This window comes from Shewanella sp. Koi 1 (genome assembly GCF_052907445.1).
In genome coordinates, this window is sequence record NZ_JBREJM010000001.1 from 4492962 (window position 1) to 4608304 (window position 115343).

The 115343-nt window shown below is 48.3% G+C and carries 96 protein-coding genes, 1 tRNA gene, 3 rRNA genes, 4 pseudogenes and 1 riboswitch (2 of these 105 cut by a window edge); of the genes and pseudogenes, 57 read left to right on the forward strand and 47 right to left on the reverse strand.

Annotation, left to right across the window (positions count from 1 at the left end; translation table 11 throughout):
• Nucleotides 1-1808: the 3' portion of a TonB-dependent receptor gene (locus tag ACUZ8J_RS19750; protein ID WP_248968471.1), read on the forward strand. 364 nt of this gene lie to the left of the window's left edge; the window shows 1808 of its 2172 coding nt (coding positions 365-2172); the start codon falls outside the window, past its left edge; the stop codon is at nucleotides 1806-1808.
• A 65-nt stretch (nucleotides 1809-1873) separates the two neighbouring features.
• Here ACUZ8J_RS19750 and ACUZ8J_RS19755 read toward each other — a convergent pair whose 3' ends face one another.
• On the reverse strand, nucleotides 1874-2041 hold the full coding sequence (locus ACUZ8J_RS19755; protein ID WP_011787651.1) for a YqaE/Pmp3 family membrane protein: 168 nt from the start codon (nucleotides 2039-2041) through the stop codon (nucleotides 1874-1876).
• Between the two features lie 157 nt (nucleotides 2042-2198).
• Between ACUZ8J_RS19755 and ACUZ8J_RS19760 the strand changes: the two genes are divergently transcribed.
• Complete coding sequence (locus tag ACUZ8J_RS19760; protein WP_248968472.1) at nucleotides 2199-3374, forward strand: GGDEF domain-containing protein; 1176 nt, start codon at nucleotides 2199-2201, stop codon at nucleotides 3372-3374.
• Here the strand turns inward: ACUZ8J_RS19760 and ACUZ8J_RS19765 are convergent.
• The 11 genes from ACUZ8J_RS19765 to moaA all read right to left on the reverse strand — a co-directional run bounded on the left by ACUZ8J_RS19765 (nucleotide 3371) and on the right by moaA (nucleotide 11870).
• Entirely contained in the window at nucleotides 3371-4057 is a 687-nt protein-coding gene (locus tag ACUZ8J_RS19765; RefSeq protein ID WP_089068705.1) for a TIGR01621 family pseudouridine synthase, read from the reverse strand. The two genes, ACUZ8J_RS19760 and ACUZ8J_RS19765, sit on opposite strands and share 4 nt — an antisense overlap.
• A gap of 32 nt (nucleotides 4058-4089) precedes the next feature.
• Nucleotides 4090-5346: a sensor histidine kinase gene (locus tag ACUZ8J_RS19770; protein WP_086903949.1), complete on the reverse strand. Its 1257-nt coding sequence runs from the start codon at nucleotides 5344-5346 to the stop codon at nucleotides 4090-4092.
• A gap of 49 nt (nucleotides 5347-5395) precedes the next feature.
• Nucleotides 5396-6073, reverse strand: a complete 678-nt coding sequence (locus ACUZ8J_RS19775) for a response regulator transcription factor (RefSeq protein ID WP_011621087.1) — start codon at nucleotides 6071-6073, stop codon at nucleotides 5396-5398.
• A gap of 46 nt (nucleotides 6074-6119) precedes the next feature.
• A complete protein-coding gene (locus ACUZ8J_RS19780) occupies nucleotides 6120-6641 on the reverse strand; it encodes a hypothetical protein (protein ID WP_086903948.1) in 522 nt (173 codons plus the stop codon).
• A 325-nt stretch (nucleotides 6642-6966) separates the two neighbouring features.
• On the reverse strand, nucleotides 6967-8070 hold the full coding sequence (locus ACUZ8J_RS19785) for an ABC transporter ATP-binding protein (protein WP_446694729.1): 1104 nt from the start codon (nucleotides 8068-8070) through the stop codon (nucleotides 6967-6969).
• Nucleotides 8051-8731, reverse strand: a complete 681-nt coding sequence (gene modB / locus ACUZ8J_RS19790; RefSeq protein ID WP_037423148.1) for a molybdate ABC transporter permease subunit — start codon at nucleotides 8729-8731, stop codon at nucleotides 8051-8053. Before modB ends, ACUZ8J_RS19785 begins: the two co-directional genes overlap by 20 nt.
• Nucleotides 8731-9525: a molybdate ABC transporter substrate-binding protein gene (gene modA, locus ACUZ8J_RS19795; protein ID WP_446694730.1), complete on the reverse strand. Its 795-nt coding sequence runs from the start codon at nucleotides 9523-9525 to the stop codon at nucleotides 8731-8733. The genes modB and modA overlap by 1 nt, the downstream gene beginning before the upstream one ends.
• Nucleotides 9526-9557: 32 nt before the next feature.
• Nucleotides 9558-10025 carry a molybdopterin synthase catalytic subunit MoaE gene (moaE, locus tag ACUZ8J_RS19800; RefSeq protein ID WP_446694731.1) on the reverse strand — a complete coding sequence of 156 codons (468 nt, stop codon included), beginning with the start codon at nucleotides 10023-10025 and terminating at the stop codon, nucleotides 9558-9560.
• Nucleotide 10026: 1 nt separating this feature from the next.
• Nucleotides 10027-10278, reverse strand: a complete 252-nt coding sequence (moaD, locus tag ACUZ8J_RS19805) for a molybdopterin synthase sulfur carrier subunit (RefSeq protein WP_011621081.1) — start codon at nucleotides 10276-10278, stop codon at nucleotides 10027-10029.
• 19 nt (nucleotides 10279-10297) lie between these two features.
• Nucleotides 10298-10777: a cyclic pyranopterin monophosphate synthase MoaC gene (gene moaC, locus ACUZ8J_RS19810; RefSeq protein WP_011074083.1), complete on the reverse strand. Its 480-nt coding sequence runs from the start codon at nucleotides 10775-10777 to the stop codon at nucleotides 10298-10300.
• A 112-nt stretch (nucleotides 10778-10889) separates the two neighbouring features.
• Nucleotides 10890-11870, reverse strand: coding sequence for a GTP 3',8-cyclase MoaA (gene moaA, locus ACUZ8J_RS19815; protein WP_446694732.1), 981 nt, complete (start codon nucleotides 11868-11870; stop codon nucleotides 10890-10892).
• A riboswitch (molybdenum cofactor riboswitch) is annotated at nucleotides 11858-11991 on the reverse strand. It overlaps the preceding gene by 13 nt.
• A 252-nt stretch (nucleotides 11992-12243) precedes the next feature.
• Between moaA and ACUZ8J_RS19820 the strand changes: the two genes are divergently transcribed.
• Together ACUZ8J_RS19820 and ACUZ8J_RS19825 are read left to right on the forward strand one after the other, a co-directional pair.
• Nucleotides 12244-13893 (forward strand): electron transfer flavoprotein-ubiquinone oxidoreductase, encoded by a 1650-nt coding sequence (locus tag ACUZ8J_RS19820; protein ID WP_446694733.1) that lies wholly within the window; start codon nucleotides 12244-12246, stop codon nucleotides 13891-13893.
• Nucleotides 13894-14196: 303 nt separating this feature from the next.
• Nucleotides 14197-16113, forward strand: a complete 1917-nt coding sequence (locus ACUZ8J_RS19825; protein WP_011627491.1) for a methyl-accepting chemotaxis protein — start codon at nucleotides 14197-14199, stop codon at nucleotides 16111-16113.
• Nucleotides 16114-16196: 83 nt separating this feature from the next.
• Here the strand turns inward: ACUZ8J_RS19825 and ACUZ8J_RS19830 are convergent, their stop codons facing one another.
• The 4 genes from ACUZ8J_RS19830 to ACUZ8J_RS19845 all read right to left on the reverse strand — a co-directional run bounded on the left by ACUZ8J_RS19830 (nucleotide 16197) and on the right by ACUZ8J_RS19845 (nucleotide 20007).
• A complete protein-coding gene (locus tag ACUZ8J_RS19830; protein WP_011621077.1) occupies nucleotides 16197-16553 on the reverse strand; it encodes a DUF4870 domain-containing protein in 357 nt (118 codons plus the stop codon).
• A gap of 36 nt (nucleotides 16554-16589) precedes the next feature.
• Nucleotides 16590-17285: an MOSC domain-containing protein gene (locus tag ACUZ8J_RS19835; protein ID WP_446694734.1), complete on the reverse strand. Its 696-nt coding sequence runs from the start codon at nucleotides 17283-17285 to the stop codon at nucleotides 16590-16592.
• Nucleotides 17286-17401: 116 nt separating this feature from the next.
• Nucleotides 17402-18859 (reverse strand): sensor domain-containing diguanylate cyclase, encoded by a 1458-nt coding sequence (locus tag ACUZ8J_RS19840; protein WP_446694735.1) that lies wholly within the window; start codon nucleotides 18857-18859, stop codon nucleotides 17402-17404.
• 308 nt (nucleotides 18860-19167) lie between these two features.
• Nucleotides 19168-20007, reverse strand: a complete 840-nt coding sequence (locus ACUZ8J_RS19845; RefSeq protein WP_446694736.1) for a PfkB family carbohydrate kinase — start codon at nucleotides 20005-20007, stop codon at nucleotides 19168-19170.
• 366 nt (nucleotides 20008-20373) lie between these two features.
• Here ACUZ8J_RS19845 and ACUZ8J_RS19850 point away from each other — a divergent pair, with 366 nt between their 5' ends.
• Complete coding sequence (locus ACUZ8J_RS19850; RefSeq protein ID WP_374917762.1) at nucleotides 20374-20571, forward strand: hypothetical protein; 198 nt, start codon at nucleotides 20374-20376, stop codon at nucleotides 20569-20571.
• A gap of 8 nt (nucleotides 20572-20579) precedes the next feature.
• Here the strand turns inward: ACUZ8J_RS19850 and ACUZ8J_RS19855 are convergent, their stop codons facing one another.
• Nucleotides 20580-20975, reverse strand: a complete 396-nt coding sequence (locus tag ACUZ8J_RS19855; protein WP_086903936.1) for a hypothetical protein — start codon at nucleotides 20973-20975, stop codon at nucleotides 20580-20582.
• Nucleotides 20976-21314: 339 nt separating this feature from the next.
• On the opposite strand from ACUZ8J_RS19855, the gene ovoA reads away from it, so the two are divergent.
• The gene (gene ovoA, locus ACUZ8J_RS19860) at nucleotides 21315-23414 is read left to right on the forward strand and encodes a 5-histidylcysteine sulfoxide synthase (RefSeq protein ID WP_446694737.1); all 2100 of its coding nucleotides are present in this window, start codon (nucleotides 21315-21317) and stop codon (nucleotides 23412-23414) included.
• Between the two features lie 146 nt (nucleotides 23415-23560).
• On the opposite strand, the pseudogene ACUZ8J_RS19865 reads toward ovoA, so the two are convergent.
• A pseudogene (locus ACUZ8J_RS19865) lies at nucleotides 23561-25524 on the reverse strand (methyl-accepting chemotaxis protein).
• A 311-nt stretch (nucleotides 25525-25835) separates the two neighbouring features.
• On the opposite strand from ACUZ8J_RS19865, the gene ppnP reads away from it, so the two are divergent.
• From ppnP to glnG, 6 genes are all read left to right on the forward strand, one after another.
• A complete protein-coding gene (gene ppnP / locus ACUZ8J_RS19870; protein ID WP_109287091.1) occupies nucleotides 25836-26147 on the forward strand; it encodes a pyrimidine/purine nucleoside phosphorylase in 312 nt (103 codons plus the stop codon).
• A gap of 116 nt (nucleotides 26148-26263) precedes the next feature.
• Nucleotides 26264-26860 carry a TetR/AcrR family transcriptional regulator gene (locus tag ACUZ8J_RS19875; protein WP_446694738.1) on the forward strand — a complete coding sequence of 199 codons (597 nt, stop codon included), beginning with the start codon at nucleotides 26264-26266 and terminating at the stop codon, nucleotides 26858-26860.
• A 150-nt stretch (nucleotides 26861-27010) separates the two neighbouring features.
• Complete coding sequence (locus ACUZ8J_RS19880) at nucleotides 27011-28168, forward strand: iron-containing alcohol dehydrogenase (RefSeq protein WP_446694739.1); 1158 nt, start codon at nucleotides 27011-27013, stop codon at nucleotides 28166-28168.
• A 274-nt stretch (nucleotides 28169-28442) separates the two neighbouring features.
• Nucleotides 28443-28976: a DUF4124 domain-containing protein gene (locus tag ACUZ8J_RS19885; RefSeq protein ID WP_109287088.1), complete on the forward strand. Its 534-nt coding sequence runs from the start codon at nucleotides 28443-28445 to the stop codon at nucleotides 28974-28976.
• 121 nt (nucleotides 28977-29097) lie between these two features.
• Nucleotides 29098-30144 carry a nitrogen regulation protein NR(II) gene (glnL, locus tag ACUZ8J_RS19890; protein ID WP_086903929.1) on the forward strand — a complete coding sequence of 349 codons (1047 nt, stop codon included), beginning with the start codon at nucleotides 29098-29100 and terminating at the stop codon, nucleotides 30142-30144.
• A 37-nt stretch (nucleotides 30145-30181) separates the two neighbouring features.
• Complete coding sequence (gene glnG, locus ACUZ8J_RS19895; protein ID WP_088212550.1) at nucleotides 30182-31597, forward strand: nitrogen regulation protein NR(I); 1416 nt, start codon at nucleotides 30182-30184, stop codon at nucleotides 31595-31597.
• Nucleotides 31598-31665: 68 nt separating this feature from the next.
• Here the strand turns inward: glnG and ACUZ8J_RS19900 are convergent, their stop codons facing one another.
• The 4 genes from ACUZ8J_RS19900 to ACUZ8J_RS19915 all read right to left on the reverse strand — a co-directional run bounded on the left by ACUZ8J_RS19900 (nucleotide 31666) and on the right by ACUZ8J_RS19915 (nucleotide 34287).
• Nucleotides 31666-32223, reverse strand: a complete 558-nt coding sequence (locus ACUZ8J_RS19900; protein ID WP_446694740.1) for a porin family protein — start codon at nucleotides 32221-32223, stop codon at nucleotides 31666-31668.
• Between the two features lie 186 nt (nucleotides 32224-32409).
• Complete coding sequence (locus tag ACUZ8J_RS19905) at nucleotides 32410-32820, reverse strand: hypothetical protein (protein ID WP_446694741.1); 411 nt, start codon at nucleotides 32818-32820, stop codon at nucleotides 32410-32412.
• Nucleotides 32821-32854: 34 nt separating this feature from the next.
• Nucleotides 32855-33748 carry a cation efflux pump FieF gene (gene fieF / locus ACUZ8J_RS19910; RefSeq protein WP_446694742.1) on the reverse strand — a complete coding sequence of 298 codons (894 nt, stop codon included), beginning with the start codon at nucleotides 33746-33748 and terminating at the stop codon, nucleotides 32855-32857.
• Between the two features lie 50 nt (nucleotides 33749-33798).
• Complete coding sequence (locus tag ACUZ8J_RS19915) at nucleotides 33799-34287, reverse strand: Spy/CpxP family protein refolding chaperone (RefSeq protein ID WP_374919933.1); 489 nt, start codon at nucleotides 34285-34287, stop codon at nucleotides 33799-33801.
• Between the two features lie 348 nt (nucleotides 34288-34635).
• Here ACUZ8J_RS19915 and ACUZ8J_RS19920 point away from each other — a divergent pair, with 348 nt between their 5' ends.
• Entirely contained in the window at nucleotides 34636-35322 is a 687-nt protein-coding gene (locus tag ACUZ8J_RS19920) for a response regulator (RefSeq protein WP_011621060.1), read from the forward strand.
• A gap of 14 nt (nucleotides 35323-35336) precedes the next feature.
• The gene (locus tag ACUZ8J_RS19925) at nucleotides 35337-36686 is read left to right on the forward strand and encodes an ATP-binding protein (protein ID WP_089068723.1); all 1350 of its coding nucleotides are present in this window, start codon (nucleotides 35337-35339) and stop codon (nucleotides 36684-36686) included.
• A 58-nt stretch (nucleotides 36687-36744) separates the two neighbouring features.
• Here the strand turns inward: ACUZ8J_RS19925 and ACUZ8J_RS19930 are convergent, their stop codons facing one another.
• Nucleotides 36745-38604, reverse strand: a complete 1860-nt coding sequence (locus ACUZ8J_RS19930) for a sigma-54-dependent Fis family transcriptional regulator (protein WP_446694743.1) — start codon at nucleotides 38602-38604, stop codon at nucleotides 36745-36747.
• 368 nt (nucleotides 38605-38972) lie between these two features.
• Between ACUZ8J_RS19930 and exaC the strand changes: the two genes are divergently transcribed.
• Nucleotides 38973-40493, forward strand: a complete 1521-nt coding sequence (gene exaC, locus ACUZ8J_RS19935) for an acetaldehyde dehydrogenase ExaC (RefSeq protein ID WP_446694744.1) — start codon at nucleotides 38973-38975, stop codon at nucleotides 40491-40493.
• Nucleotides 40494-40561: 68 nt separating this feature from the next.
• Here exaC and ACUZ8J_RS19940 read toward each other — a convergent pair whose 3' ends face one another.
• Nucleotides 40562-41323 carry an SDR family NAD(P)-dependent oxidoreductase gene (locus ACUZ8J_RS19940; protein WP_446694745.1) on the reverse strand — a complete coding sequence of 254 codons (762 nt, stop codon included), beginning with the start codon at nucleotides 41321-41323 and terminating at the stop codon, nucleotides 40562-40564.
• A gap of 137 nt (nucleotides 41324-41460) precedes the next feature.
• Here ACUZ8J_RS19940 and ACUZ8J_RS19945 point away from each other — a divergent pair, with 137 nt between their 5' ends.
• Complete coding sequence (locus ACUZ8J_RS19945; RefSeq protein WP_446694746.1) at nucleotides 41461-42378, forward strand: LysR family transcriptional regulator; 918 nt, start codon at nucleotides 41461-41463, stop codon at nucleotides 42376-42378.
• Here the strand turns inward: ACUZ8J_RS19945 and ACUZ8J_RS19950 are convergent.
• Nucleotides 42375-42863 (reverse strand): hypothetical protein, encoded by a 489-nt coding sequence (locus ACUZ8J_RS19950; protein WP_374919914.1) that lies wholly within the window; start codon nucleotides 42861-42863, stop codon nucleotides 42375-42377. The genes ACUZ8J_RS19945 and ACUZ8J_RS19950 overlap by 4 nt on opposite strands.
• A 28-nt stretch (nucleotides 42864-42891) precedes the next feature.
• Nucleotides 42892-43314 carry a ribosomal maturation YjgA family protein gene (locus tag ACUZ8J_RS19955; RefSeq protein WP_279774926.1) on the reverse strand — a complete coding sequence of 141 codons (423 nt, stop codon included), beginning with the start codon at nucleotides 43312-43314 and terminating at the stop codon, nucleotides 42892-42894.
• Nucleotides 43315-43520: 206 nt separating this feature from the next.
• Here ACUZ8J_RS19955 and ACUZ8J_RS19960 point away from each other — a divergent pair, with 206 nt between their 5' ends.
• Genes ACUZ8J_RS19960 through ACUZ8J_RS19985 form a run of 6 tightly spaced genes read left to right on the forward strand, consistent with a single transcriptional unit; the run spans nucleotide 43521 to nucleotide 47433 of the window.
• Nucleotides 43521-44117, forward strand: coding sequence for a cytochrome b/b6 domain-containing protein (locus ACUZ8J_RS19960; RefSeq protein ID WP_446694747.1), 597 nt, complete (start codon nucleotides 43521-43523; stop codon nucleotides 44115-44117).
• Between the two features lie 33 nt (nucleotides 44118-44150).
• A complete protein-coding gene (locus ACUZ8J_RS19965) occupies nucleotides 44151-44582 on the forward strand; it encodes a DUF1924 domain-containing protein (RefSeq protein ID WP_446694748.1) in 432 nt (143 codons plus the stop codon).
• Between the two features lie 47 nt (nucleotides 44583-44629).
• Complete coding sequence (locus ACUZ8J_RS19970) at nucleotides 44630-45193, forward strand: diheme cytochrome c (RefSeq protein ID WP_088586514.1); 564 nt, start codon at nucleotides 44630-44632, stop codon at nucleotides 45191-45193.
• Complete coding sequence (locus ACUZ8J_RS19975) at nucleotides 45186-45452, forward strand: PepSY domain-containing protein (RefSeq protein WP_037423059.1); 267 nt, start codon at nucleotides 45186-45188, stop codon at nucleotides 45450-45452. The genes ACUZ8J_RS19970 and ACUZ8J_RS19975 overlap by 8 nt, the downstream gene beginning before the upstream one ends.
• Entirely contained in the window at nucleotides 45452-46114 is a 663-nt protein-coding gene (locus ACUZ8J_RS19980) for a winged helix-turn-helix domain-containing protein (protein ID WP_023265941.1), read from the forward strand. The genes ACUZ8J_RS19975 and ACUZ8J_RS19980 overlap by 1 nt, the downstream gene beginning before the upstream one ends.
• A 2-nt stretch (nucleotides 46115-46116) precedes the next feature.
• Entirely contained in the window at nucleotides 46117-47433 is a 1317-nt protein-coding gene (locus tag ACUZ8J_RS19985; protein WP_446694750.1) for a sensor histidine kinase, read from the forward strand.
• Nucleotides 47434-47471: 38 nt separating this feature from the next.
• On the opposite strand, the gene ACUZ8J_RS19990 is transcribed toward ACUZ8J_RS19985, so the two are convergent.
• Nucleotides 47472-47984 carry a DUF1993 domain-containing protein gene (locus ACUZ8J_RS19990; protein WP_039977473.1) on the reverse strand — a complete coding sequence of 171 codons (513 nt, stop codon included), beginning with the start codon at nucleotides 47982-47984 and terminating at the stop codon, nucleotides 47472-47474.
• 540 nt (nucleotides 47985-48524) lie between these two features.
• Here ACUZ8J_RS19990 and ACUZ8J_RS19995 point away from each other — a divergent pair.
• From ACUZ8J_RS19995 to ACUZ8J_RS20030, 8 genes and pseudogenes are all read left to right on the forward strand, one after another.
• A pseudogene (locus ACUZ8J_RS19995) lies at nucleotides 48525-48985 on the forward strand (transposase); the annotation flags it as partial.
• A gap of 143 nt (nucleotides 48986-49128) precedes the next feature.
• Nucleotides 49129-50202 (forward strand): efflux RND transporter periplasmic adaptor subunit, encoded by a 1074-nt coding sequence (locus ACUZ8J_RS20000; protein ID WP_446694751.1) that lies wholly within the window; start codon nucleotides 49129-49131, stop codon nucleotides 50200-50202.
• Entirely contained in the window at nucleotides 50202-53246 is a 3045-nt protein-coding gene (locus ACUZ8J_RS20005; protein ID WP_446694752.1) for an efflux RND transporter permease subunit, read from the forward strand. The genes ACUZ8J_RS20000 and ACUZ8J_RS20005 overlap by 1 nt, the downstream gene beginning before the upstream one ends.
• Nucleotides 53247-53333: 87 nt before the next feature.
• Complete coding sequence (locus tag ACUZ8J_RS20010; protein ID WP_446694753.1) at nucleotides 53334-53984, forward strand: MarC family NAAT transporter; 651 nt, start codon at nucleotides 53334-53336, stop codon at nucleotides 53982-53984.
• 99 nt (nucleotides 53985-54083) lie between these two features.
• Nucleotides 54084-54452, forward strand: coding sequence for a hypothetical protein (locus ACUZ8J_RS20015; RefSeq protein ID WP_446694754.1), 369 nt, complete (start codon nucleotides 54084-54086; stop codon nucleotides 54450-54452).
• Between the two features lie 2 nt (nucleotides 54453-54454).
• On the forward strand, nucleotides 54455-54826 hold the full coding sequence (locus ACUZ8J_RS20020; protein ID WP_446694755.1) for a hypothetical protein: 372 nt from the start codon (nucleotides 54455-54457) through the stop codon (nucleotides 54824-54826).
• 736 nt (nucleotides 54827-55562) lie between these two features.
• On the forward strand, nucleotides 55563-56330 hold the full coding sequence (hdhA, locus tag ACUZ8J_RS20025) for a 7-alpha-hydroxysteroid dehydrogenase (protein WP_282678427.1): 768 nt from the start codon (nucleotides 55563-55565) through the stop codon (nucleotides 56328-56330).
• 48 nt (nucleotides 56331-56378) lie between these two features.
• On the forward strand, nucleotides 56379-58616 hold the full coding sequence (locus tag ACUZ8J_RS20030) for a patatin-like phospholipase family protein (RefSeq protein ID WP_446694756.1): 2238 nt from the start codon (nucleotides 56379-56381) through the stop codon (nucleotides 58614-58616).
• 373 nt (nucleotides 58617-58989) lie between these two features.
• Here the strand turns inward: ACUZ8J_RS20030 and ACUZ8J_RS20035 are convergent, their stop codons facing one another.
• Entirely contained in the window at nucleotides 58990-59664 is a 675-nt protein-coding gene (locus ACUZ8J_RS20035) for a potassium channel family protein (RefSeq protein WP_446694757.1), read from the reverse strand.
• A 145-nt stretch (nucleotides 59665-59809) separates the two neighbouring features.
• Here ACUZ8J_RS20035 and ACUZ8J_RS20040 point away from each other — a divergent pair, with 145 nt between their 5' ends.
• Genes ACUZ8J_RS20040 through ACUZ8J_RS20050 form a run of 3 tightly spaced genes read left to right on the forward strand, consistent with a single transcriptional unit; the run spans nucleotide 59810 to nucleotide 62415 of the window.
• On the forward strand, nucleotides 59810-60301 hold the full coding sequence (locus ACUZ8J_RS20040) for a hypothetical protein (protein ID WP_446694758.1): 492 nt from the start codon (nucleotides 59810-59812) through the stop codon (nucleotides 60299-60301).
• Between the two features lie 25 nt (nucleotides 60302-60326).
• Nucleotides 60327-61433, forward strand: a complete 1107-nt coding sequence (locus ACUZ8J_RS20045) for an HlyD family secretion protein (protein ID WP_446694759.1) — start codon at nucleotides 60327-60329, stop codon at nucleotides 61431-61433.
• On the forward strand, nucleotides 61423-62415 hold the full coding sequence (locus ACUZ8J_RS20050) for a DUF2955 domain-containing protein (protein WP_446694760.1): 993 nt from the start codon (nucleotides 61423-61425) through the stop codon (nucleotides 62413-62415). Before ACUZ8J_RS20045 ends, ACUZ8J_RS20050 begins: the two co-directional genes overlap by 11 nt.
• A 258-nt stretch (nucleotides 62416-62673) precedes the next feature.
• Here ACUZ8J_RS20050 and ACUZ8J_RS20055 read toward each other — a convergent pair whose 3' ends face one another.
• Nucleotides 62674-62742: a hypothetical protein gene (locus ACUZ8J_RS20055; protein ID WP_446694967.1), complete on the reverse strand. Its 69-nt coding sequence runs from the start codon at nucleotides 62740-62742 to the stop codon at nucleotides 62674-62676.
• Nucleotides 62743-63431: 689 nt separating this feature from the next.
• Between ACUZ8J_RS20055 and ACUZ8J_RS20060 the strand changes: the two genes are divergently transcribed.
• From ACUZ8J_RS20060 to ACUZ8J_RS20070, 3 genes are all read left to right on the forward strand, one after another.
• The gene (locus ACUZ8J_RS20060; protein ID WP_446694761.1) at nucleotides 63432-64046 is read left to right on the forward strand and encodes a hypothetical protein; all 615 of its coding nucleotides are present in this window, start codon (nucleotides 63432-63434) and stop codon (nucleotides 64044-64046) included.
• Nucleotides 64046-65005 (forward strand): hypothetical protein, encoded by a 960-nt coding sequence (locus tag ACUZ8J_RS20065; RefSeq protein ID WP_446694762.1) that lies wholly within the window; start codon nucleotides 64046-64048, stop codon nucleotides 65003-65005. Before ACUZ8J_RS20060 ends, ACUZ8J_RS20065 begins: the two co-directional genes overlap by 1 nt.
• A gap of 65 nt (nucleotides 65006-65070) precedes the next feature.
• A complete protein-coding gene (locus ACUZ8J_RS20070) occupies nucleotides 65071-66111 on the forward strand; it encodes an IS481-like element ISShes15 family transposase (RefSeq protein ID WP_011625997.1) in 1041 nt (346 codons plus the stop codon).
• A gap of 38 nt (nucleotides 66112-66149) precedes the next feature.
• On the opposite strand, the gene csm6 is transcribed toward ACUZ8J_RS20070, so the two are convergent.
• The 9 genes from csm6 to ACUZ8J_RS20115 form a co-directional block, all read right to left on the reverse strand.
• The gene (gene csm6, locus ACUZ8J_RS20075) at nucleotides 66150-67181 is read right to left on the reverse strand and encodes a CRISPR-associated ring nuclease Csm6 (RefSeq protein ID WP_446694763.1); all 1032 of its coding nucleotides are present in this window, start codon (nucleotides 67179-67181) and stop codon (nucleotides 66150-66152) included.
• Nucleotides 67182-67205: 24 nt separating this feature from the next.
• A complete protein-coding gene (locus tag ACUZ8J_RS20080) occupies nucleotides 67206-67922 on the reverse strand; it encodes a hypothetical protein (protein ID WP_446694764.1) in 717 nt (238 codons plus the stop codon).
• Between the two features lie 363 nt (nucleotides 67923-68285).
• Nucleotides 68286-68609 (reverse strand): hypothetical protein, encoded by a 324-nt coding sequence (locus ACUZ8J_RS20085; protein ID WP_446694765.1) that lies wholly within the window; start codon nucleotides 68607-68609, stop codon nucleotides 68286-68288.
• Between the two features lie 790 nt (nucleotides 68610-69399).
• Nucleotides 69400-69476 (reverse strand) — tRNA-Asp (locus ACUZ8J_RS20090).
• Between the two features lie 36 nt (nucleotides 69477-69512).
• Nucleotides 69513-69628, reverse strand: a 5S ribosomal RNA gene (gene rrf / locus ACUZ8J_RS20095).
• A 221-nt stretch (nucleotides 69629-69849) separates the two neighbouring features.
• Nucleotides 69850-72743: ribosomal RNA gene (locus ACUZ8J_RS20100) — 23S ribosomal RNA — on the reverse strand.
• Between the two features lie 357 nt (nucleotides 72744-73100).
• A 16S ribosomal RNA gene (locus tag ACUZ8J_RS20105) occupies nucleotides 73101-74642 on the reverse strand.
• Together the 16S, 23S and 5S rRNA genes with 1 tRNA gene alongside form the textbook arrangement of a ribosomal RNA operon.
• A 709-nt stretch (nucleotides 74643-75351) precedes the next feature.
• A complete protein-coding gene (locus ACUZ8J_RS20110) occupies nucleotides 75352-76257 on the reverse strand; it encodes a substrate-binding domain-containing protein (RefSeq protein WP_446694766.1) in 906 nt (301 codons plus the stop codon).
• Between the two features lie 56 nt (nucleotides 76258-76313).
• Entirely contained in the window at nucleotides 76314-77210 is an 897-nt protein-coding gene (locus ACUZ8J_RS20115) for a formate dehydrogenase accessory sulfurtransferase FdhD (protein WP_446694767.1), read from the reverse strand.
• A 297-nt stretch (nucleotides 77211-77507) separates the two neighbouring features.
• Here ACUZ8J_RS20115 and ACUZ8J_RS20120 point away from each other — a divergent pair, with 297 nt between their 5' ends.
• From ACUZ8J_RS20120 to ACUZ8J_RS20175, 12 genes are all read left to right on the forward strand, one after another.
• Nucleotides 77508-77972 carry a DUF3305 domain-containing protein gene (locus ACUZ8J_RS20120; RefSeq protein WP_089068732.1) on the forward strand — a complete coding sequence of 155 codons (465 nt, stop codon included), beginning with the start codon at nucleotides 77508-77510 and terminating at the stop codon, nucleotides 77970-77972.
• Nucleotides 77972-78628, forward strand: a complete 657-nt coding sequence (locus tag ACUZ8J_RS20125) for a DUF3306 domain-containing protein (protein WP_374920171.1) — start codon at nucleotides 77972-77974, stop codon at nucleotides 78626-78628. Before ACUZ8J_RS20120 ends, ACUZ8J_RS20125 begins: the two co-directional genes overlap by 1 nt.
• Before the next feature lie 186 nt (nucleotides 78629-78814).
• Nucleotides 78815-80476, forward strand: a complete 1662-nt coding sequence (locus ACUZ8J_RS20130; protein WP_446694968.1) for a 4Fe-4S binding protein — start codon at nucleotides 78815-78817, stop codon at nucleotides 80474-80476.
• Between the two features lie 10 nt (nucleotides 80477-80486).
• Entirely contained in the window at nucleotides 80487-81164 is a 678-nt protein-coding gene (locus tag ACUZ8J_RS20135) for a TorD/DmsD family molecular chaperone (RefSeq protein WP_089068735.1), read from the forward strand.
• 167 nt (nucleotides 81165-81331) lie between these two features.
• The gene (locus tag ACUZ8J_RS20140; protein ID WP_011624441.1) at nucleotides 81332-81529 is read left to right on the forward strand and encodes a twin-arginine translocation signal domain-containing protein; all 198 of its coding nucleotides are present in this window, start codon (nucleotides 81332-81334) and stop codon (nucleotides 81527-81529) included.
• 17 nt (nucleotides 81530-81546) lie between these two features.
• Nucleotides 81547-84399 carry a molybdopterin-dependent oxidoreductase gene (locus ACUZ8J_RS20145; RefSeq protein WP_446694969.1) on the forward strand — a complete coding sequence of 951 codons (2853 nt, stop codon included), beginning with the start codon at nucleotides 81547-81549 and terminating at the stop codon, nucleotides 84397-84399.
• A gap of 26 nt (nucleotides 84400-84425) precedes the next feature.
• Nucleotides 84426-85022 (forward strand): formate dehydrogenase FDH3 subunit beta, encoded by a 597-nt coding sequence (gene fdh3B, locus ACUZ8J_RS20150; protein WP_011074129.1) that lies wholly within the window; start codon nucleotides 84426-84428, stop codon nucleotides 85020-85022.
• Between the two features lie 49 nt (nucleotides 85023-85071).
• Nucleotides 85072-86100: a formate dehydrogenase subunit gamma gene (locus ACUZ8J_RS20155; protein WP_446694768.1), complete on the forward strand. Its 1029-nt coding sequence runs from the start codon at nucleotides 85072-85074 to the stop codon at nucleotides 86098-86100.
• A gap of 396 nt (nucleotides 86101-86496) precedes the next feature.
• On the forward strand, nucleotides 86497-86694 hold the full coding sequence (locus ACUZ8J_RS20160; RefSeq protein WP_446694769.1) for a twin-arginine translocation signal domain-containing protein: 198 nt from the start codon (nucleotides 86497-86499) through the stop codon (nucleotides 86692-86694).
• Between the two features lie 16 nt (nucleotides 86695-86710).
• A complete protein-coding gene (locus tag ACUZ8J_RS20165) occupies nucleotides 86711-89560 on the forward strand; it encodes a formate dehydrogenase subunit alpha (RefSeq protein ID WP_446694770.1) in 2850 nt (949 codons plus the stop codon).
• 29 nt (nucleotides 89561-89589) lie between these two features.
• Nucleotides 89590-90159, forward strand: a complete 570-nt coding sequence (fdh3B, locus tag ACUZ8J_RS20170) for a formate dehydrogenase FDH3 subunit beta (RefSeq protein ID WP_446694771.1) — start codon at nucleotides 89590-89592, stop codon at nucleotides 90157-90159.
• A 76-nt stretch (nucleotides 90160-90235) separates the two neighbouring features.
• On the forward strand, nucleotides 90236-91219 hold the full coding sequence (locus tag ACUZ8J_RS20175) for a formate dehydrogenase subunit gamma (RefSeq protein ID WP_086903566.1): 984 nt from the start codon (nucleotides 90236-90238) through the stop codon (nucleotides 91217-91219).
• A gap of 80 nt (nucleotides 91220-91299) precedes the next feature.
• Here ACUZ8J_RS20175 and ACUZ8J_RS20180 read toward each other — a convergent pair whose 3' ends face one another.
• Complete coding sequence (locus ACUZ8J_RS20180) at nucleotides 91300-93357, reverse strand: TonB-dependent receptor (protein WP_446694772.1); 2058 nt, start codon at nucleotides 93355-93357, stop codon at nucleotides 91300-91302.
• 626 nt (nucleotides 93358-93983) lie between these two features.
• On the opposite strand from ACUZ8J_RS20180, the gene ACUZ8J_RS20185 reads away from it, so the two are divergent.
• Nucleotides 93984-95567 carry a methyl-accepting chemotaxis protein gene (locus tag ACUZ8J_RS20185; RefSeq protein ID WP_446694773.1) on the forward strand — a complete coding sequence of 528 codons (1584 nt, stop codon included), beginning with the start codon at nucleotides 93984-93986 and terminating at the stop codon, nucleotides 95565-95567.
• Between the two features lie 178 nt (nucleotides 95568-95745).
• Here ACUZ8J_RS20185 and ACUZ8J_RS20190 read toward each other — a convergent pair whose 3' ends face one another.
• Together ACUZ8J_RS20190 and ACUZ8J_RS20195 are read right to left on the reverse strand one after the other, a co-directional pair.
• Entirely contained in the window at nucleotides 95746-97716 is a 1971-nt protein-coding gene (locus ACUZ8J_RS20190; RefSeq protein WP_446694774.1) for a hypothetical protein, read from the reverse strand.
• Between the two features lie 257 nt (nucleotides 97717-97973).
• Complete coding sequence (locus ACUZ8J_RS20195; RefSeq protein ID WP_446694775.1) at nucleotides 97974-98909, reverse strand: bile acid:sodium symporter family protein; 936 nt, start codon at nucleotides 98907-98909, stop codon at nucleotides 97974-97976.
• 386 nt (nucleotides 98910-99295) lie between these two features.
• Between ACUZ8J_RS20195 and ACUZ8J_RS20200 the strand changes: the two genes are divergently transcribed.
• From ACUZ8J_RS20200 to ACUZ8J_RS20210, 3 genes are all read left to right on the forward strand, one after another.
• Nucleotides 99296-100633, forward strand: coding sequence for a coproporphyrinogen III oxidase family protein (locus ACUZ8J_RS20200; RefSeq protein ID WP_011624451.1), 1338 nt, complete (start codon nucleotides 99296-99298; stop codon nucleotides 100631-100633).
• A gap of 115 nt (nucleotides 100634-100748) precedes the next feature.
• Nucleotides 100749-100982: a hypothetical protein gene (locus ACUZ8J_RS20205; RefSeq protein ID WP_109286769.1), complete on the forward strand. Its 234-nt coding sequence runs from the start codon at nucleotides 100749-100751 to the stop codon at nucleotides 100980-100982.
• 28 nt (nucleotides 100983-101010) lie between these two features.
• On the forward strand, nucleotides 101011-101949 hold the full coding sequence (locus ACUZ8J_RS20210) for a DUF4424 domain-containing protein (protein ID WP_446694776.1): 939 nt from the start codon (nucleotides 101011-101013) through the stop codon (nucleotides 101947-101949).
• Nucleotides 101950-102005: 56 nt separating this feature from the next.
• Here ACUZ8J_RS20210 and ACUZ8J_RS20215 read toward each other — a convergent pair.
• A pseudogene (locus ACUZ8J_RS20215) lies at nucleotides 102006-103995 on the reverse strand (ligand-gated channel protein).
• A gap of 121 nt (nucleotides 103996-104116) precedes the next feature.
• On the opposite strand from ACUZ8J_RS20215, the gene ACUZ8J_RS20220 reads away from it, so the two are divergent.
• Together ACUZ8J_RS20220 and ACUZ8J_RS20225 are read left to right on the forward strand one after the other, a co-directional pair.
• A complete protein-coding gene (locus ACUZ8J_RS20220) occupies nucleotides 104117-105088 on the forward strand; it encodes a LysR family transcriptional regulator (protein ID WP_446694777.1) in 972 nt (323 codons plus the stop codon).
• A gap of 70 nt (nucleotides 105089-105158) precedes the next feature.
• A complete protein-coding gene (locus ACUZ8J_RS20225) occupies nucleotides 105159-106031 on the forward strand; it encodes a patatin-like phospholipase family protein (RefSeq protein WP_446694778.1) in 873 nt (290 codons plus the stop codon).
• Here ACUZ8J_RS20225 and ACUZ8J_RS20230 read toward each other — a convergent pair.
• On the reverse strand, nucleotides 106024-106959 hold the full coding sequence (locus tag ACUZ8J_RS20230) for a LysR family transcriptional regulator (protein WP_446694779.1): 936 nt from the start codon (nucleotides 106957-106959) through the stop codon (nucleotides 106024-106026). The two genes, ACUZ8J_RS20225 and ACUZ8J_RS20230, sit on opposite strands and share 8 nt — an antisense overlap.
• Nucleotides 106960-107814 (reverse strand): DMT family transporter, encoded by an 855-nt coding sequence (locus ACUZ8J_RS20235; RefSeq protein ID WP_446694780.1) that lies wholly within the window; start codon nucleotides 107812-107814, stop codon nucleotides 106960-106962.
• A gap of 197 nt (nucleotides 107815-108011) precedes the next feature.
• Between ACUZ8J_RS20235 and trmL the strand changes: the two genes are divergently transcribed.
• The gene (trmL, locus tag ACUZ8J_RS20240) at nucleotides 108012-108476 is read left to right on the forward strand and encodes a tRNA (uridine(34)/cytosine(34)/5-carboxymethylaminomethyluridine(34)-2'-O)-methyltransferase TrmL (RefSeq protein ID WP_011624457.1); all 465 of its coding nucleotides are present in this window, start codon (nucleotides 108012-108014) and stop codon (nucleotides 108474-108476) included.
• 811 nt (nucleotides 108477-109287) lie between these two features.
• Nucleotides 109288-109920: a hypothetical protein gene (locus ACUZ8J_RS20245; RefSeq protein WP_446694781.1), complete on the forward strand. Its 633-nt coding sequence runs from the start codon at nucleotides 109288-109290 to the stop codon at nucleotides 109918-109920.
• A 463-nt stretch (nucleotides 109921-110383) separates the two neighbouring features.
• On the opposite strand, the gene ACUZ8J_RS20250 is transcribed toward ACUZ8J_RS20245, so the two are convergent.
• Nucleotides 110384-110938 carry a hypothetical protein gene (locus tag ACUZ8J_RS20250; protein ID WP_446694782.1) on the reverse strand — a complete coding sequence of 185 codons (555 nt, stop codon included), beginning with the start codon at nucleotides 110936-110938 and terminating at the stop codon, nucleotides 110384-110386.
• Nucleotides 110939-111182: 244 nt separating this feature from the next.
• Between ACUZ8J_RS20250 and ACUZ8J_RS20255 the strand changes: the two are divergent.
• Nucleotides 111183-113209: pseudogene (locus ACUZ8J_RS20255) on the forward strand (prolyl oligopeptidase family serine peptidase).
• Between the two features lie 124 nt (nucleotides 113210-113333).
• On the opposite strand, the gene ACUZ8J_RS20260 reads toward ACUZ8J_RS20255, so the two are convergent.
• Nucleotides 113334-114812, reverse strand: coding sequence for a M16 family metallopeptidase (locus ACUZ8J_RS20260; protein WP_374921332.1), 1479 nt, complete (start codon nucleotides 114810-114812; stop codon nucleotides 113334-113336).
• 11 nt (nucleotides 114813-114823) lie between these two features.
• Nucleotides 114824-115343, reverse strand: the end of a protein-coding gene (locus ACUZ8J_RS20265; protein ID WP_374921323.1) for a M16 family metallopeptidase. It continues 812 nt past the right edge of the window; the window shows 520 of its 1332 coding nt (coding positions 813-1332); the start codon falls outside the window, past its right edge — the gene reads right to left on this strand; the stop codon is at nucleotides 114824-114826.

The following is a 115343-nucleotide window of genomic DNA, read 5'->3' on the forward strand; positions in this document are numbered from 1 at the left end:
GTCGTTCGGGACAAACTATCGACCCTGCGATGATCGAGCGTATCGAAATTATCCATGGTGCCAATGCGATGCACGGCTTAGGCGCACAGGGCGGTATCATCAACTACATCACCAAAAAACCAACGGGCGATAACCAACACGTCGTCAGTTTCGATGTTACTGTGCCCGACTCGCTCAAATCGAACGGTGTAAGTTTTGGTGCCAGCTATGCGTTTTCGGGCGAATCCGAGCTGATCGATATGTTGGGTTCGGTGAGCTATCGCAATAACGGCGTGTACTACGATGCAAACCACGATGTGATTGGCGTGGACACGACGCAAGGCGAGTCCATGGACAGCCAGAGCAAAGACTTCTTTATCAAACTCGGCCATAACTTTGCCGAGTCGCGCTTAGAGCTGATGGTTAACCATTACAACATGGAGAACAATGGCGATTGGATGCCGGTGAAAGGCGATATCACCACTGGCAAACCAACGGGCGCAATCGAAGAAAAACAACCTTGGGAAGCGGCCAACAACCAAGTCACGACGACTAGCCTCACTTACACCCACGAGAATATTGCTGGTCAACAGCTGAGTATTCAGTTGTTTAATCAAGATTTTGAGGCCGTGTATGGCGGTGGCTGTAACAAGACTTTCTACGATCCTGCATTTGCCAATAACGACAATCTAGTACAATGCGAAGGCCCTAAAGGCGAGAGTTGGTACTATGAGCAATCGCGTAACTCTTCAGTCAAATGGGGATTAAAGACCTCGTTAATTGCCAAAAATATTGCCGATACGGGTATCGACGCCGCCTATGGTATCGACCTATTCCGCGATACCACAGAGCAGGATTTAGTGCAGACGGGTCTGTCATGGGTGCCTGAAAGCACCTATGACAACTTCGCGCCCTATTTGCAGTTAGATTATGATTTAATTACCGATCTAACCCTATCGACCGGCGTACGCTACGAGCACGCTAAACTCAATGTCGATGACTATAAGACGCTCTACGGCGCGGGAAATAAACAAATCGAAGGGGGCGAAGCGAGTTTTGACGAGACCCTATTCAACATAGGAGTCTCCTACAAGATCACTCCAGATATCCGCGTTTACACTAGCTATAACCAAGGCTTTGGTATGCCAGATATCGGCCGTATTCTGCGCGACGGTAACAGCTTCCCTGGAGCGAACCCAAGTATCAGCGACTCTCTATCCCTTGCACCGATTGTGACGGATAACGTGGAGTTTGGCGCCGATTACCAAGGTGAATTCTTGAGCGCTAAGATTGCTTACTACCGTTCGGCCACCGATTATGGCGCCCGTTTAGCCTTAAACAGCGACGGCTTCTACGACGTTAAACGTGAGAAGAGCGTCATTGACGGTATCGAAGCCAATATCACCGCCTACCTGACCAGCAACGACGATCTGGGCATGAATCTAGCGATTCAGCGCGGTGAATACGATTCGAATGATGACAACAAAACGGATACCGATCTCGATGGTGCCAACATTTCACCGAATCGTATCAACCTGTTCTGGACCCATAATTTCGATAACGAAATGTCGACGCGCGTACAGGCAAACTACTTTATGGACCGTGATTTCGAAGATGCCACAGGCGAGAAATATGCCGAGTTTAATGGCTACACCACTGTTGATGCGTCATTCTCTATGCCGCTCTACACTGGCACCTTAACCTTAGGCGTACAAAACCTGTTTAATAAGGATTATTTCAACTACTACTCACAAACTATGGGTACTAATGATCGTTATTTCAAAGGCATGGGTCGCACCGCAACACTCGGTTATACCGTGGCTTTCTAATTAGCACGCCCAATTTACCGTATAAAAAAGCGCAACCTAGGTTGCGCTTTTTTATTGGGGATTCACTAATCTTTCGTCACCACCCAGAGTGCATGCAACAAACCGGGGAACCAGAAAAATAAACACAACACTATGTTGATTAATAAGTCCTTGCCCGCACCCGCCTTTAAAAATACCGCGACTGGAGGTAATAGAATCGCAATGATGACTAAGAGTAATTTGTTTGTATCCATAGCAGGCTGTCCTTAATTGACCATATCTTTAACTAACTTCGCAGTTAGTGTGCAGGTTTGCAACTTTTTCATCGTCCACAGTTTTGTTTGAGTCGTATATACGTCCGCATAAACTGAAAAAGCCATCTATAGTTAAAGGAAAAAATGAACCCTAACCATGGATCCTCAAGCCCTTTTACTGATTAAGTTTATCTGCCTGCTCACGGGCACCGCCGCTATTGCTTGGGGATTAATCGCTCAACCGTTAAAAATCGCCACCTTAGCCAGCATGCGGTTTTCCCTCGCCAACCTTTTTGTACTGTTTGGCATCATACTCAATACCCAACGGACAGAATCAAACAGTTATCTCTATTGGTTTTGCTCGGATATCATCATCTTGTTGGGATTTATCATGCTACGTTGGGGGACCCAGTATCTCTTTCGCTTGAAGCACAGCACTAAGTTCGATCTAACCATTCTTACTATCACCGCAGTATTGATGTTAACGGTTCCCCCGAGCTCACACTCAGAGCCAGTGCTGGCCATGCTGTTTTCAGCCAATGCCGCCCTTACCTTTGTGATGCTGACTCGAGATAATTTTATTGCCATCAAGCCAGATGCTGGCAGCAAAGTCGCCACGGCAATGGTGCTGCCATTAGTCGCCATGGTCATTATCTTCACTCTTCGCTTCTTAATCGCCCTGCTTTCATCAAACGAAAACCATGTCTTTATCGCCATCTATCGCGAGGAGGCAACGCCCGTGCTGTGGTTTTATGTTGTCCTCGCCCTTATCATCAACATAGTCATGATTGGCAATGCGATAACACGCCTTGTCAGCAAAATCAGAGTGTTAGCCGAGCGAGACCAACTGACGGGGCTGTGGAATCGGCGGGCGATGCAAAAGCGGCTTACGGTTATCCATCAACGCTGGCAAAAAAATGCTGAGCCCTACAGCCTGATACTGCTCGATCTCGATCATTTCAAACAAATCAACGATCAATATGGCCACGCCGTAGGCGATCTTGCCCTACTTACGGCTGCAAGACTATTTAGCACTGTATTGAGGGAACATGACGTCCTATGCCGCCAAGGTGGAGAAGAATTTCTGGTATTACTGCCCGCCACCAGCGCGTCCGCCGCCAGAACCGTCGCAGATAAGTTACATAGGGTGTTGAGGGAAAATCCGCTTCAATGCCAAGGGCAAGAGATCCAACTCTATGCCAGCATTGGTTACGCCACCATTTACCGAGGCTGTGAGCCAGACAAACTCTTAATCGAAGCCGACCATGCCATGTATCGCGCCAAATCAGAGGGGCGAGACAGGATCTGCCAAGCCCTAACACCACAAGCCTAACGCTCTGGCCAGTCTAATGACTCGGGGGCTTGCCACTGTTTAAGCGCTTCAGTCACACCCTGCAAGGTAAAGACCTCGCCCTGCTCGGGCATATCAAGATACGCATAGTCCTGCCTGTGACCATCCTCATGTTGATAACGAAAATGCAGGCAATAGGCGTGTAGATAACAGCGGTCGGCGACATCCGAGCCATAGAGGGCATCGCCTAAAATCGGTACCCCAAGGCTTGCAAGCGCGACTCGTAACTGGTGGGTTTTCCCCGAGTGGGGTTTGAGTAAGTAAAGCCTAAGCCCTTCGCCAACACTGGTGGAGAAGAATTGGGTTATCGCGGGATTTTCTTTGGTTCGCAGCAACTTAAACATGCTGCGGCGGGATTTAGCCATATCGCCAATCACCCAGCCTTGCTTCTTCTTCGGCTTGCCTTTGGCGAGCGCAAGATAGTATTTCTGCACTTGATGGGCGCTAAAAAGCTCAGTCAACTGCCGCGCCGCCGCCGGATGTTTGGCTAACAGTAACAGCCCTGAGGTCGGCGTATCGAGCCGATGCACGGCAAAGAGTTTTATCCCTAAATCCTGCTCCAGCTGCGCAACGACACCCGCAGTGCCATCTTGGCTGTGAAAATGCACATTCGGCGATTTAGAAATAACAAGAAAATCAGCCTCGTCGGCTATGATTCGGTACATGGGGTTCTCAACACTGTCACGCGGATATTGGCCTAAAACTGAATGGTCACCACTAGGCCTGGATGATTATCCGAAAGAGTAATTTGCGCATTGTGCCGCGACATGATCGCTTTGACCATAGATAATCCTAAACCCGTGCCCTGCAAATGGCGGCTTGGGTCGAGACGCACTAATCGCTCAAACACCCTTTCCTTGCTGTCATCGGGGATCCCTGGGCCGTTATCGCAAATCTTAATTTGGGCGCCGGATTGAATAATATCGATGCGAGCACCTTGGCCTGAGTACTTCATCGCATTGTCGACCAAGTTATATAAGGCCTGGAACAACAAATACTTGTCACCATAAATCTTATGGTCTGATAGGAGCGATAGACTCAAGGTTTGCTCATTCGACTCGGCGACCGCGTCGGCCATGTCCAACAAATCGGTACATAGCTGCGCCAAACTCAGCTCCTGCAAGTCTAAGGTTTGCTGCCCTTCCTCGATGCGTGTTAACGAGAGCATGGCATCGAAGGTCGCAAGACAGTGGTCGAGCTCTTCGGTCAAAATCGCGCAACCTTCGCTGATTTCATCGGGGGATTTGGCCGCTAACTCCTCAAGACCAATGCGAATATGCGATAGAGGCGTGCGCAAATCGTGGGCAATGTTATCTGTCACCCCGCGCACCGCCATCAGGTTATTCTCAAGAATATCCAGCACGTTATTAAACTGCAGCGCCAGCATATCGAACTCGTCCTGACGCCAACTGAGCGGCAGACGCGTATCGTAATGCCCCCGCTCAATTTGCTCACTCAAGCGGTTGTACTGCACTAAGCGGCGCAAAATCGCCTTAGAAAACAAATAGCCCAACGCTAAGGTTAACACTATGGTCAACATCACGGCCGTGGCCGCAGCACTGATAAATTTATCGATCAAGGTGGCTAAGTTATCGGTACGGGTGGCAATGAGCACAGGGCCATAGCGGGTCATCACTAGGCCGCCGGTAAGGATATGCAGCTTATCAGGACCGCCAGTTAAAATCGGGAAATCCCGAGTTTGCGGCAGCATGGGCATACCTTCTGGCATAAAGCTTAAGGCACCAACCATGTCATAACTGTTGCGCCAAGCGATGAGCGCAGTCTGCGGATCGGCGGCACGGATTTGCGCCGCAAAACTACGACGGTCCACAGTAAGAGCAAGCTGCTGATAGCGTTGGGTTTCTGACTCGAGATACTGAGTCACTTGGTACTGCTGTTCGATAATGAGTTGCCGATAAAGGGCAAACAGCAAAGCGCCTATGATCACAGTCACTAAGGTCGAGAAGATAATAGTGATGCGCCAGGCGCTGCTTTGGTAAGGCTTAATGCCTTTGGCGTAAGCGATAACCCGCTCCCCTTACGGTTTCAATCAATTCACCGTGGCCCAACTCTTCAAACTTACGGCGTAACTTGGCGATATGCACGTCGATCACATTGGTGCGGGGATCGAAGTGATAATCCCATACTGCTTCGAATAATAGCGTGCGACTAATGACCTGATTGGCGTGTTCCATCAGATACTTAAGCAGTTGGAATTCTTTCGGTTGCAGCATTAAATCGTGACCATCTAAAGTCACATTGCGGGTGAGCAGCTCCATTTTTAAGCCGCCGACCACTAAATCAGTGGTAATAGGGACGGATTGACCCCGTTGCATCAACTTTTCGGCACGCACGAGCAGCTCCGAAAAGGCAAAGGGCTTAGTCATGTAATCATCGCCGCCCGCACGCAGGCCTTTCACTCTTTCATCCACATGGGCCAGCGCCGACAGGATAAGCACCGGGGTTTGGTTACCCGTGGCTCTGAGGGCGGCCAGCAGTTTCAAACCATCGAGTTGGGGCAACATGCGGTCGAGAATCAAGAGGTCGTACTGACCACTCGTGGCTTGCAGCAGGCCTTGATGACCATCGCTGGCGGTCTCAATATTATGCCCCTGCTCAAGAAATCCTTTAACGATGTAGTCGATCGTTGTCGCATCATCTTCAACCAAAAGTATTTTCATCTGTATGCTGCGCTCCCCTGTCTTCGCTTAGCGGTGATGCTCAGTGCTAATCCCACTTAAGTAAAGGTAGTTGCCGTAAATTTTCAATATCGAATGCCAATTTATACTTACCAGTATCATCCAGCAACTTTAACTCTAAGTAACTGATACCTAAGTCATGATCTAACTTTGCGTCGGTCAAAAAGGCCTTATGGTCCTTAGTCGCCATCGCAATAATGCCAGAGAAGGTTTGATGTTTAGTGCTGATAAGGCGCGCGGCTTCCACTTCACCAACATCGTCGGCAGTGACTTTGCCCGCTTTTTGTTTCAATAACTTACCATCTCGCGCCCGATATTCGAAACGGGTAATCGCATTCGCCAGCGGATTAATCAACTCAAACTGGTAGACCAATTCGCCTTCCTGCATTTCCATTTCAAACTCGGCAATCACGCCAGGAAAATCCTTCTCAATTTGCTGCATCACACTTAACGGCGGCTGATACTCACCGCTCGAAAGCATCGAATACATGCTCTGGGCTGCGGTGGCAATCCCAGATACCAACATGAATCCTAGCAACCATAGTCTCATGGCTCCTCCATAAAAATCGGCTAAGTTTGTATCTTATGAGACAATCAGTTAGATGTCGATGGCGTGCTAAAACCCCATCGTTTTTATCCCTGTTTGCCCATGATGGCGCCTAGTTCATCACCCATGTGGATTGCTCAATCCGATTGATTCAGGCTCGGCAAGCACTGACGAATGTATTGAGTTTACCTAATACCTACTGAAACACCGATGGAAACAAGATTAAGCTTTGATCATCTAGGGATTTAACGGCAGCGCAGCTTCGCAAATCAAGCTGAGTTATTCGTTAATGGAGAATAGATTTCGCGAAATGAGGCAAAAAACTTAGTTACTCTAAAATATGAATTTGCTCAGATTTGAGCGCAACCGTGGTTTGCATCCCCTTGGTTAGGCCAAGCTTCTGTGCGAGATGAAGCGACACTTCCGTATTAAGCTGTAGTTTAGTCCCAGTAGCATAACAGACGACCCGCACCGACTCGCCCATCACAAGTAAAGAGTCGATTGTCACATCTAACTTATTAAAACTACGGCATAAACGTCCATTTGAAATGGCGTTAAATCGAATACCCTGATTGGGGATGACCCAGCGAACTTTACTGCCAACACTGCGGTCTTTGCCAAAATCGCTGGCAATCAGCTGCTCACCAAATTTGAGCCAGGTGATGTCTTTAGTGCGGTCTTGGAACATCACTTCGCCATCGAAAATATTCCTTAAGCCCATCTGCCGCGCAACAGCCTCGTTACGTGGCCGCGATAACACCTCAAACGGCGCACCCTGCTGTAACATCTGGCCTTGGCTAATCAGGATCATCGAATCGGCCAGCAGCAGTGCTTCGTTTAAATCGTGGGTCACCATAATCACGGGGCAAAGCAGTTGCTCTTTGAGTCGAGCAAGTTCGAGATACAAACGCTCGCGGGTTTCTCTATCCACCGCTGAAAATGGCTCATCGAGCAGTAGCACTGAAGGTTCACGGGCAAGGGCGCGAGCAAGCGCAACCCGCTGGCGCTGCCCCCCAGAGAGGTGCATAGGCAGTCTATCGGGTAAACCATGTAAATTAACCCGTTCTAACCAATCCTTCGCCCTAGCAACTCGCTCCGACTTGGGAATATGGTCAAGCCCTGCAACCACGTTCTCGAGCGCGGTAAGATTGGGAAATAAGCCAAAATGCTGTGGCATATAGCCAATATGGCGCTGCTGCGGCGTTAGCGCGGTGCAGCTTTTATTGTCGAACCATGGCGTTTCACCAAACACAATACTGCCCGTGTCGGGATGATTAAGCCCTGCGATCATCCGCAGTAACGTCGTCTTACCGCCGCCCGAAGGCCCTACGACCGCTAACACCTCACCCGCCTTGCAGCTAAATTCGGCACTCAGTTTTATATGCTTATGGTTTTGGATCTGGCAATGCAGATCAGCGATGATTTGCGCCACCCTGACCTCCTAAACGCCGTGACAAACTGGTAGTTAGAGCCAATGCAGTAATAGCAAATAACAGCAATACCAGAGACATAGTACCTGCTGCGCCAAAATCGAAGGCCTGCACGCTGTCATAAATGGAGATCGATATCGTCTTGGTTTCGCCAGCGATATTGCCGCCCATCATCAGCACCACCCCAAACTCACCCAGCACATGGGAGAAACACAGCACTATGGCGGTCAACACCCCCGGCCAGACCATAGGCAATTCAATTTTAAGTAGAATTTTAAGTTTGCTCATGCCGCAACAGGCCGCAGCATCGCGTACATCGTGGGGAACCGCTTCAAAGGCGCGCTGTATCGGTTGCAACGCAAACGGAATATTGACCAGCACGGACGCCAGCACTAACCCCGAGAAATGAAACACTAATTGCTGCCCGGTTAGGCGCTCTAACCATTGGCCTAACCAGCTTTGGCTGCCAAGCCCCACCAGCAAGTAATAACCAATCACAGTCGGCGGTAAGACTAAGGGCACCATGATGAGCGCTTCAACCCAAGACTTACCGATAAACTGCCGATAAGCCAAGGCGCGCCCAGCAAGAATCGATAGGGGGATCAGCACCAAGACTGTGATGCTACTGAGTTTGACCGATAACCAAAGCGCCTGCCAATCCATTATTGTTGCTCTGGTAATGAAAAACCATAACTGGCCAAAATGTGGCGTGCACTATCGGCTCTGAGATAATCGTAAAAACGCTGAGCAACCTCCCCTGCATTCGACATTAAGGCCATACGCTGAAATAATGGACTATGCGTTTTGGCTGGTAGTATTGCGTAATCACTGAGCTTGGAAAACGTAGGCGACATGGCTAAAGAAAGCGCAATAATGCCTCCTTGAGTTGAACCGCTTATGGCAAACTGACCCGCTTGGGACACATTTTCGCCAAGAATCAATTTAGGCTGAATGGGATCCCATAACTGCATAAACTGCAACGCCTCTTTTGCCTTCTCGCCATAGGGAGCATGATCAGGATTGGCAATCGCAAAGCGGGTAATTCTTCCTGCTGCTAGCGCCTCACTTAACCCCTTTAACTCAGAGTCAACTGACAAACTTCCTGCTTTCGGTACAACAATAGCGAGTTGCCCTTGGGCATAAAGAACACCAGCATCTCGGGCAACACCAGAGCGATGCAATTGCTGAATATACTTTTCATCCGCAGATAAAAATAGCTCAAAGGGTGCCCCATTTTGAATTTGAGCAGCAAAATTTCCCGATGACCCATAGGAAATTTTAACTTTCAATCCCGTGTCATTGGTAAATTTTTGGCTAATCTCATCTAAGGCAAAACGTAAATCAGAGGCTGCTGCAATCGCAGGCACAGTATCAGCGCGGCTGATAAAAGACATGAATACCACACAGCAAGACAGCACTAAGCCCAATACCTTGCCTAACCGACTCACACTCCGCATAAATTTATCCTATAACTGCCTTTTGCAATCCATTAACCCTTGTGTTGCCACACTTGCGCCGCTTGCTCGTCGGCATCCTTGGCCTCGACCCAATTCTTGCCATTGTGCCCTGCTTCTAATTTCCAGAAAGGGGCTTTGGTCTTCAAAAAGTCGATTAAGAATTCGCAGGCAGCAAAGGCCGCTTTGCGATGAGCGCTGGTGACACCGATAAACACAATTTGCTCACCCAGCGCCATCGTGCCGACACGGTGGATAACCGTAACGTTATTGAGCTGCCAACGCTCACGCGCCTCGGCAACGATTTGCTCAAGAACACGCTCCGTCATACCGGGATAGTGCTCTAAAGTCAGGTCAGTCACCACTGAACCGTCGTTAAAGTCGCGCACCTTGCCCACAAAGGTGACAACGGCGCCATCGCTATTGTCTTGGGCTAATTGGTGGTACTCATCGGCCACATTAAAATCGACGGTTTGCACCCGCACATTTGGCAGTAAACGCATATCAACCTCCGGTCACAGGCGGGAAGAAGGCGACTTCATCACCATCGCTCACTCGGGTATCCCATTGACTAATGGTTTGATTCACCGCCACCAGCAATTTGTCCGAGGCTAACACTTTGGCCCATTTATCGTCGGTGGCCGCGAGTGTTGCGCGTAATCCTTCTGCGGTTTGTGTCTGCTCACTCGCTTCAACACTCAGTTGGGCAGTTCCTAAAAGCTCACGAACTTGGGCAAAAAACAACACGTTAATCATATTCTTATCTCGCTTTACGTTATTCAGCTTTAAAGTGTCCCGACTTGCCACCGCGTTTTTCGAGCAGGCGCACCTGTGAAATCACCATGTCTTTTTGCACGGCTTTACACATGTCGTAAATCGTCAGCGCCGCGACAGAGGCCGCCGTGAGCGCCTCCATTTCGACACCGGTTTTACCGGATAATTTACACAGGCTAGTGATGCGCACGCGATTGTGCTCAGGCTGAGCCTCAAGCTCGACTTCGACCTTAGTTAGCATTAGTGGATGGCATAACGGAATTAAATCTGAAGTCTTTTTCGCCGCTTGGATCCCCGCGATACGCGCGGTGGCAAACACATCGCCCTTATGGTGGCTGCCGCTCATGATCATCTCGAGGGTCGTGCTCGCCATCTCAATAAAGGCTTCGGCACGGGCCTCGCGCTCGGTCACGGCTTTTTCGGTCACATCGACCATATGGGCATTGCCGTCGGCGTTAATATGGGTAAATACATTGCTCATTGAAGCGATCCTTTAAACTGATGCCAAATTCAAGCATAGGGAAGTTAAGTGCCATCGCGAAATCTAACCTAATGAAAGATAACGCGATAAGCAGACTAAGACCTAAGTTAGATTAACCGCCAATCGAGGCCAGATGTTGCGTCACGCCAGTAATGCCCTGATGCAGATAATGGGTTTCCTTCTTCTGCGCCAGTTGACCGTGTAACCGCTCGATTAATTCCGCTTGCTGACTCGGGTGTTGCATTAGATCACGCAAATCGATGCCAGACTCGGTAAAGAGGCATAAGTGCAACTTACCCTTGGCCGAGACCCGCAAACGATTACAGCTCGCGCAGAAGTTAGTGGCGTAGGGCATGATCAAGCCGATACGGCCCTTAAAGTCACTGTGGCTGAAGTTTTGCGCAGGGCCATCGTCGGCACGAGGCGTATCTAATTGCCAGCCCTCCGCTTGCAGCTGCGCTTTAATATCGGCGCCCGCCAAATGGTGAGCTTGGAAATACTCGCGGCCAAGGCCTGTTTCCATCAGCTCAATAAAACGCAGATCGATGGGCGTGTGCTTAATCCAATTCAAAAAGCGCGGTAAATCTTTATCGTTCATACCCTTGAGCAATACCGCATTGACCTTTACGCGCTCAAAACCCGCGGATAAGGCGGCATCGATACCACGCATCACCTCGTCGAACTTATTTTCGCCGGTGATCTGGTAAAACATCTTAGGATCTAAGCTGTCTACCGACACATTGATACGGCGCAGCCCTGCGTCGAACCACTCTTGGGCATGCTTCTCGAGCCTATACCCATTAGTGGTAGTAGCTACGGTATGAATACGTGGGTTGTCGGCAACCACTCGAATGATATCGGTAAAATCTTTACGCAGCGTGGGTTCGCCGCCAGTGATACGGATTTTTTGAGTGCCAACCTGGCTAAATGCGGACACAAGGTTTTCTATCTCACTGAGAGATAAAAACTGTTGTTTGCCATTCGGATGATAACCATCTGGGAGGCAATAACTGCATTTGAAGTTACAAACGTCAGTGACTGACATTCGTAAGTAATGAAATTTACGACCAAAATTGTCTTGTAATTGAGACATGATCACCTTTCCAAGTGTGGGAGGCGAGTGCATTTCTTTACTCACCCCAGTGGCCTTATTGCCACGGCTACACCCCCATATCTGTTGACTTAGGTAGGCAAGCTCGGAGAACCGTCAACCGTGATTATAAGCCGAAAGTATTGCCTAGCTATACCCCCAAACAGGTATTTCTTGATCCGCTTCAAGTGGGCGTGAACAATCTGTGACAGCCCTCACCCAAAGATTTGTCATTATTTAGGCTAAACAGCCCGCTTAGCCCCTGTGCCCTGCGGTGATTTTGAGGTAAGGTGGACATCAGCAATAAAACGCCCGTTTACAAACAAACTACAACACCCGGTAAAAATCGGGGATATGCGAAGGAAGAGGTGAACTGATGGAACGCGAATCAATGGAATTCGATGTTGTTATCGTCGGCGCAGGCCCAGCTGGCTTGGCCACTGCGTGTCGGTTGATGCAGATATCACAGAGTTCAGGCAAAGAAATTACCGTCTGCGTGGTAGAAAAAGGCTCCGAAGTGGGCGCGCACATTCTCTCTGGCGCCGTATTCGAACCACGAGTGTTAGATGAGCTATTCAGCGACTGGCGCGATTCAGGCGCTCCCGTCACTACAGCCGTGACCCACGATGAAATCTATCTACTCAATTCCGCCACCGACAGCAAGCTGATGCCCAATGCGTTTGTGCCTAAAACCATGCACAACGAAGGCAACTATATTGTCAGTGTAGGTAACCTCTGCCGTTGGCTCGCGACCCGCGCCGAAGCGCTCGGCGTAGAAATCTTCCCTGGCTTTGCCGCCAGCGAATTACTCTTCAATGAAGATAACAGCGTGAAAGGCATCCTGATTGGTGACATGGGCGTCGGTGCCGACGGTCAGCCGAAAGACAGCTTTATGCCCGGCATGGAACTACACGCCAAATATACCGTGTTCTCAGAAGGTTGCCGTGGTCACTTAGGCAAACAGCTGATCGCGAAATACCACTTAGATAATGGCAAGACACCACAACATTACGGATTAGGCTTTAAAGAAATCTGGAAAGTCCCCGCCGAACAACACGAACAAGGTAAAGTGGTGCACACAGGTGGTTGGCCATTAACCGATGGCGCATCGGGTGGCGGCTTCCTCTACCATATGGAAGACAACCAAATTGCCGTGGGGTTGATTATCGACCTCAACTACAAGAACCCACACTTAAGCCCGTTCGATGAGTTCCAACGTTATAAGACTCACCCGGTCATCGCCAAATACTTAACTGGCGGTGAGCGTTTGACCTATGGGGCTCGCGCAATCACTAAGGGCGGCCTGAACTCACTGCCGAAGATGAGTTTCCCCGGCGGTCTGCTGATTGGCTGCGATGCAGGTACCTTAAACTTTGCCAAAATCAAAGGCACCCACACCGCCATGAAGAGCGGCATTGTCGCGGCCGAAACCTTAGCTAAAGCGATGCTGGCCGAGGTCGAAGGCGGTAAAGATCTGGATTGTTTCCAAACCCATCTGGAAGAAAGCTGGTTACACGAAGAGTTAAATAAGTCGCGCAACTTTGGCCCAGCAATGCACAAGTTTGGCACTTTCCTCGGCGGCGCATTTAACTACATAGATCAAAACTGGTTCGGCGGTAAGTTCCCTATCACCCTGCGTGATGAGCACCCAGACTATGCACAAATGGCCCCAGTCAGCGCCTACAGCAAGATTGATTATCCCAAGCCCGATGGCAAACTCAGCTTCGATAAGCTCTCTTCAGTCTACCTGTCGAGCACTTATCATGAGGAAGACCAGCCTTGCCATCTGCGCTTAAAAGACAACAGCATCCCGCTCGGGATAAACCTGACGCAATTTAACGAGCCGGCCCAGCGTTACTGCCCTGCCGGCGTATACGAAATCGTTGAAGAAGCAGGACAACCTAAGTTTGTCATCAATGCGCAAAACTGCATCCACTGCAAAACCTGCGACATTAAAGACCCGAGCCAAAACATTACTTGGGTGACGCCCGAGGGCGGCGGTGGTCCAAACTACCCAAATATGTAACTCAACCGGAATAAGGCGCTCATTGAGCGCCTTATTTTTGCTTGCCTTCACGCCACACTTTGGTCACAATTGCGCCATAAAAATCACATGCTCCAAATCAGCAACTCATTTCCATCTATACTCTACATAACAAGATCTACCGCAAGAGCAACAGGTTAGGCCCAATAAATGTCTTGTACGCTGTTTTATTCGGCATTCGACCTAAACAGAGGTTAACTTTTAACATTTCTGTCCGATACTTGTTATTGGCTAGAAAACGTCGACCGATATTTCTAAACGTCTAACACAGGCATATTGATATTTATGATATTGAATAACCTTACTATTAAGCAGAAAATCCTGCTGACAGTGACATTTGCTGTGCTGCTGTCGACCATACTCGTGGGCGTCCTCAGCCAACGTAGTGCAAAAAGCGTGGTACAGCAGCGTATGCTCGGGTCGGAAATGCCCAGCCTAATGATGCAGATCCGCAACAAGATTGAGCTAGATATTTCGAGCTTAATGAATGCCGCCGAACAACTCGCGAGCAGCCGTATGTTGCTGCAATGGCTTGAAAACGGTCGTCCACAGGAGCAAGAACCGCAAGTCGTTGCCCAGCTGAAGGATATCACCCGCCAATATCATTTGGCTCAAGCCTCATACGCCGATAGACAAACCGCCGCCTACTACACTCAGGATGGTTTTTTACGTGTACTCACCCCCGCGCAGGACGGTTGGTTTTTTGGTTATCGCGACAGCGGCCAAGAGCGGATGCTTAACGTCTTTACCGAAGCCAATGGCGAGGTAAAACTATTTATCAACTATCAGCAACCTAATGGTCGCGGACTCGTTGGCCTCGCCAAATCCCTCGATGATATGGTGCGCCTACTGGGCTCCTTTAAGATTGAAGAAACTGGCTTTGTTTACTTAGTCGATGCCAAAGGCGAGATAAAACTGCACCCCGACGCCAGCCAAATTGGCAAGAGCAGCCTCAAGAGCTTGTACTCAGGCGCGAATATCAGCTCATTACTTAATCGTAATGATTTCAACCTGATCGATACCAAAATCCAAGGTGAAAACACCTTCGTAGCCAGCAGCTATATTCCCTCCATGGATTGGTATCTAGTGGCACAAGTGCCCGAAGCCGAAGTGTTCGCCCTGCTGACGGATGCCGCCTACCAGATCTTAATTTGGACCTTAATCATTGCCGCAGGCTTTATTATGCTGGCGATTGTGGTGGCAGGTTCAGTAAGCCGCCCTATCGCACAAGTCGCGGCAATGTTCCGTGATATCGGTGAAGGTGAAGGCGATTTACGTCAGCGCCTCCCCGTTAAAGGTGAAGATGAGATTGCCCAACTAGCGCAAGGATTTAATAGCTTTATCAGCAAAATCCAAGACTCAGTGATTGAAGTAGCCCAAACCAGCGAACAACTCGGCTTCTCAGCGAAGGATGTGTCTAATCAGGCGCAGCAAACCCTTGAAGACAGCCATGAGCAAAAAGACCGCACTATGATGGTCGTAACCGCCATCAATGAGATGGGTGCCACGGTGAATGAAATCGCCAGCAATGCCGCCCAAGCCGCTGTTGCGGCAAAAGATGCCGATACCGAATCCAATAGCGGCCAAGTGGTGGTGACCCGTGCTCGAGATACCATCAATCAGCTCTCCCAAGATGTAGAGCAAGTTGGTGAAGTGATTGAATCCCTCGCGACTCATACCAAGTCTATCGGCGGCATTCTCGATGTGATCCGCGCGATTTCGGAGCAAACTAACCTGTTAGCGCTGAACGCCGCGATTGAAGCCGCACGTGCAGGTGAAGCGGGACGAGGCTTTGCCGTGGTAGCCGATGAAGTCCGTAATCTGGCATCGCGCACCGCCGCATCGACCAACGAAGTCCAAGGTATGATCGACAAGTTGCAATCCGAGGCCAGCCGAGCGGTGAATGCCATGGCCCAAAGCCGTGCGCGCTCCCACGAAGGGGTTGCCGCCGTCGATGAGGCGAGCCAATCTCTGGTAGGCATTAGTGACCGTATTGGCCTGATCAGCGATATGAACATTCAGGTGGCTGCAGCGACGGAAGAGCAATCGACCGTGGTGGAAGATATCAACCGCAACGTGACCGAAATTAACGAGATCACCCAGCGCACTGCCAGCACGGCACAAGCTGCAGCACAGGCGAGCTTAGCGCTAAATCAACTCGCCCACCGCTTAGACACCTTAGTGGCGAAATTTAAGGTGTAAGCCCAAGAGGGATTGAAACCAAACAAAAACGCCTTAGCGAGTCCCTCCCTAAGGCGTTTTTTATTGAATCGCTTTAAAAGCAATTAGTTATCGGAAAGGAACTTAATCGTCAGCGGATAACGATACACTTGACCTTCGCTCGCCTTGATGATCCCAAGAATAGTGCAAACTAAGTCGAGGATACCGAGGATGATCAAGAAGATAAAACCAATGCCCACAAAGGCTAACAGCCCGCTGATAATCACATAGATCAACAGGCTTAATTTAAAGTTCAAGCAACTACGGCCGCATTGGTCGACAAAAGCCGACTCTTCACGTTTCATTAACCACATAATCAGTGGTCCGAGAATCGAGCCTAATGGCACTAAATAACCGATTAAACTGGAGGCATACACAAGTAAGCCAAAATCTCTTTCACTCTTAGTCACTGACTCTATCATTACACTTTCCCTGTATTATCGTTTGAAAAATAAAGTTTATTTACCTTTTGGCCCATATAAGCGCATCTGCCAATCTTCGACTTGCTGTGTCGCTAAGCGTCGCTGCAGACTATTCACCCAGCTTTGTGCCAACCCTTCACAGGAGGCGAGTCTATCATAGGCTTTGGCATCGTATTCGGGTGAGAAGTACAACGCCATGGCCTCGGCGACACTGATATCGGTTTTACGCTCGACTAATTCTATCCTGTCGTTTAGCTGAATCACACCTGGGGTTAATACTCTGTAAAACCAACCGCATAGCTGACTCTGCTGCATGGCGAGGGCAAAGTCTCTATGGCCAAATTGCAGGTTCAATTTAAAGCAAGGTGAGCGCGGCTGAGTCACCTGCACTGTGACGGCACCGATTTGCAGGATATCGCCGATATTGACCTCGGTTTCATTCAAACCAACAGTGCTGATGTTTTCACCCATGCTCGGCGCATCTTCAAGTTGGGTGATTAAATCCCAGCGACGGTACTGACCATAATGCTCGCGGGGAAAATGATGCAGCACTCGGTCGAGTCCGCCATGGTGCTTAGGATCGGCCTGCGTATCGCCTTCGACATGATCGACATTCACTCGCAACTGCTGCGCCGATTTTTTACCGTCGATGCCAGTAGAAACACCGTCAATCTCTTGCAGAACCGCCCCTAAATACAAACCCGATAATCTATTTACCAACAAGGTCGACATTTATTACTCCTACTTCATCGCTATCCGTCACCGAACTCTGCCCGCACGGCTCAGCCACTAAACGCAGCGTTGAGCCAAACAATCCCTTTAGCAGATTTGGCCATCATAACAGCATACTACTGATTGAGAACCACTTGATTGCGCCCCGCTTCTTTCGCCTGATACAAGGCGAGATCCGCTCGTTTAATCAAATCTTCCGCGGGCTCAAGTTTTTGGTATTCGGCAACCCCAATACTCACAGTGATAGCGATGTGCACGCCATTGACTTTTAATTCGCGCTGGAAAATTAAATCCCGGAAATGCTCCGCCAATTCAGCGGCATGACTAAGATCCATCTCAGGCAATAACACGATAAATTCCTCGCCGCCCCAACGGCAAAGTACATCCTGCTCTTTTAACTGACTACGCAGCAGGTTAGTGACGGTTTTTAATACTAAGTCACCAATGCTGTGACCATAGCTATCGTTCACTTTTTTAAAGTGGTCGATATCGACAAGCAGGATTGAAATCGCTTGCTTGGACAGCTTTGCCTTCTCTAATGCCTGATGGAAATACTCTTCAAACACTTGGCGATTAGCGGCGCCAGTGAGTTTATCGGTTGAGGCCATGACCTCCAGTTTGCGCTGATAACGACCTAAGGTCATGTTTGAAATCAGTAAAATCCCAATTGTCACCAATAAACTTAAGCCCAAGTTACCCCAAAAGGTATTCAGCAGCTCTTGCTCCTGCGGCACATCTTCCTGCTCAACGATAAGATACCATTTGAATTCAGGGACGAGACGACTGTTTAAGTGAACCGTTTTACCATTGCGTTGATAACTAAAGGCCGCGCTCGGGCTGGTTAAAATCCGCGTGGCCAGCAACTCAAGTCCGGCGGTAGTCTGCAAAGAATCGGCACCATCATATTCATCCCCATGGAGGGTAACGTTGCCCTGCCTGTCGGTGAAAAATACCCGGCGGTTGTAACGTTTCTGATAGAGCTCGATCAACGCCTTGACCTTTTCAACCGCAAGGCCAACACCGGTGACACCAATAAACTTACCTTCAAAATCAAAAACCTTGTAGTTAACAAATACGGTTGTCTTAGTCCGATCCGCCGTATCGGCATCGATATTAATCTCGTAATGTTCTGACTCGGGTAACGAGCGCACGCGAAAATACCAGGCATCGTTTGGGTCGATATCTTGGATTTTCTTTAAAACTCCCGAAGAGTGGTAGTAATTACGGCTCTGCTCCGAGACAAAAAAGCTGGTGACGGTATCGTATTTATCTTGGATTTCTTTGAGGTAACGGATCAGTTTTTCGGGTTCTTGTTCGTGGTTTAACATCCAGTCACGCACAAAGGTATCCTGCGCCATAAGCGAGGAGATAAAGATGGGACGAAGCAGATCCTGTTGAATTTCAGAATAAATATTGTCGCTGGTTAGGGGTAAAGTATTGCTCTCAATCTGCTGACTCAAGGAGTCATGGGCCACTTTATAACTAATGCCACTGGTGACTAAAAAGGCCACCAGTAACAATACTGACAGCAACCAAATAAACTTCTTTTTATCATTCCAAACGTGATTGCCCATTTCCAACTCCAACAACGGCAGGCTTATTATTCTATTTCAACGAGATGCGTTGCCTGAATGTTAACGTAAACCCTCGCCAACCGCACAATATTTCCACAATATGAACGTTCGGTAACGGAATAACATTATTCGAGCTAAAAAAATGCCCCGTTGGGGAAACGGGGCAAACATGCGAACCAACAAAATGGGAGAAAAGCACAAGAAAACGTTAAGGGACAAGAGCTATTCGTCACTGAACACACTCTAGCAAGCCCATGTGACAGAAAGATGACTTCCCTTGCACGTCACGTTGAGGCTAATCAGCCATTCTAACCTTCTAAATAGTGTTTCAATGCTTCACCTGGGATCGAGCTGTCGGTGGCCACGGCAAATGCCGCCCAAATCGCGCCTTCGGCCATGGCTTCGGTAATAGTTTTTCCCGCACATAAGCCATGGATAAGCCCTGCGGCATAGGCATCTCCCGCCCCTGTGGTATCGACAACCTCAGCAGGCACAGCCGGGACATGCTGCACATAGTCTCGGGTATACACCTTAGCGCCACGCACACCGTCGGTGACGACAAAATAACGTAATGATTCTCCGCCAATGCTCACGCCATAATCCCAAGAAGCGACATCACAGCGACCTTGCATATCACTCACGGAAGCCAGTAACACGTGGCAAGGGCGCGGCCTGTCATCCTTCGCCAGTTGTGCGATCACAAGGCAATGATCCAGTGCGGTTTTCGCCCAACTAACCGTACCCTCAGCCGAGGTATTAAAATACAACGCATCCCAATGCTGCCATTTGGGTGGCACTGATAATTCAAAAACTGGCCGCTGCGGACGAATGATGGTGCGCTCACCATCGGGCGTCATCACCAGTAACATTTCGCAGGTATTTCCCGCGCGGCGCTGCACTAAACGACAATCGAGCCCTTGAGTACTCGCCTCAGCGATGACCCAGTCGCCCATTTCATCCCGCCCGACTTGGCTCACCAGTGCAACTCTATGGCCCGCCCATACCAGTCCGAGCCCAGTATTGGCGCCACCACCACCTAGCCTTTGTCCGCCATCTTGGTAATGAAAGCGTCCGCCCGTTTTCAATGGTTTATCAAGGATCAACACTCGGTCACAGTTAAGATTGGCCACCAGCAAAATATTTGCCATGACAGAACTCCATAATGAAACAACAGACCGCGCTAACTCTCGGCGAAGACTCGGTTAAAAGAGCCCTCAATCTAGACCAAAACCTCAGGTGACACAATCGCAGCTATCAAGGTGTTGAACCCCATCACGGCAGCCAATAGCAGTTTTTGCTGTAAGACTTTATCCATATTTGAATTCAGCGAGACAGCCTACCAGGTACCTTAAACGTTAAATAAAATCGTGCAATATATTGATAAATAATAGAAATATTCTCAAGCATGTGATTTTTAGACATTTATTCATAAAAGTGTCATCAAATGCCATCCAACACTAGATTAGAAAAAGGTTAAGCTGGCGCTTCAAGGATGAAAGACGAAAGGAATTCGTATGCTTATCGACTGGATACATCAAGATATTGATGGACAAGAGCAACTGCGTCGTTATCGACAATGTTTAGAAGAGTTTAGCGAGTTGGAGTTTCATGACGCCTATGTCGCCAAGATACAGCATGAATATCAGTTATTAAAGGCGTTATTTGAGGAGCAGTCGGTTCAACACTTTGAGCCTAACTGCTCCGAACAATAGGATGTTGGTTAATCGATCATCTTAAAGGGAGAAAGCGAGGTAAACTTTACATCCAGTTGCCAATCTTGGATCACCATCTCCGAAGGTTGCCAACTGTCATCCACCCATTCGTAAATAAGGCCAGGATCTTCCTCTGCGTTCACCAATAAACGACGACCATCTTTTAACACAACCGTATAATCAAGCCCTTGAGCATCAACACTTTCAATATCCCCCAAGACTTTGTGATGAATGCTTGAAATTGCGCCAGTCGCTTTCACTGCATCAGCTTCTTTCGCGCCGCTGTAAAATCTCAGTGCCTCATTGGTAGCGGGTTTATGAAATACAAACTCTTCAGTCACGCCCACAACGATCGACGGATCAAGCTCATACCAAGCGGGTATCCATAATGCGTTCATTGCCATCCCGTTATATCCTGCATAATAATTTTACGGACGAGAACATTCTGCCTTAACCTTGGCAGATAAAATACTGGTCAGGGATAAAATAATTTTAACCTTCTGCAGACAATTCCCCTCAGACTGTAACCCACATAACTGCAATAAAAATGATGCCGATAAGGTCATATGCTGTACTTCGAGTTAATGATTGGAGCCATGCGGACTTTCTGTTAGCTTGAAAAAACAGCTCAATAACTGCCACATTTTGTTGATAGAGTGATCCAATAAACCCGCGCCACGTATTGAGCCTGACAACCCATAGCCACCACTATGGCACCAGCTTGCCCTATGGAGAAATCGAATATGCCAGTTTTGCAAACACTCAAACTTACGGGTGAGAATGAGGCGCTGAAACGTCAAGAGCTTAAACAATACTTCAATCAAACTTGGGCACTCTACGAATCCCTCTTCGAGTTGATAAAGCACGATGAGGCTTATTACGTTAAAGCCGAACCGCTGCGCCATCCGCTGATTTTTTACTTTGGCCATACCGCCACTTTCTATATCAATAAACTCAAGCTGGGTAAGTATCTCGATGAACGAGTGAATGATCACTTTGAATCTATGTTTGCCATCGGTGTAGACGAAATGTCTTGGGATGACCTCGACGAAACCCACTATCAATGGCCAAGTGTCGCAGAGGTAAAGACTTATCGGGATCAAGTCAAACAGGTCGTCAATCAACTGATTGATACCATGCCAATCACTCTGCCGATCAGCCAAGACAGTCCCGCTTGGGTCATCTTGATGGGCATAGAACACGAGCGCATTCACTTAGAGACCTCTTCCGCCATTATTCGCCAGCTTCCATTAGAGGATGTGAGTGCCAATGCCCAGTGGCCAGAATGTCAGGATGTTGGTAGCGCCGAACCCAATCAACTGCTTACCGTAGCGGGTAAAAAAATCACCTTAGGTAAAAAAGAGCAAGACAACACCTATGGCTGGGATAACGAATACGGTAATAAGAGCTTTAAAGTCGCCGACTTTAAAGCCTCAAAGTACTTAGTGAGCAATCAAGAATACCTCGCCTTTGTCGAAGCGGGAGGCTATCAAACGCAAGACTATTGGAATGAGGAAGGCCAAGCTTGGCTGACGTATACCCAAGCCCAAATGCCGCGCTTTTGGCGTCGCCGCGATGATAAATGGTGGCAACGTAACCTCACCAGCGAAATCCCTTTGCCGCTCAATTGGCCCGTCGAAGTCAATCAACTCGAAGCTAAGGCCTTTTGTAATTGGAAGGCGCGCCAAAGCCATAGCAATATTCGCCTGCTCACCGAGGCCGAGTGGTATATCTTGCGGGAAAATGTACCGAGCGATGCCCCCGACTGGCATGAAGTTCCAGGCAATATCTCGCTGGCTTATTACGCCTCTTCCTGCCCAGTGAACCGCTTTAAACACAATGATTTTTATGACATTGTCGGCAATGTCTGGCAATGGACTGAAACCGCTATCGACGGTTTTAATGGTTTTGCAGTACATCCACTCTACGATGATTTTTCGACGCCCACCTTCGATGGCAAGCACAATCTGATTAAGGGCGGCTCGTGGATTTCAACGGGCAATGAAGCCATTGCCGCTTCACGCTATGCCTTCAGGCGTCACTTTTATCAACATGCTGGATTCCGTTACGTCGAGTCGTTGCAAAATCCAGAACAAATGGCCGAGGTCAATGTGTACGAAACCGATGAACTGATTTCCCAGTATTTAGAATTCCACTATGGCGCCGAGTACTTTGGTGTGCCTAATTTTTGTGTTAATGGGGTACAACAAGCACTCAACGAGATCCAACTCGAGCACACCACCAAAGCCTTAGATATAGGTTGCTCAGTCGGACGCGCCAGTTTTGAGTTAGCCAAAGTGTTCGACCACGTGGATGGCATCGACTTTTCGGCGCGCTTTATCCAGCAGGCTTACGCTCTGACCGAACAAGGCGAAAAACGCTACACCATTCGCACCGAGGGAGACTTACAGGAATTCAAGAGTGCCAGCCTTGCTAAACTGGGATATCTTGGCGAAGCCAAAAAAGTCAATTTTATCCAAGGGGATGCCTGTAATCTCAAACCAATCTACACAGGATACGATTTGGTCTATGCCTCAAATCTAATCGACAGATTGAACGACCCTCATCATTTCCTCACCAGTATTGGGCAACGCATCAATCAAGGAGGATATCTGGTTATCGCCTCGCCCTATACTTGGCTCGAAGACTACACGCCAAAGGATAAATGGCTTGGGGGGATTAAAGTCAAAGGGGAGAACTTCACTACTTTAGATGGGTTAACCGAAACCTTGATAGGCCAATTTGAACTCGTCGCGGTGAAAGAAATCCCCTTCGTTATCCGCGAAACCAAGCGTAAATTCCAGCATTCGATTTCAGAAATGACGATCTGGCGTAAGCGTTAGTTTTCAAGATTAATAGTCGCCCTAAAGAAAAATCCGCCAGATAATCCTTTCTGGTGGACGCATGACAAACGGCACAGCAATAATAGTCATCCAGTTGCAAGAACGACGAATGCTCGGCATTGCTTACCTATGCTTGGCACTGCGTCCTAGACCTTAAACTGAGCCGTTGTTAAACCAAGTTGGTTTGCAAGCCCTAACAGGCTGCGGGTGCTCGCCGCCACTTGGCTGATGGCCGCGCTATTTTCCTCCGCCGCCGCGCTGAGCCCTGCAATGCCTTGGGCTATCGTCGCCGACACTGTGGTTTGTTCCTCTGCGGCCATTGCCGTTTGGATCATTAAGGCTTTAAGTGTTTCAAGCCGCATAGCAATATCATCCACCGCCGCTTGCATGCCTTCGGCATCCTCAGCCGTTTTAGATGCCTCAGACGAACAAGTCACACTATGCTGCGCCAGCACACCCGATTGCTGCTGGATCCCCTGCAATACCTTTCCAATATCCTGCGTCGCCTCTTGTACCTTCACCGCAAGTTGCCGCACTTCATCGGCTACCACCGCAAATCCACGCCCATGCTCGCCTGCTCGGGCAGCTTCAATCGCCGCATTGAGGGCTAACAGATTGGTTTGCTCGGCAATCGCATTAATCACATCCAGAACGCTGCCGATTTTCTGGCTATCTGCCTCAAGATTTCCGACCTGCTGATGAATGGCGGCAAAACTTGCTAGCGTCACCTGTAAGCTTTGGCGAGTACTCGCAAGATTTTGTGAAAGAATGCCACTCGATTGAGTACAAGAGGCCACCTCATCGGAGGATTTCAGTGTATTGGTACTGATTTCGGCGGCGGCATAACTCATTTCCTCTACGGCCGTGGCTAACATATCGGTCTCTTTCGCCTGCAATTGAATGCTGCAATCGGCCTGACACATAGCCGCAGAATTTTGCTCTGCGGCAGACTCTAGCTCGTGGCCCATCCCCACCAATTGGCTAATAATTTCCTTTAATTTGGTCTGCATCCGCGCCAGCCAGCTCATTAAGTGATTATCGACATGGGCGTGGGAGAGACTATGGGTTAAGTCCCCGGAGGCGATAAGGCTAGTCAAATGGCACATATCCTCGGGCTCACCACCCAGAGGTTTAAGCACAAAGCTGGTCACCAGTTTTGCGGCCGCGATCGCCAGCACCACAGACAAGGCACACACCATCAGCCCGATATACATCATATGGTAGGCAGGCGCGGCGATTTCACTCACATCAATCTCGGCCATTAAGCCCCATTTGAGCCCCATTTCAATGACTGGCGAGTAGGCTGAGATAACCAGATTATGATTGTAATCATAAACCTGCATAACCCCCTCTTTGCCAGCTAACGCAGCTGTCACCGCCAGAGTGTCGACACCATTTTTAGCGACCGAGCCTGCAAAGGAGGCAGATACGGTGCGATTGATGGGGTCAAGAAAAGAGTCAGAACGCATTCGATTATCGGGGCCGATGAGATAGGTTTCCCCCGAATCCCCCATCCCTTCGCGGATCTGCATCACGCGGTTGATCCGCTCGATAGAAACCTGTGCCGCCACCACAATATGCTGCCCATGATATTGAATGCCTTGGCCAATAAAGGCGGCTGCTTGTCCGTTTGATGGTGCATAGGCAGAAAAATCCTGTAAAAACACAGTGTCCGATGTCGCGAGCGCCTTATCAAAGAGTTGTGCAAGCCCTGAAGAACGATAGGGCCCAGTACGCAAATTGGTCCCGTAATCAGGCTCTTTCGCCACAGTATAAAAAACCGTACCGTCATCGGTGATGATAAACAGATCGTAAAAACCCAGCAGTTTGTTGAGGGATTTGAGCGTTGAGTCTAAATCGCTCAAGGTTTCTAGATTCGGCTGGCTGGCAATCACAGCGCTAACGGACTGTAAGTTATCTGAGAAATCTTGAAACATACCGTTGATCTGCCGTTGTTTAATCTCTCTAACTCTCTAACGGCCACCAAACGGGATTGAGCCTCTGCAAATAACTCATTTTTGGCAAGATAGGTCACTATCGCTGTCGATAGGATCAGAGGTAACAGAACGATTAACAGACTAATCAGTTGAATTTTACGCGTAAATCCCATGGAGACACTCCTTGTCGCACTCAAGATTCCATAATTACTGGCAAAACAACTACCGTTAAAACTATAGGTGAAGATTGAAACCTCAACCAAGTGAGGCCATTTTTTTATTCAGTACGCAACTCGCTAATTGAATAACCATTAACCTTGCTCAGGCACTTTTATGCATATTTCCTTGAAATGTATAAGAGGCAATGGAAATAGCGTTATTAAGTGATACATAACGTTGACGATGAAAATTTTCACATTGACGAAAGAATAGAAATCACATCAAATTGAATACAAATTCACATCCATACAAATGGGAGCGTAACATGGAGTTAATCGAGCAAGTCTCAGTCGCGAAAAAAGCCAATATTTACTTTGAGGGTAAAGTAGCCAGCCGCAGTGTATTTTTCAGCGATGGCAGCAAAAAGACCTTAGGCGTGGTCCTCCCTGGAGAATATGAGTTTTCCACCTCTCAAGGGGAAATCATGCAGGTTACCAGCGGCAGTTTCGAGGTGTTACTGCCAAATAACACAACCTGGCAAACCTTTAGCGAAGGCAGTCAATTTGAGCTCGCGGCCAACGTCAGCTTTAAAATCCGCAACAGTGCGATAGCCGAGTATTGCTGTAGCTACCTGTAAGACCCTTACCGAGGAATGCTTAACCAGCTTAGGCATTCCTGAATCGTTAGCGCTTTTGTGTTGATGCAAATTAGACCACTAGACGACTGGTCTAATATACTTTATAATCCTTCGCCATGAAATCTGAAACCCAATCGACACGTCAGCATATTCTCGACGTTGGATACTCACTGATCCTCAAACAAGGCTTTTCGTGCCTAGGCTTAGCCCAATTACTCAAGGCTGCCCAAGTCCCTAAAGGCTCGTTTTATCATTATTTTAAATCCAAAGAGCAATTCGGTGAGGCCTTGTTGGCGGGGTATTTCGAGCAATACCAAGCTGAGCTTGATTGCCTGTTTAACGAGACTCAACTCTCAGGCTTTGAGCGCCAAATGCAATACTGGCAAAGGTGGTTGCACGTGCAGCAGGACGGCTGTGTCGATCAAAAATGCCTAGTCGTTAAGTTAAGTGCTGAGGTGGCGGATCTCTCTGAGGCCATGCGCCTTGTGCTTTTAAAGGGGTCGGCTGGCATCATTGAGCGCTTAACCCAGTGCATTCAAGTGGGGATTGCCGATAAATCCATCTGTGAACAGGATGCCCAGGCAACAGCAGAGCTGCTGTATCACATGTGGCTCGGTGCCAGTTTGATGAATAAACTCGGCCACAGCCATGCCGCTTTAGAGCGCGCCCTTGCAATGACCGAATCTATTTTAAAGACCAAAACCATGGGTTAATGCCAGCAACACTGGCACACCAATTAATCCGCAACCCGTTAATGAACAATGAAATATCGCCTCTTCGGCTTGATTTATCATTTAGTAGCCAAACAAACCTAGACGACTGGTCTACTAAAATCATTTTCCAACCATAGGACACATAGCAGTATGTTCAATTTCGCCTACTACAACCCAACCCGAATCCACTTTGGTAAAAACACCATAGCTGAAATCGACACCTTAGTGCCTCGCGATGCTAGAGTCATGGTGTTATTTGGCGGCAGCAGCGCCAGAAGAACAGGCACCTTAGCCGAAGTAAAACAAGCGCTTGGAAATCGTTTCGTGGTCGAGTTCGAGGGAATCGAACCTAACCCAACCTACGAAACCCTGATGCAGGCTGTCGAGCAAGTTCGTGAATTAAACATCGACTTTTTACTCGCAGTCGGCGGCGGTTCTGTGATCGATGGAACTAAGTTTGTTGCGGCGGCAGCGGTATTTGAAGGCGAGCCTTGGGATATCCTCACCAACTGGGGCGCGAATGTGACTAAAGCCATACCATTTGGCTCGGTATTAACCTTGCCTGCGACGGGTTCAGAGATGAACAACGCCAGCGTGGTGACCCGTAAGTCGTTGAAAGCTAAACTGCCGTTCCGTAACGACTTAGTTTATCCGCAATTCTCAATCCTCGACCCAACTAAGACCTTCACCCTGCCAGAAAGACAAGTGGCGAACGGCGTTGTCGATGCCTTTGTGCATATCACAGAGCAGTACCTCACCTACCCGGTCAATGCGGCGGTGCAGGACAGATTCGCCGAAGGCTTGCTGCAAATTTTGATTGAACTAGGGCCACAGGCACTCACACAGCCAGAAGATTACGATATCCGCGCCAACTTAATGTGGGTCGCGACTATGGCACTCAATGGCACGATTGCGACAGGTGTGCCGCACGACTGGGCAACACACATGATCGGCCATGAGCTAACGGCCTTATATGATATTGACCATGCCCGCACCTTAGCCATTGTATTGCCAGCATTATTACGCTGCACTAAGGCCGCTAAGCGCGAGAAGTTACTGCAGTTTGCTGACAGAGTGTGGCACATCAACACCGGCTCGGAAGATGAACGTATTGAGGCCGCGATTGCGAAAACCCAAGCCTTCTTCGAATCCATGGGCATTGCAACCCACTTATCTGCCTACGATTTAGGTAAAGAAGCTGTCGATGCTGTCGTCACTCAGCTTGAGCAGCATGGCATGGTTGCCCTAGGCGAACATGGCAATATCGATCCCGCTATGAGCCGCGATATTTTAACCTTGGCGCTCTAAGCTTTCGTCACTGTAGTCAACGCACCATAGTGGTGCGTTGACACTCCCCTAAAAGAGGCAAACTCGGCTGCGCCTCAACATCCAAACCGCTCTCACCTTCACTCCACAAGATATTTGCCGCTATAACCATGCTCGCTACAAAGTTGCAGGCATAAAATCAACCCCGCGTTTATTCCCACACTAAACCGCAACCGAGCTGAATAAACACCATGATTTTTGGTGAAAAAACGACTAATCTTGTAGAACTTCATCTCCAAGGCAAAAGGACTTTCGCATGCGTGCATTCACCCTCATCAGCTTATTGCTGCTCAGCCTGTTCGCTCAGGCAACAGTGTATAAATGGGTCGATAAGGATGGAAAAGTCCATTATTCAGATGAGCCGCATCCCAATGCCGAGGTTGTTGAGTTAAAAGAGAAAACCCTCAATCAAATTGCACTGCCCCCCGTAAAAAATGACGCGGATGATTCGCAAGTGATCCAGCAAATCCAGTATCAAGTCGTCATCACCTCCCCAGAAGAAGAGGAAACCGTGAGGGACAATAACGGCGACTTTCAGGTCACGGCCACTGTCACCCCGGAGATCAAAAGCCAGTATCTGATGGCACTAAAACTCGACGGTCAAACGGTCGGCCAGCCTCAAGTGGGCGGCATCTTCCAACTTAAGAACATCGACCGAGGTGAACATACCATTGTTGTCGATGCCATGACTCAAAACGGCAAAGTCTTTGCATCTAGCTCCCCACGAAAGATATTTCTTCATCAAGCGGCGATGAATCCAGTCCCGAAAAAACAACCGAAATCTAATTAAACCATTTAATAACAATTGATTAGGTCGTTTTTATTCAATCTAGCCGTTTGATGAAGTCGAGTTGCAGCATGCACCAAATCGGTGCAACATAATGGTGCAACCCCATTTTCAGGAACGGTAGATGGATAAAGAGACTCTGCTTAATCATTTAGTCACCGCGGTACTTGTCATCGATAAGGATCTTAAGCCTTGTTATGCCAACGCCGCAGCAGAGCAACTATTAGGTGTCGGTAGCCATAGGTTAGTCGAGCAAGCCCTGCCGGAGCATTATCAAGTCCTTGGCGTTGATGCCCAATTACTGAGTGATGCGGTGAAAGCTGGCCAAGGCCTCACAGTTAACACGGCGACCTTAGTGACCTTAGATGCCCAGCATCATACCGTCGACCTAACGCTGATCCCGCTCGAAGACGAAGCACAATTGAGCCTGCTTGAACTGAGACAGGTGGACCAGCAACGCCGGATCCACCAGCAACTCAGCCAAGATGCCCAGCAACAGGCGGCGCAATTTCTGGTGCGAAATTTGGCCCACGAGATCAAAAATCCTCTGGGTGGCCTGCGTGGCGCGGCACAATTGCTCTCGCGGGAATTAGAGGATCCGGCACAAAAGGAATTTACCAATCTGATCATTGAGCAGGCCGACCGCCTGCGCAGCCTAGTGGACAGATTGCTCGGCCCGCAGCGACCGACCCAACATAGCCTGCACAACATTCATCAAGTGGTGCAGAAGGTTTATAAACTGGTGGAAATGGCTCTGCCCGCCAATATTCAGCTAAAACGCGACTACGATCCTTCGATTCCCGATATCGAGATGGATCCCGACCAAATGCAACAAGCCGTGCTGAATATTTTGCAAAATGCGGTGCAAGCCCTTGAGCATACTGGTGGCGAAATCCTGATCCGCACCCGCACACAACATCAGGTCACTATCGGTTCGCAGCGCCACAAGCTCGTGCTGACCCTGTCCATTATCGACAATGGCCCAGGTATACCACCAGAGCTGATGGACACGCTGTTTTATCCCATGGTCACCAGTCGTGAGCAAGGTTCGGGACTCGGCCTATCGATTGCCCATAACATTGCCAGATTACACTCGGGCAGAATCGATTGTGTATCCAGCCCTGGGCATACCGAATTTATCATTTCGTTACCGATTTTAAGCGCCAAATAATCAAGACAAACCAACACATACCGTATGAGGAAGCAAAATGCGAATGAGTGAACAAGTGTGGATCCTCGACGATGACAGTTCGATACGTTGGGTGCTCGAAAAGGCGCTACAAGGCGCGAAACTCAGCACAGCCAGCTTTGCCGCGGCCGAATCACTTTGGCAAGCATTAGAGATTTCCCAGCCACGGGTCATAGTCTCAGATATTCGTATGCCGGGCACCGATGGCTTAACCCTGTTAGAAAGGCTGCAAATCCACTACCCGCATATACCCGTCATCATCATGACTGCACATTCGGATTTAGACAGTGCCGTCAGCGCCTATCAGGCGGGGGCATTTGAGTATTTACCCAAGCCCTTCGATATTGATGAGGCGATATCCTTAGTCGAGCGCGCCTTAACCCATGCGACCGAGCAAAGCCCCGCACCTGCGGCGCAGGAGACGCAAGTCAAAACGCCCGAAATCATAGGTGAAGCGCCCGCTATGCAGGAGGTGTTTCGCGCCATCGGCCGATTATCACGCTCCTCAATCAGCGTGCTGATCAACGGCCAATCGGGTACAGGTAAAGAGCTGGTTGCAGGCGCATTGCACAAACACAGCCCACGTAAGGATAAGCCCTTTATTGCCTTGAATATGGCGGCAATTCCCAAAGACTTAATCGAATCAGAACTCTTCGGCCATGAAAAAGGCGCCTTCACCGGCGCGGCAAACGTGCGCCAAGGACGCTTCGAGCAAGCCAATGGCGGCACCCTGTTTTTAGATGAAATAGGCGATATGCCGCTGGATGTGCAAACTCGCCTGCTGCGAGTGCTCGCCGATGGGCAATTTTATCGCGTCGGCGGCCATAGCGCCGTCCAAGTGGATGTGCGCATTATTGCCGCTACTCACCAAGATCTGGAGCAACTCGTACTCAAAGGGGGATTTAGGGAAGACCTATTCCATCGGCTCAATGTTATCCGCGTCCACTTGCCGCCGCTGTCACAACGTCGTGAGGATATTCCCCAATTGGCAACCCACTTTTTAGCCTCCGCCGCGAAGGAGATTGGTGTCGAGGCAAAAATCCTCACCAAAGAGACCGCCGCCAAGCTATCGCAACTGCCTTGGCCAGGGAACGTCAGACAACTCGAGAATACCTGTCGCTGGCTCACGGTAATGGCCTCAGGGCAAGAAATCCTGCCCCAAGATTTACCCCCAGAGTTACTTAAAGAGCCCGCCAGTATAAATCCCATGGCAAAAGGCAGCCAAGATTGGCAATCGGCACTCACAGAGTGGATTGACCAAAAACTGTCTGAGGGAAATAGCGATTTATTAACTGAGGTTCAGCCGGCCTTTGAGCGTATTTTGCTCGAAACTGCATTACGCCATACCCAAGGGCATAAACAAGAAGCGGCAAAACGTTTAGGTTGGGGAAGAAATACCTTAACGCGAAAACTCAAAGAATTGTCTATGGATTAACCATCCATTAAAAAGCAAAAAAGGGATATAACTATCCCTTTTTTATTATTTAGATTTAATCTAAATCATTAGAACTGATAATGAACACCAATTGCCAGTTGCTTCATATCGGTGTCGATATCGTTCACATTTAAATAGCTGTGGTCAGCATCTAAATCACCTGTGGTGACATCGTAGCTAAAGCGCACATTTAAATGCTCGGTCACGGCAGCATTAATACCTACGCCGTACGTCCAACCAAAGCCTGTGAAATCTTCATCGAAACCAAAACCGTCAAAATTCATAGCCATAGATGCAACACCAATTTTTGCATAAGCCGAGAACATATCATTGATTTGCAGAGTAAACTTAGGCGTAAAAGTTAATGCGCCCGCAGTGACATCCGTATCGCGGTCGCCCAAATTGGCCGTCGCAAATAAATTGGCTTCTAAACCAAACCACTCGTTGAAGTTGTAACCACCGTAAACACCGAAACCTGTGCCAGTATCTGAATCATCAAAAACATCCACAGCTACGCGGTTTAGTGCGCCACCCACATAGAAACCAGTAGTATCGGCAGCCGCTGAAGCTTGGCCGGCCACTAATGCAGATAATAAAGATACCGCAACTAAAGATAGTTTTTTCATTATATTTCCCTAATGAGTTAACTTGAGTAGTAAACGCTGCGGATATTACAACAAACAAATAATAAGGGTGACAGTTTGTAAAAACTAAATGCGCTTTATACAGGAAGCATTCAGCTTTAAATTAAACAATAACAAACTAGATGCACTTAAGTATTAAATAACATACTCAATATTAAACAATAAGTATTAACTGACTATTCGCAATAAATTCATGATACCAAAATAACACCAACGAATTATCGAACGGCGTTTTCGTTCATCAAGGCATTCAATAATCATGACCTTTCCTGACTGCGCGCATGTAACACGGCTGCGCCACATCAACAAGGGCCAAATATGCAGTCGGTAGCCCCGCTGCGCGATATTGAATGAGATCGTTCTCGGCCAATAATATAAAGATTGGCGCAGGATAAGCTCGCTCCAAACGCCCGTAGGAGGATTGACTAAATACGGTTCAGGGAGTTTTGAATCAGGCCCCGCGCTCGCGGCGGGGGCATGTTCAGCAATCAACTCGAAGCGGGTCGAAAATTTATGATAACGGCAGATGAGCCGAGTCTGTTCGGCCAAGGGATGAACCTGCTGCTGTATCCATGACATAACCATTCCTTTGGTTGTTACTCGTGATTGAGGGCTAAACCCCTATACTGGGTTCCACCTGCACAGGATCTTGGTGAATAATCACCTCGGCATCTTCAAAGGCGGCTTTTACTCTGAGCCCTGTAGTATCGGCGATACTGTGGGCTTCGTTCAGGCTTAGGTTACCATCTAACTCTAAATGGAATTGAATAAAGATGGTTTTACCCGCTTGGCGCGTGCGTAAATCATGTAGCCCTTGCACTCTAGGATCTTGCTTGGCGATTTGCTTAATTTGCTGACGCGTCTCTTCATCCAACTCACGGTCAAGCAGCGCTTGAATAGAGCGGTAACCTAAATCAAAGGCCTGTTGACCGATGTAGCAGGCGATAAGCACAGCAAAGACCCCATCGGCCCACCACCAGCCATACTGGGACAAAAGAAGTGCGAGTAACACGGCGCCATTGAGGAATAAATCCGACTTGTAGTGCAACGAATCGGCTTCGACCACAGTGCTCTTGGTTGCCGCCAGCGCCCGCTTTTGTAACGCCACTAACGCCAATGTCAGCACGATAGCAACGACAGACACCACCACACCTAAGGTAGCATATTCAACGGGAGCAGGATTGAGTAAGCGTTCTCCGCCATAAAACAGCAGCAGGAATGCCGAGCCCATGATAAAGGCCGATTGTGCCAGCGACGCTAACGGCTCGGCTTTACCGTGACCGTATCTGTGGTCATGGTCGGCAGGAACGATAGCATAACGAATGGCAATAAAGTTGATGATCGAGGCGAGCGCATCGGCAAAGGAGTCCGTTAAGGACGCCAGCATACTGGCCGAGCCTGAATATAACCAAGCTAACAGCTTGATAATAATAAGGGTCAAAGCGGTAGCCACGGAAGCGCGACTAGCCAGTTTGACCCAAAAATCGTATTGGGAAGTTTGAGTCATAGGGGTCTATATCGGGAAGCTATGACTCTATTGTATATCAGCTTACAAGCTTAACCGCGAGGTTCTTTACCAGCTTGTGCTTCAAATCGCGCTTTAAATTTTGCTTGTTGCTCAGGCGTTAGCAGGTTGTAGATTTGATTCTGCATCTTCATCCGTTCAATCGCTTGAGTTTGGCGTTTTTCCTGTTGGGCACTCATTAATGCCTTAGCTTGCGCCTCATCAAAGTTGGCCGCAGTGATCAGCGCATGCATCTCGGCGCGGTGCGCTAAACGCTCTTCCTTGGTTGGTCTATCATCGCTGCGGGCGGCACGTTGCTCGGCGAACAGTTTCTTAATATCAGCCTTTTGTGCATCGGTTAAATCCAAACCTTCAAACATTCTGTGCATACCGTCATGGCCCATACGGTCGCCGTGTTTGTGGAACTCACTACGTGGATGATCGCAGCCCTGGCTTGGTTCGGCACTGACTGTCGTCGCAAATACTGCTGAGCTTGCTAAGATGGCAAATAGGCCAGCTTTTAAAGGAGATAATGTTTTCATCATGTTAACCTCAATATTCAACTTATGTTGTATACAGTGACGACCCTTTTAAAAGCCGAATCACTTTCGACGATTACAGTCTAAAGCACCCTATGTAAGTGAGGTCGTGACCTGAGTAAATCAGTGTAAAGTTGCGATAAGAACTATCCCAAAACAATCTTAAGATGCTGAAACTCGTGTATTGAGAGCCGCTTGAGCATACAAATTCCCTATTCTTTACTTTGGCTTACATTGCTACACAGCAATTGACATCAAAAGAGGTATACTCAGGCAAAATACTCAAACCGTCTGTGGTTTAGCACATCGCTTTGAGTCTTTCGCACCAGTTCACCCAGATTAAGGAACACTATGAGTCGGATATTATTAATCGATGATGATCTTGGTTTATCAGAACTTCTCGGACAATTACTCGAACTCGAAGGGTTTAAACTCACCCTCGCCTACGATGGCAAGCAAGGCCTAGAACTGGCCCTCGCGGGGGATTACGATCTGATCTTACTCGACGTGATGCTGCCTAAATTAAACGGTTTTGAAGTGCTACGCGCCCTGCGCCAACACAAACAAACACCGGTATTGATGCTCACCGCCAGAGGCGATGAGATTGACCGAGTGGTAGGGCTTGAGATCGGTGCCGATGACTATTTACCTAAGCCCTTCAATGACAGGGAGCTTATCGCCCGTATTCGCGCCATCATTCGCCGCTCACACTTAACCGCCCAAGAAATCCATGCGACACCGGCGCAGGAGTTTGGTGATTTACGCTTAGATCCCTCACGCCAAGAGGCTTACTGCAATGAGCAACTCATCATACTCACAGGGACTGAGTTTACCCTGCTGCACACACTGGCACTGCATGCGGGAGAATTGATGAATAAAGAAGAGCTCAATGAAATTGTGCTCGGCAAAAAACTCATGCCCTTCGATCGCAGCCTAGATATGCACCTGTCGAATCTACGCAAAAAGCTCCCCGAGCGCAGCGATGGCAGACCTAGGGTGAAAACCATCCGTGGCAAAGGCTATATCTGGCTACCATAACGGCGGGAACAACTGTGCCTAATCGTTTATTTATCAAATTACTGCTCGGATTTTGGATCTGTAGCTCGCTGATTATCGCCTTAGTCGGCTTGCTACCTTTGCTGCAGCAAAATCACGACCGCGCGCCTATTCCGCCCCATATGCAAAAAATGCTCGCGACCGTAGCCCAGCGAATTCAAGCCAACCCTGAGCTGATAAAGTCCGACTTTCTGCGCCGCTGGGAAAGGCGTGGCGATATGGAAGGTAAACCCCTGCGACTCTATCTGGCGAACAGCCAAGGCCAAGTGATTAACACCAGCCGAGTGAGTCGTGGCGTACGCAGTTTTATGCTGATGACAGATGAGGAAAAACAACCCATTAGTCATCAATTTAAAGATGAGTTGGTGTTTGGCCCCTACCAATTTAGCCTCGAAGGTGAAACCTATTACCTCTATGGTCGCTTGCCGGATATTCACCCTCGCCCATGGTTCTTCTTCTTTATCGAAAATAAGCTGCTCACTCTCAGTTTAGCCATAGTGCTCTCGGGGCTACTGTGTGCCATTCTCGCATGGCATTTAGGTAAGCCATTAAGCTCGCTAAAGAAAAGTGCCGATGCCCTCGCCGAAGGCGATCTCAGTAACCGCGTCGATAAGGCGACCACTCAACGTAACGATGAAATCGGTCAGCTCGCCACCGCGTTTAATAGCATGGCGGACTCTATTGAGGCCATGGTGAAGAATCAGCAACGTTTGATGGGGGACATTTCCCATGAACTTCGTACCCCACTGACCCGTCTACAATTGTCACTGGCACTGGCACGCAAGAAAGGCCAACAGACCACTGAAACCGACCGTATCGCCTACGAGGCCGAGCAATTAGAAAAATTGATCGCAGAGCTGCTGGAGTTATCGCGGGTCAAACTCAGCACTAATGAAACTAAAGTGCGCCTCGGATTAGCCGAGTCCCTCAGCCAAGTGCTAGATGACGCCGAGTTTGAGGCCGATCAACAGGGCAAAAAGATCACCATCGACATCGATGAAGCCATCGAGCTCAGCCATTATCCGAAATCCCTGTCCCGTGCGATAGAAAACCTACTGCGCAACGCCATTCGTTATGCCCAGAGCGATATCCACCTGCGCGCGAGCCAAACCAACGGCCAAGTACAGATCACCATTAAAGACGATGGTCCGGGGATTGATCCTGCTGAGCTTGAGGCGATTTTCAAACCCTTCTATCGCCCCGATTCGGCAAGGCAGCGGGAAAGCGGTGGCTGGGGCCTAGGACTCGCCATTACCGAAGCGGCCATTAGCGCCCATAAAGGAAAAATCAGAGCCGAGAATCGTCAGCCCCACGGCCTCGAAGTCAATATCAGTTTACCGACCTAAAAACATAAGCCCCGCTAACACAGTTAACGGGGCTTATATCATCAACAGTCAACTGCCGTTAGTCCTTAATCCCTAGCTGTTTTAACTTGCGATACAAGGCATTACGGCTAATCCCCAAACGCTTTGCGCACTGGCTCACATTGCCCTCGCAGGCACGATAAGCCTGTAACACGTTCAGATTTATGGTTCCGTGGAGCGAGTCTATGGTGGTGGAGCTAGACTCGGACAGTTCGTACGGATGCGCCGTGGTTTTGGCGTCGACAACCTCAGTTAAAGTTTGGGGCTCAAACGCCAGATTCATGAGCTTTTGAGCCTGGTAATCGGGGAGATGATTTATCTCGAGTACGGCCTCACCCTCAGCCATCAAACACGCCACCTGCATGAGGTTATCCAGCTCCCTTAGGTTGCCGGGCCAATCGTAACGCATTAGCTGCGCCAACAACTCAGTACACAAGGTTTGTGGGCTGCTGCGGTGACGGCGGTGCAATTTATGGATGATGCGCTCAATATCCTGCCGCTCACGTAGTGCAGGCAGCCGCACCTGCAATCCATTTAGGCGATAAAACAAGTCCTGACGAAACAATCCCTGCGCCACCAGCGATTCTAAATCCATATGTGTCGCGGCGATGATCTGAATATCGACCTTAAAACTTTGATTACTGCCGACGGGAACGACCTCACGCTCCTGTAACACCCGGAGTAAACGGCTCTGCGCCGCCAGCGGCATCTCACCAATTTCATCGAGGAACAAAAAGCCACCGTGGGCTTGGCGGATCTTACCGATAAAACCGGTTCGATTGGCACCGGTAAAAGCCCCCGCCTGATAACCAAATAACTCTGACTCAACCAACTCCGCAGGCAAGGCGGCGCAGTTCACCGCCACCAAGGGCTGCGCGCGGCGGGCACTCTGGGCGTGGAGCTTTTTCACAAATTGCTCCTTGCCGACACCCGTTTCGCCAAGCACCAGTAGGGGGATTTGCTTAGTGATCACCTTATTCGCCTGCTGCCAAGCACGCTCAAGCAGTGGATCGCGAAACCTGACCACCAATTGGTTCAATGGTTTGTCTTGAAGGGTTCTGGTACTTTTCGTCTGCCTCAGTGCCAGCGCTTGCGTCTGCACATGCAGCGCCGAATCGCGGTGAAAGCCCCCCGCTAGCGCCCAATTGTCGCCGAGGTGTTGATCTAAACTGTCACCCAACTTGGCTTGGCTCAGCAGCTGTTTCGCCATGGGATTACAGCCCACAATTCGCCCGTCACTGCTGGCGATAACTATGCCTTGCCAACCGGAATTTAATAGACTCGGCTGCGCCGCGAAATCGATTCGATAATGACTATCGGGCAGATGACACAGCAGCGCCGTTTCGACCTGCTGCGCCAGACTCGACACTAGCATCAAGGTTTGCTGCGAATGCCGCTGCTGCTCACTGGTAATATCGAGCACTCCGAGCATCTCGCCTTGGGGCGAAAAAATCGGGCAAGCGGTGCAACTCATAAAACGGTTTTGGCGAATAAAATGCTGCTCGCCAACCACTGATACCGCCTGCTTGGCCGTGAGCGCCGTGCCTATTGCATTGGTGCCCTTATACTTTTCGAGCCAGTTGACCCCAATATCGAGCGCCACATCCGCCAGCTTACTGGAATAGCGGCTCACCCCCCAATGTTTCAGCACATAACCGTCGGCATCGGAGAGCAATAATCGACTATTGGAGTGCGCCATCAGTTGATTAAACAGCGGTAAGGCATGGGATTGTACTAATTCGATGAGCTGCTGATATTGCTCATGTTTATGTTTGAGCTCCGCGCGAGTGAGTCTGAGATCCTCACCAGCACGAAACTCTGATAAACCAGCACCTAAGCTGCGCTGCCATGAATCAGCTAACCATGCCTGTGTGGTTGGGAAATGCGGTTTTACTGTCATAGCCATGCTCCCCGAGCGCTGTTCCATTCCGGCACACTCACGGTGTGTCGTTGGATGACAAAATGACCACAGGGCACCTTTCCTTCCGTGAGCGCCCTATTATTTGGGATCTGCAAAATTAGCTTTTCATCATACTGTTAGCTCAACAAGTGTACAACTCTTGCCAGTTTGGCACTGTCCTTGCGATATCCATTTGTACGCAGTACTAAAGTGTTGCGTAAGAGAACAGCAACTTAATCAATAGCTTTGTCAGTCAACTCGATTGGCAAAGGATAAAAATAACAACAGTGCTAAAACCTATTTCAACAAGACCCTTTGCTGAGACGCTGCACATTTAGCGTATTCGGCAGTCACAGAAGGAAAACACTATGATCTATGCTCAACCCGGAACCGCTGGTGCCATCGTTAACTTTAAAGAAAAATACGCCAACTTTATCGGTGGTAAATGGGTCGCCCCAGTCAACGGCGAATACTTCGATAATCGCTCCCCCGTCAATGGTCAAAACTTCTGTAAAATTCCCCGCTCCGACTACCGCGATATCGAACTGGCGCTCGATGCAGCCCACGCCGCTAAAGATGCCTGGGGCAAAACCTCAGTCACCGAGCGTGCGAATTTACTGCTGCGTATCGCCGATCGCGTTGAGCAAAATCTCGAATACTTAGCCGTTGCCGAAACTTGGGAAAACGGCAAAGCGGTACGCGAAACCCTCAACGCCGACTTGCCTCTGTTTGTCGACCATTTTCGTTACTTCGCTGGCTGCATTCGAGCACAGGAAGGCAGCGCCGCGGACATCGATGGCAATACCGTCAGCTATCACTTCCCAGAGCCATTAGGTGTCGTCGGGCAAATCATTCCGTGGAACTTCCCGCTATTGATGGCGGCATGGAAAATCGCCCCTGCACTCGCCGCAGGCAACTGCGTGGTACTCAAACCCGCCGAGCAAACGCCGGTATCTATCCTTGTACTACTCGAACTGATTGAAGATTTGCTGCCGCCCGGCATCCTCAACGTCGTCAACGGTTTTGGCGCCGAAGCGGGCCAAGCCCTCGCCAGCAGCAAACGCATCGCTAAACTGGCCTTTACCGGCTCCACCGAAGTCGGTTACCACATCTTAAAATGTGCCGCCGAATCACTGATCCCATCGACCGTCGAACTCGGCGGTAAATCGCCTAACCTGTATTTCGCCGATGTGATGGACCACGAAGACGAGTATTTAGATAAGGCCGTCGAAGGCATGTTACTGGCCTTCTTCAACCAAGGTGAAGTCTGTACTTGCCCATCAAGGGTGTTAATCCAAGAGTCAATTTACGATCGCTTCATCGAAAAAGTGCTCGCCCGTGCGCAAACCATCAAGCAGGGCAACCCGCTGGATACCGCCACCCAAGTGGGCGCACAGGCCTCCCAAGAACAGTTCGATAAGATTTTAAGCTATCTCGCGATTGGTAAAGATGAAGGCGCGCAGGTGCTCTTAGGCGGCTCACTCTGCCAACTTGAAGGCGAGCAAAGCAAAGGCTATTACATCAGCCCAACGATCATGAAAGGCCATAATAAGATGCGGATTTTCCAAGAGGAAATCTTCGGTCCGGTTATTTCGGTGACCACCTTCAAGGATGAGGCCGAAGCCTTGGCAATTGCCAACGATACCGAATACGGCCTTGGTGCGGGTGTATGGACGCGGGATATGAACCGTGCCCAGCGTCTAGGACGAGGCATTCAAGCGGGTCGCGTTTGGATTAACTGCTACCACGCCTATCCTGCCCACGCTGCCTTTGGCGGTTATAAGAAGTCGGGTATCGGCCGTGAAACCCACAAGATGATGCTCAATCACTATCAAAACACCAAAAACCTATTGGTGAGTTACGATATCAATCCGCTCGGGTTCTTCTAACCGAGCTGAAATTTACCTTGATAACAAGAAAGGGCCACTGGCCCTTTCTTTATTTTTATCGCGTTGAACTATAAGAACATACCGCCAGATGCCTCGATACGTTGTGCGTTTATCCACGCCGCGGCGGGTGACAACAAGACACTGATTGCTCCGCCAATATCTTCGGGTAATCCCACCCGCCCCAACGCCGTTTGCTGCGCTAAAAACTCATTCATCTGTCGGTTATCCCGGACGGCACCACCACCAAAGTCCGTTTCGATTGCACCGGGAGCCAGCACATTAACGCGAATGCCGCGTGGACCAAGCTCCTTCGCCCAGTATTTGGTCATGGTTTCGACCGCGCCTTTCATAGTGGCGTAGGCACCAAATCCCGGAACAGCAAAGCGCGTTAACCCCGTAGAGACATTGATGATACTGCCATTATCGGCAAGCAGAGGCAGCAACGCCTGAGTTAAGAAGAAAGGTCCTTTGACATGAATATTCATCAAAGTATCGAACTGCTCCATACTGGTTTCAGCCATGGGCACATGGATACCAATCCCAGCATTATTAACTAGATAGTTAAAACTATCCCGCTGCCAAGTCTGTTCGAGTGCGGTTTTAACGCGTTGAGAAAAATCACTAAAGGACTGGCTATCACCCACATCTAACGGTAACGCGACAGCCTTGCGTCCGTGCCATTCAATTTCCGCAACCACCTCGGCGGCGGCAGCGGCATTACTTTGGTAAGTTATAATAATATCAACACCTTGTGCGGCTAAAGTCAGGGCCGCATTTTTACCTAAGCCACGACTTGCACCGGTGATCAGCGCGATGGGAGTTGTGTTCATTGTGTATCCTCTTCATTCATCTATGTTAATGCCGCCGCACAGCATGGCGATTCCACAGCACAAAGCTTATTACTTGCACAAAGAGGGGTAAACACACTATAAATGGCAAGACTGTTAGCTATTAGAGAACAATTGCGATGCAAGATAGACTACAAGCCATGCAAATTTTTATGCGGGTGGCTGAATTAGAGAGTTTTACTCAAGCCAGTATCAGCCTAGGTCTGTCGAAAACCCATGTGTCGAATGTCGTAGCTCAGTTCGAAACCGCGTTAGGTGCACGTTTACTACAACGTACCACTCGCACAGTGCGCCTCACTCAAGATGGTATAAGTTGTTATGAGCGTTGCAAAAACTTGCTCACCGACTATCAAGAATTAGAAAGCCTTTTCCAGCTACAGGCGGCGCAAGTTTCCGGTCGCTTAAGAGTCGATATGTCCACAGGGATTGCGCGAAACTTAGTGCTTCCTCATCTTCCTGACTTTATTGAGCAATATCCCCAAATTGAGTTGGAGCTAAGCAGTACCGACCGCAAGGTCGATATCGTCGCCGAAGGTTTTGACTGCGTGATCCGCGTTGGTAGCGTGCAGCAAGAAGGCGTTATCGCAAAGAAGATTGGCCACTTTAAGATGCTGAACTGCGTTAGCCCAAGCTATATCGCAAAATACGGTAAACCATCGAGTTTAGAAGAGCTTAGCCAAGGGCATAAGCTTATTCATTACGTTGGCCAATTAGGCGGCAGCGATTCAGGATTTGAGTATCTAAGCCAAGATAATCACGAATTATGCGCCCTAGCCTTACCTAAGCTAATCACAGTCAATAATGCCGATGCCTACAGCGCGGCCTGTCTGGCGGGTTTAGGAATTATTCAAGCGCCGAATATTGGGGTGGCAAAATATCTCCAAACTGGCGAACTGATAGAGATCTTGCCAGATTACCCTGCGCCCTCTATGCCAGTGAGCTTGCTCTATCCCCATAGACGCCATCTTTCAAAGCGCCTTCAGGTATTTATGGCTTGGTTAACTGAGTTACTGACGCCTTTTTTAGTATCGCGTTAACGGTCAGTTTCGATATTCGCTAACCGCTGCGACAGTTCTGCTATCGAGCTTGCCGTGCGGGGATCGCACTCAGGGGTGGCTACTGGGTTAAATTCGAGACGCGGCCCGCCGAACCGACCTAAACGGCTTGGCATAATATGCAAATCCCAAACTAACTGATCGTAGTAATGCAGCCGCAAGCCATTATCCGCAACAGGCCAATGGGCATAGAGTAAAAATGAATGATAACTCTGCGAGAGGGAGCGACTCGCCACTAATTTAAAATTTGCATCGAGCAGGCTGCACTCGGTCGATTCTTCAAAGGGGCAATCGTAGGAGGTCAGCAGTAAATAGCCTTGGGTGCCATTGGGTAAAGTGCAGCAGTACTGGGCCTCAAGCTGCCTTCCCGCAATCTTGGCCCCTGTAGCTTGCTCATTGAAATACAAAGGCTGAGTGAGCGCCTCGGTATCGGACACTCGCAGTGTGAAGGCTGTTATCGGCTGCATGCGGTATCCTTCCTTTGCCCTGAAATAGCTAATTTCGCTTCCAATACAAACCCATCAATATCAGGTATCCCACAAAATACGCCAGCAAGTCGAGTGGGTCGAAATGGCTACCAATCACGATTCGCGCTAAACGATTTCCGCCCAACCCCAGCTTGTCCACTAAGCCCCAATACTGACCAAATTCGATACCGAAGGCAAACAACAGCACAGCCAGCGCCAACCATGGCGTTTGCCAAAACCGATTGATTGACTCCCCTTTTGCATTCACCACGGGCACTAGCGTGCGCGCCATGCAAAACAACAGGATCACCACTAACACGTCACCTACAAAACCGCGAATAAACCCCGAAGGCACAAAACGCGCGATCAACACTTCGATGATAAACAGCAGCACCGCATAAATTAAAAAAGATTTTCGATCGGGCTGACGGCTAAAAAGATGGACTGGCATAAACAGGTTGCTCCCTTACCTCTCGAAGATGAAGCGGCAAAATCTATCTTAAAACCAATACCTTAACAAGCTTAGTTCGATGGATTTATCTCCTATTTACCCATTTCACTCACCAGAACAGCGGGCAAGTCACTCCGCAAAATTTAAGCGCCGTTTAAGTTTGGCTTTAGTAGCCTGCAAGCACACCACCTTAGGAGCAACAGATCATGTCCTCAAATATGCAGCAAAACATCAAAGTCTGGGATCCCTTGATCCGTATCTTTCACTGGTCATTGGTGGGCTTTTTTACCTTAGCCTACCTCACCGAAGGTGAAGACGAATGGATGAACATCCACAGTTACGCTGGCTACAGCATCTTAACCCTGCTGGTATTTCGCCTGTTATGGGGCGTGATTGGCACTCACCATGCGCGTTTTATCAACTTTGTTACCCGTCCGAGCATCGCATGGACTTACCTGAAGGAACTCTTCACGGGCAAGGCTAAAGATTACATCGGCCACAATCCCGCAGGCGCGCTGATGATAGTCGCCCTGATCCTCAGCATAGGGTTCACGGGCTTCTCCGGTATGGCGCTTTATGCCACCGATGGCCAAGGTCCACTAGCCACAAGCTTTTTCGCCTCTTGGCCCGAGGGCGCACTGAAAGAAGTGCATGAGTTTTTCGCCAACTTCAGCCTGTTTCTTATCGTCACCCATATCGGCGGCGTGATTGTCAGCAGCCTGCTGCATAAGGAAAACCTCGTCAGAGCCATGCTGACAGGTAAAAAGCAGCGCCCGCTGATCCAACAAGATGAACATCAATAACCGCCGTAACTCGACCGTTCAAAGGAGTCAGAAATGAACTACGTGAATAAACACAGCATCGGACTAGCAATCACTGCGCTACTACTCAGCAGTGTTAATGCCAGTGCCGCCAATACCAAGGTCGCCAGCTTGCCACTCAGTGCCGAGCGAATTGGCTTACAACTGCAACAATATCAAGCACAAGGTGCAGGCCCCTTTAGCGCAGATGCAGGACAAGCGCTGTGGCTACAGCAGAGTGAGGATCGCAGCTGTGCCAGCTGTCACACCGCCAAAGTGACAGACCCAGGTATGCATCAAAACACACGAAAGCCCATCGAGGCCATGGCGCCATCGCTCACCAGCAACCGTTTAACCGATGCGGCCAAGATTGAGAAATGGTTTGCCCGCAACTGTAACTGGACCTTTAAACGCGAGTGCACGCCTCAAGAAAAAGGCGACGTACTGCTGTGGCTAAGTTTGCAATAACGGCGTTATCCACATCCATTTTAGTAAGCAAAACGTAAGGAAATACCATGACTAAACAAGCCCATCCCCTAAGCTGGATTGCTGGCTCCACACTTACTGCCCTCGCCCTGGCGATAGGCGTCGTAGGGCTCAGCTTAACCTTTACCAGCACGGGTTATGCCGACGATGGTCGCGCGCTGAATCAAGCCATCCCACAAAATGCAGAGTATTCGGCAGAATGCGGTAGTTGCCATATGGCGTATCCCGCAAATTTACTGCCCGCAGACAAGTGGCAGGCAATTACCAACAACCTAAGCAATCACTTTGGTGATGATGCCAGCCTGACGCCTGAAGCAACAGCTAGAATTGAGCAATATCTCGTTCAACATGCCGCGCAAAATGGTAAGGTGATGAAAAATAGCAAACCTTTAATTGCTGATATGGGGCCACAAAAAATTACCGAGCAGGCATTTTTTATCCGTAAGCACGATGAGATCCCAAGGCGCATGGTGCAAGATAACCCCAAAGTCGGCTCATTCAGCCAATGTAGCAATTGCCACAACCTCGCAGAGAAGGGCATATTCGATGAAGATACCGTTAATATTCCTGGCTTTGGCCGCTGGGATGATTAACAGCCCAAGCTGTCTAGCCCATGATGACGACCTCTCTAACAAAGTGGTCGAATGGGTGAAGGAGGGTAAAGTATTACCCTTCGACACCATCATGCAACGCTATGAATCACGGCTAAAGGGACGTTTGCTCGACCTTGAAGTCGAGCAAAAACACGGGCGCATCATCTATGAACTCGAAATCCTGCGCGACGATGGCATTGTCTATGAGATTAAGATCGATGCCAAAACGGGTGAATGGCTTAAGGAAAAGGTCGACTAATGCGCTTACTCTTGATTGAAGATGATGCCGACTTAGTAGCTCGCCTCATTCCCGCCCTTAACAAGGCGGGCTATACCGTTGAACATGCCAATAACGGCATCGATGGCGCCTTTCTCGGTGAGGAAGAAGCCTTCGAAGCGGTGATCCTCGATTTAGGCTTGCCCGGTAAGCCGGGCTTAAGCGTACTGAGCCAATGGCGCCAAAAGGGTTTGCTGATGCCTGTGTTAATTCTTACGGCACGCGATGCTTGGCACGAACGCGTCGATGGCCTTAAGGCCGGCGCCGACGATTATCTCGGTAAACCTTTCCATGTTGAGGAGCTGCTCGCCAGATTAGAAGCGCTGATCCGCCGCCACTTTGGCCGCGCCGATAATCTGCTGCAACATGCGGGCGTCTCCCTCGATGTGGATAAACAAGCAGTGACCAATGCCGAAGGAGACGTTATCGAGCTGACTAAGATTGAGTATCGCCTGCTGCATTATTTAATGGCCAACCCGACTAAGATTGTGTCCAAATCCGAGTTGAGCGAGCGCATTTACGAAGAGGAACAAATCAAAGACAGCAATGTGATTGAAGTGTACGTCAACCGACTCCGCCAACGCCTAGGCAAAGACTATATCGAAACGCGACGCGGCCAAGGTTATCGACTCAAGGATGCCTAAGCGTGTATTCACTCAAAGCCTATCTCACCCGTAATCTGCTTATCACCCTCACCTGCGCCATGGCACTATTGTTGTATTTGCTATTTCAAGGCATTCAAATTTTGACCCAAGACTTTGTCGCCTCACGCCTGCAACACGATGCCGATAGCCTGATCTCCGCCCTAGAGCCGCAAGCCGATGGCACTTGGTCGCTAAGTACAGACAGGCTTCCCAATGTGTATCACAGGGTCAATTCGGGCCACTACTTTGCGATTAAAATCGATGAGCAACAACTCCGCTCTCGATCGCTTTTCGATCATAACGTCACCCTGCCAACACTAAAGGTTGGTGAACAACAACTCGCAACTCAATATGTTGGCCACCATCATTGGCTGATGCTCAGTCAGGCAATCGCCAAGAATGAGCAAACCATTATCCTCTGGGTGACGGAAGACATTAGCTCACTCGAGCAAACCCAATTACGCTTTTTAGGCTTTGCCGCGGTAGTGGTACTGCTGACCATTATGATCCTGTTATTTGCCCAACATCTGTTGCTCAAACGGGGCTTTAAACCGCTGGAGCAAATGCCAGATGCCATCAGGCAGCTGCGACTCCAGGGGCAAGAAATCGATACCCAGCACACGCCAACAGAGATTAGCCCTTTGATTGAGGAAATCGAACGCCTCATGAATCAACTCGGGCAAAGGGTGCAACGTTCACGCAATGCCTTGGGTAATCTTGCCCACGAAATGAAACGCCCTCTGCAAGGGCTACAATCCTACCTCGAGAGCCTAGCGCCAGAGCAAAGACGCGAAGGCAGCAAGGTACTCGCGGATCTGCACCATATTATTGAGCGAGAGCTTAAACGCACTAAAATCGTCGGGCTTTCAACCCCTGGACGTTTCACCGTGCTCAATGACGATCTACCGCCACTTATCCAAGTGATGCAGCGCATCTATCCAAAACGTCAAATTGATTGTCAGTTTGATAAGAAACTTGTGCTGCCCTTCGATCGGGACGACTTGCTGGAACTGCTTGGCAATCTGCTCGATAACGCCTGCAAGCATGCGCGTCGACAGATACAGCTTTGTATTAAGCAGACGAATACCAGCAATCGAGCGTATCTGATTGAGGTCAGCGACGATGGCGAAGGAGTATTGGATAGCGATTTAACGTTGATCACGGAGCGTGGGATTCGGCTCGATGAGAGCACTCAAGGCCATGGCTTAGGCCTATCGATTTGTAAAGATATTGTCGAGAGTTATCAGGGGGAACTTAGCTTTACACATTCAGCTCTTGGCGGGCTAAAGGTTAGCGTGATATTACCTCAGCCGCATTAAGCGCACAGCAAAGCAAACACTCTGCTGTGCGGTGGGGATTACGACTTGTAAGGCATAGGACCAAGATAATCTTTCTTACCCACATCCACACCGTTGTGGCGCAGAATCGCATAGGCCGTCGTCACATGGAAATATAAGTTCGGGATAGCATGCTCAATCGCAAACTCGTACCCTGTCAAATACTTACCTTCCCAACGCGGTTGAGAAACATGGATAGTCGCCGCATCGGCAAAATCTGCCTCGGTAAATTGAGCTAAGTACTCGATAACAGAAGCAATACGCGCCTGCAGCTCAGGTAGCGTCGTTTCAGTATCATCATGCTTAGGTACAGTTTCTAAATTCCCCGTCAGACGCGCGACCCCAATCTTAGCGGTATCACAGGCAATCTGGATCTGACGGATCAGATTAAATTGATCGGGGGCTAAGCGGGAATTCAATAACACCGCCATATCCACCTTCTTCAAATTGGCAAAAACCTCACCCTTCTCCAGAATAAGGCTCAAATTTTTCAGCATCTTGCTAAATTGAACAGCCGTTAAATCATAAAGCATGACATAAACTCCTGTGATAAACGCCACCAGATTGCAGCACTTCGGATTATCTTGGGGCAAAAGAGGCGATTTCAACAAGGCGAGATAAAGATTTATTTCACTATTCGCTAAAACATCAGCGCTAATGGGTATCAAACTGAGCTGGAGAGTAGATTTATTCAACGCATAAACGAAAAAAGCCTCATCTTTCGATGAGGCTTATCTCTTTGTGTTGGCGGAGCGGACGGGACTCGAACCCGCGACCCCCGGCGTGACAGGCCGTGCAGATATGGATTTTTGCGCGTTCCCTATTTTGCCTAAATTGTTGTCAATTGATTTAATTATCATTATTCGAATGACAATCGGACTGAATATTTATGACCATTAACGACAATGTGGTGGTCACGGTCACAAAAACCTGTCTTTTCGCTGATCAATTTCTGATCAGTTTTTATGTCAAAAATAATGTTAACTTCAGATTTAAAGCAAATATGTACTCACACGAAATGACACTCTGTAGCCAAAATGTTTTAAATGTCTCGTTTTTTACCAGTGTAATGACTTTCTCCTGCAACTTACTGGACAGCGGTAAAGAAAGCATTACCAAATGCAGAGAGGCAAATCGCATTTGATCGCCTCCATGAAGCCAAAATGCTAACGGAAGCGGTTAACCAAATCCGCAAGTCACTTAAGTTGGTGCCGCCAATGCGGCACAAGGCACACCGAAAACGATTCTACTGATTAAAACGACGAGATAATCTCAGCTAACCCGCTCCAGAGGGAATTAGCGGACGCATCCCGGCCATGATGAATTCGACTCTTGCATGGTATTACAAAGAGCTGTCTCAGAATATCTGGCATGGCAATAGTGTTCGATGAACAAGGCAGCGATGGAATGATTGAATAGCCTTAACTAAATAGTGGTCTAAAACCTTTACTGGCAGCGGCAGACACTATCGAAAGCAAACTCTGAGGCATATTTAATTGGTCTATCAAACGGTTTAGCTGAAGCGAACAATACAATTTGTTTTTATTTTTAGAAGCTTAATCTATACTGGATTTAACTGCTTTATGGTAAATAACAACAATTTATGCCACTGGCTATAGTAGCTGTATCCATTGCGCTTCGACCACAATCAATCGTCACTTATAAGAGGAACATAGAATGATACTGCGACAAGGTTGTCAGTTTGCCATCTTTTTTAGCGCCATCACCTTAGCTCTACTTGGCTGCGAACAGGCGCCCATTGAAGTCAAAGCAACAGGCGACATCTCGCGGCCAGCCATGATAGTTACATTGCAGCCTCAGGGCATATCGCAAACCCAGTTTACCGGCGTAGTCCGCAGTGCCGAGCGGGCGGAGCTGGCCTTTAAGCAGTCGGGCAAGCTAGCCAGCATGACGGTGCAGGAAGGTGATAAAGTCAGCCGGGGCCAAACTCTGGCCACACTGGATGATGCGGAGCTGAAAACCGCGCTCAATTCTGCCAATGTTGAATTTAAGCAGGCGCAAACCGATTTCGACCGTGGCAATAAAATTTTCTCGACCAGTCAGGCGATTTCGCGCAGCGATTTGGATCAGCTTAAAGTTAAGCGCGATCTGGCCGCCAACAAGGTTGCCAAGGCGCAGCAGGATTTGGCCAACGCCAGTCTTAACGCCCCCTTTGATGGCACTGTGGCACAAAAGCTGGTGAATAACTTTGCCACGGTGCAGCCCAATCAGCCGGTTTACGTTATGCACAATCCCGCCAATCTGGAGGTGATGATCAATGTGCCCGGCAAACTGTTTCTTGAGCCCAATGCTGGCCAGCGGGCGGTGGCAGAAATCGAAGGCCTGGCCGGGCAGCGTTTTGGCCTGACCTATCGCTACTACGCCGCCGATGCCGATCCGGTATCGCAAACCTATCAGGTGGTGCTGGGCTTTGATGACCCAAGCGCCGCCAATCTGTTGCCGGGCATGAACGCCAAGGTGTATCCGGTGATGGACAGCGCCGCGCAAAATCAGCATCTGCTGGTGCCTGTGGATGCGGTGGTGCCTTCCAATACCGGCAGCCAGTTTGTCTGGTTGGTGAATGCCGACAGCAGTGTTGCCAAGCGCAGCATCAGTGTTGGCAATATTTTGGGTAACCAAATTCAGGTGACCGAGGGTTTAAGCCCGGGCGATAAAATTGTGGTGGCAGGCGTTCACGCACTGGCAGAAGGAATGAAGGTTCACCCAATGCAGTCGGGGGAGTCTAACTGATGGATATCGCCCGTTATTCGATTGCCAAACGCACCAGCGTTTGGGTGATCATCTGTTTGCTGCTGCTTGGGGGCTACCTTAGCTATCAACAACTGGGGCGCTTTGAAGACCCTGAATTTGTCATCCGTCAGGCGGTGGTGATCACCCCTTATCCCGGCGCCACCGCCAAAGAGGTGGCCGACGAAGTCACCGATGTGATTGAGTCGGCAGTGCAGGCGCTGCAGGAAGTGAAAGAAGTTAAGTCGGTCTCCAAGCAGGGCATGTCGGAAGTGACAGTTGAAATCGACCTGCAGTTTGCCCGCTCCAAGGGAGAACTCGATCAGGTGTGGGATAAGCTGAGGCGAAAAATTGGCGATGCCCAACGGCAACTGCCCAAGGGGGCGGGGCCTGCGATAGTTAACGACGACTTTTCTGACGTTTACGCCCTGTTTTATGCCGTCACCGGCCCCGGCTACAGTGATAAGCAGCTGTATGACTATGTCGACTTTCTGAGTAAAGAGCTGGCTTTGGTGGACGGGGTGGCCAAAACCGCCATCATGGCCAACCGCCAGGAAGAAATTTATCTCGAGTTCTCGGCTGAGCGCCTCGCCGCCCTTGGCATGAATGCCCAGCAAATCTTCTCGGTACTGCAAAAGCAGAATCTGGTTACGGTTGCGGGTGAGCTGCCAGCTGGCAATATGCGCCTGCCGGTGATCCCTCAATCGGCGGTTAGCAGCCTGGATGCACTCAAAAACCTGCCCCTTGGTCTTGGCAATCAGGGCCAGGTTCTGCGCCTCAGTGATGTGGCCAACGTGGTGCGCGGCTATAAAGAGCCCATGAGCCTGATGATGACCTACAACGGCGAACGGGCTATCGGGCTGGGTATTTCCAACATCAGCGGCGGCAACGTGGTCAACATGGGCGACGCGGTCAAGGCGCGGCTGGCCGAGCTTGAAAATCAGCGCCCCATCGGCATGGAGCTGAATGTCGTCTCTATGCAATCCGATTCGGTCAAAGCCTCGGTGGCCAACTTTGTCGACAATCTCATCGCCGCCGTGGTGATTGTGTTTGTGGTACTGCTGCTGTTTATGGGAGTGCGCTCCGGGGTGATTATTGGCTTTGTGCTGCTTCTTACCGTGGCCGGCACGTTGATTATCATGCTGATGGACGACATTGCCATGCAGCGCATTTCCCTTGGCGCGCTCATCATCGCTCTGGGGATGCTGGTGGATAACGCCATCGTGGTGACCGACGGCGTGCTGGTAAAACTGCAGCAGGGTGAAGAGCGTGAAAAAGCCATCAGCGAGGTGGTTAATGCCACCGTATGGCCGCTGCTTGGCGGCACTTTGGTGGGCATTCTCGCGTTCAGCGCCATCGGCCTGTCGCCGAGCGACATGGGTGAATATGCCGGTTCGCTGTTTTGGGTCATCCTCTATTCGATGCTGCTTAGCTGGGTGTTTTCGGTCACCATTACTCCGCTGCTGTGCCATCAGTTTTTGCAGGTTAAGCAACAAGCTGCCGGTCAGAACGAGGGCAAGGTGCTCGGCGCCTATCGCGCCATGCTGATGTGGGTGCTTGGCAACCGCATCCTGACCGGACTGGGGTTGATTGGCCTGTTGGCGCTGGCACTGTTTGGCATGCGTCTGGTTCCGCCGGGCTTTATGCCCGAATCACAGCGGCCGCAGTTTGTGGTGGATGTGTATTTACCTCAGGGTACCGACATCAACTACACCCATACCGTGGTTGGCCGCATCAGCGATGAGGTCGCCAAAGAGGCGGCTGTGACCGGCATTACCAGCTTTACCGGCGGCGGCGGTCTTCGATTTATGCTGACTTACTCCCCCGAGCCGCGTAACCCGGCCTATGGCCAACTGCTGATAGATGTGGATGATTATCAGAACATTGCGGCATTGGTGGTAAAACTGCAGCAGCAACTCTCTGAAAACTATCCTGATGCCTCCATCAAGGTGTGGAAGTTTATGCTTGGCCGCGGCGGCGGTAAGAAAATCGAGGCGGGTTTCAGTGGCCCGGACCCAAGGGTACTGCGCGAACTGGCAGAGCAGGCCAAGGCGCTGATGTTGCAAAATCCTCAGCTGATTGCGGTGCAGGATGACTGGCGCCAGCAGGTGCCTGTGCTGGTGCCCAAATACAATCAGGCGGTGGTGCAGCAACTGGGGCTGACCAGTGTGGAGCTGAATCAGGCGCTGGCACAAATGCTCAGTGGCACCACGATTGGCTCGTACCGCGAAGGGGATGACCTCATTCCGATGGTGGTGCGCGCGCCCGAGAGCGAACGCCGCTTTGAGCGCGCCATTGAAAGCCTGCAGGTTTACAGCCCGGTTGCCGGTCGTCAGGTACCGCTCAGTGAAATGACCAGCGACATCGCCGTCGAGTGGCAGGATGCCATTGTGCGCCGCATCGATCGCCAGCCCACCATTCTGGTGCAGGCCGATCCGGCGCCGGGCGTGCTCACTAACGAAGCGTTTAACCGAGTTCGCCCTGAGATTGAAGCCATTGCGCTGCCACCGGGTTATCGGCTGACCTGGTATGGTGAGTACAAGGCCTCCAACGATGCCAACGAAGGCTTGGCCTCGTCAGCGCCGTTTGGCTTTGCCGCGATGATCTTGGCCGTGGTGTTTATGTTCAATGCGCTCAGACAGCCGCTGGTTATCTGGCTCACTGTGCCCTTGGCGGTGATAGGCGTGGTGGTGGGGCTGGTGCTGTTTAACACCGCGTTTGAGTTTATGGCTATTCTCGGCTTTTTGAGCCTGATTGGCATGATGGTGAAAAACGCGATTGTGCTGGTGGATCAGGCCGACAGCGATATCCGCGCCGGCGCTGCGCCACTGGACGGGTTAGTGCAGGCCTCGGTCAGCCGCGCCCGCCCTGTGGTACTCGGTGCCCTGACCACCATACTCGGGGTTGCGCCGCTGATTATGGATCCCTTCTTCAAGAGCATGGCGGTAACTATTATGTTTGGTTTGCTGTTTGCCACAGCCCTGACATTGATTGTGATCCCGCTGTTGTACGCCGTCTTGCTGCAGATACAGGCACCAACGCGCTGAAACACGCCAGCAGCGCGCTGGCTTACCTCTGTAATATAAAGAGGGTGATTAAGCCCTCTTTTTGTTTTATCTGGGAGTTATTTTGCAATGTTTTTACAAGTCACATTACTAGCATTTACTGCATTGCTGCCAATGGTTAACCCTCCAACAACGGCAACTTTACTGCTTGGCTTAACCAATGGTCGGGATCCAGCCTATGTTCGGCAACAGGTAAATATGGCGTCTATTTGGCTATTTGTAACGCTATGCGTCACCTTTTTTATTGGCTCATCAATTTTGAACACCTTTGGGATTTCTATCCCGGGTCTGAGATTAGCAGGTGGATTAATTATCGGGGTTATAGGGTTTCGTATGCTATTTCCATCACCAGCTGCCGATACAGGTCAGCAAGTCCATGACGGTATTGCGTTTGTACCGTTAACCATCCCCAGCATGTGTGGGCCCGGCACCATGGCGTTAGTAATTAGTGGTGCTGCGCAGATTTCTGATATTCCGAATGATTACGACAGAACACCGATTTATGCCGGTATGGTGGCTGCCTTTGCTTTGATAAGCCTTACTAGCTGGGTTGTGTTACGAATGGCACAACCTGTTTGCCGGTTTATGGGGAAAGCAGGGATAGATGCTCTAACACGAATAATGGGCTTTTTGCTTATCAGTATGGGAATGCAATTTATGATTAATGGCGTGAAAGAGTTGCTAACTGATCCAGCATTCCAGACGTTATGCGCGCAGTGATTATAGGAAGCTGTCACAATATTCATTATTGCGCACTTTTTGCCCTGTGCTACGCTTAACTCTTGGTTAAATCGGACCTTCAGAAGAGATGGAGCTTATATGGTGCAAAGAATGATAAAGGCAGCAACTTTGGTAATGGCGATATTTCTGCCGCTGACATATGCGGATGATACCGCTGTCGATCCGTTGAAAGCGGAAGCAGAAGTTGACGATGGACTGAAGAAATTCGGCTATATGACAGGTCTTGCACTCGGTTGTGTGGCGTCTGAGCAAAAGGCTGCTCTGGAACGTGAAGCAATGGACATTAACAACGAAATCTCTCGCACACTTGGCGGTGACCGTGCCTTTTTATTTGCAGCAAGTTTTGGCTATGGCAGCAATATCGAGCTCAAAGTGGACGAGTGTGTCGAAGTCCTGAAGCGTTATGAAGAACGGATTGCGTCCTTTCGTAAAGGAAAAGGAGCATAACCATGAAGACTAAGGTCATTCTGCTCTTACTGGCGTTGGCACTATGTTCCAGCGGCTGGTCGCCTCTTGCAAGTGCCGGCCGGTGGGAGGTTCGTCAGGAAATCCGTGAAGGCATCAGAGAAGTAGAACGTGAAAAGCGAGAAGCCAAACGCGAACTGATGCGCTGTAAAACTAGGGAATGCGCCAGACGTGAAATTCGCGAAGGTTACCGTGAGGTCAGCAGAGAGAAACGTGAAGCCCGGTACGAGATCCGCCGTGAATTGCGTGAAGCTCGCCGTGACAGATGGAATGACGACAACGATATTTTAGGCGGCGTGATTGTTGGCGCTGCAATTATCGGTGTCGCCTCAGCCATTGCAAATGACAATGATTAAGCTGTTGAAAAGGCGCTTGTGTTAACCGCCCCTTGAGGAGACATTATGCTGAAAATCTGTTCGAGCCTGCTAATTTAAGTTCGGTTCCCAAAGATTGGTCTGAGATGAAATTCATATCTGCTTTGAAGTTAGCAGGATTTAGCGCAGAAGATATTTCAGATTGGAATAGCGCGGGATTTTTATTTGAAAGATGCCTCAAAATGAATCAAAGAAAAGTTTAGTGCATAAGAAACAAGATGCTGGCGCAGTTCAGGATTCGATCTTGATGATGCAATAGAAAGCTGTAATAAGGGTATGCCCATATCGAAAAGTGGTGAAGTTACTTGTTTTCGGTTAGGTGTACTAGCTTAGGCTTGAGCTGACAGTTGCCCAGGATGTAGGGCTTGTGAACGCTTTCATGAGCTCGCAGAATAATTCTATTTAAAAGATGGACTTGTTACGTCTGCTCTGCTACTTGCGGTAGATCCAAGATCTGTTACTCAGGCTCGAGTGGGCTCCTAAACGTCAAAATACCTATTTAGAGTATTTGGAACCGCGATTAGGGTTTCGCCACATAATGACCTTCCCTTCTCTTATAGCTGTAGCCCGTTTGGGAGCGCAGCGTCTCCTGTTTCATGAGACTACTATACGGTTTTTCCGCAGCCCTCTCTTTTTTCGTGTAAATTCTTGTGGATATAGCTTTTTCTTCTGCGGGCTGTTATAAATTTAGAGCATTTTAAAGTGGATGGAGAGCCCAATGTACGATGGAAAATATTTTAGGTTAGATGGTTCGATAGCACTAGTTACTGGAGCCGGATCTGGGATAGGTCGTAGTATTGCTGAAACTTTTGCTGGGGCTGGTGCAGCCGTGTGTGTTACCGATCTAAACGCTAATGATGCCGAAGCTGTGGCAAAAGGTATTGTCGATCGCGGTGGTAATGCAATTGGTGTCGCTTGCAACGTAATGGAAGAATCTGATCTGGCCGCAGCCGTTGATCGAACCGTCGAAGAATTCGGGGGGCTGACAATTCTCGTCAATAATGCCGGCGGTGGTGGTCCCAAACCTTTCGATATGCCCATGTCTGAAATGCATCGCGCGTTTGAACTGAACGTGTTTTCCGTGTTTAGACTCTGTCAACTTGCTGCACCACATATGGATAAAAACGGCGGTGGAGCTATTTTAAACATTACCTCGATGTCCGGCGATAACCGCAACAAGCGGATGGCGTCCTATGCATCCTCGAAAGCCGCCGAGAGTCATTTGACGCGTAACATCGCCTATGACCTAGGGCCGATGAATATCCGGGTCAATGCGATTGCTCCAGGTGCCACAAAAACTGCGGCGTTAAAATCAGTCCTAACCCCTGAGATTGAACAGTTGATGCTGAAAGGGACTCCGCTAAAGCGTCTTGGTGAACCGCAGGACATGGCTAACGCGGCATTATTTCTTTGCTCGCCAGCAGCAAGCTGGATCAGTGGGCAGGTATTGACTGTCTCAGGCGGAGGTTTGCAGGAACTTGACTGAACAACCTTTAATGCATGAGTTAAGTTCATAATGTCGAAGGAAAAACGTATGGTCACCAGACAGTTTTGGATCTTGGCGCTGCTTATGAGCGTCATGACGGTTTGCTCAATATCAGCGACCGAGCGCCCCAAAATTGGTCTGGCCCTGTCCGGTGGTGGAGCCAAAGGCGCCGCTCACGTGGGTGTGCTGAAAGTTCTCGAGCAAAACCGTATTCCGATAGATTACATTGCCGGCACATCAATGGGAGCATACGTAGCAGGTTTATACGCGTTGGGCTACAGTGCTGACCAGATTGAATCGATTATGCTGTCACTGGACTTCAACACCGGATTTTCCGATGACATTCCCCGCAACGATCTCAATTATCGTGACAAGCAGTTCTCCGACAGCTATCCCATTGAACTTAAAATCGGCTTTCGCGATAGTGAATTGCGCTTTGCCAAAGGCGCACTGCTAGGCCAAAGTATGGCGTCATTGCTTCGGCGCTCCATTGGCACAGTCTCGGAAGTGTCTGACTTCGATTTACTGCCAATCCCCGTGCGCTTTGTTGCGACAGACCTAACCGACCGCAGCGAAGTGGTATTGCGAAGCGGTAACCTTTTAGAAGCGATGCAGGCCAGTATGACCGTTCCAGGAGCCTTGGCACCAATTGAGCGCGACGGAAAACTTTTGGTTGATGGCGGTATGGTCAATAATATGCCAGTCTCGGTCGTTAAAAGTATGGGCGCGGATATCGTGATTGCCGTAGATATTGGCGCGCCACTGAAAGAAAAAGATGAACTAAAATCCGTGTTTGATGTTCTGGATCAGCTCAGCGGCTATCTGACTAACCTGTCCAGAGACCAGCAGGTCGCCCTGATGACAGAAAATGACATACTGATCCAGCCCAACGTCAAAGGGATAGGCACCAGTGATTTTGATTCCATGCCAAGCCTGATCCCAGAAGGTGAACGCGCAGCTAGGAACCATCTTGCTGCTTTGCTGCGTTATCGTCTAGATGAAGATACCTATCGTAACTATTACTTGGCTAAGCAGATTAATCGTGCCAACTGGATTAGTACACAGCCCCCGGTGGTAGCGGTCAAGCTTAACAATCAAAGCTGGGTGAGAGATGATGTGATTCGCGATGTGCTTGCGGTTAAGCCGGGTGATGTGATCAATGACAATGAGATAGAGCAAGCCATCGCTCGACTGTACTCACTAAATCACTTTGAACGGGTTGATGCCTTCCTAGCACAAGGGGAACAGGGTCCAGAACTGGTGGTAAAAACCCGGGGTAAAAACTGGGGGCCTAACGTGTTCGACATGGGGTTGCGCATTGAGGATAACCTAGAGCAACAGCTTGATTTGGCTATTGATGCGGCCCTGACGGTGAACGATCTATTTGATGCTGGCGGACAATTGCGACTTGAAGCTGATATAGGCAGCATCAAGCGTTTAGGCACCGAGTGGTACCAACCGATTGATGATCTGCAGCACTACTTTGTTGTCGTTGAAGCGGAAGCTGAGCGCAAAGAGTGGAATGCGTTTGAGCAAATCGAATCGTTTCCTTTTGTCCGAATTGAACGGAATCGCTATAGCGCGGCGTTAGGTGGAGGCATTAATATCGGACGAAACGCCCAACTAAAGATGGTCTACCGATATGAAGATGGAAACTACAGCGCCGTTGCAACCAACACTCTGGATAAATTAGGCGATTACTGGTTCTATGGGCCGGAATTGGTCTTTGGTTATGATTCACTTGATCAACCAATGTTTCCCAGTCGCGGGCAGCGTTTGTTCGCTCAAGTTAGCCATCTCAACAGCAGCAGCAACTTGATATTTGACAGTGCGCCTTGGCGGCGAAGCAAATTCTATGCCTTTGACTTGGAGTGGATGGCAGCGACACACTTTGGCCCGCACAATTTTATCGTGAAGTCGGAGTTTGAGATGCTCAGTGAGGATCTGCTTACATTGGCGCGGCTAAACTCTATCGGCGGATTCTTGAACTTGTCGGGCTTTTCAAAAGACAGCTTGTTTGGCAGTCATAAATTATTGTTTGGGGGGATTTATACCTATGACTTAGGCCGAGAAATACTCGGTATTTCCTCCCCCTTTTACTTGGGCGCTTCGCTTGAGGCTGGAAATGTGTGGCTGCTTCGGGATGATGTTTCGATGAACGACCTCATCTATGCTGGAAGTGTGTTTATCGGCATGGAGACTGGTCTAGGCCCCGCTGCATTGGCTTTTGGTCACGCAGATACTGGTGATAGCAGCTTTTACTTGTTTCTGGGTAAACAGTTTTAAGGAAATGCTTAAACTTCCTCAAACCATAATCTATTTCTGGTTCAGCCAGAATAAGATCTGCGAAATTTCATTTTGCAAAGGCGAATATAGAGTAAGTGAAGAATGTGCAAGTCAACAACATCTTTGAAATTTTTGCATCATCATCTCAATATGTCCGAACTTAGGCATTGCTCTGTGAAACACGAGTAAAATGGCGTAGCCTTAGTGGCGAGTTAGTGCTAATTTTTAAAGTGAAATATTCTAACTTGGCAGCAATTTGACATTGCTACTAATTGCCACTAAATGAAGCACATTTGTCGTTTGGAATAACTTGATCTATTTCGTCAACTACAAGTAAGTCAATAATCAGTAAACAGTTGATAGCTTCTACGTCCTACTTCTCACGCACTAAATTAGAGCTAACTAAACTAGAAACCACAACCGCCATGTAAAAAACGCCAACGATTGACTCTAAGTATACTAAGGTCTTCGCGATCGGAGTAACAGGACTGATATCGCCATAGCCAAGAGTAGTTAATGTGACGAAGCTAAAATAAGCGCTATTAGAGAAATTATCTTCCCACTTAATTGCTTCCAATCCATGAAAAGATAGTGGATCTAATTCGACTAAAATCAGGTAGGCCACCGCCCACATTAATCCTAGTAATAAAAATAATGCGACTGAACCAATAAGCTTATTGTCATCGATTTTACCTGAGAATAAAATTTGCCTAACTAATGATTGGAAGGTGCCACAGAAAAATATCAAGGTCAGAGCAAGCATCAGTAGGTTCGTCTCTTGAACATTAAGTGCATACTGAATCACTGTCGCACCTATCCATGTAACTACCAGCCCTCTTAAAAAATGCGTCCACTTTCGGTCAAACTGCAAGCTAACAAAACAAACTATAAAGATAATAATGATTATGCCCCGCATCACATATTCCATTATATTATCTCGCAACAACTGCACTAGAGAGGCGGAGATTAACAGCATGATTAACGCTAGTGTTAAGTAGATAAAGTTATTTTTCTGACTTATTTTTTGCGTAGTTCTGCTGAGCTTCATCGCTTTCATCCTTTCGCTTTGATCATTATGTATTGGTATGTTTTATTGAATAATATCAGGAAATATGTGATTTTTAACATATATTAATTAGCATGTTATCGTTATACTTAACAATAGGTCATGAAACAACATTCAGGTGCTAAACGTGGATATCAAAGTGAAGGATTCCTTATTTGGAGCGGGAATTAACGGAGCCATCAATGGCTACATCGCCAGTTACCATTTTAAGGGAATGGATAGTGTCCCCATATCGCTAAACATGATAACCAATACTGAGGTGACAGTATGGGGGCAAGCAGTGTCTCTTACATTTGGTTTAGGGATTATTTTATCGCTTATTACTTCAAAGATTTTTTTTCATCAACTAAAAAAATCCCACCCACAGCATATCAATAAGCTACAAAGCGGTTTTTGGTCTCACCTTGTTCCTATTGCAGTAACGCAGGCCGCTGCACTATTTGGTTGGTTTGTCGCACTTGCGGTTATCTGGACCAAATATGTAGGTGAAGTGTCTGTCTCTTCTTCGACAGCTGTTGGACTAGTTGGCCTATTTGCCTTCATCATCACAATTGCTGTAGAAGTCAGAACTAAGAAAAGCATCATCTATAAAAAGGTCAATTTACTGGAACAACAATAAGAGTACATGTGTAAAGGAACACAAAATGTCAGAAAATAATAGCCAAACGAGTTCAGAGCAAGACGATAAAAAAATCAATCAAGCTCGTTCATTCACATACTACATTTTTGCCTTATTTGCCGTTCTTTGGCTTTACACTCTATGGGCTGATCGAATCACTCCTATGACAGACCAAGCTCGAGTGAATGGTCAATTGATCCGTATTATTCCTGAAGTCTCGGGCCCTATTTCAGAAGTCCATATTGTCAATAATAGTTCAGTAAAGGCGGGAGATGCGCTTGTTACTATTGATCCACGCCCATTTGAATTAGCTGTTAAAGCTGCAAAGTTTGATTTGCAACAAGCTGCGCAATCTTATGAAGCCGATTCAGCAGCTATCAGTGTCGCTCAGGCGAATGAAGTTGCAGCTCGGGTTAAGGTTGATAATGCGAAGAAAAACGTAGAACGTAATCGCGTTTTGGCAGAAAAAGGTACTATCAGCCAAGCTTCGATGGACGACATCATTGCTGAATTGGAGACTGCGCAAGCGGGGTTAGCTCAAGCGTCATCTGCATTAGAAAAAGCCAAACAAGAGTTTGGTCCCAGAGGAATAGAGAACCCAGAAATACAATCTGTTCTTAACCGACAGGAGCAAGCCCTACTCGACCTCAATCGCACTAAACTTCTTGCTCCTGCTGATGGTGTAATTACTAATATGCATATTGCCGTTGGCGATTATGCAAGTACTGGGCAACCTGTTCTCACGTTTATCAATAACAATAACCTGTGGTTGACCGCCATGGTGAGAGAGAATTCTCTTGCTCACTTGAAGTTAGGCGATAAAGTTAAAATTGTGTTCGATGCCTATCCTGGCGATGTATATGAAGGGCAAATCTCTTCTATCGGTTGGGGAAGCAGCGGTAATGGTAGCCTTGCACAAGATACCAGTAATGGATTAATGACCTCACCAACAAGCAGCTCAAAAGCACAACGTTTCCCCGTTAATATTGAGTTCACCAAATTACCTGAAGATCTTGAGTTAAGATATGGTGGCCGCGCAGTTGTTGGTTTCTATCCTAATGAAAACTACCTAGGTGAAAGACTGCAAGATTTGTGGATCTGGGCATGGAGTTACATTAGCTATGTATCGTAGTGCAGCAAATCCAATCATAAGGGTTGCGGTATTCCCTGTGCTATTGCTGTTCTGGCAATACGTTTTTGGAACAGATTTGCCCTTATTAGCACCTGCGATGTGTGCGGTTTTTCTGACCACGACTCATGAACCTCCACCTGTTATTATGGTGTTTATTATGGGCGGTATTCTGTTCGTTACCGCTTGGTTTCAAGCGTTAATGAGTGAGTTGTTGAGCGATTATGCTCACCTCTATTACCTCTTCTTGTTTGGAGTCTTTTACTGGTGCATGGAGCGAACCAAGAAGAATTCGCAAGACGTGTTTGCAATCTTACTGATAGTGTCTACGACGATGATTGCAATATTTACCCAACAAAAGGGGATAAACGTTGAGCAAATTCCGATTGCTCTGCTAGAAAATATTTTTATCGCAGGTTTTACTGCATATTTGGCTTATTTCTTATTTCCTGGTGGTGAGCCACTTTCGACGAATATCGTCTCTGTTGCATCAACAACTAAATATTTGCTCGATTGGCAAACGCTGCTCAAAGCCATCATTGTTATGACCATGATGGTATGTACTATCCAGCTGGATTTGGAGCAAAGTACGATTATTACTATCATTGTCGCGTTAATCATCAAGGACCCCGACCCAAGCATTGGTAAAGATTACGGTTTAAGAAGATTACTGACAACATACGCTAGCGTATTGTATGCAATTCCCCCTTTAGTGATGAGTTTAATGCAAGTCAATCTTGTGGGAACCTTGGGCGTTGCATTGGTTAGCGCATTATTTATGGGGATTAATGCCGTTTCGAAGAAAGCCAGTTATAACTCGATTCAATTGATGTATTCCAGTTATGTCGTTTTGGTGTTCTACGGAATTACGTCAACGAGCATCAGTGCTATCTCGGATGATCTTGTTCGCTTTACTTCCGTGTTTGCCGCAGTCTTACTTGGTATTATGAGTTTAATAATCTTGTATCCCAAAACACAAAAATAACATGCCAAAGCCAAGCAGGGTTTTTACTTGGCTTTTAATTATTTAAATATCAAATTATTTAAGCTGATATCTATTTTATAACATTAGAGTTATGGCGTAACATCTACATCTTAAATGTACGATATATAAGCTAGTTAGCCCACAAAAGTTAGACTATATTAAAATCTTCTAAATACAGAATAAATTTCAGTAAAAAAATTCTTGGTGGTAAATTGCTAATGAATTTTTAACTTTAAACTATTTTGGGGCATAAGCTAGTTAGCTCTTAATACACACTACACTTCGCCAACTAATTGTGTATTTAGGTGTCAATAAGCCTCTCCGCATTGCCCATTTTTGCTCTATGCCTTTAGTCGCAAAAACAGGGTATCACTGCCATAGCATTGGTTAATGTGATCGGGTGTAAGGATTAGCGCTGGCTTTGCTGTTGGCGGATTGAACAAGTCTAATTGGCTATGTTTTTCGCTCGCTAAATCAATCAAACTTACGCTTATCTTGTAATAGCGAACACCAATAGCTTAATGCGGCCACATATAAGCTTTAGTCTGCTCTTTCGTACAGTTTGTCAGACAGGGGAAATGCACTACCGTTTTATAGCTCACAGGGCGCTCATCATGGGAGAGAAATTAATCGCAAATAACAGCATAGACTTGCAAACCAAACCTTGCTTACGTGCTTTAGCTGCCACATTATCCAAATGCTTACACTAACGATTCAAAAATCAGTGATGCCCCCCCCATGCTTGTTATCGAGATAATTAATGAATAAAGAAGTAGCATACAACGCACGCCATGATTAAGGATTTAAACCAGCTTGCAGAGCTAGGAATGCTGAAAATCATTTTCAGCTCAATCCTTTAACAATTTCATGAGCTTGTTCATAAATGCGATTATGGAAAAACCGATCACGATCACAAAAATCGATCTTTTTACTGATCAACTTTTGAACACACTTGGGAGGTTAAAAAGTGAGCCCTATATTAAAGGAAGGACGCAATCACAGGAAATGGAATTCTGATGGCCAAAATAATTTTAAAGCTCCAAAAGAAGCATCAGGTGAACTTACATCCAGCAGCGAAAAAAGCTTTCGATGTAATTCAATCATTACCTGGGTTATGTAATCTGCATGCCTTACCTGCAATTATCAGGTCTGAATTTGCCTCCCAAACAATATATTGTTTGGAGCTCAAAGATTCGAAAGCCAGCATCAATAAAGCAAACCACCATACCAGAACATTTCAGTTTTATAGTCCTATCTGGGCAGCACTTTTTTGGGAAAATGGTCGCCCACCAGAAGGTACTCTTCTGGTTTTAGAAACAAATACTCAAGATCAATTGACGCCTGAAAGCGTCGAGAAAAAAGCATGGCTATCACTATTGCAACTGCTCAGTCTATCCATCAATTCTAAATATGTTTCCGCCTTTATTGATGACTGGCGTCAAGGCCTGCCAGAGCAGTTTTCACGAGAACTCTTTGGGAAGAATACACTACCTGACCAGCTATTTTGTGATTTGTTATCTATCTTGAGAGGCACTCTGGTTCAGCAGCGCCAGCGCCAGTTTCCTAAATGCCCAACATCTGACTATGTCGATATTCTCGCCGAATTAACGAAGCCATGGGAGCCCAAATAATGACTCCTCCTGCACGCAACACCAGCAAAAAATTAAAGGAATTTTTAAGCCAATATTTTGCGCCAGAGCATTTAAATCCAGAGCTCAAGCAAACGCTGTTAATGCAACTAGCCTATAGTATTCAAGCATTTCCAGCAGGCTATTGGGAACAATTCGAACTAATAGATAGACTAGTAAAAATTCTGATAACAAAAATGCCTTCAGGCTCTGTCAGTAACACTGAAATATTTGGAATTTTAAAGAAAAATAAGCATCTTACATCATACCCATTTGCTGCCACCATTTGTGCAGTGTTACCCCCCAATGCCACACCACAATGGAGAACGAAATACACGGCATACCAATCGATTGTTCTTATCTGTTGTTTCATCCGCTATACCCATAGCCAGCAACTCGCAACCTCAGGAAATGAAAATGCATTACGCGAGCTACGTCTGGTAGCAATGGACCCCAAGCATCGAAAACTATTAGATATACTGCCAGAATTGGATGACGCATCATCAGTTGAACTACTGGTGTCAAAACTTAAAGAACTACGAAAGGAAAAATATCCTGCCCCGCAAGAATACGGCCTTGGCTACTTGGAGCTAGTGCTTAGAGAAGCAGTATCAGGGAGCAAAAGACGACGAAGAAGAATTAGAATACCTCCTATTTCAGACCCTGACACCTTCATCGAACTTAATCCCGTTGATGCATTTGAAGACGCAGGCCTTGAGGTTAAAGAACTATGTGTTGCATCCACAAAACCGACGACCGCTCAAGAACGAGATGAGGCAATATCGGTAACAGCCGGTCGAACATTTCGTATTGAAGATAATCCCTTAACGAATAAACTAAAAACAACTCCTTCCCCATCCTCAAGAGCTGTACGGGCTATACAGCATAAGTGTCTGACCGAAAAACTCGGCATTATGCAGTTATCTGTATTAGTTCAGACTAGATCTGACACATCATCTTGAAAAGATGAGAGTTACCCGTTTTGATAAAGGTGTCGAAACTTAATCAAAGCAAAAAGGTAACTCTCATGCTTCATACTAACAATCCCATCATTAAACACAAAGCTGGTTTACTCAATCTCGCTGAAGAATTGGGAAACGTGTCTAGAGCTTGTAAAGTCATGGGGCTTTCCCGTGATACTTTCTATCGCTATCAAGAGCTGGTTGAAAACGGCGGTGTTGAGTCGTTGATTAATCAGTCCAGAAGAACACCTAACCTCAAGAATCGTGTTGATGATGTAACTGAAAATGCCGTCTTAACACATGCTATCGCATTTCCTGCCCATGGGCAGTCTCGCTCTAGTAACGAGCTTCGAAAACAAGGGATATTTGTCTCCGCCAGTGGCGTGCGCTCCATTTGGTTACGGCATGGCTTAGAGAACTTCAAAAAGCGATTAAAAGCCCTCGAAGCCAAAGTCGAGCTAGAAGGGATAATCCTTTCGGATGAACAAGTTGCCGCCCTTGAGCGTAAGCAGCAAGACGATGAAGCATGTGGTGAAATTGAAACGCATCATCCAGGTTATCTCGGCTCACAAGATACCTTTTACGTTGGTAGTCTTAAGGGCGTAGGCAGGATTTATCAGCAAACCTTTGTCGATACTTACAGCAAAGTTGCTTTCGCGAAACTGTATACCACGAAAACCCCAATCACCTCGGCCGATTTACTCAACGACAGAGTATTACCGTTCTTTGAAACACAGGCGCTGCCCATGTTGCGCATTTTAACTGACAGAGGAACCGAATACTGTGGCAAAGTGGAACAGCACGACTATCAGCTGTATTTAGCAATTAACGATATAGAACACACTAAGACGAAGGCGCGACACCCGCAAACGAATGGGATCTGCGAACGGTTCCATAAAACTATTTTGAATGAGTTTTATCAGGTTACTTTCCGAAAAAAACTGTACGCTAACATGGAGGAACTACAAAAAGATCTGGACGAATGGCTGGCTTATTACAACAATGAACGAACCCATCAAGGTAAAATGTGCTGCGGCAGAACACCACTGGCCACATTAATAGATGGGAAACGGTTTTGGGCTGAAAAGAATTTAGCTCAAATCTAAGCTGACAGTAGCACCCTAAAAAATGGGTAACTGTCAGATCAGGTCTGAGCTAGTACAGCTCTCTTTAACTTGCTATTGATCGTGCTACATATAGGTTGCAAAAATGCCCTCTCCATCCCTTTGAGCTTTTGCAGTTCATGGGCTTTAAAATCCTCAGGAGTAATGCCGAAGCTCTCGAACACTCGAGGGTCTTGGGACAAAGTCGAGAACTGGGTTAAAAAAGCTTGGCTGTGGGAGGGGTCATCATCAAAGTAGCGGTCTACCAGCAGCCCTGACTCACCCTTTTGGTAAAGCCACAGGTAGAAAGCCAATTCCTTTGCGGTGAGCTTAATCTCGACGCCCAAGGTTTCTATGCTTTTGGCTTTAAGATTGACTTTTATTGACAAAGTTTGGCTTTGTCCGGCATTCAACAAGGCTACAGTTTGGCTGAATGATAGGTTTTCCATCGAAGCCAGCAGGCTAGGGTCAATGGAGTGTCGCATTCTAACAAACGGAATTTCCGCCAAAGTAACTTGGGCTTTACTGACATCTATCTCGCCTTGTCCATTCTTACCCGTGACCCATTTGGTTGACTTTGTAGGAAACCAAAAATCACGCACAAACTCAAAGTCATCATCGACAAACACATGGCTTAACGTGTCTTGATGCCGACCAAGGAGCGACATGGCATAGCCAGTGTAAAATGCCATGGTCTTGCGCCCACCCGCGAGTGATGTATGAAGCGCAATGTTGGGATCACTGGTTAACCTGAAGAGTGTCTTGGTAATGAAGTCTGCCATAAGGCTTTGGTCGTCAACGGTTTTAGCATCATCAACCTGATTACCGTCATCATCTTCAATCAACCAGATATGGGACTCATCGAAACGAAAATCGGGAAGCTGATATTCGTCTTTTAGTGCCTGTAAATGACCATCGCGAAACAGACCATTCATCAGCAACGGCTTAGCTGAAAGCGTAGTGATGACAAACACCTCCTCCGGGAACGGCTTGCCGCTCTGGTGGATGGCATACAGGGTTTCTGTAAGAACCTGAGGACTGGCCCCTATTGTTGCTAAGAGGATGTTTTTCATAACGTTCCGTGTTTTACAGGTCTTCTAGGCATCATCTTCAATCAGCTGAAAATTCTTGTACTCCCGGAAGACATCTGCTGAAACATCCTTGGATTGCTTTCCCTGCCCTGATGGCTGTACTACAAACTTGATTGAGTCCTGTAGTTGGACTTGAGATCTTTCGTAATCCTCGCCTATTGGGAATGTAAGTGAAAACGGGCTCAGTGCCTCAGCAAAATGCTCAACTATTAAATCCCGACTTTTAAAATCATCATTATCCAGCTGGGACATTTTCGCGAGAATAGCTGTATCAATCATTGTGCCGGACAACCAATAGGAGGTAGATGAGTAACCAACGCACCACCTGAGGTTGGAATCCTCGATGCATGCTTGCATAGCGGTCACGTTTTCTCCAACGTAACAAGACCCCAACAAAACCCCAGTTATATTGTATGCTCTCGATTTACTGGCTACAGCGCTGAGCGCATCTAATAGTTTTATTCCTTGAACTTTATCCTTATAGCCATGAGCAGCGATGTAAACAATGGTATTCAGGAATTTTGTTTTACAAAGACAGTCGAGCGCTTTACCGAAGCTGCTTTTATCATAAAAATTTGCCAGATACACTTCTGTGTCACCTGCTAATTTCGCTACACCATCCACAAACGGCAGCACACTGGTGCGATTAGAGTCTTCGGAGTCGATTTCCCAAGGTGCTTCCAAAACCAAAATTGCCCGAGTTGCATTTTGATGTCTTGCCATATTAAAAAATCCTTATGTAACCTACTAAATTATAATGACTTACTATGAATCATTACGTGAAACTAGTCCATAGAGGCAGTGATTGAGCACCGTAACACTACTTTAACTAGGAAGGGCTTAGAAGCCGTTAAGAAGCATTTGGGTTAATGCCGTGTCGGTAACATTGACATTTCATTCCTCAATGAAATGGGTATCTAGTACTGTGGTGCTTAGTAAGACGCTGGCGGAGCGGACGAAGCTATCAGTAGAACGCTTATGACATCTTTCGTCGTGACAGTAACGCTGCTCAGATCCAGCTGAAGTTTGGGGCGAGCGTGGTGCAGCGCATCCAAAAATTCGTGCATTAATCGCAGTGAAAAATCTTCAGGTACAGAAAAGTGAATCAAGACACCCGTAAGCATTTGGGGTATTTATCCCGGCAATCAGCGGCGCACCTGAACTACCGCCAAGGGCACCAACCAACAACACCAAGTCCGATTCTTTGATGAGTTCTTTTGCATCATTAAGTCCATGTTCATCAAATGTCGCTTCACCATTATTCTGCAGCCCGTCAGAGTTAACCAAAAGGTTGTTGGCATAGTCGATGGTACTCAGCAGGCTTGACTTACGGCTGACCAAAAGCCCATCCACTTCGGTGTGATTTTGCTTAACCAGACTTGCGCCAATGTAACAACCAAGATCGCCCACGCCAATTACGAGAACCCGAGGCGTATACATAGTGGGGGGCTAGATTATCAGCGAGTAAAAATACCGGCTCGTTATCCAAGTAACAAACAGCCTAGCCCACAACACCCGATTGTCCAGAGCAGAGTCAGCTTGCTTCTTGAATCGTTCAACAATGACATCCCAATCATCACAAAACTCGTATCAGTAATACGGCAACTCCCGGTCTACCTTCTCAATAGCATCGAAACTCTCGGTAACTAAGCTAAAAACAACCCCCTGATCCAAACATAAACCGCACATACCTTGCTCATTACTCATTTTACCGATTAAGGATACAGAGCAATGCTTCTACTGGTGTCGCGATAAACCATGTTTGATGCTAAGCCGCTCAAAATATCGTGTTCACGTCTCATACCAATCACATTAAATATCTAATCAGTCCAGAGCCTCACAGGCATTTCAATCCAAGGCGCATTGACGAAGAAATGGTTATTCCCTTTTAAGTCAATGTAACACAGGAGTGAGATGCCTGTGAGGCTCCCGAAGGGCGGGGTTGAACGTGCTTTATACTACGTTTAAGGCTTTCGACAGAGCGCCACTATGCCTTCAAGCCTTCGCCTTGTCTAAAGCGCGTTTAACTCCCGCTGAATGAACAGATATTTAATACGATTGGTATGACACTCGGCCAAAACTGGGGGCGGGTCACCGAATGGTCACGGATTGGTCACGGTCACAAACCGCGATATGAGTAAGTAGAAAGCGTAAAAATCAAAAAGCCCAAGCTATTAATAAGCTTGGGCTTCATGAATGTTGGCGGAGCGGACGGGACTCGAACCCGCGACCCCCGGCGTGACAGGCCGGTATTCTAACCAACTGAACTACCGCTCCTTTAACTTAACGTTTGCACATTAAGCTAAATTAGGCGCTTGGCGATGACCTACTCTCACATGGGGAGACCCCACACTACCATCGGCGCGATTGCGTTTCACTTCTGAGTTCGGGATGGGATCAGGTGGGACCACAATGCTATTGTCACCAAGCAAATTCTTACTGGTTAATTCTACGTCTGACGGCATTGTTTCCTCACTCCAGTGCTCATGTACTACTGTACACTCCGCCCTTCGCTTGTCACGGCTTTGTCTGCCGTACAATTACCTGCGTAATTAACCTTTATTTGTTAATTTAGAAAGCTGGATTGAGTACCACTTCTTAAGTGTTTGTATTCGTCTAAGGATTACTGAGTAAAACCCATCTGGGTTGTATGGTTAAGCCTCTCGAGTCATTAGTATCAGTTAGCTCAACGCCTCACAACGCTTACACACCTGACCTATCAACGTCCTAGTCTCGAACGGCTCTTTAGTGGACTTAAAGTCCAAGGGATGACTCATCTTGGGGCTCGCTTCCCGCTTAGATGCTTTCAGCGGTTATCGATTCCGAACATAGCTACCGGGCAATGCCATTGGCATGACAACCCGAACACCAGCGGTTCGTTCACTCCGGTCCTCTCGTACTAGGAGCAACTCCCCTCAATCATCCAACGCCCACGGCAGATAGGGACCGAACTGTCTCACGACGTTCTGAACCCAGCTCGCGTACCACTTTAAATGGCGAACAGCCATACCCTTGGGACCGACTTCAGCCCCAGGATGTGATGAGCCGACATCGAGGTGCCAAACACCGCCGTCGATATGAACTCTTGGGCGGTATCAGCCTGTTATCCCCGGAGTACCTTTTATCCGTTGAGCGATGGCCCTTCCATTCAGAACCACCGGATCACTATGACCTACTTTCGTACCTGCTCGACGTGTCTGTCTCGCAGTTAAGCTGGCTTATGCCATTGCACTAACCGTACGATGTCCGACCGTACTTAGCCAACCTTCGTGCTCCTCCGTTACTCTTTGGGAGGAGACCGCCCCAGTCAAACTACCCACCAGGCACTGTCCTTAACCCCGATTAGGGGCCCAAGTTAGAACATCAACACTACAAGGGTGGTATTTCAAGGACGACTCCACGAGAACTAGCGTTCCCGCTTCAAAGTCTCCCACCTATCCTACACATGTAGGGTCAATGTTCAGTGCCAAGCTATAGTAAAGGTTCACGGGGTCTTTCCGTCTAGCCGCGGGTATACGGCATCTTCACCGCAATTTCAACTTCACTGAGTCTCGGCTGGAGACAGCGTGGCCATCATTACGCCATTCGTGCAGGTCGGAACTTACCCGACAAGGAATTTCGCTACCTTAGGACCGTTATAGTTACGGCCGCCGTTTACCGGGGCTTCGATCATGAGCTTCTCTTGCGATAACCCAATCAATTAACCTTCCGGCACCGGGCAGGCGTCACACCGTATACTTCCTCTTGCGAGTTTGCACAGTGCTGTGTTTTTGATAAACAGTTGCAGCCACCTGGTATCTGCGACTGCCGTCAGCTTAGGGAGCAAGTCCCATCACCAACAGCAGCGTACCTTCTCCCGAAGTTACGGTACCATTTTGCCTAGTTCCTTCAGCCGAGTTCTCTCAAGCGCCTTGGTATTCTCTACCCGACCACCTGTGTCGGTTTGGGGTACGATTCCCGCTAACCTGAAGCTTAGAAGATTTTCCTGGAAGCATGGCATCAACTACTTCATCCCCTTGGGGACTCGTCATCAGCTCTCAGTGTTAAGAACGCCCGGATTTGCCTAAGCATTCCACCTACCACCTTAAACGCGGACTACCAACGCCGCGCTAGCCTAGCCTTCTCCGTCTCTCCATCGCAGTTAGCGGAAGTACAGAAATATTAATCTGTTTCCCATCGACTACGCCTTTCGGCCTCGCCTTAGGGGTCGACTCACCCTGCCCCGATTAACGTTGGACAGGAACCCTTGGTCTTTCGGCGAGGGGGTTTTTCACCCCCTTTATCGTTACTCATGTCAGCATTCGCACTTCTGATACCTCCAGCGTGGGTTACCCCTTCACCTTCAACGGCTTACAGAACGCTCCTCTACCGCGCAACCCTAATGGATTGCACCCGTAGCTTCGGTGGTATGTTTAGCCCCGTTACATCTTCCGCGCAGGCCGACTCGACTAGTGAGCTATTACGCTTTCTTTAAATGATGGCTGCTTCTAAGCCAACATCCTAGCTGTCTAAGCCTTCCCACATCGTTTCCCACTTAACATACACTTTGGGACCTTAGCTGACGGTCTGGGTTGTTTCCCTTTTGACGACGGACGTTAGCACCCGCCGTCTGTCTCCCGGATAGCACTCTTTGGTATTCGGAGTTTGCAAAGGGTTGGTAAGTCGGGATGACCCCCTAGCCTTAACAGTGCTCTACCCCCAAAGGTGTTCGTCCGAGGCGCTACCTAAATAGCTTTCGAGGAGAACCAGATATCTCCCGGTTTGATTGGCCTTTCACCCCCAGCCACAAGTCATCCGCTAATTTTTCAACATTAGTCGGTTCGGTCCTCCAGTTGATGTTACTCAACCTTCAACCTGCCCATGGCTAGATCACCGGGTTTCGGGTCTACGCCTTGCAACTAAACGCGCAGTTAACACTCGGTTTCCCTACGGCTCCGCTATTCGCTTAACCTCGCTACAAAACGTAAGTCGCTGACCCATTATACAAAAGGTACGCAGTCACGGTCTCAAGTACCGCTCCCACTGCTTGTACGTATACGGTTTCAGGTTCTATTTCACTCCCCTCACAGGGGTTCTTTTCGCCTTTCCCTCACGGTACTGGTTCACTATCGGTCAGTCAGGAGTATTTAGCCTTGGAGGATGGTCCCCCCATATTCAAACAGGATATCACGTGTCCCGCCTTACTCGTTTTCATCAAAGGTTAGTTTTCGTGTACGGGGCTATCACCCTGTGCCGCTGGACTTTCCAGACCATTCCACTAACACCCCTCTGACTTAAGGGCTAATCCCCGTTCGCTCGCCGCTACTAGGGGAATCTCGGTTGATTTCTTTTCCTAAGGGTACTTAGATGTTTCAGTTCCCCTCGTTTGCCTCACTACACTATGTATTCATGCAGTGATAACAGCTTATGCTGCTGGGTTCCCCCATTCGGACATCGTTAGCTCAAATGCTTGTTACTAGCTCGCCAACGCTTTTCGCAAGTTACTACGTCCTTCATCGCCTCTGACTGCCAAGGCATCCACCGTATACGCTTAGTCGCTTAACCATACAACCCAAATGAGTTTCACTTGAATTGTTGCGACCAGCTGGTTTTACTTGTCTCATCTTCGACCAAGAAGATGGACTCGCCTTAGACTTGAATATTCAAGACACTTAAAAAGTGTTTTAAGAACTCAATTTTTTTCGTATTAACACAACGACAGACATCATTGTATTAATTACTATCAGCTTTCCAAATTGTTAAAGAACAATGCTTACCGGCTCGCGGCACATTTCGCTCTCCCTCCTCTTTCGAGAAGTTCAACAAGCCATCTGTGTGAACACTCAGGCACATGGATGTGCCGTGTGTAAGAAACGCATGGAGCAGTTTCTTACCAACCAAACATCGAGTTAGTCGTATAGGTAAGGAGGTGATCCAGCCCCAGGTTCCCCTAGGGCTACCTTGTTACGACTTCACCCCAGTCATGAACCACAAAGTGGTGAGCGCCCTCCCGAAGGTTAAGCTACCCACTTCTTTTGCAGCCCACTCCCATGGTGTGACGGGCGGTGTGTACAAGGCCCGGGAACGTATTCACCGTGGCATTCTGATCCACGATTACTAGCGATTCCGACTTCATGGAGTCGAGTTGCAGACTCCAATCCGGACTACGACGAGCTTTGTGAGATTAGCTCCACCTCGCGGCTTTGCAACCCTCTGTACTCGCCATTGTAGCACGTGTGTAGCCCTACTCGTAAGGGCCATGATGACTTGACGTCGTCCCCACCTTCCTCCGGTTTATCACCGGCAGTCTCCCTAGAGTTCCCGCCATTACGCGCTGGCAAATAAGGATAGGGGTTGCGCTCGTTGCGGGACTTAACCCAACATTTCACAACACGAGCTGACGACAGCCATGCAGCACCTGTCTCAGAGTTCCCGAAGGCACTAAGCTATCTCTAGCGAATTCTCTGGATGTCAAGAGTAGGTAAGGTTCTTCGCGTTGCATCGAATTAAACCACATGCTCCACCGCTTGTGCGGGCCCCCGTCAATTCATTTGAGTTTTAACCTTGCGGCCGTACTCCCCAGGCGGTCTACTTAATGCGTTAGCTTGAGAGCCCAGTGTTCAAGACACCAAACTCCGAGTAGACATCGTTTACGGCGTGGACTACCAGGGTATCTAATCCTGTTTGCTCCCCACGCTTTCGTGCCTGAGCGTCAGTCTTTGTCCAGGGGGCCGCCTTCGCCACCGGTATTCCTCCAGATCTCTACGCATTTCACCGCTACACCTGGAATTCTACCCCCCTCTACAAGACTCTAGTTTGCCAGTTCGAAATGCAATTCCCAGGTTGAGCCCGGGGCTTTCACATCTCGCTTAACAAACCGCCTGCGCACGCTTTACGCCCAGTAATTCCGATTAACGCTTGGACCCTCCGTATTACCGCGGCTGCTGGCACGGAGTTAGCCGGTCCTTCTTCTGTAGGTAACGTCACAGCTGCAAGGTATTAACTTACAACCTTTCCTCCCTACTGAAAGTGCTTTACAACCCGAAGGCCTTCTTCACACACGCGGCATGGCTGCATCAGGGTTTCCCCCATTGTGCAATATTCCCCACTGCTGCCTCCCGTAGGAGTCTGGGCCGTGTCTCAGTCCCAGTGTGGCTGATCATCCTCTCAGAACAGCTAGGGATCGTCGCCTTGGTGAGCCATTACCTCACCAACTAGCTAATCCCACCTAGGTTCATCCAATCGCGAGAGGCCCGAAAGTCCCCCTCTTTCCCCCGTAGGGCGTATGCGGTATTAGCAGTCGTTTCCAACTGTTATCCCCCTCGACTGGGCAGATCCCTAGGCATACTCACCCGTCCGCCGCTCGCCACCTCAGGAGTAAACTCCCTTGTGCTGCCGCTCGACTTGCATGTGTTAGGCCTGCCGCCAGCGTTCAATCTGAGCCATGATCAAACTCTTCAATTAAAAGTTTTGTGAATCCGAAGATTCGGCTCAATGAATTCTGAATCGACTTAACTTAATAAGTCGTTGTACATATTGCTATGAACACTCATTCATTGATGTAAATTTTGATTACTCGCCAAACGGCAGAGTAATTTCGATTAACTCAACACCTGTGAGTGTCCACACAGATTTCTTGTTTAGATTGTTAAAGAGCATTTGACCATTCACTTCGCGCTACCGCTCAGCGGGTCAGGGCTGCGTATTCTACGCATTTCCCTTGTCGCGTCAAGGCGTTTTTGCAAACTTCTTGGCGCTTTCGAATCAACTGCACATTTTGCATTCGATTCTGACTCACACCGCGCTTGCTTTCGCTGTCTGCCGTGTCAGTGGATGCGCATTATAGGCAGCAGAACTTTTTGTGCAAGGGCTTTTTGGAAGTTTTTTGCATTATTTTTCAAATCGCTTTTTACACCCAAACTAGGCACAAGCTACCCACGAGTTATTCCCAGAGTTATCCACAATCGCGGTATTTTTCACCATCACATGCCATCAAAAATCCCCTAAGTGAAACGATTTATCACTCAATACAGACGCAAGTTGCAATATTAAAGAAGGAATAAAGATGAAATTCGGCAATGAGGATAGGAACGGTAAATAGAGGAAGTCGCGACCTTATACTTATATAGCTACATAAAAGTATAAGGCCGTGCAACGCGGCTCACTTGTGGCGTTAGTTAGCACTCCACAATAACTGGCCGCAATCGGTAAGATCGTACCCACCTAACAACGCCGCCATTTGGCGTGTATGCCCGCTGCTTAACATAGTAAAGAGTTGTTGCAGTTGTCTGCGGAAGTAGATGCTTTGTGGCATAACAAAGTCGAAGGACTCTTTGACGAGTGGCACGAAGCTTAAACCACTTTCCAAGGCTACGGATTGGCACCCAAAACCAATGTCGGCATCACCCCGTGCTATATATCCTGCAAGTTCACGCTCGCTGTAGGCTGTTAGCACCACATTGAGTTGATCTAAACGTGCCCCTTGCTTTGATAGCCATTGTTCTAAATGTTGTTGGCTCCCTGCGCCACCTTGGCGACTGACCCAGCGCCAGGGTAAGGTGAGTACCTTATCCTCTTCTTGGCATCTGTGGTGCATATCGGTTCGCATGATCAAGCCTTGCTGGCGAGAATAGCCATGGACCATGATCCATTGCTGATGGTTCTGATAACCTTTGAGTAAGGCTGGATGGCGGATATTTCTATCCTCCATGCTGCCCCAGTGCAGAGTACAAACATCAGCATATCCCTTTGCTAAAAGCTCTAACCCGAGGCGCGAGCCTGTTGCGCTGTAGCTGATCAGCTCACGACTACCAACCTGCGCCATCAAACGCGCCACTAACATAGATAGCAGGGGATCATCACTGCCAGTGATCAAGAGTCGATCGGTTAACATGCCGCTGTGGCAGGAGTCCATCACCCAGCGATCAATTAGCACCTTAGGGAATAGCCATTTACCGGTGATTTTCGTTGCTGGCAGAATTCGGTCATTCGCCATGGCGTAGACCTTCTTCTCGTTCAGATCTAAATACTCAGCAACCTGCTTCGCGCTCATGTAAATCAATTCACTGGCGGATGTCATCTTATGTCCTTGTCGTCCTGTCTCTCTGAGTTCAAGCAATACCATTTATCGCGGCATTAGTTGCCTGACGGGGTATTCACATCAAATTCGAGATTTTCACTACCGTGATAGATCAAAAAGTGGCGCCCTTTCGCTCGGGCAATAATAGTGATGCCCAGCTGTTGAGCCAGTTCTAAACCCATTTGTGTCACGCCACTGCGCGACAGCAATACGGGGATCCCCATTTTGGCGACCTTAATCACCATCTCCGAGGTGAGTCGTCCCGTAGTGTAGAAAATTTTGTTATCGCCCCGATCCTGTGCCAACCACATATCACCCGCTAAGGTATCCACGGCATTGTGGCGTCCCACATCTTCCACAAAGGCAAGGATCTGGTCGTTCTCGCAGACACCGCAGCCATGAACGGCGCCGGCATTCTTATAAGTGTCATTATATTCATTGATATTTTTAAGCAAACTGTAGAGTGTACTTTGCTTAAGGTTTGGCGTGGGGAGCTGGATATCATCTAAATCCTGCATAAAACTGCCATATACAGTTCCTTGACCACAGCCTGAAGTCACGGTTTTTTCCGATAATTTTTGCTCGATATCAGCAGTTTGTTCACGGGTTAATACGGCGGCAGAGTTCACATCCCAGTCGACAATTACAGAGTCTAACTGGCTGACATCTGAAATAAAGCCCTGATTTTTAAGATAGCCTAACGCCAGCGACTCGGGTTTTGCCCCTAAGGTCATCAAAGTCACAATCGGGCGCCAGTTCAGGTAAACCGTTAAGGGTCTCTCACAGGCAACATGCTTATCAATCACCTCGCCCGACTCATCAACGGCTTTGACTGCGATCGTTAACGGTACTTCTGCCTGTGTTTTCACAAATGTGAAGGCAGGCTTCGCTGGCGATAGTGGGTCATTGGGCTGTGCTTGCTGAGCAATATTAGAACTATTATCAGAAATCATAATGTTACCGCGTTACGTGTGATGGCATCAGCATAGCAATATTTATACCTAGGTATGAAACTCTGGGCTAAATGCGTGATCCGTCGCAATTCTGAATATTTCACTGGGCGTAAATGTCCCAGACAAAATGTCCAACTAGACAAAATGTCCTAAATTCACCCTTATTTTGATGATCCACCTCAAACAAATACCCCCTGTTTAATGGCATTAATATTGCAGTGACCTTTTATCGCAATCAGTAGGGGAAAGAGAACCGTTAGCTCAGGTTCGTCCCCTCTCGGCTGAAACGGAGAGACAATGCAACATACTACTAGTGTTTGGCCAATGTACGTTTCGCTCAAAAAAGTAGAGAAACAAATGGGCCGTTGGACCTCGGTACAATGGGAAATCGATCATCTGCTGCCCGCCACCCACGACGCCCCCGAAGGCGCGACCTTAGTGCTGCTCGAACTGCACAAAGATGAACGCGCCAGTTATCGCATCAACCTCGACATGGACAACGCCATGCTGTATTTGGTCTGCGATGAAATGGCAGATGGCACTTGGGTCCCCGCGCTACTCTCGGCGGATCAAAACGTGGCGGCAGGCTGCCTTGAAGGCAATACTCCCGTTATCAACATGCTGATGCCCGAGGCCATAGCCTGCTGGATTGAAGCCTTTATCACCCAATACGGCGAAGTTGAAATCGCCGCTTATCGTCGCAAGCATGTCGACCACCGTAAAAACCAAGGCCCTAGCCGCGACCCATTGCGGAGGGACTAATGACTGACTCAACCCCAAAGGCTAACGGCTTTTTTAGCCGTTGGAGCCAGCGCCGTGAGCAAGTCGCAGCCGAAGAAGCCGCACTTGCAGCCCAAACTACGGCCGAAAATCTTGCAGAAGTAAAGCCTGACACCACGGCAGAGCCTGCCGCGACGACTTCTGAACCTCAAGATGCCCTCCCAAAAACCGAGGAGGATCCCAACCGTCTCCTCACCGCGGAGGAACTGCCCAATCCCGAAGAAATTGAGATTGGCGGCAGCTTTGCTAAGTTTATGGGAGCCAATGTTGACCCCGCGGCCAAAACAGCAGCGCTACGAGCCTTGTGGAAACAGCCTCATTTCAATGAGATAGATGGTCTGTTGGAATATGCGCTCGACTACAGTAATCAGCCAAAGCTGACGCCTGAAGTATCCGCTGAGTTAGCCCAAAAAGTATTCCGTTTTATCACCAAAGAGAATGAAGAGTCAGACGAAGATCTGGCCTCAATCCCTAGCGATGCGGTGGTGAATACAGAAAATGCAATGGAATCAAAAAACAGTGATGTCGAAACCGAATTAGCAAACACTCAGATCACGGACAATTTGGATGGGGAGACTGATGACCTACCCCAAAATGCACCAGAGCCTACCGCTCAGATGCAAAAGCCAGTTGTTTAATGTCAGTTTAGCTAATTTTTATGTCCATAACTTTGGTATGTGAATTGCTGCACTAAGGGATAAAAACTTAGATAAAAGCAGAAAAGGCAATGACTTAGTCTCAAATTACCGCCTAACTCTGCAGCAAAACAGCTATAAAAGAGCAGCCAAAGTACTGTTCAGGAACGCAATGTGAGCACTCATTTGATGACCAATCAAACCCAGCTTGCGCTAAAACAAGCGCGGCAAAATGTGTTAGCCCAAACGCAGATTTTACAGAATCTGATCCCGCCAACAGTGAGCTACACCACTGAAGGCACAGTGCTAATTATTGGCCCAGAGGATCTGGCACGCCTCGCGGCGGACAAATTGTCCACTATGGCGAGCCGTGTGATTTTGGCTAACGAAGCGATTACCAGCCAAGATGAAACCCACCTTGAAAAGGTGATGGCTGCGGCGACGGATGTTGAAAGCTACTACAACAAACTCATTGGCATTAAAGGATTTTTAGGTCAATTCCAGGTCAGCGTTGAACATCAAAATGGCGCGGCGGAATTGAGTGTTGTCGCCATTCGTAAACCTCATTTCGATTTGATCCTCGATTTAAGCAGCACGCCTTGCTTGAATTTAGAGATGCTGCCACCGGGTTATTTCTATGTCGGTCAAGACGAAGCCAAACTGGCCGATGCGCTGGAGCAACTGCCAGAACTGGTGGGGCAATTTGATAAACCCCGTTACGTAAAAATCAATGCCGACCTGTGCGCCCATGACCGTAATGGCATCAACGGCTGTAACCGTTGCCTCAACTTCTGTCCAGCCGATGCGATTAGCAGTGTCGCCAAGAAAATTGAGGTCGATCCTTACCTCTGCCACGGCGCAGGCAGCTGTGCGAGCGCCTGCCCAACGGGTGCGATTGGTTATGACTTACCGACGCCACAGGCATTGCATTCTTACCTGAACAAAATTATCAACCGTTACCGCGAACAGGCTCAAACCGCCCCCGTGATCCTGTTCCACGACAACGCGGTTGGCGCGAGCTTGATAGGTGACGACTTAGCCGGGGATGTACTCCCTGTCGCCCTCGAAGAAATCACCGTTGCCAGCATTGACCATTGGTTAGCTTCACTGGCTTGGGGCGCTCGCCAAGTGTTAATCCTCAATACCGAGGCAACCGCCCCTACACTCACACAAATGTTGAAAGGTGAACTGGCTTTAGCCAACAGCATTTTAGATGAAATGGGCCAACCGCAGCGCTTGAGTCTTATCGACCCAAGCATGCTGGCGAATTTGGAGCCTCTGCTCGACATCAGCCTCGATTGGCCGGTGATTGTGCCAGGCGCTTTTGCGTCCACCAGCAAACGTAACACTCTGTTTGATGCGATTGACCATCTAAACAGCCAAGCAGGTGAAATCAACAGTTGTTTGAGTATCAACAACGTTCCCTACGGCAACATCAGCGTCAATGTCGAGAAATGTACCCTGTGTATGTCCTGTGTGGCAATTTGCCCCACCATGGCATTGCAAGATGGTGGCGACAAACCTGCACTACACTTTATTGAGCAAAACTGTGTGCAATGTGGCTTGTGTGAGGCAGCCTGCCCTGAAAAGGTCATCAGCCTGACGCCACAAATTAACTTTGATAAAGCTGCTCGTCAGCAATTACAAACCCTGAAAGAAGAAGCCCCGTTCGAATGTATTCGCTGCGGCTCTCCTTTTGCGACCCAATCTATGGTGCATCGGATGCTGGATATGGTCGGCGCGCACAGCGCATTCTCAGCCAATATTGAACGACTGAAAATGTGTGGCGATTGCCGGGTAAAAGACATGTTTGAAGACATTCTTCAAGATCCTGAAAAGCAACTGCGATAAGAGATCCGCTATGACCGAATCAGTAAGACAAGTATCAGAAAACGATCAGTTGAGAGCCGATATCTATCAACTGTTGGCCGCCCTGTTGCGTCGCCATCCAAGCCCTGAACTACTGCAATTTTTGGCCAATCTTGAAATCGATGCCAATGAAGACAATGAGATGACCAAGGCTTGGTTATCCCTGCAATTAGCGGCGCAGCAGTTCAGCAGTGAACAATTAGAAGATGAGTATTTTGCCCTGTTCCTCGGTGTGGGTTGTGGCGAAATCCTGCCCTATGGCAGCTGGTTTATGACTGGCTCACTGATGGATAAGCCCCTGGCTCTGCTACGCCAAGACTTAATGCAACTCGGTTTTGAACGCGAAGAAAACGTCAAAGAACCTGAAGATCATGTGGCCGCTCTGTGCGAAGTCATGGGTACGCTTATCCTCGAAGCCCCAGGCTACCGCCAGCTGGCGTTCTATCAACGCCACATGGGCAGTTGGATTCAGCGCTTCTGCGACGCCGTCAGCAAAGCCCCGAGCGCAGCGTTTTATGCCACGGTTGCCCATCTTGCGAAGGCGTTTTTCGAGATGGAAGCCACCGAATTTGAACAACTGAGTTTAGACATTCCCGTCAATTGCCCCGGGAGTGCGGAGCTACAACCCGCCGCCAGCGATTTAGAAAAACAAGTGGAATTAATGAACTAAACTTAAAACGGTAAGCGATACGCAGATTCAGTGCCTGTCGCGTTTTAGTTTGATAGGCAAAGGTGGACTTAAGGTTCACCTTTGCCACAAAAAGGAAGCTTAGGCTTCCACAGTAACCGAGGTGGTCGTGGTATGCATCACCTCACCCAGTAACACAAGGAGACACTATGAAGAAGCAAGCTTCCGACATGGGCCGTCGTCAATTGCTCAAAGCATTGGCACTCGGCAGTGCGGCTGGCGCGGTTGCGACTGTCAGTAGCCAAGCTCTGGCTGCGACCCCAACAGTTGCCCCAAGCGAAACTAAGAGTGACAACTACCGCGAAACCGACCATATCCGTAACTACTATGCGTCGTTAAACAACTAACCAGAGGAGTGTGTGTGATGCGATTAACCCGCAAAACAGACCAAGTCGTCGAGCCTAAAGTGCCCGCCCTCGGTCTTAATCGTCGCCAATTCTTAAAATCTGCAGGTCTTGCCACTGGTGGTATCGCCGCCGCGTCTATGCTTGGCACAGGTATGATGCGTAAAGCACAGGCGCAGGAACATATCCCCCATAATGCACCGACTGAAGTCAAACGTACCATTTGCTCTCACTGCGCTGTGGGTTGTGGTATCTATGCTGAAGTGCAAAACGGTGTGTGGACAGGTCAAGAACCCGCGTTCGATCATCCATTTAACCAAGGCGGCCACTGCGCGAAAGGGGCTGCACTGCGTGAACACGGCCACGGTGAAAAACGCCTGAAATACCCAATGAAGTTAGAAGGCGGTAAGTGGAAGAAGATCTCTTGGGATCAAGCCATCAATGAAGTGGGCGATAAAATGACTGCGATTCGTCAAGAATCGGGTCCAGACTCTATCTACTTTATGGGTAGTGCCAAGTTCTCTAACGAACAGGCTTATTTATATCGCAAACTCGCGGCACTGTGGGGCACAAACAACGTCGACCACTCAGCCCGTATTTGTCACTCTACCACGGTAGCCGGTGTTGCTAACACTTGGGGCTACGGTGCGCAAACCAACTCGTTAAACGATATCCGCAACTCTAAGTGCATCATGTTCGTGGGTTCAAACCCAAGTGAAGCACACCCTGTCGCCATGCAACACATTCTGGTGGCAAAAGAGCGCGGCGCTAAGATTATCGTTGTTGACCCACGTTTCACCCGTACTGCAGCTAAGTCTGACGAGTACGTGCATATCCGCCCCGGTACCGATATCCCCTTCATCTATGGCCTGTTATGGCACATTTTTGAAAACGGCTGGGAAGATAAAGAGTTCATCAATCAACGTGTTTACGGCATGGAACGTATTCGCGATGAGGTGAAAAAATATACCCCTGAAGAAGTCGAAAACGTTGCAGGCGTACCTAAGGCGCAAATGTACCGTATCGCAAAAATGTTAGCAGAGACCAAACCAGGCACTATCGTATGGTGTATGGGCGGTACTCAGCACCACGTCGGTAACGCCAACACCCGTTCATACTGTATTTTACAGTTAGCGCTGGGCAACATGGGCGTGTCTGGCGGCGGTACCAACATTTTCCGCGGTCACGATAACGTGCAAGGTGCAACGGACTTTGGTCTGTTATTCGACAACTTACCCGGTTACTACGGCTTAACCTCAGGCGCTTGGGCTCACTGGTCTGGCGTTTGGGACTTAGATCCAAAATGGGTTGCAGGCCGTTTCGACCAAGGCGAATACTTAGGTCAAACCCCACAAACCTCAACGGGTATCCCCTGCTCTCGCTGGCACGATGGTGTACTCGAAGATAAAACCAAGATCGCGCAGAAGGACAATATCCGTCTGGCGTTCTTCTGGGGTCAATCAGTTAACACCGAAACCCGTGGCCGTGAAGTGCGTGAAGCGCTGAACAAGTTAGATACTGTGGTCGTTGTTGACCCAATCCCAACTATGGCCGGTGTAATGCACCAGCGTAAAGATGGGGTATATCTACTCCCTGCGGCGACTCAATTTGAAACCTACGGCTCAGTGTCTGCCACTAACCGTTCGATTCAATGGCGCTCTAAAGTCATCGAGCCACTGTTTGAGTCTCTGCCTGACCACGTGATCATGTACAAACTGGCGAAAAAACTGGGTATCGAAAAAGAATTCTGTAAGCACATCCAAGTCAATGGCGAAGAGCCATTGATTGAAGATGTAACTCGCGAGTTCAACAAAGGTATGTGGACCGTCGGTTACACAGGTCAAAGCCCAGAACGTTTGAAAATGCACCAAGAAAACTGGGGCACTTTCGATGTAAACAGCCTGACCGCACCGGGCGGCCCAGCTAAAGGCGAAGTCTACGGCTTACCTTGGCCATGTTGGGGTACACCAGAAATGAAACACCCTGGTACCCAAATTCTTTACGATCAATCTAAAGAAGTGAAAGACGGCGGCGGTACTTTCCGTGCCCGTTATGGTGTTGAACACAATGGCGTTAGCATTCTTGCCGACGGTTCATTCTCTAAAGGCAGTGAAATTCAAGATGGTTATCCTGAGTTTACCGCTGACATGCTCAAGCAATTGGGTTGGTGGGATGACTTAACCGAAGACGAAAAGAAACTGGCCGAAGGCAAAAACTGGAAAACTGACATTTCCGGCGGTATCCAACGGGTTGCGATCAAACACGGCTGTATCCCTTTTGGTAACGCTAAGGCTCGTTGTATCGTATGGACCTTCCCAGACGATATTCCACGCCATCGCGAACCACTTTACACGCCTCGTCGTGACTTAGTCGCTAAATACCCCACCTACGAAGATCGTATGGTTGCACGTTTACCGACACTGTATAAGTCAATTCAAGACAAGGATTTTGCTAAAGACTTCCCATTGGCACTCACATCAGGCCGCCTAGTGGAATATGAAGGTGGTGGTGAAGAATCCCGCTCTAACCCTTGGTTAGCTGAACTACAACAAGAAATGTTCATCGAAATGAACCCTGCTGATGCAGCGGATCGCGGTATTCGCGACGGTGACAATGTTTTTGTTCATGGTCCAGAAGGCGCCAAAATCACGGTTAAGGCTATGGTGACACCGCGCGTTATTGCCGGTGAATGTTTTATGCCATACCACTTTGCTGGGGTGTTTGAAGGCGAAAGTCTCGCGAAAAACTATCCAGAAGGTACAGTGCCTTACGTGATAGGCGAGTCAGCAAACACAGTTCTTACCTACGGCTATGATGTTGTGACTCAGATGCAAGAAACTAAGTCCAGCCTCTGCCAAATCAGCAAAGCCTAACCTACTTGATGAGGAGATAAGCCATTATGGCAGTCATGAAATTTCTATGTGACACCAAACGCTGCATCGAGTGTAACGGTTGCGTCACTGCATGTAAAAACGAAAACGACTCCGCTCTCGAGTGGGGTATCCAACGTCGCCGCGTGGTGACGATTAACGATGGTCAACCCGGTGAAGCCTCGATTTCAGTGGCATGTATGCACTGTACCGACGCTCCTTGCATGGCCGTATGTCCGGCAGATTGTTTCTACCGCACCGACGATGGCATAGTGCTGCACAACAAAGATACCTGTATCGGTTGTGGTTATTGCTTCTATGCTTGCCCGTTTGGCGCACCACAATTTCCGAAAAAGACCGCCTTTGGTAGTCGCGGCAAAATGGATAAGTGTACTTTCTGTGCCGGTGGCCCAGAAGAAACCTTCTCCGAAGCCGAGCATAAAAAATACGGTGCCAACCGTATTGCCGAAGGTAAGTTACCTATGTGTGCGGAGCTTTGCGCAACCAAAGCACTGCTTGCGGGTGATGCGGAAGTGGTATCAAACATTTACCGTCAACGTATGGCCTCTCGAGGCAATCCTAACGTGATTTGGGGCTACAACCCCAAAACAGGTGAGATTAACTAAGCAGAGCGAGGGTTAGGGAGTGATCCCTAACCTCTGGCAAGGAGTGACAATGTTAAACAAACAGTTCAACAAATCACTGCGCAGTCTGTTTGCTCTGATGGTACTCGTGATGGGATTGGGATTAGGTTCAGTCATGAGCTCAAACCCAGTACACGCAAGTGATCAGCAATCGAGTCAACAACAGGCGAAAGCGCAAACCAGCGATGCCGATCTTTGGCGAGCGGTAAAAGCAGGCGATGCCGGCTACACCACTGCCAAAGGGATAGATACTGGGGTGTTGATTAACGTTGCCGGTAACCAAGGTAAAGAACTGAGAAATGAATACTTAACCCCAGTCATGGCGCTAGCCGTGGTAGGTGTGTTTGGTGCTTTCTTATTGTTTTATCTGGTGAATGGTCCATCAAAACTGAGTCATGGCTTTTCAGGCAAGATGGTTTCGCGCTGGTCCAAGGCGGATCTGTGGATCCATTGGATCATGGCGAGCAGCTGTCTGGCACTGATGTTTACCGGTCTAACCATAATGTTAGGTAAGCATGTCATACAGCCAATGTTAGGCCCCGACCTTTGGGCGCCATTGATCTATGGCAGCAAAACAATCCACGATTGGGCAGGCCCCATTTTTATCGCGGCTTGGGCTGTATGTGTAGTGAAATGGATGCCGTTACAAACCTTCAAGATGTATGATTTGAAATGGTTTTTAGTGGTAGGTGGCTATATTAACTTTGGTCCCTTCAAAGGTAAGCACCCTGACAGTGGTTTCGCTAACGCCGGTGAAAAAATGTGGTTCTGGACCCTGATGTTGTTTGGTTTATTCATCAGCGTATCTGGCATCATGTTGGTATTGCCAGGCTTGGATTTACCCCGCGAAGCCTCTATGGGCGCGCTGCTGATCCACTCTATCAGCGCCATTATCTTGATTGCCTTTACTATAGTGCATATTTGGATGGCGACCGTATTGAGCGAAGGCGGTATGGAGTGTATGAAGTCAGGCTATTGTGATGAAAACTGGGCAATCCAGCACCATAATCTCTGGTATGACGAAATCAAGGCCAACGGCAGCTTAAAGTATAAAGACTAAGTTAAACCGCAGCTTTTACATCCTCAAAACACCCCGCATCGCGGGGTGTTTTTTATTCGCACTGATACCCATCGCATTAATTCAATAGTACAAAAAATTAACAACTGAAACAGCGAGATACAAAAATCCGCCAACGCCCTCTTCCCCAGTAGTTCACTAAACTATGAGCGAGTTAACGCTTTAAGAGAACGGCCGCCGATTTCAGGGCTGCAAACTGTCCTAGATCAATTCCTACTCAACCCTTTCCTGCTATATTGCCGTCACGCGCGATGATTGATGGTAAACAAGATGATTTCATTATCTTTTTCACCGCTAATCTTCACTTTTTGATAACAAGATGAATCCCACAAAAAGCCGTGCGTTCTCAAAAACTAAACCCTAATTTCAGGAGTCAGCATGAAGCAACAACCTAGCGATTTATCTCGCCGATCTTTGCTCAAAGCACTCACTGTTGGCAGCGTAGCGGGTGCCGCTATTGTGGCTACAGGTACAGTGCAAGCGAGTGAAAGCAGCAAGGAAACCACCAAAGAATCGTCATCTGGTTACCATAAAACTGCGCATATCAACAGCTATTACAATAGCCTGCGTAGCTAATCGAGGAGAAGTCGCGATGAAGTTAACTCGCAAGTCTGATGTCGCCCAAGTGGCCGACAAACCGACGTTAGGCATTAGCCGTCGTCAATTTATGAAGCAAGCCGGTATTGCTACCGGAGGTATCGCTGCGGCATCCTTAATGGGCACAGGTATGATGCGCCGCGTCGAAGCCAAAGACATGCCACACGATACGCCAATCGAAGTTAAACGTACGATTTGTACACACTGCGCTGTCGGTTGTGGTCTGTATGCCGAAGTACAAAATGGCGTGTGGACGGGACAAGAACCCGCATTCGATCACCCATTCAATGCCGGCGGTCACTGTGCTAAAGGCGCCGCTCTGCGTGAACATGGTCACGGTGAAAAACGCCTGAAATATCCAATGAAATTGGTTGATGGCAAGTGGAAAAAAATCTCTTGGGAAAATGCGATTAACGAAGTGGGCGACCAAATGCTCAACATTCGTAAAGAGTCTGGCCCAGATTCAGTGTTCTTCATGGGTAGCGCTAAGTTCTCTAACGAGGGCTGCTATATGTACCGTAAATTGGCGGCCATGTGGGGCACAAACAACATCGACCACTCGGCTCGTATTTGTCACTCTACCACGGTAGCCGGTGTTGCTAACACTTGGGGTTACGGTGCGCAAACTAACTCATTCAACGACATTCAGAATTCCAATGCCATTTTCATTATCGGAGCTAATCCTGCGGAAGCGCATCCGGTTTCTATGCAGCATATTCTGACTGCCAAAGAGAAAAACAACGCGAAAATCATCGTCGTTGAACCTCGCTTTTCCCGCACAGCAGCGCACGCAGATCTGCACTGCGCAATTCGTCCTGGCACAGATATTCCATTTATCTACGGTATGTTATGGCACATTTTCGAAAACGGTTGGGAAGATAAAACCTTTATCCAGCAACGCGTATTCGAAATGGAAACTATCCGCGAAGAAGTAAAAAAATATCCACCTAAAGAAGTGGCGAATATCACCGGCGTGAGCGAAGAAAAAATCTATCAAGCCGCTAAACTGATGGCCGACAATCGCCCTGGTTGTGTGGTGTGGTCTATGGGGGGGACGCAGCACCATGTAGGCAACGCTAACACCCGCGCTTACTGTCTCCTGCAATTGGCTTTAGGCAATATGGGTGTATCAGGCGGCGGTACAAACATTTTCCGTGGTCACGATAACGTACAAGGCTCAACCGACTTTGGCCTACTCTTCGACAGCCTACCCGGCTATTATGGCCTGACATCAGCATCATGGGCGCATTGGGCGAATGTGTGGGATCTCGATATGGAGTGGATAAAAGGCCGCTTCGATCAAACATTTTTTGGTCCCGATGCCATGACAAAACCAGGGATCCCTTGCTCTCGCTGGCATGATGGCGTGCTAGATGAAAATGTTAAAAAGTATCAAAAAGATAATATCCGTATGGCCTTATTCTGGGGCCAATCGGTCAACACTGAAACCCGTCAGCGTGAAGTACGTGATGCGCTAGACAAGATGGATACCATTGTTGTTGTCGACCCATTCCCAACCATGGCGGGTGTTATGCACCGTCGTAAGAATGGTGTGTATCTGCTCCCTGCGGCAACACAGTTTGAAACCTATGGTTCAGTCACAAACTCTGGTCGTTCACTTCAATGGCGTGAGCAGGTCATCCAACCGTTATTCGAGTCAAAAACCGACATCGAAATCATGTATCGTTTGGCGCAAAAACTGGGATTCTCAGAAGAATATACTAAGCATATTGCCAAAGAAAACGATTTACCCGTGATTGAAGATATCACCCGAGAATTTAACCGCGGTATGTGGACCGTTGGATACACAGGTCAAAGCCCTGAGCGTATCAAGTTACACACCCAAAACTGGGGCACCTTCAGCAACAAGACGCTCGAAGCCGTAGGCGGCCCAGCAAAGGGTGAAACCTATGGTCTACCTTGGCCATGCTGGGGTACGCCAGAGCAAAAACATCCTGGCACACAAATTCTTTATAACACGAATCGCCACGTTCTCCAGGGTGGTGGTAACTTCCGTGCCCGTTACGGTGTTGAATACAAAGGAAAAAACCTATTGGCAGAAGGTTCTTTCTCTAAAGATGCTGAGATCCAAGACGGTTACCCAGAGTTTACTGCCGATATGCTCAAACAATTGGGTTGGTGGGATGACCTCACTGCAGAGGAAAAAATCAAAGCCGAAGGCAAAAACTGGAAAACCGACATTTCTGGCGGTATTCAACGTGTTGCAATGAAACACGGTTGTATTCCCTTTGGTAACGCTAAGGCCCGCTGCATTGTTTGGACCTTCCCAGACCAAGTGCCAGTTCATCGCGAGCCCATTTATACCACTCGTCGAGATCTTGTTGCTAAATACCCAACCTATGATGATATGCAAGTACATCGCCTACCAACATTGTACAAAACGCTACAAGAAAAAGATCTTAGCCAGCAATATCCATTAGCGCTGTCATCTGGCCGTCTAGTGGAATACGAAGGCGGCGGTGAAGAAACGCGCTCTAACCCTTGGTTAGCAGAACTTCAACAGGAAATGTTTGTTGAAATCAACCCAGGCGATGCAGTCGACCGCGGTATTCGTAATGGTGACGATGTGTGGCTCGAAGGCGGTGAAGGTGGTCGCATTAAAATAAAAGCACTCGTCACACCAAGAGTACAGCCTGGTGTAACTTGGATGCCATTCCACTTTGCGGGTGTGATGCACGGTGAGAGCTTAGCGCCTAACTACCCTGAGGGCACAGTACCTTATGTTATCGGTGAATCCTGTAACACCGCACTGACCTATGGTTATGATCCTGTGACACAAATGCAGGAAACCAAAGCCTCTATCTGTCAGATCGTTAAAGCATAAGTGCAGCTTAAGCTAGGAGAATTGCCATTATGGCTACAATGAAATTTTTGTGTGATACCAAGCGCTGCATCGAATGTAACGGTTGTGTCACCGCCTGTAAAAACGAAAACGACTCCGCCCTCGAGTGGGGTATCCAACGTCGCCGCGTAGTCACCATCAACGATGGTCAACCCGGCGAGGCGTCAATCTCTGTCGCCTGTATGCATTGCTCAGACGCACCTTGTATGGCGGTTTGCCCAGCAAACTGCTTCTACAAGACTGAAGATGGCATAGTGCTACACGACAAAGATGCCTGTATTGGTTGTGGTTACTGCCTGTACGCCTGCCCATTTGGCGCACCTCAGTTCCCGAAAAAAGGTGCCTTTGGTAGCCGCGGTAAGATGGACAAATGTACCTTCTGTGCCGGCGGCCCAGAAGAAAACCACTCAGAGGCAGAGCGCCAGAAGTACGGCTCAAACCGTATTGCCGAAGGCAAACTGCCTATGTGTGCAGAACTGTGTGCCACTAAAGCCCTGTTAGCGGGTGATGCTGAAGTCGTTTCTAGCATCTTCCGTGAGCGTGTGGCTTACCGTGGTGCTAAAAACGCGGCTTGGAATTAATTCAGGTCACAGGATCTGTCCACAGACTTAGCTTGGCGCCTGCTTGCGGGCGCCACTAAGGGAGAGAGGATATATGATGAACAAATGGTTCAAACACATAGGCTTAGCCATAGCACTGCTCTTTAGTGCCGTGTGTCTAGCCAATGGTGGTGATGAACAAGCGCTCCAACCTCAAGCCTCTGATGCCCAAATTTGGGCACAGCTGAAGGATGGCGCCACGGGATACACTACCTCCCAAAGCGAGTTCCACGCCCAACCGATCAATACCTATGATCTGCGTGTACTGGAGCTGCGTAGCGACTGGTTAGCGCCGGCCTTAATGGCGGCGTTATTCGGCATGATCATTATCTTTGTCTTATTTATCAAGGTGAACGGCATCTCCAAGCTACACCATGGTTTTTCGGGCAAGCTCGTGTATCGCTGGTCAAAGTTTGACGTTTCAATCCACTGGTTAGGTGCGATTCCGTGCTTAATGTTGATTTTAACGGGCTTAACCTTATTAGCGGGTCGTTTCTTCTTCCAACCTTGGTTGGGCGAAGGCATCTGGGAAGCCATCGTTTATGGCGCCAAGCAAATCCACGATGTGATGGCGATTCCGTTTATGATCGGCTGGGCATTGATGACAGTGTTATGGGCGAAGAACCAGCTGCCAAAAATGTACGACGTGAAGTGGTTCCTCGTTGTGGGTGGTTACATCAACTTTGGTCCCTTCAAAGGTAAGCACCCTGACGCAGGTTTTGCTAACGCCGGTGAAAAAATGTGGTTCTGGGCCTTTGCCCTGTTTGGATTAGTGATTTCAGCCTCAGGTATGTTGTTACTGTTCCCAAATCTTTTCGAACCTAGCCGCACCTTAAGCTTAATCGCGCTGGTATTGCACTCAGTGAGCGCTATCGTGATCTGCGCCTTCTCTATCGTGCATATCTTCATGGCAACGGTAATGTCTGAAGGTGGTATGGAGTGTATGGTGTCTGGTTATTGTGATGAAAACTGGGCAACCCAACACCACAACCTGTGGTACGACGAAATCAAAGCTAACGGCACTTTGAAATATAAAGAGTAAAAGTCGCTGAAAACAAAAAACCTCCACAGCATGCTGTGGAGGTTTTTTTATCGGTAAAATAAGTGCGTTAAATCGAACGCTTAGAAGCGGTACATCACAGATACACCCAGATTTCTGGGGTCGATAATCGCCGCATAACCATCGGGATAACTGCGGCTGGCGGGTTCATTTACCGTCAACGCTTGCTCATCGAACAGGTTGTTTACAAAGCCGCTGATTCTCCAGCTATCGGTTTGATAATCGAGGCTTAAGCGGGCAACAACATAATCGCCAGCCACCCGTGATTCGGTATTATTGATATCCGCATAATACACACCTACGTAGTTACCTGAAAGACCGAAAGAAAACGCATCGCCCAACCAATATTTTAAGCCCGCATTGGCGGTCACATGCGGCGCAGAGTTCAGCTGATTGCCGATAATGTCGCCATAGCTAGGATCCGCTTGCTTGATTTCACTATCGAGTAACCCTACGCCCGAAATAAACTGCAGGTTTTCGGTAAGCATGGCGCTGAATTCAGCCTCAATACCGTAACTGACCGCTTTATCGATATTGGTAATTTTGCGGGCGCTGTTAGAGGCTTGATAACCGTCGAAATCGTTGTAGAAGAGGTTGGCACTAAAGTTAACATCGCCATCCATAAACGCGCTGCGACTGCTGATTTCATAGGTATTTACGTACTCTTCGTCGTAGTAGTAATACTCACTTTCAGCTAACGACAACGCACCGCCACCCGAGTTATAACCGCGACGTACACTGGCCGCCAAAGTTGTGCTGTCATTCAGCGCATATTGCAGCACTAACTTCGGCAGGGTAACGGTATTGGCATTATCGAGTTTCTCCTGCAATTGACTGCCTTGATAGAGCATATTGAAGTTACGCAATTGCTCCTCACGCATCACGCGGCCGCCGAATGTGATCCAGAGTGATTCGGCAAGGCCATAGGTCATCTCACCATAAATGGAGCTGGACTCTGTGCTGTCGTCTCCACTGTAAACAGAGCTGCCAGTACTGCCAAAATCTTGATCGCGTTTAAAATAGGCTAAACCCACAAAACCGTTGAAATCTTTATCTTTTAGACCAAAACTGTACTTACCATCGACTGTGTAGCTCTGGTCGTTCATATCCACATATTGCTGCGCCGTGGCGAGGGCTTCATAGGATTCAAAGCCCCAGTCATAATCCATATAAGCGACGATGAGATCGAAGGCGCGGCCTTCACCGAGGTCATAATCGACTTTCACTGAATGAGTCGTAGATTTAGTCTCGATATAACGTTGGAAAATAGGCTTAAACGCCCAAGGATCATCGCCAGTAAAATAGTTACGCCCAGAGTCACCTTTCTCATCATTGTATGAAAAGCTATAGAGCACTTTGAGATCTTCAATCGCACTCGGCTGCCACAGGAATTTACCGCGCCAGCGATTGGTGATCAGTTCATTGAGGTCAAATGGGGCAGGATTTGTCTCATATTCCAAGCCTTTATTGAAGGTATTCCCTGTCACATTTTGTCCGCTCACCCTAAACGCCAACTCATCATCGAGAATCGGGCCTGAGAGCATAACGGCGCTATCGATAAAGTTATCTTGATTGCGATAACCAACACGAGCCGCACCTTGCCAATCGAAAGTGGGGTCTTCCGTTTTAATAAACACTGTACCGCCAATGCTGTTACGACCGTTAATCGTCGATTGCGGACCGCGGTACACCTCAATTTGTTGGATATCCCACAGGCCAGTATCACCAGTAAGATCGGCCACAAAAGGTTCGGCAACGCCATCGACTAAGGTGGAAACCCGCGCCCGAGCACCGCCGGTAAAAGAGTTAAATCCCGAGGCAGAACCATTACCAGAAACCCCACGGATATCCGGTACAGATCCCGTAAGCACCACCACGTTAGGCACTTCAGATAAGGCACTCGAGGTGGATTGATATTGACCGCTGTCGAGCGCGTCTTTATCGATAACCGAAATAGAGGAAGTCGTATCCTTAAGGCTACGCTCGATTTTCTCACCATAAACAGTAATTTTTTCAATCGGTTCAGAAGATTCTGCGTCCACAGCAGCGTAAGCTGAGGACATCACTAAACTCGAAACCATTACTGCAATTGCACTTTTCTTAAACGCCCTGCATTCCATAAAAACCTCGACGGCACTCATTGATAAACGGTGTTAGCTTGAAATGCCGACAATCTACATTAAAACAACCTTAAATCCAAATGATAACCAATATCATTTACATTCTACTTATGACTTTGTGACCGAACGCAAATTCGTAGGAATGAGAGATAAACAATTGAGCAAGGAACAATTGTCACTCGCTTTGACAGACTAGGACGCATTGACGCCTCAGTTTTTTGCAGCGATTTGGCGGGCTTTGATTCGAGCGAAAGCTCGTGGTGTTTGGTTGTTCAGCCCCAACGTGCGATAGCACCATGGATACACTTATAAACATTTGTAAGTTTTGCGATCTGCCTCACAATCGCTTTTTGCACTGTTAATAGGCTGTAGAGTGACTGCTACATCACTTTATTTTCACCATGAAAATCAATCAACTGAGAATACTTTGATTTTTACTTACATAACATCTGGCAACCACTGCACCATTCCCAATTAACACAGCAAAAACAATCCCTTTTAAAACATACCACTATAGCTAAAACGCTCAAAATGTCGCCTTGCAGCAGCCTAAATCCAAGCGTTAAAATAGCCTCAATGTGTAATTTAATTACACCCCGTCTTGATTAATACCCCAGTAGGCCACCATGTTTAACAATGCAAAAACCAGCACATTGACGGCGCTGCCTTCAGTGTTTGCGAGTATTTTATTGATCATTATCGGCATTTCCTCCTATCGGGGCTTTGCTGAACTCAATAACACCAGCAGCAGGCTAGTTAACAACACCCAACTCGCCGAAACCTTCACCAATGTGCGTGAAGCTTTCTTCGAGTTGCGCTTAGCCACATTAGTCCATAACAGCGACGCCATCAGCTTGCAGCAACGCAATGTGCAGCAGCTTGTCGAGCAACTCGCAGGATTTAACACCGATTTTATGGGGCAAGATGCTAGAACGATCCGCACACTACTGCCGCAAATCGAGCAATATGTGCGTCTCTATCAGCAGGAGTTAGCCTACGCCAAACAAACTGGCACCGACCCCGAACTCACGCCAGAACGTGGCGCACTTGGGCCAAAAGTTAGCGATGAGATCAATCAATTAGTAAAGTTGATCACCCAACGCAACCATGAACTAGGCAAACAGGCAGAAGACAAAGTCAATGCCACCGAAGCGCTGCTCCTTGGCCTAATCCTAGTTGCCATTGTCGCATCCCTGCTAAGCGCCCTGTTTATGAGCAGACGTTTAGTCAATATCGTTAATCAAATCAAGCGGGTTGTAGAGCACCTTGCCGATGGCGATCTCACCCAGAAAACTCAAATCAGCGGGCAAAACGAACTCTGTGCGCTCGGTGCCGATCTTGACCGAGTGATTGACCACTTGCGCCATATGATTTCCGATATTGCCCAGGCCTCTGAACATATGTCGGATCAAATTGGTCAGTTGAATGTGCAGTCCAATGCCAATACCCATGCATTGCAAACCCACGCGGTAGAAACCGACCAAGTGGTGACGGCCATGACCGAAATGAGTGCAACTGCCCATAACGTTGCTGGTGATGCCGCCTCTGCCGCACGCTTTACCCAACAGGCAAATGAACAGGCTGATAAGTCGAAAAAGGCTGTCGAACAGGCGGCAAATACTGTTGTTGCCTTAGTTGGTAAGGTCGATACCGCCGCTCACACCATAGCGGAAATGAATGAAAACACCCGCCATATCGCCACCATCTTAGATGTGATTGGAGATATCGCCGACCAAACCAACTTACTCGCCCTTAACGCCGCCATCGAAGCCGCCCGCGCCGGTGAACAAGGCCGAGGCTTTGCCGTCGTCGCCGACGAAGTACGCGCCCTCGCCGCTCGCACCCAAGCGAGCACGGCCGAAATCAATCAAATGCTGGAACGCCTGCGCACGGGTGCTAACAGCGCCGTTAATGCGATGGATGAGACTAAACAGAGTTGCCAAGATGCAGCGGACACCACCACGCTGGTGACTGAAAGCCTTGAAACCTTAACAACCTATGTATTTGATATCAACGGATTGAGCAATCAAATCGCCACCGCCGCCGAAGAACAAAGCGCCGTGAGTGAAGAGATTAATCGTAACTTGAATACCATTCGCGAAATGGTTGAAGAATTAAATCAAAGTGGTAAAGCGACCCTCAATAGCGCGACCTCCTTGGCCGCCACGAAAGAACAGTTAACAGGCGTAGTCTCGCATTTTAGACTCTAACTCGAGTCAGCTAAGTCGTTACAATGGCCTAATATCGCAAGATGTTAGGCCATTTTTGATTAAGGGCGAACAACTATTGGCGACAACATCACAATCTCAGCGCTCATACACTTCATTCATAATGAGCCATTAAATACATCAAAAAAATAAAGGCACCCTAAGATGCCTTTATAATCGATTAGTGGTTAATTCCCACCGAAGAGTGATAACGAATCACACCATTTAAAGGCGGCATGGTATTTTCACAACGCTGATTAAAGTTAACTGCTAGAGATTTAACAGATTTATCAGCATTATAACTCAACTCAAGCACCTCAAAATCTCCGATACTTTGATTGCAGCCACGGCCATCACCCGTAAATGACAAACCTGCCGTCAAGGGGCCTTGGAACGGATAACGAGTAGCATTGATATATTTCTTCACTTGCAGGTTTTCACCAGCGGGTGCTGCAATATCAAAGCTCCACCAAGTATTTCCGTCAATAGATAAGGTGATTGCATTTAAGCTGTTGTCGTAATTCGTTGGCGTGAACACTGCACTGCTCGAATCCATAATCACTGTTTTCCCACCACCAATGTAGTCACCTTGCGGGCTCACATAGTGCATGAATGTGTCACTGCCAGCATAATAGTGCATCGTTAAAGTTCGGAATACTTGGTATCCCTGTCCATTGGACACTTCTAACTTTATCGCGACATCAGATGTCACTTCATTTGGAACGGTAAAACCTGTCTTGGCACTAGTCGGATTTGAAAAAACAATGCCGACATTATTCACATCTACCCACTTAAATGTCAGCGCACTACCTTTATTCATGACGGTTTGTGAGGCATCGAGCTTTGGCGTGTCGTTGGCTTTATATAAATAGCTACTTGCAGCTACATCGATAATGATTGCATCGCTGGTTTTAAAACGTTCAGACCACATGGTATTCGCCACTGCACCAAATTTGCTTTCAAGCAAAACACCATTAAAGCGATATACCGTATTCGCCTTTAAATCTGTCTCTGGCGTGATGTTTAATATCGCACCATTCACGCTAATTTTGGCTGCAACTTTTCGGTATGGCCATGAATCCTCATCAAAAGAACTTTCGTAAACTTGGTCTTTGATAGGGCGTGACATGAGTAATCGAATCGTCCCGCCGGACACAGGAAATGCTTGTAAATCCTGGTCTTCAATCATGCCTACATAGTTAAAGTTGTCAGAGCGAAACTCAAATGATGAGTTGGATTTTCCACCTTCAAGATGCCACAAACTTCCCTCAACAATTTGACTCCAATAAACCATGTAAGCTTCTTTAGCTGTATTCACATTGAGCATTTTAGAGTCAGTAACGAAGTTACTCGTCATTTGAACTGAGTCCTGAGCTGATGTACTGGCGACAATCGAGCCTTCATGGGGAAATTCGTTAAAATGTCCTTTCAATGGTTTAGTAAACTCAAAACCAAAGCCATTATTAAATTGTGCGACCGAAATCTGGCCTTTACCACTAATCGCATAAGTTGCATCGGAAAAGTTTTCCACTCTCGTTAAAGAGAGATTAGTAAAACTTAACTCCGAATTACTATTTACAACTAATTTAACAGTGCTTTTGCTTTGAATGTTCAACTGTCTTTGCAACGGTGAAATGTTATTTTCGAACAACATTTGACCAACCAAATTGAAGTTATCATCTCCATTAACCTGCAGATTAGAAATATCAATCGACCCTTTTGCCTTAGTGCCCTGTTGATATTCAGATAACGTTAATGAACCTTTGCCATTCACTGTACTGTCGAGTGCTTGAATGTAACAATCACGATAGGACATATTAAGACTATCGCCAACAGAAATGCCTTTTGAGTCATCCTTATCAATCAACTCAATCGTCGCTAAACCGCCATTAGAGCACGACTTTTCAGCGCCATTAGCCTCGATATCAAAATTGCGTAAGATGTCATTAGCAAAAAAACCAACTTGCAACACACTCTCCGCTAACGATAGCGAAGTGACAGCAACTTCCGTCGGGTAATCAGTAACTTTAAAAGTTGTTGTCGGAGGAGGATTGGTGGGTGATGTGGGCGTTGTAGAGTCGCCACCGCCCCCGCCACAAGCAGATAAGACTAGTGTACTGCCAAGTAATAGACAGATTCCTTTTGCGGTCATATTCGTTCCCTAAACTAGCAAAAACAGATCATATTTTTAATTTGCCAGCTACTTTACCGAATTAATAAAAGTTAACAACAAGTATCTATAATTTAACAACAAGTTAATCGGCTGGCATAAGTTGATGCTAATTAAGTGATGCGCATTTATGAGCGAGTGACCACATACTCACTTATCCATAAAACACTCATATATTTCATTTACGATATTAAGATATACGTTACTTCAGCTTATTAATAAGCTGCTATCGTTTCTCACTATTTGGTGGTGGTTTTCACACCATCCGGATCTTGCTCTAAGCTCGCCCAATATCCTGCCAGCAGGGCGCCAGAAAGGTTATGCCAAATCGAGAAAATCGCGCTAGGGACGGCGGAGAGCGGGCTAAAAAACTTGATGCATAATGCGGTCGCAAGGCCTGAGTTTTGCAACCCTACCTCAATCGAAATGGTTTTACACACTGTATGGTTAAAGCCGAGCAAACGGCAGCAGGTATAACCCAAGGCGAGTCCCAAACCATTATGTAGAAACACCGCGAGTAAAATCACAGGCCCCACCTGCGAAAATTGCCCTGCATTTAGGGCCACAATAATGCTGATGGCCAGTACAATCGCCACGATAGAAATGATGGGCAATGCGGGGGCAAGTTTAGCCACCTGCGGTTTAAAGAAGTGATTCAACACCACGCCCACAGTCACAGGGATAAGCACGATTTTAACGAGGCTGACTAGCATATCCATTAAAGGAATAGCGACCATCTCACCGATTAATAGCTCAATAATCAAGGGTGTGAGTACCACACCCGCTAAGGTAGATAGCGCAGTCATAGTGATAGATAAGGCGACATCGCCCTTGGCCAAATAGCAAATCACGTTCGATGCCGTACCTCCCGCCACACTCCCCACCAGCACCATGCCTATGGTCAATTCCCGATTGAGTCCTAATAGCAAACTAATGGCTAAGGCGCTTAAGGGCATCAGGGTAAATTGCAAGATTAAGCCAGTGATAACGGCACGTTTCTGTTTGAATGCATTGGCAAAATCCCGCACATCTAAGGTCAGCCCCATAGATAACATAATCACCACCAGCAACGGCACTATGCTGGTTTTCAATCCGCTAAACCATGCGGGCATCAAATACGCCGTACCCGCCCCAAGTAAGGCAAATAGCGGAAAAAAGCGGTTGATATTAACCAATGGGGATCCTCCAAGATTTCAGGCAGTTTGGGGAGATTAAGCAATGTCCGCAGGGATAATGACAGCCAGATACCCTCAGTACAAGTCAAAATGCCCACAAGTAAGAAGCTCAACTTTTTATCATTTCAGACTTTCGATTGAGCACTGAAGTTAATCGCTCAAATTCAATAACAAACAGCCAAAAACCTCAGTAAATATGCATCTATGTTTACTAAAACATGATCTGCTTAACAAAAAGCCAGTGATTTCCTTGTTAGGAAACCGTAACTTATAACCAGTTCACGTTTTGCTTACTCCATACGAGGTAGTCTAATTGCGCTAGGTGGTCGTGAATTACCTAAAGCAATTTCGGTGTTTACGGTTAGCACTCTCAGATAGGAATCGTTATGTCTTCAGTTATTCAAACGCTCAATGGCGCGATCGCAACGCCTTATCAAGCGAATATTACCGTCCCTAACTGGATGCTCAGCTCGATGGAACGAGTCATGCAGTATTATGTCGATAAGAATCTTCGCCTCGATACGCTCTCCGCCGACATCATGCCCGCTCCGGTCGAAGGTAAAAAGTACATGCTTTATGCCCATGTGCCCTTCTGCCATACCTTGTGTTCTTACTGTACCTTCCACCGTTTTATGTTTAAGGAAGACAAGGCGCGCGCTTACTTTATCTCCCTACGTAAAGAGATGGAGATGGTCAAAGCCTTAGGCTATGACTTTGAATCTATGTACATTGGCGGCGGCACCACCACAGTATTAGAAGATGAACTCGCCCGTACCATTGAGCATGCCAAGACCCTATTCCCAAGCATTAAAGAAGTGTCTTGCGAGTCGGATCCACAGCATTTAGACAGCCCAGGCTTTAAGCAACTCAAGGGCTTAGTGGATCGTATGTCCATCGGCGTACAAAGCTTTAACGATGACATTTTAAAAATGACCGACCGCCTCGAAAAATTCGGCACAGGTCAGCAAACCTTCGACAAGATCATGGCGGCCAAAGAGCTGTTCCCCATTATCAACGTCGACCTGATTTTTGGCTTCCGCGGTCAAACCGATGAAGTGATCCAGCACGACTTAGACATGGCCTCACGCCTCGACCCCAGACAGATCACCACCTATCCGCTGATGATCACGCACCAAACGCGTAAGAGTGTTAAAGGTAAACTGGCAGCGCCACAGGCAGATATGGCCAACCAATATCGCCAGATCTTAAACCGTTTAAATGGTCAATATAATCAGTTGTCTGCATGGGCCTTTGGTAAGGCGAATGACGAAGGCTTCGACGAATATGTTATCGATTACGATGAGTATTTAGGGGTGGGCTCAGGCTCATTTAGCTTCTTGAATGACACTTTATACGTCAACACTTTCTCGCTGCGTAAATACCAAGAGCGGATCGCCGCCGGCAAGATGGGCGTAGAGCAACAGAAAAACTACAGCAAAAAGGACGTGATGCAGTATCGCTTCCTGCTGGGGATGTTCTCTGGCCGTCTATCGCGCAAATACTTCCGCGAAACCTTTGGCGTTAACTTAGACACAGCCCTGTTTAAGGAAATGACCTCGATGAAGCTGATTGGTGCCATCAAGAACGACCCTACCGATCCCGATAATCTGATCATCACAGATAACGGTAAGATGATGGGCCTGTTAATGATGAAAGAGTTCTACGCCGGCATGGATAACGTGCGCGCCCAATTGCGTAAGCCACTCAAGCCCTGCGATATGTAAATATCGGTTGAACCACAAAAGGCCCATGATGGGCCTTTTTGTTAGCGCCATTTCAGGCTACGCTTGCCACCACTCACGCATGAGTCTGTCGCCCAGTAATAAAGGAGTATTCGTTATGGGTTTTAATGAGCAAGAAAGACAAGCACTACTCGCCGTTAAGGGCGTTGGCCCGACGGTCATTAAACGTTTTGAAGAAATCGGTATTAGCTCACTCGCGCAGTTGGCCGAGCATGAGGTCGAAGATATCGCCAATCTCGTCGCCAGCATGCTACGCACCACTTGTTGGAAAAACAGCCCACAGGCTCGCAACGCCATCGCCGCAGCCATTGAGCTTGCCCGCCGCGCCTAATCCTTTATTGCTATCTTTTGAGATGTTTATGTCAATCCATATTCGCGCCCTAATGGGCGGTTTACTCGCGCTGCTGAGCACGGCAGCCTTCGCCAATGACAGCAGTTTTGGTGATGCTAATGGTTCTATCACCCTTAAATATCAGCCACATATCAGTATGGACAAGGAGTCGCTCTTTATCAGCGAGGCCGAAGTCAGGGTCGATTATCTGTTTACCAACACCAGCTCGCAGGATCTTACCGTCCCCATCGCCTTCCCTATGCCGCCGATGTTTTTTGGCTCAGCCGATCACAGCAGCATCGATAACTTTACCCTCAAAGTAAATGGCAGCCCCCAACCAACCGAACACAGGCTCGTTGCCCAACTTGCCGATAAGACGGATATTTCACGAGAGCTTAAAAATCTCGGCTGGGGCGTAGAAGAAGTCGCCTATTTTGCCGAATATGGCGAAGTCCCCAAGGGCAAGCCCGCGCTCCCCAAGGAATGGTTGGATGAGGACCAGCAAATCGCCTTTACCCTGAGTGACTACTTTGTGTGGCAGCAAACCTTTCCCGCAGGCAAAACCGTTGCCATCAGCCACAGTTACACCCCGAGCCTCTCAACGGGCGTGCCCGATACCGCCAGCAGTATTATCGACACTTACACTGAACTGGCCTGTTTAGATGAAAGCGCCAAGCAAGGCATTCGTAAGCGAAACCTTATCGTTAAACAAGACGGTGAAGATCAGGAGATTGGCGTCGAGTGGAGCCATCTTAGCTATATTTTGGTGACGGCCAATAACTGGCAAGGGGCGATTAAGGACTTCAAACTGACGCTGAAAAAATCCAAACCCACAGATCTCATTAGCTTGTGTTTTGATGGCGAGCTAAAAAAAATCGACCCACTCACCTTTGAGTTTCAGCAAAAACAATTCACCCCAACGCAGGATCTCAGCATCCTATTTATCCGTAAACCGAATTATGAATAATCGAAAAAGCCAGCTACATGCTGGCTTTTTGTATTAAGCGACTAATTTTTACGCGATTAAAAGCTATAGGTCATACCTAACCAGTAACGACGGCCGTCTTCGATATAACCGTATTCTTCTTCCGTGATGTCCTTATCGAAGGCGTTATAGATGCCCGCGCTGAACTTAATGCTGTCATTAACGCGATAGTTCGCCCCTAAATCTAACAACGTATAGGAAGGCGCAATCAAGCTGCTTGAGGAAGGCCCAGTGGTTGGTTGGCTCTCTTCGCCACGGTAGTTGACCCGCAGCCAAGTGCTTAACTTATCTATCGGCTCATAGTTAACCGACAATTGCACCAGATGTTTAGGTAACTGATTCAATGGACTACCTTTATAGGCGCCCGTCTTCTGCTCCGAGTCGGTATAAGTGTAGTTGCCGGTTAATGCCAAGTTGCTCAAGATTTTATAGTCGATACTGAACTCAACCCCTTGGGTGACCGCCTCATCGATATTCACATAGGTGGTGGGGTCAGAACCAAACTGATTCGGCCCATCGGTACATTGAGTCGCAGGGCAAGCGACACGGGTGATCTTCCTCAAACTCGTTATAAAACACGCCAGCACTGGTGGTGATGGAATCGGTAAGGTCGGTATAAATCCCTAACTCATAGTTCACTGAGGTTTCGGGTTGTAAATCGGGGTTACCGTACATATTGCCGCCTCGGCTCACCTGCCCCCAATCGGGCACGGTTTGCCTCAGGCTAGGCGCCCTAAAGCCCGTCGACACACCACCTTTTAAGGTAGTGTGCTCAGTCAGCCCCCATACCCCGTAAATCCGTGGACTGAGGTGGTCGCCAAAGTTTTCATCATCGTCTAAACGCAGGCCTAAGGTTAAGGCAAAATTATCGACGATACGCCATTCATCCTCTGAGAACACCGACCATTGGCGGCGACTAATATCGGTTAACTCGCTGACCTGATTGCCTGTTTCATCGGTGAGATCTTGCTTATTGAAGGCCGCGCCGAACGTAGCGGTATGGCTTTCACCTAAGGTAGCGATCAGGCTGGTTTGAGCATCGGTATTCTTGATTTTCATCTTGCGGGACTTGTTATCGTACACTTCGTGCTTGATATAAGTATCCGAGGTGCCAAAGTCCCAACGCCCGGTATGCGATAGCGAAATGGTGCTGTTTTCATATTCGGTTGTCGACGATGCAGGGCAACCGCTGCGGCCACAACTGGCTCCCGGCGCTAATGGCGCAACGGTTTTCCCTAAGGTGCTATCCAACTCTTGGTTAGCGATGCCAACTTCCAACATGATGTCATGGTCTTGGTTAGGCGTGAGGGCAAATCTGGCGGTGAGATTATCCGCATCGCGACCTCGGTAACCGCCGTAGATATTATCTTCTTCACGCTGGGTATATTGGCCATATAACTGCACGCCGAGCAGGTCTTTAATCAAGCCACCGTTCACAAAAAAGTTGCCCTGATACACATTGCCCGAGTCCGACTTCTCCTGCAGCGTGGTGTCGAGGCGCAGTTCCCCCTGCCACTCATTGGGCACTTTACGGGTGATGATGTTGATCACCCCACCGATAGCATCGGAGCCATAAAGGGATGACATGGGGCCACGGACAATTTCAATCCTATCGATTGCGGCGAGCGGCGGCGTCCAAGCGCCTTCAACACCAGGACCATCACTGTTGGTGCGGGTCTCGCGAGAAGACTGACGCTTACCATCGACGAGGATCAGCGTGTATTGGCTGCCCATCCCCCGCAGACTAATGTCCCGACGGTCGGCACCACCAGTTACCACCACGCCGGGGACTTCTAACATAGCATCGGTTAAGTCACGGTAAAAACGTGTATCGAGATCCTCACGGGTAATCACGCTAATCGATGCGGGCGCGTCACGTACTTGCTGCTCAAAACCCGATGCGGTGACGACAATCCTTTCCATCATCTTGTCTTGCTCGGGGGCGGTATCCGCCAAAGCCTGAGTGGCTGGTAGCAATAAAGCTGTAGATACCAGCTGTGCGAGGATCTTTTTACGACGTAACAACATAACCAACGAATCTCCCTTGACTCTTTGCAAATGATAATAATTTTCAATACGGCAATGTATCCCTATGTTACAATCGGCTCAAGTTAGACTTTGAGTAATCACTTGTAAGAGTTGCTTAAGAATGAATAGAAATATGGTCAAGGGCATGATCGTGTTTGCCGCCATCGCGGAAAAAGGCTCGATGAGTGCTGCGGCAACACAGCTTAATCTGAGTTCATCGGCGGTGAGCCAACAAGTCGCAAAGCTTGAAATGGATATGGGAATTAGTCTGTTTCACCGTAATACCCGCCACCTGACACTCACAGAGGCGGGCACATTATTTTATGAAAACTGCATTAAAATCATAAAAATAGTAGAAAGTGCCGAACATCAGCTGCACGCATTAAAGGGCACACCTTCGGGGGAGCTTAAAATCGCCGCCCCAGTCGGCTTTGGTAGCGGTTTACTCAGCCAACCATTAGCGCACCTGTTGGCCGCCCATCCACAGATCAGCCTCAATCTGCAATTACAGGACGGTCCAATCGATATAGTTAACGAAGGAATAGATCTGGCGATTTGCATCGGCCCTCTATCGGATTCGAACCTTATCGCTCGCCCCTTGGCGGATTGGCGCATGTTGTTGTGCGTCGCCCCTAACTATATTCCCCAGCATCAACACCTACAGCATCCTGACGAGTTACAAGGATTCAACCGTATTAGCCACAGCTATGCTAAGCCCGAGTTCTTAACCCATTCACAGACTCAAGCGCGAATAGAACTCCCTGCCCAGCGCATCAACGTCAATAATATGCAGACGCTTATCCAACTCACCCTCGATGGATTAGGCTATGCCGTATTGCCAGAGCCAGAAGTGCATCAATACCTTGCATCTGGCCAATTGGTGACACTTTTGCCCGACTGGTCGCTACGCACCTACAGCGTTTACAGCGTGACCTCGGCGCGGGATAAACAGCCCGCCAAGGTTAAAGAAGCCATCACTGCGCTCAGCCAATATTTTAGCCAGATGGATTTTAGTCCGAACCCAGCATTACTGACTCAACCCAACGCCTGCGAGCACACGCCAAGATTAGCCATGCCCGCCTACCCCTTGTAGACACGCGTTTCATTTCTCTGTGGAGTTAGAGTATGCTGTTCTATCCATTCGATTAAACAGTAGTAACTCAATGCAAGATGTGGCCTTAGTGTTAGAGGGCGGCGGCCTGAGGGCAATCTATACCGCCGGCGTATTAGATGCCTTTTTGCAGCAACAATTGCACTTCCCCTATGTGATTGGTGTTTCGGCAGGGGCGATTTATCCCGCTTCTTATGTTTCACGCCAATTTGGCCGCAATTTACAAATTCAGCAGCAATATCTGCGGGATAAGCGCTACATGGGGCTACGCCACTGGTTAGCCACGGGCAATTATGTCAACACCGACTTTACCTATAAGCGCATGGCCTATGAGTTACTGCCTTTTGATTTTAAAACCTTTTTAGGCAGCGGAACCGAGTTTAAGGTCGGGGCGTTTAACTGCCAAACAGGACAAACCGATTACTTTGGCATGGCCGATTTTCAGGAGCACGACAAATTGCTCGACGTGCTTATCGCCTCCTCTAGCCTGCCTTTTATGGCCAATCCCTATCGGATAAACCACCATACCTACCTCGACGGCGGTATCGCCGCGCCCATTCCGGTAACGAAGGCGCAGCAAGAGGGCTATAAGCGGCAGGTGGTGATCCTGACTCAGGACGCAAACTATCGAAAATCGCCGATGAAGTTCAACTGGTTAGCACGCAAGCGTTATCAAGCTTATCCGGCAGTGGCCGCCGCGCTCAAAATACGCCACCAACGTTATAACCAATCCCTCGAGGAACTCGCCCAGAGTGTTGCCAGCGGCCATACCTTTGTGATCCGCCCTGCTGCGCCACTTAATCTCTCGCGACTTGACCGCAATATCGATAAAGTGACCGCCGTATATCGCCAAGGGCTGGCCGATGGGCAGGCGATTTTGCCCAAGTTACAAGCTTGGCTAAACACTGGAGCAGAGATCAGTTAGGAAGCGAGGCGCTGACTTTGTTAATAATCAGCTCCCGCAGCCATTTATGGCTGAGATCGTGTTCGAAATGCTTATGCCACATCAGCAGATAAGCACCGGGGATCAGTTTAATCGGCGAGGGTAAATACTTAAGATCAAACGACTTCATCATCGCTAAGGCATAACGGGAAGGAGCGCAGAGAATCAAATCACTCTGCTCACACAGGGCCAGCGCACTCTGAAAGTCCGTCATATTGACCGCAATATCCCGTTTACGCCCTTGGATTTGCAGCACATCGTCTAACAACCAATATTCCAAGCCACCAAAGGCGACCTGTAACTGGCGATAGCTTAAAAAGGTATCGAGATCCCATTCCTGCGAAAGTGCAGGATGCTCACGGCGCATCAGGCAAACTGTGTAATCCTGAACCAATTCAACATAATGGATATCATCCGGAATATGGTTTACATGCATGGGCGAACGTTCATCCCATTCGCGGCAACCTATGGCGAGATCGATATCGCAGCGCAGGAGTCTGTCCATGGTATCCAACCGCCAGGTTTGGCAATTAATGCTCACACCGGGCGCCTGCGCCAATAGCGAAGGCATAAAGTGTGGAAAGGTCAGCGAGTAGGTCGTCTCGACCAGATGCATCCGAAACTGGCGCTGACTTAAGGCGGGTTCAAAACTGTCTGGCCGAGTAAATTGCGCTAATTGCTGTAAGCATTGGCGTAAATCGGGCGCCAGCGACAGCGCCTTGGGCGTCGGCTTAAGGCCGTAAGCGGTGCGCTCGAATAAGGGATCATCAAACACTTCGCGCAGGCGAGTCAATTGCTTGCTCACCGCCGACTGACTTAAATGCAGCCGCGCCGCCGCGGCCGTGACACTCTGCTCCTCGAGGAGAATTTCCAGTACGGGCAGTAAGTTTAAGTCTAAGTGTTTTAGCATCTAACCCCTCGCTTTTAAGGGATTCCACCTCAAGTTTTGCGGCAACTTCATCAGCAGTAGCGACAGTAAAATCACTAAAATCCCTGCCCACTGGCGCATATCTAAGGCTTCACCCACAATCAATACGCCTAATGATACGGCAACCACGGGATTGACTAAAGCCACCATCCCCATGATTTCTGGTCCTAAATTTCGCATTGACCAGAGCCAAGCCCAATAAGCCACTGCGGTATTAGCGGTAACTAGCCAGATTAATGAGGGAACCACATCCATACTCGGGATCTGTGGCGGTCCCGCCATAAACCAAGCCAGCGGGATCAACATCAATCCCCCCAAGAGTAATTGCCAAGCGGTGAGCACTAAAAAGTCGCCCACATCCCAACGCTGCATCCAGCGGGAAGAAAAGGCAATCAGAGTCGTCGCGCTCAGCATACACAGGACACCAATCGGGTCGAGATCCGCCGAGGGATTAAGCAATAAAATCACGCCACCGAGACCAATTAAGCCGAGCAGTAGCCACTTCATCCCCGGGCGTTTTTTATCAATCAGCCAAGCGAGGATCAAAAAGATTAATGGCAATGTCGCCCCCAGCGTGCCCGCGACGGCACCCGGTAGCCGATAGGCGCCAATAAACAGCAGCGCAAAGAAGGCGCCGATATTACAAAACGCCAGCAAGCTTAATTTAGACCATGCCAGTGTCGGCAAACGTGGGCGCAGCATCAGCAACAATATGCCCGCAGGCAGCGCGCGCCAAACCGCCACCCAGTAGGGCGACATATCCTGTAAATAAAGACTCACCAGCGCATAGGTGGTCCCCCAAAACACTGGGGCGAGTAACGCAATCACAAACGGCATAATGACTTCTCAAAAAGCATCTTGATGTTGAGATATATTACTTTGAGAGAATAAAACAGGCAAGTGCTGAGATAAGGTTAATAGGGAGAAAAGAAAAATGGACTCGCGTTTATACTGCTTTAGATATGCGCACGCAGAGCTGCGCTTAAGGCTTGTTTGCCGTATAATCGGGCGTCATTTTTTACAGGCGGGCAAGCATGTTCCATATCGCACTCTATGAGCCAGAAATCGCACCCAACACGGGTAATATCATTCGCCTTTGCGCAAACAACGGCAGCCAACTGCATCTAATTGAGCCACTAGGGTTTGATTTTGAAGAGAAAAAACTGCGCCGCGCGGGCCTAGATTATGCCGATTTAACCAATGTGACTCGCCATAAAAACTTCGATGCCTTCCTCGAAGCCATGGCAGGCAAACGCATTATGGCCTGTACCACTAAGGGCAGCCGCCCTCACACTGAACTCAGTTTTGCTAAGGATGACGTGCTATTATTTGGCCCAGAAACCCGTGGTCTACCTATGCCAATAATCGAGTCGATCCCAACCGAGCAGCGATTACGCATTCCGATGGCGGCCACCAGTCGCAGCCTCAACCTCTCCAATGCCGTGGCGATTATCAGCTACGAAGCCTGGCGTCAGCTCGGGTTTGAAGGCGCTATTTAATAGGTAGGAATACTGATTTAAATTGGCTGGACTTAACCAGCCAATTTTCCAATCACTAAGCCAAATCATTCAGCCATCAGCTCTGAAAGATTTCTTTCCCAGTGATAAGCTGCCTTATTTCACAAGAAGTATCCATGAAGGCTCTACTAAAACATTCCTGCTTTAGAAGATCGTCGGTACAACAATGCCAATCCTCGCTGCCCTCTAGCTGTTTGTTCAACTAAAAAGATATTCCCCAAAGCAAGGCGGCTGAATCGGATATTGCGTAATATACATTGCCACTGTTTCCCCAGTGACACGCCGTGAATATATCCCTATAGGCTCGACGGCGGCATCCATGCCGCCAACGGTCACTGTTGCAATAGTGACAATTTTGACGACCATTGAACTGCTCATCCGACTAAAAGGCTAATGCCCCAAAGTGTGTTTCGGCTCGTTATCTCAATCGAAAATACCTACTCTTGTTGCCATACAAATTCTCATCTAGTTACCTATGTTTGGCCCTACCGCGAAGTGGCTAATATTGTATGGCTATACAGTCATATTTAAATTTAGATACTTTGGTGTGATTTTAAGACAATATCAGTGCGCATTAATTCCATCTGCAGCAAATAAAACTCTATAAAATCAAATAATTATAATGACCGAGTTTTAGTTAATAGGTTTGAAAAACGCGCATGCGCGTTTTTCCAGATAGTGTATTTGGCAGAAAGCTGATAATTTCTTTGCATACAGATAGTTAACCGTGCGCGTTTTTACTGGTCCAACGAGGTAAACGCGCATGCGCACGAATAAAATGTTAGGCATCAGTATGGAAAACTACGAATCTAAATTGCTTTCAGTCATTACGGATGAGATGCCATTAACAAAAGGCTGTGTTCCGTATACTGATTTTTCTTCACTGGTATCAATAAAGACAGTGGATGCTTACGAACGAGCATTGCGTGATCTTGCCAAGAAGCTCCCGTACAAAACGTCTTCTTGGCCCAGTTTTGGCCAATACAACGAAGATTGGTTTAGGGTTGAGGTGGCGGAATTTAAGTGCGAGTTACAATATTGTGAGCGGGGAAGCTGTCAGGTCAGAGAAAGCTGTGAAAATCTTATTGATCTGAGTTATCAAATCTTCAATATTGTATCTCCCGACTTAACTCCATCAGCCTTAAAAGTTGCAAAAACTCTTGATCAAATAAAAGATCAACGATTGCTAATTTGGTTGCGTATGAGCTCGAAGATTTATCATATGTACCAAATCAATAGTTACTTTGGCATTCGCATGCTATATGCAAATGTCACATGGATGTGTGAAGAGTTAGTTAGAATGGGCGTTTTTGGCAATACCTCTGATGCCTGCAAAAGCGAAAAGCACATTGTTCAAGGCTTAATGCTAAGTGGCTTACCCAAAAGCACAGCATCAACACTCTATCAGGAGCTGCAAAATGCCTAACAAGGCGCTGTTGTCGGACAAATTTTCCGCTTCGCTCCAAATTTGCCGCAAAGCGCGGCGTTATCGCCATAGAAATTTTTATCCGAAATTCGCCTGATGCAGCCGAGGTTTTGACACGCTTTTGTCCCAAAGCATGCTGTGTGTTTCTTTAAAACCTGCAAGCTACACCGATGCTAAAAAGGTGAACCATGGTGATTAGCGAGACGACCGTCCGCCCCATGGACGGGGCGGTCGAGCATCCACGGATGGACTTGCTGCGTGTCGGTGAGCAAATACCATGGCTCGCCCTTCAATATGAGCTTTGCATTAAATGACCAAGCAATAAATCATTTAGTGTTATTAGCCCTTCTATATTTAGCGTCCTTCTGTCCCGAAGTGAGTTGCGTAAGTTTTCGAGCCGAGCTTTTACGATTAAGTCGCATGACATACTCAAAACTGCCCATTCGGGTATCAATGAGTTGGCTTAATGCGATGGTGCGACAGGCGCCATCTCTATCCCACGAAAGAGCTGATAGCGGTCGATATCATCGTCTAAATATTGGATATTTTGCGTCCACTGCCATGCGCCTTGGGGCGATTTAGTTTCGAATAACAGTTGGATTAAGGCGGCGCGAGCATTCACAACCCCCTCGCCCAGCAGGGAATAATCATCATTTTGTTGATATAAACTAAAGAGTTGCTGCTTTTCCTGTGAGACACCGTCGTAGTAGGTTAACAGTACTTGCTCGCCTTGCTCCCGAAACCACCAAGTCTCGCTGTAGGGAGCTCGCGTTCCGACACTTACGGAGAGGATCAACTGGCGCTGATCATGGGAGCAAAAGCCGTTGACTATCACTTGCTTCGGGATTTCCCCCACCTTAGCGGCATTGCCCTGCCACTGTCCCACCATTTGCGGGCAAAAAGCCTTAAAACTGATCTTAGCGGCTTGCGCAGGAAAGATAGCTAAGCTGCCCAAGGCGAGTATCAATACATTTTTGATCAATAGCTTGCTCAGTCTTTGCGGGATGATTAACGCCATATTCGAGTCCTATTTCAATCTTCCAATACATTAGCGTTAAAACCCCTCAGCCACAAATACGCTACGACAGTTTGCGCCATGCCAGTCATACCTCGTCATCAAAATGTGGCCTGTGGTTACAGTTACTTACATAAAAGTCCGCCTCAACCTTCACTGACTCAGCTTGATTTCATGCTCGGTTTTTATACTTTGGGGTTTAATGGGAAAAATAACGATAACACTCTGAATGATAAGGAGACATCTAGTGAAGAAGGCAGGAATTATACTGCTGAGTCTGCTAATGCCCCTCAGTACGGCATTTGCAGAAGCCAGCAAACCACTCTCAGTCGAATTACTTTGGCAACTCAAGCGCATAGGTAGCCCAGTGGTGTCCTCCACGGGCGAGCACATTATTGCGCCAGTGACTGAATACGACCTTAAGGAAGACAAAGGTTCAACCCAACTGTGGCGCTTCGACGGTGAAGGTAAAAATAACCGGGCGATTACCGCCAAAGGCTTAAAAGTCAGCGAGCCAGTGTTCTCGCCAGACGGCAAAACCTTAGCCTTTATCAGCGAACGTAACGATGACGACGCGGGCCAAATTTACCTGTTACCTATGGATGGCCCGGGTGAAGCCAGCAAACTCACGGACATTCCCACCGGCGTCAATGGCATCAAGTGGGTTGGCAAGCATTTGTATTTTATCAGCAATATCTTCCCTGAGCAGAATTGGGAGCAAATGAAGGCCCAGCTTAAGACAGATAAAGATAATAAAGTCTCCGCCCGCCAGTGGAATGCGCTGCCCTATTCGCAGTTCGATCATTGGTTAGATGAGCGCCGTCAGGCCCATGTATTTAGGATCCCAGCCACAGGCGGCGCGGTTGAAGCCGTGACTCAGCCTTTAGGCCATGAACTGCCACGCTCAAGCCAAAGCAGTTCAAGTTATGATATTTCCCCCGATGAACGCTTAATCGCCTTTAGCGCCTATGGTTCGGATAATCGCGTCGACCCTAAGTTAGACTTGTTCCTCGCCACCATTGGCGGCAGCAAGGCTGAAAATATCACTCCAGAAAATCCAGCGCCGGATCTGAACCCAACATTTAGTCTAACGGTAAAACCTTGGCCTTTACTCGCCAAAAAATTCCCGGATTTTATGCCGATACCGCAAGGTTGATGCTGCTGGATGTGAGCAGTCGCAAACTCACCACGCTCACCGCAGACTGGGATCGCTCAGTATCTCAATTTGAATGGACACCCGACAGCAAGGGCTTCTATGCCAGCATTGATGATGCGGCGACAAACCGTATTTATCATATCGATGCCAAGAGCGGTAAGGCCAAGGCCATCACTCAAGCCACCGACTTTAGCCAACCTGCTATCGCTAAAGATGGCCAGTTGATTGCGACTAATCAAAGCTTTTTGTACCCAGCGCGTTTAGTCAGCATCAACCCACGCAATGGTAAAACTGAGCGCTTAGAGCAGTTTAACGACGATATTTTAAAGGATGTCGATTTAGGCTCCTATGAGTCCGTCACCTACAAAGGTTACCAAGGCCAAGACATTCAAATGTGGGTGCATTATCCACCCGGGTTCGATCGCAGCAAAAAGTATCCGCTGTTTATGTTGATCCACGGTGGCCCACACAACGCCATTAGCGATGGTTTCCATTACCGCTGGAATGCACACACCTTTGCCTCTTGGGGTTATGTTACCGCATGGCCAAACTTCCACGGCTCTAGCGGTTTCGGACAAGAGTTTGCCGATGCCATTAACCCAGATTGGAAAAACAAATCCCTCGAGGACGTGCTCAAAGCGGCAGACTGGTTTAAGCAACAAAGCTGGATCGATAGCGATCGTATGGTTGCCGGTGGCGCCAGCTATGGTGGCTACTTAACCTCGATTATTTTAGGCCAGCCGCACCCCTTCAAAGCCCTGCTGATCCATGCCGCGGTGTACGACATGTACGCACAAATGTCGGCCGACTTTGCCGTCCACAGCACCCGCTTTGGTAACTACTGGGATAATCCTGAGCTGTATAAAGCCATTTCGCCCCATTACTTTGCGGCGAACTTTAACACTCCAACCTTAGTCAGCCATGGCCAACTCGATTACCGTGTGCCCGTCGGCCAAGGTTTTGAGCTGTTCCGCACCCTACAAACCCGTAATGTGGAATCGCGGATGATTTATTTCCCCGATGAAAACCATTGGATTGTGAAGCCTAACAACTCCATCTATTGGTATAACCAAGTGAAAGATTGGATAGCTCACTACGCTAAGCCAGGTGCGCAATAGCACCTAGCACCTAGAACCTAGAACCTAGAACCTAGAACCTAGAACCTAGAACCTAGAACAGAAAAACAAAAGGTCTGCACTCTGCAGACCTTTTTATTGGGCGAAATAAAGCTAACGCCAGTGGTTATTGACCAAAACCCACTGCATTAATATCGACGGTTTGCACTTGGCCATACTTGGCGGCTATCGGCGCAATCTTGCTGGCGTTGCCAATCAGCACAAACTGCAGGTCTTTTTGTGGGAAGTAAGTTTTCACTAACCTTTGGGTTTCTTCTAAGGTTAAGCCGTCCACTTTGGCTTGGAACTCGTTGATAAACTTATCATCGAAGCCGTAGAGATACATGCCAGATAAGAGTCCAGCCAATTGGCCCGAGGTTTCAAACTTAGGCGGGAACTGGCCTTTAACATAGGCTTTGGCCGAATCAAGAGTCGCTTGGTCGACGCCTTTTACCCATAAACGAGCATAGGTTTTTAGGGCTAAATCAATCGCCTCTTGAGTGGTTTCCGTCTTAGTGAAGGTGCTAATGGTAAACACGCCAGAGTCAGTATAAGGACTAAAGCCGGAGCGCGCGCCATAGGTTAGCCCCGCATTCACCCGCAGTTCATCGTTCAGCCAAGAGGTAAAGCGACCACCTAAAATGGTGTTTACTACCGTTAGCCCCACATAGTCTGGGTTATCACGGCTAATGCCTAAACCACCGATAACAAAGGTGGTTTCCATTGCATCTAGCTTATCCACCAGCAGCACTTTGGCCTCAGTTAACTTAGGTAAACCTTGGTTTAAGTCAGGCTGGATCAGTTTTTCGCTGCCTTTCCACTGACCAAAAGTCTGGGTTAGCTTGGCCTTCATCGCCGCCACATCAAAATCCCCCACCACAGTTAATGCGGTATTGGCAGGTTGATAGTAGCTCTTATGGAAGGCGCGTAGCTGCGACACTGTGACTTGCTCAAGTGACTCGCGATTACCTGAGGCCGCATTACCGTAAGGATGAGCGCCGAACACCAGTTTATCGAAGTAGCGACCAATCACGGCGCGCGGGCTTTCTTTATCCTGCTGCAAACCCGCAATGGCCCGCTGTTTAAGCTTATCAAACTCGGCCGAATCAAAATCGGGGTTTAATAGCGCGGCGCTGAATAGGCCAAGCATCACATCGGTATCTTTCGCCATAAAATCGGCGGCCAGATAACTGCCTTCTTTATCGGCTTCAGCGATTAAGCTAGCGCCAAGAAAATCCACTTGCTGCTCAATCTCGGCCTTGGATTTACCCGCCGCACCAAGGAGCAAACCTTGGGCGGTCATTTGGGCGATACCTGCAGTGGTGTCATTCACCGCACCCGCACGCACCACTGCATTTAAGGTCACAAGCGGTACTTCGCGCTGTGGCATTAAATATACTGTGAGGCCATTATCCAGCACCAACTTATCGTAACTTGGCATAGCAAAACTGCCAGTATCGACACGTTTGGGCGCCGAGGTTACAGCACAGCCTGATAAGGCCAAGCTGGTCCCTAAAGCCAATGCAACCATTAATTTAGTGGGCTGCCAAGATGATTTGATCAAGGATGAACTTACAAAGGGTGATTTTACAAAGGAGAGCTTCATTGCCATCGATTTCATTGAGAGGACTCCTCGTTTGCCGCCAATACCGCAACAGTGCGATTCGATTTGCGTAAATAGGTTTGGGCAACACGTTGGATATCCGCAGGCGTTACCTTGTTATAGGCCTCTGGCGCATTAAATAACTTGTCGTAACTGCCAAAATACATTTCATAGGTGCCGATAGTGTTGGCCTTACCATTAATGGTTTCCATCGCGCGGTAAAAATCCATCAACTTGATATTTTTAACTTTATCTAGCTCTTGCTGGCTAACGCCATTGGTCGCAATGGCATCGATTTGTTCAATCAGCGCCCGCTCTAGCGTCGATGCTTTCACCTCTGGCGTAGCTACACCCATGACGTAAAAGAGATTGGGATCGACCGACATCGGCATATAGGTTTGCGCTTCTAAGGCCACTTGTTTATCCACCAGCGCTTGATATAAACGCGAGCTATTGCCTTGGCTTAAAATCGAACTTAATAAATCCAGCGCATAAAAATCTGCGTGAGTCGCTGCCGGAATATGGTAAGCCAGC

Bases quoted from the DNA above. Each gene is read 5' to 3' on its own strand.
- modB (WP_037423148.1), bottom strand. From the start codon at position 8,731: ATGGATTGGCAGGCGCTTTGGTTATCGGTCAAACTCAGTAGCATCACA.
- ACUZ8J_RS20260 (WP_374921332.1), bottom strand. From the start codon at position 114,812: ATGAAGCTCTCCTTTGTAAAATCACCCTTTGTAAGTTCATCCTTGATC.
- ACUZ8J_RS19960 (WP_446694747.1), top strand. From the start codon at position 43,521: ATGTCCTCAAATATGCAGCAAAACATCAAAGTCTGGGATCCCTTGATC.
- ACUZ8J_RS19955 (WP_279774926.1), bottom strand. From the start codon at position 43,314: ATGCCAGTCCATCTTTTTAGCCGTCAGCCCGATCGAAAATCTTTTTTA.
- ovoA (WP_446694737.1), top strand. From the start codon at position 21,315: ATGCCAGTTTTGCAAACACTCAAACTTACGGGTGAGAATGAGGCGCTG.
- ACUZ8J_RS19900 (WP_446694740.1), bottom strand. From the start codon at position 32,223: ATGAAAAAACTATCTTTAGTTGCGGTATCTTTATTATCTGCATTAGTG.
- ACUZ8J_RS19765 (WP_089068705.1), bottom strand. From the start codon at position 4,057: ATGTACCGAATCATAGCCGACGAGGCTGATTTTCTTGTTATTTCTAAA.
- ACUZ8J_RS20130 (WP_446694968.1), top strand. From the start codon at position 78,815: ATGACCAATCAAACCCAGCTTGCGCTAAAACAAGCGCGGCAAAATGTG.
- ACUZ8J_RS20120 (WP_089068732.1), top strand. From the start codon at position 77,508: ATGCAACATACTACTAGTGTTTGGCCAATGTACGTTTCGCTCAAAAAA.
- ACUZ8J_RS19835 (WP_446694734.1), bottom strand. From the start codon at position 17,285: ATGTCGACCTTGTTGGTAAATAGATTATCGGGTTTGTATTTAGGGGCG.
- ACUZ8J_RS20165 (WP_446694770.1), top strand. From the start codon at position 86,711: ATGAAGTTAACTCGCAAGTCTGATGTCGCCCAAGTGGCCGACAAACCG.
- ACUZ8J_RS20065 (WP_446694762.1), top strand. From the start codon at position 64,046: ATGACTCCTCCTGCACGCAACACCAGCAAAAAATTAAAGGAATTTTTA.
- ACUZ8J_RS19845 (WP_446694736.1), bottom strand. From the start codon at position 20,007: ATGGCAAATATTTTGCTGGTGGCCAATCTTAACTGTGACCGAGTGTTG.
- ACUZ8J_RS19945 (WP_446694746.1), top strand. From the start codon at position 41,461: ATGCAAGATAGACTACAAGCCATGCAAATTTTTATGCGGGTGGCTGAA.
- ACUZ8J_RS19905 (WP_446694741.1), bottom strand. From the start codon at position 32,820: ATGTCATGGATACAGCAGCAGGTTCATCCCTTGGCCGAACAGACTCGG.
- ACUZ8J_RS20110 (WP_446694766.1), bottom strand. From the start codon at position 76,257: ATGACATCCGCCAGTGAATTGATTTACATGAGCGCGAAGCAGGTTGCT.
- ACUZ8J_RS19830 (WP_011621077.1), bottom strand. From the start codon at position 16,553: ATGATAGAGTCAGTGACTAAGAGTGAAAGAGATTTTGGCTTACTTGTG.
- ACUZ8J_RS20020 (WP_446694755.1), top strand. From the start codon at position 54,455: ATGAAGACTAAGGTCATTCTGCTCTTACTGGCGTTGGCACTATGTTCC.
- ACUZ8J_RS20220 (WP_446694777.1), top strand. From the start codon at position 104,117: ATGAATAGAAATATGGTCAAGGGCATGATCGTGTTTGCCGCCATCGCG.
- ACUZ8J_RS20180 (WP_446694772.1), bottom strand. From the start codon at position 93,357: ATGGAATGCAGGGCGTTTAAGAAAAGTGCAATTGCAGTAATGGTTTCG.
- ACUZ8J_RS20060 (WP_446694761.1), top strand. From the start codon at position 63,432: ATGGCCAAAATAATTTTAAAGCTCCAAAAGAAGCATCAGGTGAACTTA.
- ACUZ8J_RS19850 (WP_374917762.1), top strand. From the start codon at position 20,374: ATGCTTATCGACTGGATACATCAAGATATTGATGGACAAGAGCAACTG.
- ACUZ8J_RS20245 (WP_446694781.1), top strand. From the start codon at position 109,288: ATGGAAAACTACGAATCTAAATTGCTTTCAGTCATTACGGATGAGATG.
- fdh3B (WP_011074129.1), top strand. From the start codon at position 84,426: ATGGCAGTCATGAAATTTCTATGTGACACCAAACGCTGCATCGAGTGT.
- moaD (WP_011621081.1), bottom strand. From the start codon at position 10,278: ATGATTAACGTGTTGTTTTTTGCCCAAGTTCGTGAGCTTTTAGGAACT.
- ACUZ8J_RS19915 (WP_374919933.1), bottom strand. From the start codon at position 34,287: ATGAAAACATTATCTCCTTTAAAAGCTGGCCTATTTGCCATCTTAGCA.
- ACUZ8J_RS20045 (WP_446694759.1), top strand. From the start codon at position 60,327: ATGTCAGAAAATAATAGCCAAACGAGTTCAGAGCAAGACGATAAAAAA.
- ACUZ8J_RS20210 (WP_446694776.1), top strand. From the start codon at position 101,011: ATGTCAATCCATATTCGCGCCCTAATGGGCGGTTTACTCGCGCTGCTG.
- exaC (WP_446694744.1), top strand. From the start codon at position 38,973: ATGATCTATGCTCAACCCGGAACCGCTGGTGCCATCGTTAACTTTAAA.
- ACUZ8J_RS20205 (WP_109286769.1), top strand. From the start codon at position 100,749: ATGGGTTTTAATGAGCAAGAAAGACAAGCACTACTCGCCGTTAAGGGC.
- ACUZ8J_RS20140 (WP_011624441.1), top strand. From the start codon at position 81,332: ATGAAGAAGCAAGCTTCCGACATGGGCCGTCGTCAATTGCTCAAAGCA.
- glnL (WP_086903929.1), top strand. From the start codon at position 29,098: ATGGATAAAGAGACTCTGCTTAATCATTTAGTCACCGCGGTACTTGTC.
- ACUZ8J_RS20135 (WP_089068735.1), top strand. From the start codon at position 80,487: ATGACCGAATCAGTAAGACAAGTATCAGAAAACGATCAGTTGAGAGCC.
- ACUZ8J_RS19825 (WP_011627491.1), top strand. From the start codon at position 14,197: ATGATATTGAATAACCTTACTATTAAGCAGAAAATCCTGCTGACAGTG.
- ACUZ8J_RS20175 (WP_086903566.1), top strand. From the start codon at position 90,236: ATGAACAAATGGTTCAAACACATAGGCTTAGCCATAGCACTGCTCTTT.
- moaA (WP_446694732.1), bottom strand. From the start codon at position 11,870: ATGTCTCAATTACAAGACAATTTTGGTCGTAAATTTCATTACTTACGA.
- ACUZ8J_RS19970 (WP_088586514.1), top strand. From the start codon at position 44,630: ATGACTAAACAAGCCCATCCCCTAAGCTGGATTGCTGGCTCCACACTT.
- ACUZ8J_RS20115 (WP_446694767.1), bottom strand. From the start codon at position 77,210: ATGATTTCTGATAATAGTTCTAATATTGCTCAGCAAGCACAGCCCAAT.
- ACUZ8J_RS20155 (WP_446694768.1), top strand. From the start codon at position 85,072: ATGTTAAACAAACAGTTCAACAAATCACTGCGCAGTCTGTTTGCTCTG.
- ACUZ8J_RS20230 (WP_446694779.1), bottom strand. From the start codon at position 106,959: ATGCTAAAACACTTAGACTTAAACTTACTGCCCGTACTGGAAATTCTC.
- ACUZ8J_RS19940 (WP_446694745.1), bottom strand. From the start codon at position 41,323: ATGAACACAACTCCCATCGCGCTGATCACCGGTGCAAGTCGTGGCTTA.
- ACUZ8J_RS20010 (WP_446694753.1), top strand. From the start codon at position 53,334: ATGTTTTTACAAGTCACATTACTAGCATTTACTGCATTGCTGCCAATG.
- ACUZ8J_RS19885 (WP_109287088.1), top strand. From the start codon at position 28,443: ATGCGTGCATTCACCCTCATCAGCTTATTGCTGCTCAGCCTGTTCGCT.
- ACUZ8J_RS20200 (WP_011624451.1), top strand. From the start codon at position 99,296: ATGTCTTCAGTTATTCAAACGCTCAATGGCGCGATCGCAACGCCTTAT.
- glnG (WP_088212550.1), top strand. From the start codon at position 30,182: ATGCGAATGAGTGAACAAGTGTGGATCCTCGACGATGACAGTTCGATA.
- ACUZ8J_RS20080 (WP_446694764.1), bottom strand. From the start codon at position 67,922: ATGGCAAGACATCAAAATGCAACTCGGGCAATTTTGGTTTTGGAAGCA.
- ACUZ8J_RS19780 (WP_086903948.1), bottom strand. From the start codon at position 6,641: ATGAGACTATGGTTGCTAGGATTCATGTTGGTATCTGGGATTGCCACC.
- moaE (WP_446694731.1), bottom strand. From the start codon at position 10,025: ATGCGTTTACTGCCAAATGTGCGGGTGCAAACCGTCGATTTTAATGTG.
- ACUZ8J_RS19755 (WP_011787651.1), bottom strand. From the start codon at position 2,041: ATGGATACAAACAAATTACTCTTAGTCATCATTGCGATTCTATTACCT.
- fieF (WP_446694742.1), bottom strand. From the start codon at position 33,748: ATGACTCAAACTTCCCAATACGATTTTTGGGTCAAACTGGCTAGTCGC.
- ACUZ8J_RS20005 (WP_446694752.1), top strand. From the start codon at position 50,202: ATGGATATCGCCCGTTATTCGATTGCCAAACGCACCAGCGTTTGGGTG.
- ACUZ8J_RS20225 (WP_446694778.1), top strand. From the start codon at position 105,159: ATGCAAGATGTGGCCTTAGTGTTAGAGGGCGGCGGCCTGAGGGCAATC.
- ACUZ8J_RS20050 (WP_446694760.1), top strand. From the start codon at position 61,423: ATGTATCGTAGTGCAGCAAATCCAATCATAAGGGTTGCGGTATTCCCT.
- ACUZ8J_RS20000 (WP_446694751.1), top strand. From the start codon at position 49,129: ATGATACTGCGACAAGGTTGTCAGTTTGCCATCTTTTTTAGCGCCATC.
- fdh3B (WP_446694771.1), top strand. From the start codon at position 89,590: ATGGCTACAATGAAATTTTTGTGTGATACCAAGCGCTGCATCGAATGT.
- ACUZ8J_RS20160 (WP_446694769.1), top strand. From the start codon at position 86,497: ATGAAGCAACAACCTAGCGATTTATCTCGCCGATCTTTGCTCAAAGCA.
- ACUZ8J_RS19990 (WP_039977473.1), bottom strand. From the start codon at position 47,984: ATGCTTTATGATTTAACGGCTGTTCAATTTAGCAAGATGCTGAAAAAT.
- ACUZ8J_RS19930 (WP_446694743.1), bottom strand. From the start codon at position 38,604: ATGACAGTAAAACCGCATTTCCCAACCACACAGGCATGGTTAGCTGAT.
- ACUZ8J_RS20015 (WP_446694754.1), top strand. From the start codon at position 54,084: ATGGTGCAAAGAATGATAAAGGCAGCAACTTTGGTAATGGCGATATTT.
- ACUZ8J_RS19950 (WP_374919914.1), bottom strand. From the start codon at position 42,863: ATGCAGCCGATAACAGCCTTCACACTGCGAGTGTCCGATACCGAGGCG.
- hdhA (WP_282678427.1), top strand. From the start codon at position 55,563: ATGTACGATGGAAAATATTTTAGGTTAGATGGTTCGATAGCACTAGTT.
- ACUZ8J_RS19880 (WP_446694739.1), top strand. From the start codon at position 27,011: ATGTTCAATTTCGCCTACTACAACCCAACCCGAATCCACTTTGGTAAA.
- ACUZ8J_RS20185 (WP_446694773.1), top strand. From the start codon at position 93,984: ATGTTTAACAATGCAAAAACCAGCACATTGACGGCGCTGCCTTCAGTG.
- ACUZ8J_RS19775 (WP_011621087.1), bottom strand. From the start codon at position 6,073: ATGAAAATACTTTTGGTTGAAGATGATGCGACAACGATCGACTACATC.
- ACUZ8J_RS20235 (WP_446694780.1), bottom strand. From the start codon at position 107,814: ATGCCGTTTGTGATTGCGTTACTCGCCCCAGTGTTTTGGGGGACCACC.
- ACUZ8J_RS19820 (WP_446694733.1), top strand. From the start codon at position 12,244: ATGGAACGCGAATCAATGGAATTCGATGTTGTTATCGTCGGCGCAGGC.
- ACUZ8J_RS20250 (WP_446694782.1), bottom strand. From the start codon at position 110,938: ATGGCGTTAATCATCCCGCAAAGACTGAGCAAGCTATTGATCAAAAAT.
- ACUZ8J_RS19980 (WP_023265941.1), top strand. From the start codon at position 45,452: ATGCGCTTACTCTTGATTGAAGATGATGCCGACTTAGTAGCTCGCCTC.
- ACUZ8J_RS20125 (WP_374920171.1), top strand. From the start codon at position 77,972: ATGACTGACTCAACCCCAAAGGCTAACGGCTTTTTTAGCCGTTGGAGC.
- ACUZ8J_RS19975 (WP_037423059.1), top strand. From the start codon at position 45,186: ATGATTAACAGCCCAAGCTGTCTAGCCCATGATGACGACCTCTCTAAC.
- ppnP (WP_109287091.1), top strand. From the start codon at position 25,836: ATGGAGTTAATCGAGCAAGTCTCAGTCGCGAAAAAAGCCAATATTTAC.
- ACUZ8J_RS19840 (WP_446694735.1), bottom strand. From the start codon at position 18,859: ATGGGCAATCACGTTTGGAATGATAAAAAGAAGTTTATTTGGTTGCTG.
- ACUZ8J_RS20190 (WP_446694774.1), bottom strand. From the start codon at position 97,716: ATGACCGCAAAAGGAATCTGTCTATTACTTGGCAGTACACTAGTCTTA.
- ACUZ8J_RS20030 (WP_446694756.1), top strand. From the start codon at position 56,379: ATGGTCACCAGACAGTTTTGGATCTTGGCGCTGCTTATGAGCGTCATG.
- modA (WP_446694730.1), bottom strand. From the start codon at position 9,525: ATGCGGAGTGTGAGTCGGTTAGGCAAGGTATTGGGCTTAGTGCTGTCT.
- ACUZ8J_RS19760 (WP_248968472.1), top strand. From the start codon at position 2,199: ATGGATCCTCAAGCCCTTTTACTGATTAAGTTTATCTGCCTGCTCACG.
- ACUZ8J_RS19855 (WP_086903936.1), bottom strand. From the start codon at position 20,975: ATGGCAATGAACGCATTATGGATACCCGCTTGGTATGAGCTTGATCCG.
- ACUZ8J_RS19875 (WP_446694738.1), top strand. From the start codon at position 26,264: ATGAAATCTGAAACCCAATCGACACGTCAGCATATTCTCGACGTTGGA.
- trmL (WP_011624457.1), top strand. From the start codon at position 108,012: ATGTTCCATATCGCACTCTATGAGCCAGAAATCGCACCCAACACGGGT.
- ACUZ8J_RS19965 (WP_446694748.1), top strand. From the start codon at position 44,151: ATGAACTACGTGAATAAACACAGCATCGGACTAGCAATCACTGCGCTA.
- ACUZ8J_RS20145 (WP_446694969.1), top strand. From the start codon at position 81,547: ATGCGATTAACCCGCAAAACAGACCAAGTCGTCGAGCCTAAAGTGCCC.
- csm6 (WP_446694763.1), bottom strand. From the start codon at position 67,181: ATGAAAAACATCCTCTTAGCAACAATAGGGGCCAGTCCTCAGGTTCTT.
- ACUZ8J_RS19920 (WP_011621060.1), top strand. From the start codon at position 34,636: ATGAGTCGGATATTATTAATCGATGATGATCTTGGTTTATCAGAACTT.
- ACUZ8J_RS20070 (WP_011625997.1), top strand. From the start codon at position 65,071: ATGCTTCATACTAACAATCCCATCATTAAACACAAAGCTGGTTTACTC.
- moaC (WP_011074083.1), bottom strand. From the start codon at position 10,777: ATGAGCAATGTATTTACCCATATTAACGCCGACGGCAATGCCCATATG.
- ACUZ8J_RS20035 (WP_446694757.1), bottom strand. From the start codon at position 59,664: ATGAAGCTCAGCAGAACTACGCAAAAAATAAGTCAGAAAAATAACTTT.